General features: G+C 70.1%; 118 protein-coding genes, 2 tRNA genes and 1 pseudogene (1 of these 121 cut by a window edge). 43 read left to right on the top strand and 78 right to left on the bottom strand.

All coding sequences use genetic code 11. The features are described 5' to 3' along the window. Positions 1–687, top strand: the 3' portion of a protein-coding gene (locus VIL67_RS15530) for a tetratricopeptide repeat protein (protein WP_332049818.1). 192 nt of this gene lie to the left of the window's left edge; only the last 687 of its 879 coding nucleotides appear in the window; its start codon lies off the left edge, out of view; its stop codon occupies positions 685–687. A gap of 121 nt (positions 688–808) precedes the next feature. Next, complete coding sequence (locus tag VIL67_RS15525) at positions 809–1,279, top strand: carboxymuconolactone decarboxylase family protein (protein ID WP_332049817.1); 471 nt, start codon at positions 809–811, stop codon at positions 1,277–1,279. Here the strand turns inward: VIL67_RS15525 and hrpB are convergent. After that, the gene (gene hrpB, locus VIL67_RS15520) at positions 1,276–3,711 is read right to left on the bottom strand and encodes an ATP-dependent helicase HrpB (RefSeq protein WP_332049816.1); all 2,436 of its coding nucleotides are present in this window, start codon (positions 3,709–3,711) and stop codon (positions 1,276–1,278) included. The genes VIL67_RS15525 and hrpB overlap by 4 nt on opposite strands. Positions 3,712–3,845: 134 nt before the next feature. Here hrpB and VIL67_RS15515 point away from each other — a divergent pair, with 134 nt between their 5' ends. The 5 genes from VIL67_RS15515 (at position 3,846) to VIL67_RS15495 (ending at position 8,966) form a co-directional block, all read left to right on the top strand. Next, entirely contained in the window at positions 3,846–5,426 is a 1,581-nt protein-coding gene (locus tag VIL67_RS15515) for an amino acid permease (protein ID WP_332049815.1), read from the top strand. 90 nt (positions 5,427–5,516) lie between these two features. After that, positions 5,517–6,197 (top strand): MBL fold metallo-hydrolase, encoded by a 681-nt coding sequence (locus tag VIL67_RS15510; protein ID WP_332049814.1) that lies wholly within the window; start codon positions 5,517–5,519, stop codon positions 6,195–6,197. Positions 6,198–6,237: 40 nt separating this feature from the next. Then, a complete protein-coding gene (locus VIL67_RS15505; RefSeq protein ID WP_332049813.1) occupies positions 6,238–6,981 on the top strand; it encodes a response regulator in 744 nt (247 codons plus the stop codon). Positions 6,982–7,078: 97 nt separating this feature from the next. After that, positions 7,079–8,428 carry an ATP-binding protein gene (locus VIL67_RS15500; RefSeq protein ID WP_332049812.1) on the top strand — a complete coding sequence of 450 codons (1,350 nt, stop codon included), beginning with the start codon at positions 7,079–7,081 and terminating at the stop codon, positions 8,426–8,428. A gap of 325 nt (positions 8,429–8,753) precedes the next feature. Further along, positions 8,754–8,966 (top strand): con-10 family general stress protein, encoded by a 213-nt coding sequence (locus VIL67_RS15495; RefSeq protein WP_332049811.1) that lies wholly within the window; start codon positions 8,754–8,756, stop codon positions 8,964–8,966. Here the strand turns inward: VIL67_RS15495 and egtB are convergent. Then, positions 8,963–11,176: an ergothioneine biosynthesis protein EgtB gene (gene egtB, locus VIL67_RS15490; protein ID WP_332049810.1), complete on the bottom strand. Its 2,214-nt coding sequence runs from the start codon at positions 11,174–11,176 to the stop codon at positions 8,963–8,965. The two genes, VIL67_RS15495 and egtB, sit on opposite strands and share 4 nt — an antisense overlap. Before the next feature lie 230 nt (positions 11,177–11,406). Between egtB and VIL67_RS15485 the strand changes: the two genes are divergently transcribed. Further along, on the top strand, positions 11,407–11,943 hold the full coding sequence (locus VIL67_RS15485) for a sigma-70 family RNA polymerase sigma factor (RefSeq protein ID WP_332049809.1): 537 nt from the start codon (positions 11,407–11,409) through the stop codon (positions 11,941–11,943). A gap of 332 nt (positions 11,944–12,275) precedes the next feature. On the opposite strand, the gene VIL67_RS15480 is transcribed toward VIL67_RS15485, so the two are convergent. Then, complete coding sequence (locus VIL67_RS15480; protein WP_332049808.1) at positions 12,276–12,398, bottom strand: hypothetical protein; 123 nt, start codon at positions 12,396–12,398, stop codon at positions 12,276–12,278. A 103-nt stretch (positions 12,399–12,501) separates the two neighbouring features. Between VIL67_RS15480 and VIL67_RS15475 the strand changes: the two genes are divergently transcribed. Continuing rightward, positions 12,502–13,593 (top strand): hypothetical protein, encoded by a 1,092-nt coding sequence (locus VIL67_RS15475; protein WP_332049807.1) that lies wholly within the window; start codon positions 12,502–12,504, stop codon positions 13,591–13,593. A 60-nt stretch (positions 13,594–13,653) separates the two neighbouring features. Here VIL67_RS15475 and VIL67_RS15470 read toward each other — a convergent pair whose 3' ends face one another. Next, complete coding sequence (locus VIL67_RS15470) at positions 13,654–15,375, bottom strand: CocE/NonD family hydrolase (RefSeq protein ID WP_332049806.1); 1,722 nt, start codon at positions 15,373–15,375, stop codon at positions 13,654–13,656. A gap of 128 nt (positions 15,376–15,503) precedes the next feature. On the opposite strand from VIL67_RS15470, the gene kynU reads away from it, so the two are divergent. Continuing rightward, on the top strand, positions 15,504–16,730 hold the full coding sequence (kynU, locus tag VIL67_RS15465) for a kynureninase (RefSeq protein WP_332049805.1): 1,227 nt from the start codon (positions 15,504–15,506) through the stop codon (positions 16,728–16,730). An 11-nt stretch (positions 16,731–16,741) separates the two neighbouring features. Here the strand turns inward: kynU and VIL67_RS15460 are convergent, their stop codons facing one another. Next, complete coding sequence (locus VIL67_RS15460; RefSeq protein ID WP_332049804.1) at positions 16,742–17,548, bottom strand: class I SAM-dependent methyltransferase; 807 nt, start codon at positions 17,546–17,548, stop codon at positions 16,742–16,744. Positions 17,549–17,760: 212 nt separating this feature from the next. On the opposite strand from VIL67_RS15460, the gene VIL67_RS15455 reads away from it, so the two are divergent. From VIL67_RS15455 to VIL67_RS15430, 6 genes are all read left to right on the top strand, one after another. Continuing rightward, positions 17,761–17,850, top strand: a tRNA-Ser gene (locus VIL67_RS15455). Between the two features lie 150 nt (positions 17,851–18,000). Next, the gene (locus VIL67_RS15450) at positions 18,001–18,480 is read left to right on the top strand and encodes an ArsI/CadI family heavy metal resistance metalloenzyme (protein ID WP_332049803.1); all 480 of its coding nucleotides are present in this window, start codon (positions 18,001–18,003) and stop codon (positions 18,478–18,480) included. Positions 18,481–18,536: 56 nt separating this feature from the next. Beyond that, complete coding sequence (locus VIL67_RS15445; protein WP_332049802.1) at positions 18,537–18,890, top strand: ArsR/SmtB family transcription factor; 354 nt, start codon at positions 18,537–18,539, stop codon at positions 18,888–18,890. 11 nt (positions 18,891–18,901) lie between these two features. Then, on the top strand, positions 18,902–19,102 hold the full coding sequence (locus tag VIL67_RS15440) for an arsenate reductase/protein-tyrosine-phosphatase family protein (RefSeq protein WP_332049801.1): 201 nt from the start codon (positions 18,902–18,904) through the stop codon (positions 19,100–19,102). 29 nt (positions 19,103–19,131) lie between these two features. Continuing rightward, positions 19,132–19,824, top strand: a complete 693-nt coding sequence (locus VIL67_RS15435) for an MIP/aquaporin family protein (RefSeq protein ID WP_332050201.1) — start codon at positions 19,132–19,134, stop codon at positions 19,822–19,824. Positions 19,825–20,100: 276 nt separating this feature from the next. After that, entirely contained in the window at positions 20,101–20,289 is a 189-nt protein-coding gene (locus tag VIL67_RS15430) for a hypothetical protein (RefSeq protein WP_332049800.1), read from the top strand. 34 nt (positions 20,290–20,323) lie between these two features. Here the strand turns inward: VIL67_RS15430 and VIL67_RS15425 are convergent, their stop codons facing one another. Both VIL67_RS15425 and VIL67_RS15420 read right to left on the bottom strand, forming a co-directional pair. Next, a complete protein-coding gene (locus VIL67_RS15425) occupies positions 20,324–20,596 on the bottom strand; it encodes an SEL1-like repeat protein (protein WP_332049799.1) in 273 nt (90 codons plus the stop codon). A gap of 170 nt (positions 20,597–20,766) precedes the next feature. After that, positions 20,767–21,495 (bottom strand): glutathione S-transferase family protein, encoded by a 729-nt coding sequence (locus VIL67_RS15420; protein WP_332049798.1) that lies wholly within the window; start codon positions 21,493–21,495, stop codon positions 20,767–20,769. 244 nt (positions 21,496–21,739) lie between these two features. Between VIL67_RS15420 and VIL67_RS15415 the strand changes: the two genes are divergently transcribed. After that, complete coding sequence (locus VIL67_RS15415; RefSeq protein WP_332049797.1) at positions 21,740–22,201, top strand: RcnB family protein; 462 nt, start codon at positions 21,740–21,742, stop codon at positions 22,199–22,201. Between the two features lie 6 nt (positions 22,202–22,207). On the opposite strand, the gene gatB is transcribed toward VIL67_RS15415, so the two are convergent. Beyond that, complete coding sequence (gene gatB, locus VIL67_RS15410; RefSeq protein WP_332049796.1) at positions 22,208–23,707, bottom strand: Asp-tRNA(Asn)/Glu-tRNA(Gln) amidotransferase subunit GatB; 1,500 nt, start codon at positions 23,705–23,707, stop codon at positions 22,208–22,210. Between the two features lie 131 nt (positions 23,708–23,838). Between gatB and VIL67_RS15405 the strand changes: the two genes are divergently transcribed. Then, positions 23,839–24,159, top strand: a complete 321-nt coding sequence (locus tag VIL67_RS15405) for a hypothetical protein (protein WP_332049795.1) — start codon at positions 23,839–23,841, stop codon at positions 24,157–24,159. A gap of 164 nt (positions 24,160–24,323) precedes the next feature. Here VIL67_RS15405 and gatA read toward each other — a convergent pair whose 3' ends face one another. Both gatA and gatC read right to left on the bottom strand, forming a co-directional pair. Further along, complete coding sequence (gene gatA, locus VIL67_RS15400) at positions 24,324–25,796, bottom strand: Asp-tRNA(Asn)/Glu-tRNA(Gln) amidotransferase subunit GatA (protein ID WP_332049794.1); 1,473 nt, start codon at positions 25,794–25,796, stop codon at positions 24,324–24,326. 2 nt (positions 25,797–25,798) lie between these two features. After that, on the bottom strand, positions 25,799–26,086 hold the full coding sequence (gene gatC / locus VIL67_RS15395; protein WP_332049793.1) for an Asp-tRNA(Asn)/Glu-tRNA(Gln) amidotransferase subunit GatC: 288 nt from the start codon (positions 26,084–26,086) through the stop codon (positions 25,799–25,801). Between the two features lie 126 nt (positions 26,087–26,212). On the opposite strand from gatC, the gene ruvX reads away from it, so the two are divergent. Continuing rightward, a complete protein-coding gene (gene ruvX / locus VIL67_RS15390; protein WP_332049792.1) occupies positions 26,213–26,686 on the top strand; it encodes a Holliday junction resolvase RuvX in 474 nt (157 codons plus the stop codon). Position 26,687: 1 nt separating this feature from the next. Here the strand turns inward: ruvX and VIL67_RS15385 are convergent, their stop codons facing one another. Continuing rightward, positions 26,688–27,053, bottom strand: coding sequence for a GIY-YIG nuclease family protein (locus VIL67_RS15385; protein ID WP_332049791.1), 366 nt, complete (start codon positions 27,051–27,053; stop codon positions 26,688–26,690). A gap of 436 nt (positions 27,054–27,489) precedes the next feature. Further along, the gene (locus VIL67_RS15380) at positions 27,490–27,996 is read right to left on the bottom strand and encodes a DUF1993 domain-containing protein (RefSeq protein ID WP_332049790.1); all 507 of its coding nucleotides are present in this window, start codon (positions 27,994–27,996) and stop codon (positions 27,490–27,492) included. 103 nt (positions 27,997–28,099) lie between these two features. On the opposite strand from VIL67_RS15380, the gene VIL67_RS15375 reads away from it, so the two are divergent. The 9 genes from VIL67_RS15375 to rpmG all read left to right on the top strand — a co-directional run bounded on the left by VIL67_RS15375 (position 28,100) and on the right by rpmG (position 39,338). Beyond that, the gene (locus VIL67_RS15375; protein WP_332049789.1) at positions 28,100–29,077 is read left to right on the top strand and encodes an aspartate carbamoyltransferase catalytic subunit; all 978 of its coding nucleotides are present in this window, start codon (positions 28,100–28,102) and stop codon (positions 29,075–29,077) included. Continuing rightward, positions 29,077–30,369: a dihydroorotase gene (gene pyrC / locus VIL67_RS15370; RefSeq protein ID WP_332049788.1), complete on the top strand. Its 1,293-nt coding sequence runs from the start codon at positions 29,077–29,079 to the stop codon at positions 30,367–30,369. The genes VIL67_RS15375 and pyrC overlap by 1 nt, the downstream gene beginning before the upstream one ends. A 114-nt stretch (positions 30,370–30,483) precedes the next feature. Next, positions 30,484–31,128: a glycerol-3-phosphate 1-O-acyltransferase PlsY gene (gene plsY / locus VIL67_RS15365; protein ID WP_332049787.1), complete on the top strand. Its 645-nt coding sequence runs from the start codon at positions 30,484–30,486 to the stop codon at positions 31,126–31,128. Further along, positions 31,125–32,216: a DNA-processing protein DprA gene (dprA, locus tag VIL67_RS15360; RefSeq protein ID WP_332049786.1), complete on the top strand. Its 1,092-nt coding sequence runs from the start codon at positions 31,125–31,127 to the stop codon at positions 32,214–32,216. Before plsY ends, dprA begins: the two co-directional genes overlap by 4 nt. A gap of 172 nt (positions 32,217–32,388) precedes the next feature. Further along, positions 32,389–35,016, top strand: a complete 2,628-nt coding sequence (topA, locus tag VIL67_RS15355; RefSeq protein ID WP_332049785.1) for a type I DNA topoisomerase — start codon at positions 32,389–32,391, stop codon at positions 35,014–35,016. A gap of 119 nt (positions 35,017–35,135) precedes the next feature. Then, positions 35,136–35,936: an alpha/beta fold hydrolase gene (locus VIL67_RS15350; protein ID WP_332049784.1), complete on the top strand. Its 801-nt coding sequence runs from the start codon at positions 35,136–35,138 to the stop codon at positions 35,934–35,936. Between the two features lie 45 nt (positions 35,937–35,981). Beyond that, the gene (rnr, locus tag VIL67_RS15345) at positions 35,982–38,300 is read left to right on the top strand and encodes a ribonuclease R (RefSeq protein ID WP_332049783.1); all 2,319 of its coding nucleotides are present in this window, start codon (positions 35,982–35,984) and stop codon (positions 38,298–38,300) included. Positions 38,301–38,354: 54 nt separating this feature from the next. Next, positions 38,355–39,071: an NUDIX hydrolase gene (locus VIL67_RS15340; protein WP_332049782.1), complete on the top strand. Its 717-nt coding sequence runs from the start codon at positions 38,355–38,357 to the stop codon at positions 39,069–39,071. Positions 39,072–39,170: 99 nt separating this feature from the next. Further along, positions 39,171–39,338 (top strand): 50S ribosomal protein L33, encoded by a 168-nt coding sequence (rpmG, locus tag VIL67_RS15335; RefSeq protein ID WP_257818325.1) that lies wholly within the window; start codon positions 39,171–39,173, stop codon positions 39,336–39,338. A gap of 245 nt (positions 39,339–39,583) precedes the next feature. On the opposite strand, the gene VIL67_RS15330 is transcribed toward rpmG, so the two are convergent. Further along, positions 39,584–40,948, bottom strand: coding sequence for a PleD family two-component system response regulator (locus VIL67_RS15330; protein ID WP_332049781.1), 1,365 nt, complete (start codon positions 40,946–40,948; stop codon positions 39,584–39,586). Positions 40,949–40,952: 4 nt separating this feature from the next. Next, positions 40,953–41,318 (bottom strand): response regulator, encoded by a 366-nt coding sequence (locus VIL67_RS15325; protein ID WP_332049780.1) that lies wholly within the window; start codon positions 41,316–41,318, stop codon positions 40,953–40,955. Positions 41,319–41,428: 110 nt separating this feature from the next. On the opposite strand from VIL67_RS15325, the gene VIL67_RS15320 reads away from it, so the two are divergent. Next, complete coding sequence (locus tag VIL67_RS15320; protein ID WP_332049779.1) at positions 41,429–42,085, top strand: hypothetical protein; 657 nt, start codon at positions 41,429–41,431, stop codon at positions 42,083–42,085. Here VIL67_RS15320 and VIL67_RS15315 read toward each other — a convergent pair. Further along, entirely contained in the window at positions 42,082–43,239 is a 1,158-nt protein-coding gene (locus tag VIL67_RS15315) for an aminotransferase class I/II-fold pyridoxal phosphate-dependent enzyme (protein ID WP_332049778.1), read from the bottom strand. The genes VIL67_RS15320 and VIL67_RS15315 overlap by 4 nt on opposite strands. 101 nt (positions 43,240–43,340) lie before the next feature. On the opposite strand from VIL67_RS15315, the gene VIL67_RS15310 reads away from it, so the two are divergent. The 3 genes from VIL67_RS15310 (at position 43,341) to clpA (ending at position 47,432) form a co-directional block, all read left to right on the top strand. Continuing rightward, positions 43,341–44,627 carry a DNA polymerase IV gene (locus VIL67_RS15310; protein WP_332049777.1) on the top strand — a complete coding sequence of 429 codons (1,287 nt, stop codon included), beginning with the start codon at positions 43,341–43,343 and terminating at the stop codon, positions 44,625–44,627. A gap of 147 nt (positions 44,628–44,774) precedes the next feature. Further along, a complete protein-coding gene (clpS, locus tag VIL67_RS15305; protein ID WP_332049776.1) occupies positions 44,775–45,104 on the top strand; it encodes an ATP-dependent Clp protease adapter ClpS in 330 nt (109 codons plus the stop codon). A gap of 6 nt (positions 45,105–45,110) precedes the next feature. Continuing rightward, positions 45,111–47,432, top strand: coding sequence for an ATP-dependent Clp protease ATP-binding subunit ClpA (clpA, locus tag VIL67_RS15300; protein WP_332049775.1), 2,322 nt, complete (start codon positions 45,111–45,113; stop codon positions 47,430–47,432). A 56-nt stretch (positions 47,433–47,488) separates the two neighbouring features. Here the strand turns inward: clpA and VIL67_RS15295 are convergent, their stop codons facing one another. After that, on the bottom strand, positions 47,489–47,926 hold the full coding sequence (locus VIL67_RS15295) for an HIT family protein (protein ID WP_332049774.1): 438 nt from the start codon (positions 47,924–47,926) through the stop codon (positions 47,489–47,491). A 76-nt stretch (positions 47,927–48,002) separates the two neighbouring features. Between VIL67_RS15295 and VIL67_RS15290 the strand changes: the two genes are divergently transcribed. Next, entirely contained in the window at positions 48,003–48,563 is a 561-nt protein-coding gene (locus VIL67_RS15290; RefSeq protein WP_332049773.1) for a DUF4287 domain-containing protein, read from the top strand. Here VIL67_RS15290 and VIL67_RS15285 read toward each other — a convergent pair. The 4 genes from VIL67_RS15285 to VIL67_RS15270 all read right to left on the bottom strand — a co-directional run bounded on the left by VIL67_RS15285 (position 48,560) and on the right by VIL67_RS15270 (position 51,465). Next, positions 48,560–49,723: a GNAT family N-acetyltransferase gene (locus VIL67_RS15285; RefSeq protein WP_332049772.1), complete on the bottom strand. Its 1,164-nt coding sequence runs from the start codon at positions 49,721–49,723 to the stop codon at positions 48,560–48,562. The genes VIL67_RS15290 and VIL67_RS15285 overlap by 4 nt on opposite strands. Then, positions 49,720–50,466 (bottom strand): glycerophosphodiester phosphodiesterase family protein, encoded by a 747-nt coding sequence (locus tag VIL67_RS15280; RefSeq protein ID WP_332049771.1) that lies wholly within the window; start codon positions 50,464–50,466, stop codon positions 49,720–49,722. Before VIL67_RS15280 ends, VIL67_RS15285 begins: the two co-directional genes overlap by 4 nt. Next, on the bottom strand, positions 50,463–50,924 hold the full coding sequence (locus VIL67_RS15275) for a RidA family protein (RefSeq protein ID WP_332049770.1): 462 nt from the start codon (positions 50,922–50,924) through the stop codon (positions 50,463–50,465). Before VIL67_RS15275 ends, VIL67_RS15280 begins: the two co-directional genes overlap by 4 nt. 106 nt (positions 50,925–51,030) lie before the next feature. Next, positions 51,031–51,465, bottom strand: a complete 435-nt coding sequence (locus tag VIL67_RS15270) for a phasin family protein (RefSeq protein ID WP_332049769.1) — start codon at positions 51,463–51,465, stop codon at positions 51,031–51,033. 287 nt (positions 51,466–51,752) lie between these two features. Here VIL67_RS15270 and VIL67_RS15265 point away from each other — a divergent pair, with 287 nt between their 5' ends. Beyond that, positions 51,753–53,036: a D-alanyl-D-alanine carboxypeptidase gene (locus tag VIL67_RS15265; RefSeq protein WP_332049768.1), complete on the top strand. Its 1,284-nt coding sequence runs from the start codon at positions 51,753–51,755 to the stop codon at positions 53,034–53,036. 68 nt (positions 53,037–53,104) lie between these two features. Here the strand turns inward: VIL67_RS15265 and VIL67_RS15260 are convergent, their stop codons facing one another. Together VIL67_RS15260 and VIL67_RS15255 are read right to left on the bottom strand one after the other, a co-directional pair. Further along, the gene (locus tag VIL67_RS15260; protein WP_332049767.1) at positions 53,105–53,524 is read right to left on the bottom strand and encodes a J domain-containing protein; all 420 of its coding nucleotides are present in this window, start codon (positions 53,522–53,524) and stop codon (positions 53,105–53,107) included. A 4-nt stretch (positions 53,525–53,528) separates the two neighbouring features. Beyond that, positions 53,529–54,356 carry a division plane positioning ATPase MipZ gene (locus tag VIL67_RS15255; RefSeq protein ID WP_332049766.1) on the bottom strand — a complete coding sequence of 276 codons (828 nt, stop codon included), beginning with the start codon at positions 54,354–54,356 and terminating at the stop codon, positions 53,529–53,531. A gap of 136 nt (positions 54,357–54,492) precedes the next feature. On the opposite strand from VIL67_RS15255, the gene panC reads away from it, so the two are divergent. The 3 genes from panC (at position 54,493) to VIL67_RS15240 (ending at position 61,007) form a co-directional block, all read left to right on the top strand. Continuing rightward, positions 54,493–55,350 carry a pantoate--beta-alanine ligase gene (gene panC / locus VIL67_RS15250; protein WP_332049765.1) on the top strand — a complete coding sequence of 286 codons (858 nt, stop codon included), beginning with the start codon at positions 54,493–54,495 and terminating at the stop codon, positions 55,348–55,350. Between the two features lie 217 nt (positions 55,351–55,567). After that, positions 55,568–57,754, top strand: a complete 2,187-nt coding sequence (locus VIL67_RS15245) for a family 16 glycosylhydrolase (RefSeq protein ID WP_332049764.1) — start codon at positions 55,568–55,570, stop codon at positions 57,752–57,754. Positions 57,755–58,187: 433 nt separating this feature from the next. Next, positions 58,188–61,007 (top strand): family 16 glycosylhydrolase, encoded by a 2,820-nt coding sequence (locus tag VIL67_RS15240; RefSeq protein WP_332049763.1) that lies wholly within the window; start codon positions 58,188–58,190, stop codon positions 61,005–61,007. 101 nt (positions 61,008–61,108) lie between these two features. On the opposite strand, the gene VIL67_RS15235 is transcribed toward VIL67_RS15240, so the two are convergent. Beyond that, positions 61,109–61,519, bottom strand: a complete 411-nt coding sequence (locus VIL67_RS15235) for a DUF1489 family protein (protein ID WP_332049762.1) — start codon at positions 61,517–61,519, stop codon at positions 61,109–61,111. A 50-nt stretch (positions 61,520–61,569) separates the two neighbouring features. After that, a complete protein-coding gene (locus VIL67_RS15230; RefSeq protein ID WP_332049761.1) occupies positions 61,570–62,253 on the bottom strand; it encodes an enoyl-CoA hydratase-related protein in 684 nt (227 codons plus the stop codon). Between the two features lie 255 nt (positions 62,254–62,508). Here VIL67_RS15230 and VIL67_RS15225 point away from each other — a divergent pair, with 255 nt between their 5' ends. Next, positions 62,509–64,296, top strand: coding sequence for a patatin-like phospholipase family protein (locus tag VIL67_RS15225; protein ID WP_332049760.1), 1,788 nt, complete (start codon positions 62,509–62,511; stop codon positions 64,294–64,296). Positions 64,297–64,548: 252 nt separating this feature from the next. Here the strand turns inward: VIL67_RS15225 and VIL67_RS15220 are convergent, their stop codons facing one another. Together VIL67_RS15220 and VIL67_RS15215 are read right to left on the bottom strand one after the other, a co-directional pair. Further along, positions 64,549–65,220 carry an anti-sigma factor family protein gene (locus VIL67_RS15220; RefSeq protein WP_332049759.1) on the bottom strand — a complete coding sequence of 224 codons (672 nt, stop codon included), beginning with the start codon at positions 65,218–65,220 and terminating at the stop codon, positions 64,549–64,551. Further along, a complete protein-coding gene (locus VIL67_RS15215) occupies positions 65,217–65,711 on the bottom strand; it encodes an RNA polymerase sigma factor (protein WP_332049758.1) in 495 nt (164 codons plus the stop codon). Before VIL67_RS15215 ends, VIL67_RS15220 begins: the two co-directional genes overlap by 4 nt. 760 nt (positions 65,712–66,471) lie before the next feature. Between VIL67_RS15215 and VIL67_RS15210 the strand changes: the two genes are divergently transcribed. After that, complete coding sequence (locus tag VIL67_RS15210) at positions 66,472–67,788, top strand: S8 family serine peptidase (RefSeq protein ID WP_332049757.1); 1,317 nt, start codon at positions 66,472–66,474, stop codon at positions 67,786–67,788. A 325-nt stretch (positions 67,789–68,113) separates the two neighbouring features. On the opposite strand, the gene VIL67_RS15205 is transcribed toward VIL67_RS15210, so the two are convergent. The 7 genes from VIL67_RS15205 to VIL67_RS15175 form a co-directional block, all read right to left on the bottom strand. Beyond that, on the bottom strand, positions 68,114–68,947 hold the full coding sequence (locus VIL67_RS15205; protein ID WP_332049756.1) for a flagellin: 834 nt from the start codon (positions 68,945–68,947) through the stop codon (positions 68,114–68,116). Between the two features lie 657 nt (positions 68,948–69,604). Beyond that, entirely contained in the window at positions 69,605–70,036 is a 432-nt protein-coding gene (locus VIL67_RS15200; RefSeq protein ID WP_332049755.1) for a DUF3574 domain-containing protein, read from the bottom strand. Continuing rightward, the gene (locus VIL67_RS15195) at positions 70,033–71,199 is read right to left on the bottom strand and encodes an isovaleryl-CoA dehydrogenase (RefSeq protein ID WP_332049754.1); all 1,167 of its coding nucleotides are present in this window, start codon (positions 71,197–71,199) and stop codon (positions 70,033–70,035) included. The genes VIL67_RS15200 and VIL67_RS15195 overlap by 4 nt, the downstream gene beginning before the upstream one ends. Positions 71,200–71,259: 60 nt before the next feature. Then, entirely contained in the window at positions 71,260–72,600 is a 1,341-nt protein-coding gene (locus tag VIL67_RS15190; protein ID WP_332049753.1) for a lysozyme, read from the bottom strand. 91 nt (positions 72,601–72,691) lie between these two features. Next, positions 72,692–74,107, bottom strand: a complete 1,416-nt coding sequence (mgtE, locus tag VIL67_RS15185) for a magnesium transporter (RefSeq protein ID WP_332049752.1) — start codon at positions 74,105–74,107, stop codon at positions 72,692–72,694. Between the two features lie 160 nt (positions 74,108–74,267). Beyond that, positions 74,268–74,352, bottom strand: a tRNA-Leu gene (locus tag VIL67_RS15180). A 62-nt stretch (positions 74,353–74,414) separates the two neighbouring features. Next, complete coding sequence (locus VIL67_RS15175; protein ID WP_332050200.1) at positions 74,415–74,693, bottom strand: FliM/FliN family flagellar motor switch protein; 279 nt, start codon at positions 74,691–74,693, stop codon at positions 74,415–74,417. Positions 74,694–74,751: 58 nt separating this feature from the next. Between VIL67_RS15175 and lipB the strand changes: the two genes are divergently transcribed. Then, entirely contained in the window at positions 74,752–75,480 is a 729-nt protein-coding gene (gene lipB / locus VIL67_RS15170; RefSeq protein WP_332049751.1) for a lipoyl(octanoyl) transferase LipB, read from the top strand. 9 nt (positions 75,481–75,489) lie between these two features. Here the strand turns inward: lipB and VIL67_RS15165 are convergent, their stop codons facing one another. Then, complete coding sequence (locus tag VIL67_RS15165; RefSeq protein WP_332049750.1) at positions 75,490–77,457, bottom strand: acetyl/propionyl/methylcrotonyl-CoA carboxylase subunit alpha; 1,968 nt, start codon at positions 77,455–77,457, stop codon at positions 75,490–75,492. Positions 77,458–77,513: 56 nt separating this feature from the next. Between VIL67_RS15165 and msrB the strand changes: the two genes are divergently transcribed. Continuing rightward, on the top strand, positions 77,514–78,005 hold the full coding sequence (gene msrB / locus VIL67_RS15160; protein WP_332049749.1) for a peptide-methionine (R)-S-oxide reductase MsrB: 492 nt from the start codon (positions 77,514–77,516) through the stop codon (positions 78,003–78,005). A gap of 66 nt (positions 78,006–78,071) precedes the next feature. Then, on the top strand, positions 78,072–78,845 hold the full coding sequence (locus VIL67_RS15155; protein WP_332049748.1) for a hypothetical protein: 774 nt from the start codon (positions 78,072–78,074) through the stop codon (positions 78,843–78,845). On the opposite strand, the gene VIL67_RS15150 is transcribed toward VIL67_RS15155, so the two are convergent. Next, positions 78,842–79,693: an aminoglycoside phosphotransferase family protein gene (locus VIL67_RS15150; protein WP_332049747.1), complete on the bottom strand. Its 852-nt coding sequence runs from the start codon at positions 79,691–79,693 to the stop codon at positions 78,842–78,844. The two genes, VIL67_RS15155 and VIL67_RS15150, sit on opposite strands and share 4 nt — an antisense overlap. Positions 79,694–79,776: 83 nt before the next feature. Here VIL67_RS15150 and VIL67_RS15145 point away from each other — a divergent pair, with 83 nt between their 5' ends. Further along, positions 79,777–80,574, top strand: a complete 798-nt coding sequence (locus tag VIL67_RS15145; RefSeq protein ID WP_332049746.1) for a phytanoyl-CoA dioxygenase family protein — start codon at positions 79,777–79,779, stop codon at positions 80,572–80,574. A 123-nt stretch (positions 80,575–80,697) separates the two neighbouring features. Here VIL67_RS15145 and VIL67_RS15140 read toward each other — a convergent pair whose 3' ends face one another. The 43 genes and pseudogenes from VIL67_RS15140 to VIL67_RS14930 all read right to left on the bottom strand — a co-directional run. Continuing rightward, complete coding sequence (locus VIL67_RS15140) at positions 80,698–82,212, bottom strand: BON domain-containing protein (protein ID WP_332049745.1); 1,515 nt, start codon at positions 82,210–82,212, stop codon at positions 80,698–80,700. Positions 82,213–82,326: 114 nt separating this feature from the next. After that, positions 82,327–83,853, bottom strand: a complete 1,527-nt coding sequence (locus VIL67_RS15135) for an acyl-CoA carboxylase subunit beta (RefSeq protein ID WP_332049744.1) — start codon at positions 83,851–83,853, stop codon at positions 82,327–82,329. Between the two features lie 100 nt (positions 83,854–83,953). Next, positions 83,954–84,685, bottom strand: coding sequence for an ATP12 family chaperone protein (locus VIL67_RS15130; protein WP_332049743.1), 732 nt, complete (start codon positions 84,683–84,685; stop codon positions 83,954–83,956). A gap of 40 nt (positions 84,686–84,725) precedes the next feature. Further along, the gene (locus tag VIL67_RS15125; protein WP_332049742.1) at positions 84,726–86,222 is read right to left on the bottom strand and encodes a putative 2OG-Fe(II) oxygenase; all 1,497 of its coding nucleotides are present in this window, start codon (positions 86,220–86,222) and stop codon (positions 84,726–84,728) included. A gap of 60 nt (positions 86,223–86,282) precedes the next feature. Next, complete coding sequence (locus VIL67_RS15120) at positions 86,283–87,263, bottom strand: RluA family pseudouridine synthase (protein WP_332049741.1); 981 nt, start codon at positions 87,261–87,263, stop codon at positions 86,283–86,285. Beyond that, a complete protein-coding gene (crcB, locus tag VIL67_RS15115) occupies positions 87,260–87,643 on the bottom strand; it encodes a fluoride efflux transporter CrcB (protein WP_332049740.1) in 384 nt (127 codons plus the stop codon). Before crcB ends, VIL67_RS15120 begins: the two co-directional genes overlap by 4 nt. Positions 87,644–87,675: 32 nt before the next feature. Beyond that, a complete protein-coding gene (locus tag VIL67_RS15110) occupies positions 87,676–88,164 on the bottom strand; it encodes a CC0125/CC1285 family lipoprotein (protein ID WP_332049739.1) in 489 nt (162 codons plus the stop codon). Between the two features lie 86 nt (positions 88,165–88,250). Then, entirely contained in the window at positions 88,251–88,985 is a 735-nt protein-coding gene (locus VIL67_RS15105) for an RluA family pseudouridine synthase (RefSeq protein ID WP_332049738.1), read from the bottom strand. Between the two features lie 9 nt (positions 88,986–88,994). After that, entirely contained in the window at positions 88,995–89,456 is a 462-nt protein-coding gene (locus VIL67_RS15100; protein ID WP_332049737.1) for a hypothetical protein, read from the bottom strand. Positions 89,457–89,525: 69 nt separating this feature from the next. Beyond that, a pseudogene (locus tag VIL67_RS15095) lies at positions 89,526–90,831 on the bottom strand (replication-associated recombination protein A). A 53-nt stretch (positions 90,832–90,884) separates the two neighbouring features. Beyond that, positions 90,885–92,294, bottom strand: coding sequence for a Do family serine endopeptidase (locus VIL67_RS15090; RefSeq protein ID WP_332049736.1), 1,410 nt, complete (start codon positions 92,292–92,294; stop codon positions 90,885–90,887). Positions 92,295–92,363: 69 nt separating this feature from the next. After that, positions 92,364–93,674 (bottom strand): TCR/Tet family MFS transporter, encoded by a 1,311-nt coding sequence (locus VIL67_RS15085; protein ID WP_332049735.1) that lies wholly within the window; start codon positions 93,672–93,674, stop codon positions 92,364–92,366. Between the two features lie 55 nt (positions 93,675–93,729). Further along, positions 93,730–94,191, bottom strand: coding sequence for an SRPBCC family protein (locus VIL67_RS15080; RefSeq protein WP_332049734.1), 462 nt, complete (start codon positions 94,189–94,191; stop codon positions 93,730–93,732). Then, positions 94,188–94,526 carry an ArsR/SmtB family transcription factor gene (locus VIL67_RS15075; RefSeq protein WP_332049733.1) on the bottom strand — a complete coding sequence of 113 codons (339 nt, stop codon included), beginning with the start codon at positions 94,524–94,526 and terminating at the stop codon, positions 94,188–94,190. Before VIL67_RS15075 ends, VIL67_RS15080 begins: the two co-directional genes overlap by 4 nt. Further along, complete coding sequence (locus VIL67_RS15070) at positions 94,523–94,975, bottom strand: VOC family protein (RefSeq protein WP_332049732.1); 453 nt, start codon at positions 94,973–94,975, stop codon at positions 94,523–94,525. The genes VIL67_RS15075 and VIL67_RS15070 overlap by 4 nt, the downstream gene beginning before the upstream one ends. 149 nt (positions 94,976–95,124) lie before the next feature. Beyond that, positions 95,125–95,541, bottom strand: a complete 417-nt coding sequence (rplQ, locus tag VIL67_RS15065; RefSeq protein WP_332049731.1) for a 50S ribosomal protein L17 — start codon at positions 95,539–95,541, stop codon at positions 95,125–95,127. A gap of 165 nt (positions 95,542–95,706) precedes the next feature. After that, the gene (locus VIL67_RS15060) at positions 95,707–96,723 is read right to left on the bottom strand and encodes a DNA-directed RNA polymerase subunit alpha (RefSeq protein WP_332049730.1); all 1,017 of its coding nucleotides are present in this window, start codon (positions 96,721–96,723) and stop codon (positions 95,707–95,709) included. Between the two features lie 76 nt (positions 96,724–96,799). Then, positions 96,800–97,189 (bottom strand): 30S ribosomal protein S11, encoded by a 390-nt coding sequence (rpsK, locus tag VIL67_RS15055; RefSeq protein WP_111516366.1) that lies wholly within the window; start codon positions 97,187–97,189, stop codon positions 96,800–96,802. Positions 97,190–97,204: 15 nt separating this feature from the next. Further along, on the bottom strand, positions 97,205–97,573 hold the full coding sequence (gene rpsM / locus VIL67_RS15050; protein ID WP_332049729.1) for a 30S ribosomal protein S13: 369 nt from the start codon (positions 97,571–97,573) through the stop codon (positions 97,205–97,207). 404 nt (positions 97,574–97,977) lie between these two features. Then, complete coding sequence (locus VIL67_RS15045) at positions 97,978–98,550, bottom strand: adenylate kinase (RefSeq protein WP_332049728.1); 573 nt, start codon at positions 98,548–98,550, stop codon at positions 97,978–97,980. 60 nt (positions 98,551–98,610) lie between these two features. Further along, on the bottom strand, positions 98,611–99,960 hold the full coding sequence (secY, locus tag VIL67_RS15040; RefSeq protein ID WP_332049727.1) for a preprotein translocase subunit SecY: 1,350 nt from the start codon (positions 99,958–99,960) through the stop codon (positions 98,611–98,613). Positions 99,961–100,134: 174 nt separating this feature from the next. Then, positions 100,135–100,620 carry a 50S ribosomal protein L15 gene (gene rplO, locus VIL67_RS15035; protein ID WP_332049726.1) on the bottom strand — a complete coding sequence of 162 codons (486 nt, stop codon included), beginning with the start codon at positions 100,618–100,620 and terminating at the stop codon, positions 100,135–100,137. A 174-nt stretch (positions 100,621–100,794) separates the two neighbouring features. Further along, positions 100,795–100,971 (bottom strand): 50S ribosomal protein L30, encoded by a 177-nt coding sequence (gene rpmD, locus VIL67_RS15030; protein WP_332049725.1) that lies wholly within the window; start codon positions 100,969–100,971, stop codon positions 100,795–100,797. 8 nt (positions 100,972–100,979) lie between these two features. Next, on the bottom strand, positions 100,980–101,570 hold the full coding sequence (gene rpsE, locus VIL67_RS15025) for a 30S ribosomal protein S5 (protein ID WP_332049724.1): 591 nt from the start codon (positions 101,568–101,570) through the stop codon (positions 100,980–100,982). Between the two features lie 9 nt (positions 101,571–101,579). Further along, positions 101,580–101,939 carry a 50S ribosomal protein L18 gene (gene rplR / locus VIL67_RS15020; protein WP_332049723.1) on the bottom strand — a complete coding sequence of 120 codons (360 nt, stop codon included), beginning with the start codon at positions 101,937–101,939 and terminating at the stop codon, positions 101,580–101,582. A 3-nt stretch (positions 101,940–101,942) separates the two neighbouring features. Next, positions 101,943–102,476, bottom strand: coding sequence for a 50S ribosomal protein L6 (gene rplF, locus VIL67_RS15015; protein ID WP_332049722.1), 534 nt, complete (start codon positions 102,474–102,476; stop codon positions 101,943–101,945). A 1-nt stretch (position 102,477) separates the two neighbouring features. Then, positions 102,478–102,873, bottom strand: coding sequence for a 30S ribosomal protein S8 (gene rpsH / locus VIL67_RS15010; RefSeq protein ID WP_332049721.1), 396 nt, complete (start codon positions 102,871–102,873; stop codon positions 102,478–102,480). A gap of 12 nt (positions 102,874–102,885) precedes the next feature. Continuing rightward, entirely contained in the window at positions 102,886–103,191 is a 306-nt protein-coding gene (rpsN, locus tag VIL67_RS15005; protein WP_332049720.1) for a 30S ribosomal protein S14, read from the bottom strand. 18 nt (positions 103,192–103,209) lie between these two features. Beyond that, positions 103,210–103,770 (bottom strand): 50S ribosomal protein L5, encoded by a 561-nt coding sequence (gene rplE / locus VIL67_RS15000; protein WP_332049719.1) that lies wholly within the window; start codon positions 103,768–103,770, stop codon positions 103,210–103,212. Further along, positions 103,763–104,080: a 50S ribosomal protein L24 gene (rplX, locus tag VIL67_RS14995; protein ID WP_332049718.1), complete on the bottom strand. Its 318-nt coding sequence runs from the start codon at positions 104,078–104,080 to the stop codon at positions 103,763–103,765. The genes rplE and rplX overlap by 8 nt, the downstream gene beginning before the upstream one ends. After that, complete coding sequence (rplN, locus tag VIL67_RS14990) at positions 104,080–104,448, bottom strand: 50S ribosomal protein L14 (protein ID WP_257818398.1); 369 nt, start codon at positions 104,446–104,448, stop codon at positions 104,080–104,082. Before rplN ends, rplX begins: the two co-directional genes overlap by 1 nt. 15 nt (positions 104,449–104,463) lie before the next feature. Next, entirely contained in the window at positions 104,464–104,715 is a 252-nt protein-coding gene (gene rpsQ, locus VIL67_RS14985; RefSeq protein WP_332049717.1) for a 30S ribosomal protein S17, read from the bottom strand. Between the two features lie 13 nt (positions 104,716–104,728). Beyond that, a complete protein-coding gene (gene rpmC, locus VIL67_RS14980; protein ID WP_332049716.1) occupies positions 104,729–104,923 on the bottom strand; it encodes a 50S ribosomal protein L29 in 195 nt (64 codons plus the stop codon). Then, positions 104,923–105,354, bottom strand: coding sequence for a 50S ribosomal protein L16 (gene rplP, locus VIL67_RS14975; protein ID WP_332049715.1), 432 nt, complete (start codon positions 105,352–105,354; stop codon positions 104,923–104,925). The genes rpmC and rplP overlap by 1 nt, the downstream gene beginning before the upstream one ends. Positions 105,355–105,365: 11 nt before the next feature. After that, on the bottom strand, positions 105,366–106,127 hold the full coding sequence (gene rpsC, locus VIL67_RS14970) for a 30S ribosomal protein S3 (RefSeq protein WP_332049714.1): 762 nt from the start codon (positions 106,125–106,127) through the stop codon (positions 105,366–105,368). Further along, positions 106,127–106,507, bottom strand: a complete 381-nt coding sequence (gene rplV / locus VIL67_RS14965) for a 50S ribosomal protein L22 (protein WP_332049713.1) — start codon at positions 106,505–106,507, stop codon at positions 106,127–106,129. The genes rpsC and rplV overlap by 1 nt, the downstream gene beginning before the upstream one ends. Before the next feature lie 2 nt (positions 106,508–106,509). Further along, positions 106,510–106,788 (bottom strand): 30S ribosomal protein S19, encoded by a 279-nt coding sequence (rpsS, locus tag VIL67_RS14960; RefSeq protein ID WP_242562611.1) that lies wholly within the window; start codon positions 106,786–106,788, stop codon positions 106,510–106,512. Between the two features lie 3 nt (positions 106,789–106,791). Further along, complete coding sequence (gene rplB / locus VIL67_RS14955; protein WP_332049712.1) at positions 106,792–107,628, bottom strand: 50S ribosomal protein L2; 837 nt, start codon at positions 107,626–107,628, stop codon at positions 106,792–106,794. Between the two features lie 4 nt (positions 107,629–107,632). Continuing rightward, positions 107,633–107,935: a 50S ribosomal protein L23 gene (locus VIL67_RS14950; RefSeq protein ID WP_332049711.1), complete on the bottom strand. Its 303-nt coding sequence runs from the start codon at positions 107,933–107,935 to the stop codon at positions 107,633–107,635. Next, complete coding sequence (gene rplD / locus VIL67_RS14945) at positions 107,935–108,573, bottom strand: 50S ribosomal protein L4 (protein ID WP_332049710.1); 639 nt, start codon at positions 108,571–108,573, stop codon at positions 107,935–107,937. Before rplD ends, VIL67_RS14950 begins: the two co-directional genes overlap by 1 nt. Beyond that, positions 108,573–109,352: a 50S ribosomal protein L3 gene (gene rplC, locus VIL67_RS14940; RefSeq protein ID WP_332049709.1), complete on the bottom strand. Its 780-nt coding sequence runs from the start codon at positions 109,350–109,352 to the stop codon at positions 108,573–108,575. Before rplC ends, rplD begins: the two co-directional genes overlap by 1 nt. A 12-nt stretch (positions 109,353–109,364) precedes the next feature. Next, a complete protein-coding gene (gene rpsJ / locus VIL67_RS14935; RefSeq protein WP_332049708.1) occupies positions 109,365–109,670 on the bottom strand; it encodes a 30S ribosomal protein S10 in 306 nt (101 codons plus the stop codon). 77 nt (positions 109,671–109,747) lie between these two features. Continuing rightward, the coding region (locus VIL67_RS14930; protein ID WP_473964810.1) for an EF-Tu C-terminal domain-related protein at positions 109,748–109,885 on the bottom strand (138 nt) is incomplete at its 5' end.

The following is a 109,885-nucleotide window of genomic DNA, read 5'->3' as shown; positions in this document are numbered from 1 at the left end:
GCACAGGCCACGGTGCTGCTGATCGGCTCCACGGCCACCGGCCTCGACGGGAAGTCGGCCATGGTCCTGAAGCGCGAGACCATCGACTGCGCCGCGGGTCGCACCACCGCCGAGACCGCCGCCTACTACGACGCGGCCGGCAAGCTGCTACGTCAGGAGACCATCAACACCGGACGCATGGGCAGGCCGATGGAGCCTTCCGAGGTCGAGGCCGGCGCCGCTTGCGGCAAGGCCTCGCAAGGCCGCGTCTTCGCCGGCTGGCAGGTCGCCCAGCGCGAGGTGCAGAGCCCGCCCGACGCCGTGAAGGCCTCCACCGCCACGGGAGACTTCCACACCCAGGCCTGGCTCTGCGCCGCCACCCTGCGGGGCCGGTTGAACCCGGCCCAGCCGGAGGCCTGCGACCGCGCCGTGGCGCTGAACGGCGACGACCTGGCGGTCCGCCTCGACCACGGTTTCATGAGCCTGGTCAGCAACCGCCTGGATGAGGCCAGAACCGACTTTGACGCGGCGATCGCCAAGGATCCTCGCAACGCCGCCGCCTTCTTCGGCCGCAGCCTGATCCCGGCGATCCGCGGCAATCCCGCCGCCGGGCGGCCCGATCGGGACAAGGCGCTGTCGATCGACCCGAAGGTCTCCCAATGGGTGGAAGCCACGTACAAGGTCCAGGTGGCCGACGGCTACCGCTGACGCGCGCGGCGGCTCGGGATCGTCTCCATCGCCGGGACGCATCGACGAACAGCCGGCGGGCGATGTCACACCGGGCAGGCGCGGCCCGTCCTGGAGGTGTCTAGAACGCCGGAGCCGCCCCATGCACACCCGCCTCAATCCCCACGCCGTCGCCCCCAAGGCCATGGAGCCGATGCTCGCGCTGGAGGCCTACATCCACGGCTCGGGCCTGGCGCATTCGCTGATCGAGCTGGTGAAGACGCGCGCCTCGCAGATCAACGGCTGCGCCTACTGCCTGCACATGCACACCCACGACGCCCGTGAAGCTGGCGAGAGCGAGGCGCGGCTCTACCTGCTGAGCGCCTGGCGGGAGTCGCGGCTCTACACCGACAAGGAGCGCGCGGCGCTGGCCTGGACCGAAGCGTTGACGCGGATCGCCGAAACCGCGGCCCCGGACGCCGACTACGAGCCGCTGAAGGCGCACTTCAGCGAGGAAGAGATCGTCGCGCTGACCCTGCTCATCACCACGATCAACGCCTGGAACCGGATCGCCATCGGCTTCCGCAGCCAGCACCCGCGCGACAGGGCGCCTCGGACGGCCGAGGCCGCCTAGGTCCCGCGCGGCTTCGCCCGCGTCGTCGGATCAGCGGCGGCGGGGTCCTCCGGCCAGACGTGCCTGGGATAACGGCCGCGCATGTCGCTGCGGACGTCCTTCCAGGAGCCCCTCCAGAAGCCCGGCAGGTCCTTGGTCGTCTGGATGGGCCGGTGCGCGGGCGAGAGCAGGCTGAGCGTCAGGGCGACGCCGCCGACAGTCGGATGCTCGGCCAGGCCGTAGACCTCCTGCACCCGGACCTCGACCTTGGGGCCGCCCTCGGCGCCGTAGTCGATGGCGAAGCTGTTGCCGGTCGGCGCTGTCCAGCGGGCGGGCGCCTCAGCCTCGAGGCGACGCTGCAGGTCCCACGGGATCAGGGTGCGGAGCGCGCCGTCGAGCACGTCCGGCTTCAGGTCCGAGAGCCGGCGGACGCCGGCGAGCAGCGGGACAAGCCATTCGTCGAGCCGGGCCGCCAGCGCCTCGTCCGAAAGGTCAGGCCAGGCGTCGTCGCGGGCGCGGAGGAAGGCCGCGCGCTCGCGCAGCGAGGCGGCCGCCGCGCCCCAGGGCAGGATCTTCGGGCCCTCGGCGCGGACCCGGTCGGCCAGGGCGCCGGCGATCAGGACCGGATCGGGGTTGTCGTCCACCTGCTCGCGAACCACGAGGCGGCCGAGCCGGGTCAGGCGCTTGGCGCGCAGGCGGCCGCCGCCGCTCTCCTCCAGCCGGTCTTCGGTCACCAGCTGGCCCTCAAAGGCCGCCAGCAGCTCGGGCTCGTCCAGCGGGGCGGCGAGCAGGATGCGGTCCCGGCGCTCGCCGCCGCCCAGCTCGGCCACCGCCAGCCAGGTCTCGCGGGCCAGCGCGTCGGTCGGCTCCAGGAAGGCGCCGCGGCCGCTGGCCAACTGGAATTCGCCCTGAGGCCCGCGCTGTCTGGCGATCCGCTCGGGATAGGCGAAGCCGAGCAGCAGGCCGTCGGACAGGGGCTCTCCCCCGCCCGGCTTGCCGGCCAGGCCGGCCCAGCGGTCGGCCAGCGCCCGGGCGTCGCGGGCCCGAGGCGAGCGGTCGCGCTCGAAGGACTCCAGCCGGTGGCGGAGATCGGCGTCCCGGCCGCCCAGACCGCGCTCGGTGATCAGGGCCGCGATCCGGGCGGCGCGGCCCGCCTGGCCGGTTTCGGCCGCCCTGAGCACCATGTGCGCCAGGCGCGGCGGCAGCGGCACGTGGGACAGCGCCTCGCCGTGCGGGGTGAGCACGCCGTCCGGCGTCAGCGCCTCCAGCCGCGTCAGCAGGCTGCGGGCTTCGTTGAACGCCGCCGCCGGCGGCGGGTCGAGGAAGGCCAGCCCGGCCGCGTCCTTCGCGCCCCAGCGGGCCAGGTCGAGGGCGAGGCCTGAGAGGTCGGCGTCAAGGATCTCCGGATCCGCGTAGGCCGGCAGCGCCCGGGTCTCGGCCTCGTCCCAGAGCCGATAGCAGACGCCCGGCTCCGTTCGGCCGGCGCGGCCGCGGCGCTGGTCCGCGGCCGCGCGGCTGACGCGCACGGTGGCCAGGCGGGTCAGGCCGCTGGAGGGGTCGAACCGCGGCACGCGGGCGAGGCCGCCGTCGATCACCACCCGCACGCCTTCGATCGTCAGGCTGGTCTCGGCGATGGAGGTGGCGAGCACCACTTTTCGCTTTCCGGCGGGCGACGGACTGATCGCCCTGTCCTGGTCCCGAGGATCGAGGGCGCCGAACAACGGGGCGATCTCCACCTCCGGGCGGCGTATGCGTTCAGCCAGCCGCTCGGCCGTGCGCAGGATCTCGCCCTGCCCCGGCAGGAAGACCAGCAGCGAACCCGTCTCCTCGGCCAGCGCCTTCTCCACCGCACGCACGACACGGTCCTCGAGGCGCAGGCGCTCGTCGCGGCCGAGGTAGCGGGTCTCGACGGGAAAGGCGCGGCCCTGGCTCTCCACCACCGGGGCGTCGCCCAGCAGCCGGGCGACCGCGGCGCCGTCGAGGGTCGCCGACATCACCAGCAGGCGCAGGTCGTCGCGCAGGACGCCCTGGGTGTCACGGGCCAGCGCCAGGCCCAGGTCGGCGTCGAGGCTGCGTTCGTGGAACTCGTCGAAGATGACCGCGCTGACGCCCGGCAGCTCCGGGTCGGCCAGCAGCATGCGGGTGAAGACGCCTTCGGTGACCACCTCGATGCGGGTGGCCGCCGAGACCTTCGACTGCATCCGCATCCGGAAGCCGACGGTCTGGCCCACCGGTTCGCCCAGGGTGCGGGCCATGCGCTCGGCGGCGGCCCGGGCGGCGAGCCGGCGCGGCTCCAGCACGATGATCTTGCCGCCCGCCGCCCAGGTTTCCCCCAGCAGCTCGAGCGGAACCACCGTGGTCTTGCCCGCGCCGGGCGGGGCGACGAGCACCGCTGCCGTGCGCGTACGCAGTGTCGACTTCAGTTCAGGCAGGATCTGGTGGACGGGGAGCATATTCTGCCCGCCATAGCCGGGGTTCGGGGACAGGTCACGCGCGAGGCGTTGCCTAGAGGGACGGCGCTCTCTAACGTCCGCGCCAACAGTCAACCGGCCCGTGTCCTAGCTCCGGGCCCAGGGGGAACGACCACATGAGCGTAGACACCGCACCAAGCGGGAACAGGCTCTTCATCCGGAAATCGATCGAACAGGTTCAGCGCGAATCTCACACCAGCGGCCTGAAGCGGACGCTCGGCGCCTGGAACCTGGTGCTGCTGGGCATCGGCTGCATCATCGGCGCGGGGATCTATGTGATGACCGGTAACGCGGCGGCGAACTTCGCCGGCCCGGCCGTGATCCTGTCCTTCGTCGTCGCGTTCTTCGCCTGCGTGTTCGCCGGCCTCTGCTATGCGGAGCTCGCCTCCACCATGCCGGTGGCGGGCTCGGCCTACACCTACTCCTACACCACGCTCGGCGAGGTCATCGCCTGGGTGATGGGCTGGCTGCTGGTCCTGGAATACGGGGTCGCGGCCGCCACGGTCGCCGCCGGCTGGTCGGGCAACGTGGTCTCCCTGCTCAAGGACTTCGGCCTGGTCATCCCGCCGGAGTTCACGACCTCGTTCGTCCGCGCGGTGCAGCTGCCGCAGGGCGGCTTCACCTTCGAGAGCGGCGGCAGCTTCAACCTGCTCGGCGCGGCCGGCATCCTGGCCATCACCGTCCTGCTGGTCATCGGCATCTCGGAGTCGGCGACGGTCAACAACGTCATCGTCTTCATCAAGGTGGGCGTGCTGCTGCTGTTCATCGGCATGGGCGTCGCGTTCATCAACCTCGACAACTGGACCCCGTTCATCCCGCCGAACGAGGGCGGCTTCACCTACGGCCTGCCGGGGATCTTCCGCGCCGCCTCGGTGATCTTCTTCGCCTACGTGGGCTTCGAGGCGGTCTCCACCGCTGCGGCGGAAGCCAAGAACCCGCAGCGCGACATCCCGATCGGCGTGCTGGGCTCGCTGGTGGTCTGCACCATCATCTACATGCTGGTCGCCGCGGTGCTCACCGGCGTGGTTCCCTACAAGCAACTCGGCGTGGCCGCGCCGATCGCCCTCGCGGTCGACGCCATGCACATGCAGTGGTTCTCGCTGCTGATCAAAGTGGGCGCGGTGGCCGGCCTCACCTCGGTGATGCTGATCCTGACCTACGGCCAGACCCGCATCTTCTTCGCCATGGCCAAGGACGGGCTGCTGCCGCGGTTCTTCTCGGTGCTGCACCCGAAGTTCCGGACGCCCTGGATCGGCACGATCGCGCTTGGCCTGATCATCGCCTTCGCCGCCTCCATGCTGCCGATCCAGATCCTCGGCGACCTGGTCAGCCTGGGCACCGCGACCGCCTTCGCCATCGTCTGCATCAGCGTGCTGTGGCTGCGGAAGAACCGCCCCGACCTGGAGCGGCCGTTCCGCGCGCCGCTCGGGGTCCTGACCCCGGTCCTGGGCATCGTCTTCGCCCTGGTGATGATCGCGCCCCTGGTGCTCGACATCTTCGCCAAGGCCGCCTCCGGCGACCCGATCCCGGCCATCCTGCTGGGCAGCTACTTCGCCATCGGGGCGGCGCTCTACATCTTCTACGGCTACCGGAACTCCCGCCTCGGCCGCGGCCTGCCGCAGATCGATGCGGACCAGGACGCCGGCACCGGCCCCGAGCAGGCCCTCCTGCGCGGGATCGAGGACGGCAAGGCCTAGGCCAAGCCCCTCACGGCGCGCACACCGGAAGGGCGGGGCCTCGGCTCCGCCCTTTCATTTTGGCGGCTGAATCCCGATCATAGGGGCGACATGAACGCCACGACGCCTCCCGAGCCGCCGATCCGCGCCGTCCTCGCGCCGGTCACGCCGCTGCAGCAGAACTGCACCATCGTCTGGTGCTCCAGGACGAAGAAGGCCGCCGTCATCGATCCGGGCGGCGAGGTCCCGCGCCTGCTGGAGGCGCTGGCCCACTATGGCCTCACCCTCGAGAAGATCTGGATCACCCACGGCCATCTCGACCACGCCGGCGGGACGGCTGCGCTGAAGGAGGCCACGGGCGCCCCGATCGAGGGTCCGCACCGCGACGACGCCTTCTGGATCGACGACATGGAGGCCTCCGGCGCGCGCTGGGGCATGCCCGAGGCGCGCAGCTTCACGCCGGACCGCTGGCTGGAGGACGGCGACCGGGTGACCTTGGGCGAGACCGAGTTCGAGGTCTATCACTGCCCGGGGCACACGCCCGGCCACGTGATCTTCTTCCACCGGGAGGCCCGGTTCGCCCAGGTGGGCGACGTGCTGTTCCAGGGCTCCATCGGGCGCACCGACTTTCCGCGCGGCAACCACGCCGACCTGATCCGGGCGATCACCACCAGGCTCTGGCCGCTGGGCGACGATGTCCGCTTCGTCCCCGGCCACGGCCCCATGTCGACCTTCGGCCAGGAGCGGCGGACCAACCCCTTCGTCGCCGACGCGGTGCTGGCGGAATCGTGATTTCAGCCGGGAAATCCGACAGTCACGGCCGGCTTCGACAATGCCGGCCATGGAGATGCAGCAAGACATGAGTCAGGCCGGCGCCCGGATCCTGATGGTCGACGACGATCCCGGCATCCGCGACGTGGTGTCGGACTTCCTCGGCCGCCACGGCTACAAGGTGGACACCGCCGGCGACGCGCGGGAGATGGAGCAGGCGCTGGAGCGCGGCCCGGTCGACCTGATCGTGCTCGACGTCATGCTGCCGGGCGAGGACGGCCTGGCGATCTGCCGCCGGCTGACCACCGCCGACGGCGCGCCGCCGATCATCATGCTGTCCGCCATGGGCGAGGACACCGACCGGATCGTCGGCCTTGAGCTTGGGGCCGACGACTACCTGGCCAAGCCCTGCAATCCTCGCGAGCTTCTGGCTCGCGTGCGGGCCGTGCTGCGCCGCGCCGAGCAGCGCACCGCCGGCGCCGAGATCGGCGCCGGCTGCGAGTTCGCCGGCTGGCGGCTCGACCTGGTGCGGCGCGAGCTGCGCTCGCCGCAGGGCGTGGTGGTCAACCTGTCCTCGGGCGAGTTCAGCCTGCTGCGCGCGTTCGTGGAGCGCCCGCAGCGGGTGCTGACCCGCGACCAGCTGCTGGAGTACGCCCGTGGGCCGGACAGCGACGCCTTCGACCGGGCGATCGACGTGCAGATCAGCCGGCTTCGCCGCAAGCTCGACGACGGCGGCGGCCAGGACCTGATCCGCACCATCCGCAACGAAGGCTACATGTTCACCTCGAAGGTGAAGCGGGGATGACCCTCCTTCGCTCGCAGGCGAGCTTCGGAGGGGGGGCTCGGGCGCGCGGGTGCGCAGCCGGACCTGTCCTGCGTAGCTCCGCCAGGAGCGCAGCCGGATGAGCCGGTTCAGCCGGGTGCGGCCGACGGCCTCGCTGTTCGGCCAGCTGCTGACGCTCACCGGCCTGACCCTGGTGGCCGCCCAAGTGATCAGCCTGCTGCTGATCTTCAACCTGCCGCCGCCGACGCCCGACTTCTACCGCCTGTCCGAGATCGTCGCGACCTACCGCGGCCATGCGCCGACCATCACCGAGCGGCGGCCGCTGGAGCGGGTGCTCCTCAACGAGCCCCCCGGCCCGGCCATGGAAGGCCGCACCGCGCCCGAGATCCGGTTGAAGCTCTCGGAGGAGCTGAACGTGCCGGTGACGCGGATCATCATCGCCGGCGACCGCGGGCCGTTTTCCGACCGCCGGGTGGGCCGCATCCTGCGCGACCGGCTTGCCCGCCAGGGCGGCTCGCGCGACGAGGCCTTCCTGGTCGATCCCTTCCAGGTGGCCATCGCCCAGGACGACGGCCGCTGGGCGGTGGTGCGCCCGGTGCGCGGCTTCGGCCTCAGTCCCTGGCAGCAGCGGATCGCCCTGTGGTTCGTGCTGTCGGCCCTGGCGATGGCGCCGGTGGCCTATGTCTTCGCCCGCAGGCTGTCGGCGCCGATCCGCCTGTTCGCCGACGCCGCCGAGCGGCTGGGGCGGGACCCGCAGGCGCCGCCGCTGGCGGTGCGAGGCTCGGCCGAGATCGCCGTCGCCGCCCGCGCCTTCAACGACATGCAGGAGCGGCTGCGGCGCTACGTCGACGACCGCACGGCCATGGTGGGGGCCATCGCCCATGACCTGCGAACCCCCCTGACCCGCCTGCGCTTCCGCATCGAGACCCTGCCGGACGACGAGCAGAAGGCGAAGATCAGCGCCGACATCGACCAGATGGAAGCCATGGTGTCCGCGGCCCTGACCTTCGTGCGCGACACCACTCGCCCCGGAGAACGCACGCCGCTGGAGCTCTCCTCCCTGCTCGAGAGCCTGTGCGACGAGATGGCCGAGACCGGAGCCACGACCGAGGTCGAGTTCGGCGAGAAGGTGGTGCTGGAAGGCGACCCCATGGCCCTGCGGCGGCTGTTCTCCAACCTGCTGGAGAACGCCGTGAAGTTCGGCGGCCGCGCCCGCGCCCGGGTCTTCCGGGAGGGCGCCAACGCCGTGGTGGAGATCGACGACGACGGCCCGGGCATACCTGCCGCCGAGCAGGAGCGGGTCTTCGAGCCCTTCTACCGGCGCGAGCCGTCGCGCAGCCGGCAGACCGGAGGCATCGGCCTTGGCCTGGCGGTGGTGCGCTCCATCGCCCGCGGGCACGGCGGCGACGTGGCGCTGGCCAACAGGGCCGGCGGCGGGCTGACGGCGCGGGTCTCCCTGCCGGTCTGAGCGGCCGCGTCGCCCCCTGCATTTGTTAAGCCGGCGGACACGCGCGCGTTGCGCGCCCTGCGCCAGCACGCGCGATGGTTTCCTAGAAAAGCATTGTTTGGGAACGCAACCTCTGCTGCGCCTCGATGGTTAGCCTGACCGCAAACCAAGGCGAGACGTCAATGTCCGAGCTGGAAAAGCGACACGAAGACAACCCTCAGCCGGATCTCGGGCGTGCGGACGGCACGTCGCCCGAGGAAGCCGGGACGCGGGAGCAACCGCCCGCCCCCGGGGGCGCCTCGCTCGACCTACCCCTGTCGTCGCCCGATTGAGGAGAGCAGTACTGATGGCCAGCGTTGACACTGGAAAACCGCGAGCCCGCCGAGGGTTCGCCGCCATGAACCCCGAACGCCGTCGCGAGATCGCCCGCAAGGGCGGGGCCTCCGTGCCCGGCGAGAAGCGCAGCTTCGCCAAGGATCGCGACCTGGCGGCCTCCGCCGGCCGCAAGGGCGGTGAAGCCAGCCGCGGCGGCGGCCGCACCCGGGGCCGCGAAAGCTAAGCCCTGAGCAAGACCAAGGCGAAGGCGGGAGACGGGCTCACCCAGTCCCGCTCGAGCCGCCAGCCCGCCGCCTCCGCCAGGCGGGCGAACCCCTCGACGGTGAACTTGTAGGAGTTCTCGGTGTGGAGGGTCTCACCGGCGGAGAAAGCGAAGGCCCGGCCCGCCACCTGGACGGTCTGGGCCTTTGTGCTTTCCAGGTGCATCTCGATGCGGCTCTCGGTGGCGTTCCAGACCGCGCGGTGGCGGAAGGCGTCGAGGTCGAAATCGCCCCCCAGCTCCCGGTTGATCCGGGCCAGCAGGTTGCGGTTGAACGCCGCCGTGACGCCCAGCGCGTCGTCGTAGGCGGCCACCAGGGTCTCCTCGTTCTTGACCAGGTCGATGCCCACGACGAAGGTCGCGCCGTCGCCCAGCAGGCCCCGCGCCCGGGTCAGGAAGGCCTGCGCCTCCGCGGGCGTGAAGTTGCCGATCGTGGAGCCGGGGAAGAAGCCCACCACCGGCCGTCCCGCCGTCTCGCGCGGGAGCGCCAGCGCGCGGGTGAAGTCCTCGACCAGCGGCGCCACGGTCAGCTTCGGATAGTCCGCCGCGACCGCCCGGGCGGCGGCGGCGAGCGCGTCGGGGCTGATGTCGATGGGCGCGTAGACGGCGATCTGGGCGGCCGCGTCCAGCATCAGGCGGGTCTTGACGCTCGCGCCGCTGCCGAACTCCACGAGCGCGGCGCCGGCGGGAATGGCCGCGGCGATCTCGGGCGCCACCCAACGCAGCAGGGCCGTCTCGGAGCGGGTCGGGTAGTACTCGGCGAGCTCGCAGATCGCCTCGAACAGGCGCGAGCCCTCGGCGTCGTAGAAGTACTTGGGCGGCACGGACTTCTGCGGCCGCGACAGGCCTTCGACCACGTCCTCCTCGAAGGTGGCGGCGCCGGAGAGGCCGTCCTTGGCCAGCCGCACGCCCGAGAACATCCACCGCTGGTGGGGATAGAAGAAGTTGCGGTAGCTCGGCCGCACATGGCCGGCGGGCGTGACGCAGGCCCCGCCGCGCAGGACGAACTGGCTGGCCATGAACTTGCCGTTGTACTCGCCGACGGCGCCGGGCGCCGGGCGGAACCCGGGATAGGGCGCATAGGCGCTGCGCGTCCACTCCCACAGATCGCCGAACATCTGCTTCAGGCCGGGGCCCGGCTGGGCGGGCGCGGGCGCCAGGCGGCCGTCGCCCAGGAAGGCGCCGTCGGCCGTCGCCCGGCCGGCGGCGTGCTCCCACTCGGCCTCGGTGGGCAGGCGGGCGCCGGCCCAGGTCGCGTAGGCCTCGGCCTCGTAGAGGCTGACGTGGCTGACCGGGAGCGCCGGATCCAGCGGCCGCAGGCCGTGGAGGGTCATCACGTGCCAGGCCTCGCCCGCGGGCTCCCAGTAGAGCGGCGCCTCCCAGCCCTCGGCCTGGGCCCGCGCCCAGCCCTCGGACAGCCAGAGCTCCGAGCGCCGGTAGCCGCCGTCGCCCATGAACGCCAGCCACTCGCCGTTGGTGACCAGCCGGTCCGCGAGGCGGAAGGGCTCCAGCCAGACCTTGTGGCGCGGTCCTTCGTTGTCGAAGGCGAACCCCTCGCCGTCATGCCCGATCTCCACCAGCCCGCCCGGCAGGTCCACGAAGCCGAGCGGCGCCGCGGGCCCGTCCGCTGTGCGCCTGGGCGGCGCGTAGGCGGGCTTCAGCGGCGAGCAGGCGAACAGGTGGAGGATGTCCATCAGGATCAGCTCCTGATGCTGCTCCTCGTGGGCGAGGCCGAGGGCGAGCAGCGCCTCCACCTCCCGTGCCCCTGCCCGCTCTCCGGCCAGCAGGTGCTCCATGCCCGCGTCCACGTGGGCGCGATAGGCGATGACGTCGGCGAGCGACGGGCGGGTCAGGAGGCCCCGCTGCGGCCTCGGCTGCCGCGGCCCCAGCGCCTCGTAGTAGGAGTTGAACAAGAAGCCGAAGCGCGGATCGAACGGCCGGTAGCCTGGCAGGTGGGGCCCGAGCAGGAAGGTCTCGAAGAACCAGCTGGTATGCGCCAGGTGCCACTTGGTGGGGCTGGCGTCAGGCATGGATTGGGCGAGCTGGTCCTCGGCCGTCAGGCTCCGGGTCAAGGCCTCGGTGGCGTGCCGCACGACCCGATAGCGGGCGGCCGCCTCCGGCGCGGCGTCGCCGGCGTGGGACCGCAGCGCGAACTCATCCGGTGATCGCGCCATGGGCCCTCCGCCTGCTTCAGCTCAGCAGATAGGGAGGCGTTCGCCGCATCTCAATTGTGAAGCTGCCCCCAGGCTCGACCAAACGTCTCCAGGGCTGGGAAGATCCGGAAAAGGCGGGCGCTTTCTCCCCAGCCTGTGCCGGAACAGATGAGAAGGGGTTGCGTTCATCCCGCGCCAAAGACGGCAGATTGCTAAGAAGAGCCCCGGGTTGGGCCGATAAAGAGGGCGCCATGAACGCGACGACCAGTTGGCGCGACCAAGTCGTCGGATTGATCCCTGCGCTGCGAGCCTTCGCCTGGTCCCTGAGCCACAACGGCTCGGACGCCGACGATCTCGTGCAGGACACCCTGATCAAGGCCTGGACCAACCGGGAGAAGTTCGAACCCGGCACCAACCTGCGCGCCTGGCTCTTCACCATCCTGCGGAACACCTACTACACCAATGTGCTGCGCCGCCGCCGCGAGGTGCGCGACGAGACCGGCGAGTACGCCTCCACCCTCAAGGCCGCGCCGACGCAGGACTGGTCGGTGGCCATGCGCTCCCTGCAGGTGGCCCTGCAGCAGCTGCCGGACGAGCACCGCGAGGCCCTGATCCTGGTGGGCGCCGCCGGCCTCTCCTATGAAGAAGCCGCCGAGATCTGCGGCTGCGCGCTCGGCACCATAAAGAGCCGGGTCAACCGCGCCCGCGCCCGCCTGCTGAAGATCATGGACGCCGAGGACGCCACGGACGTCATGGCCCTCGACGACGTGATCGCCGCCCGCGCCTGAGGCCCCGCCCGGCTGTCGCCGAGCTCCGCGCCCCTGCTCCGCACCACCTTTTCCGCTCTTCCCGGCGAAAGCCGGGACCCAAGCTGCGTCTCCCGCCCCACCGTCACCCCCGAGCTCGCCCCGGGACCCCATGAGCACCGGCCGGCGCCGAGCCGCGCGGATGGGATTGCGCGTTCCAACCGGCGGGCGCGGAGATCATGGGTGGCCGGGACAAGCCCGGCCATGACGATCCAGAGAGAGATTGGGGAGAGAGGGTGAGACGCGGCGGCCTCAGGCGCGGTTGCGCCGAAGCCGGACCTCGGGGCCCTCGTCCAGCTGGTCGACCACCGACTTTATGCGGTCCGGCCCGCGCGCACCTCGTAGCCGAGGAACAGGCGGGCGAGCGCCGCGTCGAGGGCGGCGACGTCGTCGCGGTTCCGGGCGTGGCGGCGGTTCATGGCCGGGATGTCGTGCAAAGCCCCCGCCCCTGCAAGCGTCGCCGCAGGCTCTGCGACAATCCGGAACAGCCGTTCGGCCTCGCCGGTTGAGGGGCGACACCTCACGTGGAAGGAAACCGCAATGGCCAACAGGGACGACAATCGAGGCTTCGGCGGCGGCCAGGGCCGTGATCGCGATCGCTGGCGTCAGGAGGACGAGCAGCGCCAGATGGGCGGTCGTCAGGGACGGGATGACGAGCGCCGCTCGTTCGGCGGCGGAATGGGCGGCGGCGGAATGGGCGGCGGCGAGGGCCGCTTCAATTCCGACCAGGCCCGATATGGTGAAGGCTGGCGGGGCGCACAGGGCGGCGGCGGCTGGCGCGGCGGCCGTGGCGAGGGCGAGGACCAGGCCTGGCGGCGCGACCGCTACGGCTCCCGGTTCGACCAGGACCGCACCAGCTACGGCTCGGGCTATGACCGGCAGGGCGGCGACTATGGCCGCGGCTCGCAGGGCGGCTATGGCGGCCAGGAATACGGCCTCGAAGGCGGCGGCGATCGCAACCGGGGCCAGGAAGGCTCGCGTGGCGGCGGCCGCAACGAGCGGGAACAATGGCGGCCGGAAGGCTCGAGCCCCTACGGCCACACCGAGCTGAACCCGCGGGCCAGCGGCGTCGAGGAGTTCGGCGCGCCGCACGACTACGCCTACCATCCGCAGCAGGGCCACGAGTTCGACGGCGACTACACCCGCTGGCGCGACGAGCAGCTGCGCGGCCATGACCGCGACTACCAGGAATGGCGCCGTCACCAGCACGAGCAGTACGACAACGAGTACCGGAAATTCCGCACCGAGCGTCGCGACACCTTCGGGAAGAACTTCCACGAGTGGCGCTCGCAGCGGAACACCTCGACGGGCATGGCCCAGAACCACATCGGCCCCGAGACCAACGACTATCACCGCCACGGCGGCGCAGGCTTCGGGATGGGCGACAACCAGCCCTCCGGCAAGCTGGAGAGCCCCTCGGCGATGACCACCAGCCCGGCGCTGACCCAGACCGGCGGCCAGTCTACCGGCCACACCGGCGGCGGGGCTCAGGACAGCGACAAGGTGGTCAACGCCGGAGGTGAGTTCGGCAAGGCCCCGCCCCAGGTCCAGGCCGCGGCTGACGGCTGGGACACTCGTAAGGACGCTGAGGATCGCAAGGACGATGGCGAAGGCGAGGATCGCCAGCACTAGGCGACAGGCCTCGTGACGAAGCGGCCCCGGAGCGCGAGCTCCGGGGCCTTTTCTGTCACGCTACTTCACATCCGCCGGATAGATGACCGGCAGGACGATGGCCGAGGGCCGGGTGGCGTCCATGTAGATCGTGTTCGTGGCGACGCGCGGCTTCAGCTTCCCCTCCCCCGCCGGCTCGCCGGTGTTCGGGTTCACTTCGAAGCGGGGATAGTTCGACGAGGTCACGTGCACGGCGATGCGGTGGCCCTTCTCGAACGTCAGCGCCGTCGGCCACAGATCGATCGACAGCTTCTCGGGCGCGTTGGGCGTCATCATCCGCACGTCCTGCGGCATGCGGCCGTTGCGGAAGCGGGCGCGGATCGGGGCGTCGAGGATCAGGGCCTCGTAGCCGTCGGGATAGACGTCCACCAGCTTGACCACGAAGTCGGTGTCGGGCCCATCGGTGGCGGCCCAGAGCTCCATCTTCACCGGCCCGGCGATGGCAACGTCCTTGTCCAGCACGGGCGTCTGGAAGCGCAGGTAGTCCTGCCGCTGGCCGACGGCCCGCTGGTCCATCGGCCCACGTTCGAACGTCAGGTTCGCGCCGCCGAAGGTGGGCACGGGCTTCGCGGGATCGAAGCGATAGCTGAGCTTCTCCTCGGGCTTGGTGGGCGCCTTCCCGGTGAGCCCCTTGTCGTCAGTGAGGTAGTAGCGCGCCTCATGGTAGGCCGGCGGCCAGTTGGCGGAGGTCAGCATGCGGTTCTTGGCGGACAGGGCGCCCTTCCGCGCAGAGGCCATCATGAAGTAGCTGACCGGAGGCTCGTCCATGATCCCGTTGTCGACGCCCTTCAGCCAGTAGTCGAACCAACGGATTTCCTGGTCGCCGCCCAGCGCGAGTCGGTCGTTGCCGGGGTATTCCAGGTCGCCCGACAGGGCGCCGTGCCCGAAGGGGCCCATCATCAGCTTCTGATTGCCCCGCGCCCCGGGCGCGCCCTGGTTCTGCAGCCAGGTGAAGTTGTCGACGGTGCCGCCATTGAAGATATCGTACCAGCCGCCGACGTTGAAGATCGGGATGTCGATGTACTTGCGGTTCGTGGTCATGGCGACGCGGTTCCAGCTCACGTCGTCGAAGGCGCGCTGGCGGGTGCGGGTGAGCACGTCCTCCGCGACGCCCTGGCCGCGCAGCCAGCCGATGGTGTCCTTCTCCTTCAGCACCCCGCCGGGATAGCTGTAGGAAAGCCGGTCGGCGGGCGCGACGACCACATAGGCCGTGACCAGGTGCGGCGGGTTGGCCATGGCGGCCGAGTTGGCGGTGATGCCCAGGGCCGAGCCTCCGGTCATGCCCACCTTGCCGTTGCTCCACGGCTGGGCGGCCGCCCACTCGACGCTGTCGTAGCCGTCCTCGATGTCGTTCTCGAAGGCGGCGTAGAAGCCTTGCGAGCGGCCCTTGCCGCGCACGTCCTGCAGCACGAAGACATAGCCGGCGTCGGTGTAGCGCTTGGCCTGCTTGGCGAGCTGCTCGGAGGGGTTCGGGTTCTGCTCGCTGCGCCGGCCGTCCTTCAGGTAGGGCGTGCGCGACAGCACCACGGGCCACGGCCCCTTCCCGGCTGGCTTGAAGACGTTGGCGGCGAGCCGCACGCCGTCGCGCATGACGGCGTATTCCTCCACGGCGCCCGGCGGCAGGCCGGGCCAGGCCGCTTCGGCGGCGGCCGGCGCCGACTGGGCGAGAGTGGGTGCGGCGTGGCCGGCGGCCAGCGACAGCGCGACGGCCGACGCCAGGGCAAGGCGCCTGAGCTGGATCATCCTTCGTTTCCCCCGCGGGTCGTTGCGCCCGCTGAAATGGCTTTGGTCGAAATGAGCGCGGAGCGGGTCCGCGGGCCGCATCTAAGCATGCGCTTTGCGGCCCGTCCTTCCCGCCGTAAGGAGCGCCCATGACCCGCGACGACGCCCGGGCGCTGGACGCCCAGGACCCCCTCGCCCGCTTCCGTGACGCCTTCCAGTTGCCGGAGGGGGTGATCTACCTCGACGGCAACTCGCTGGGGCCGCCGCCCACGGCGGCGCTCGACCGGCTGCGCGACGTCGCCGCGCGGGAATGGGGCCGCGACCTGATCACCAGTTGGAACGTCAACGGCTGGATGGCCGCGCCGCTTAGGGTGGGCGGCAAGATCGCCGGGCTGGTGGGCGCCAAGCCGCACGAGGTGGCGGTGGCCGATTCCACATCGGTGAACCTCTTCAAGCTGGCCGCGGGCGCGCTTGAGCTGCGGCCTGGCCGCCGGGTGATCCTTTCCGAGACCGGCAACTTCCCCACGGACCTCTATGTGCTGGAGGGCCTCGCGCGCACGGCCGGCGCGGAGCTGCGGGCGGTGGCTCCCGACGCGGTGTTGGACAGCCTCACTGACGAGGTGGCGGTGCTGGTGCTGACGCACGTGCACTACCGGACCGCGCGCCGGTGGGACATGGCGGCGGTGACGGCGGCGGCGCACGCCGTGGGCGCCCTGGTGCTCTGGGACCTCAGCCACAGCGCAGGCGCCGTGGCGCTGGACCTGAACGGCTGCGGGGCGGACCTGGCGGTGGGCTGCGGCTACAAGTACCTGAACGGCGGGCCCGGCGCCCCGGCCTTCCTGTTCGTCGCCGAGCGGCACCTGAACGGCATCCGCTCGCCGTTGTCCGGCTGGATGGGCCATGCCGAGCCCTTCGCCTTCGAGGACGGCTATCGCCCGTCTGGCGACATCCGGGGCCAGCTCTGCGGCACGCCTTCCGTGCTGGGGCTGGCCGCGCTGGAGGCGGGCGTGGACCTGCAGGCGCAGGCCGATCCCGCGGCCATCGAAGCCAAGGGCCAGTCGCTCTGCGACCTGTTCATCGCCGAGGTGGAGCGCCGCTGCGGCCGGTTCGGGGTCGAGCTCGCCACCCCGCGGGCGCGGACCCAGCGCGGGCTGCACGTTTCGTTCGCCCATCCCGACGGCTATCCGATCGTCCAGGCGCTGATCGCCCGCGGGGTGATCGGCGACTTCCGGGCCCCCGACCTGATGCGCTTCGGCTTCGCGCCGCTGTACCTCAGCCACGAGGCCGTCTGGCGGGCGGCCGAGATCCTGGAGGAGGTGCTGGCGACCGGCGCCTGGGAGAGGCCTGAGTTCCGGGCGCGGGCGGCGGTGACCTAGACTGTCCCGCCCTACGCCTTCGGGCGCATCACCAGCCAGGGCGTCAGCCGGTGACGCCATTCCCACTGCGCCAGCAGTTGGTCGAGTTCGCTCAGCCGCAGCAGCCAGTCGGGCAGCGCCGCCTCCCCGTGCAGGCCATCCACCTGCACGATGTCGTGCGACGGCTGAAAACGCTCCTTAAGCTCGGCCAGGGCGCCCGGACGCCATACGTCGTGGGTCTCGACGACGACCGACATGCCGGCCAGGGCGGGACCAAGCGCCGGCTGCAAGATGTCGAGTTCGGCGCCCTCCGCGTCCACCAGCACCAGGGTGCGACGCCCGGCGTAGGCCTCGAAATCCTCGGGCTTGAAAGCCTCGCCGATGATCACCCGGTCCGAAACGCCATTGCGGGCGGCGAGCTCGGCGCACTTGGCCCGGGCGCGAGGGTCGATGTCGAAGGCATGCACCGTGAGCGCGGGCCAGCGGCGCGCGATGCCGACGGCGTAGTAGCCCTCGGCGCACCCCACATCGAGCACGCAGTCCACGCCCTCGTCGATGATCGCCTGGATGTGCGGCTGGAGGGCGGCTTCGTAGGTCCCCAGCATGCGGCTGATCAGGCTGCCCTCGGCCGTCTCGTCCAGGTATGTCATGCCGGCGAACAGGCCGCCCATGATCGTCGGGCCGTGGTGGGACTGGTAGGTCAGGCCGAGCACCTGCGAACGCCACTTGGCCAGCACACGCAGGAGCGTCTCGACGTCGTGGAGGCCGGGAACCTCCGGCCACTGCCGCACGACCTCACGCGCCTTGTCGGCGACACCCCGCGTCAACGGCCCGCTCATCGAACTCCCCTGGACTAGGTCAGGCGCCCGACTAGCGTGAAACGGCGCGCCGAACCAAGCCCGCAGGGCGCCGAGCGCGCGTTGTGGCCCGTTGCCCCGCACCCCGCCTTTCGGCTATGGAGTGCGTCCCCGGCGGGACTGCCGGCCGGGCCTTCTCCGGAAGGCTGCGGCGGCCGCGCTGGAGCGGGAGAAAACCCGAACCAAATCAAGCTGGTGACGTGGCCGAGTGGCTGAAGGCAACGGTTTGCTAAATCGTCATACTCGAAAGGGTATCGAGGGTTCGAATCCCTCCGTCACCGCCAAATCCTTCTGAAATCTGTGATGTTCCGCGCCTCCCGGCGGCCGGGGGAGCGTTCCGCGCCCTTGCCTGCTCAACGCGTCGGCGCCGCTGCGCAGCTTGCCGATTCGATGTTTCTCGAAATATAGAAGTCGGAGCAACCACGGAGCTGCCCATGAAGCGCCTGCACCTGCACGTGAGCGTGCCCGACCTGAACCAGTCGATCAGCTTCTACGAAAGCCTTTTCGGCGCGCCGCCTTCGGTGGTGAAGGACGACTACGCTAAGTGGATGCTCGACGATCCGCTGGTGAACTTCGCCATCAGTCAGCGGGCCCGCGCGCCGGGGCTCGACCACGTGGGGATCCAGGTGGACTCGGCGGACGAACTCGGCGTTCTGGCCTCACGCCTGAAGGCGGCGGGAAATTCCACCTTCGATCAGGAAGCGACCACCTGTTGCTACGCGAAGTCGGACAAGTCGTGGGTCAGCGATCCAGCTGGGCTGCGCTGGGAAACCTTCTACACCTTCGGTGAGGCCACCCGGTACGGCGAGGACGAAAAGCTGCCGGAGCCGCAGGCCGTCGCCAGCGCCTGCTGCGGGAGCCCCCAGCCGGAACCCGCCCAGGCGCAGGCGCAGGCGCAGGCCGCCTGCTGCTGAGCCGTTGAGGCGGAGTTTGTCACGCCGTCGTCGTCAATTTCGACTAACCACGAACTATGGAAACGAACTCCGCCGTTACGGCCCTGTCGGCGCTCGCCCATGAAGGCCGCCTCGACATTTTCAGGCTGCTCGTCCGGGCCGGGAGCGACGGCATGGCTGCTGGCGACATAGCGCGAGCCACGGGCGTGCTGCCGAACACGCTGTCGAGCAATCTCAACATTCTGAACGCCGCAGGGCTGGTCGTGTCGCGCCGCAATGGGCGGTCGATCATCTACAGCGCCGCCTATGACCAGATGCGCGGGCTGCTGGCCTTCCTTATGGAAGACTGCTGCGCCGGGAACCCGCTGATCTGTGCGCCCCTGGCTGGCGTCGCCAGCCGCTCGTGCGTCGGCGAAGGCAGCGCCTGTTAGGAACCGGTCAAGTGCACAACGTACTCTTCCTCTGCACGGGCAACTCGGCGCGCTCGATCATGGCGGAAGCCCTCATGAACAAGCTGGCCGAGGGCCGCGTGAGGGCCTACTCGGCCGGATCGATGCCGACCGGTCGGGTGAACCCCCACACAGCCCCCATCCTGGAAAGCTTGGGATTCCCGCTGTCGGACTTCCGGTCGAAGGCCCGGTGACCGGGCGGAAGCGTCCGGACGACGCGTCCCTGGAGCCACCGCGTGAAGCGTTCGGACCCGCGAGGCGCCTGGCGGCTGAGACTCTCGGGACAGCACTTCTCCTGGCCGTGGTAGTCGGCTCGGGGATCATGGGCGACCGCCTCGCCGCGGGAAACGTCGCCGTGGCGCTGTTGGGCAATACGCTCGCCACGGGCGCCGCCCTCGTCGTGCTGATCACCATCTTCGGGCCGATATCGGGCGCGCACTTCAATCCGGCGGTGACGCTCGTGTTCGCCCTGCGGCACGAACTCGGCCCGGGACTGGCCGCAGCGTACGCGGCGGCTCAGGTCGCCGGCGGCCTCCTCGGCGTCGCGGCTGCGCACGCCATGTTCGCTGAACCAATACTGCAGGTGTCGACACACTTCCGCGGCGGCGCCGCCCAGGCCTGGTCCGAAGTGGTCGCCACCTTCGGTCTCGTGGCCACGATCCTCGGCACGCTCCGCTTTCGTCCCGACTTCACCCCGTTCGCCGTGGGCCTCTACATCACCTCAGCCTACTGGTTCACGGCCTCCACCTCCTTCGCGAATCCAGCAGTGACGGTGGCGCGCAGCTTCTCCGACACGTTCGCCGGTATCTCGCCTTCCTCGGCGCCGGTCTTCATCGGAGCGCAGCTTGTGGGGGCGCTGCTCGCCCTTGGACTCTTTGGGTGGCTGCTGAGGCCAGAGCCATCAGGCCGCTTGTGAGGCGGCCCGCCGGTTCCGAACGCCTTCCGCCGTCAGCACTTTTTTCGGCGTCTGGCGGGATGAAGCGCCGCACCGCGGTCGTTGGATGGGCAGACGGTCGCCTCCCGTCCCTCTTTGGCGGCCGTTCCGTCGGCCCCCGGCGCGTCCCCCCAGGCCGCGCCGGGGGATCCTGGAACGCGCGACGGAAGGTCGCTGCAATTCCCGCGTGCAAATAACATGGCTTGAGGCGTTAGCTGATGGCGCGTGACAATATCTAGTCGCCAGACGGGGACGGCGATGCGGACATTCTCTTTCTTCATCGAGGACAAGCGCTACGCGGCGCCCACCCTGCAATTCGTCATCGCGGCGGACGAGCAGCGGGCGCGGGAGCTCGCGCTGCGGGAACTGGGCGCCTCGGGCGAACATCTCGCCATCGAGGTGCAGGAGAACGGCCGCACGCTCTTCCGCGAGCAGCGGCCCGCCTAAGCCCGGACCGCGAGGCCCGCCGCGGGCGCCGGGCTCAGCCCTGGGCCAGCCACTCGCGCGCCTGGCGCTGCGCCTCGGCGATGGCGTCCGAGCCCATCTCGGCGGACAGCTCCTTGCGGTAGACCTTGGCCTCCACCGAGCCGCGCATGGCGGCCAGGTTGAACAGCATATGCGCCGACACATAGTCCAGCGGGGCGCCGCCCTGGCCAGTGGAGTACAGCAGGCCGAGGCGGAACAGCTCGTCGCCGGACGCGTCCGGCGTCGGCAGCGGCAGGCCTTCGGAAACGACTTCCATGCTCGCAGGCATGATCCTCTAGTCCCTTCATGACCGGCCGCTCCCGTTCGAGGAGCCCTGATCCGGCCTATGGGGACATAGAAAACGCGCGTTAGGCTGAACACATGGTTAAGCCTGCCGTTGTCTGCGCTTCATGTTGAGAAGAGCGGCCAAGTGTTCGGCCGCTCTTCTGGGGATAAATCTCAGCGGGCCCGCTGACCGAACAGGATACGGCGCGCCTCCTCGGCGTCCTTGCCCGAGGCGTTGAGCCCCGGCCCGCGGCGAATCTCCTCGGCCCGCTTCAGGGCCCGCTGCACCGCCTCGCGCTGCTCGATCCGCTGGTACCAGGCCTTGAGGTTCGGGAATTCGTCCAGCACGACGCCGAACGCCTTCCAGCCGGTGATCCAGGGCCAGGACATCATGTCGGCGATGGAATAGTCCCCAGCGAGGTAGTCGCGGTCGGCCAGCCGCTTGTCGAGCACGCCGTAGAGCCGGTGCACCTCGTTGGAATAGCGGATGGCGCCGTAGGCGATGTGCCGCTGGTCGGAGGTGACGCTCGGCGCGTAGTTCCGGAAGTGGTTGGCTTGGCCGCTCATGGGGCCGAGGCCGGCCATCTGCCACATGACCCATTCGTCGACGGCGACCCGGGCGCGCTCGTCGGCCGGGTAGAACTGGCCGGTCTTGCGCCCGAGGTACTGCAGGATGGCGCCGGATTCGAAGATCGAGATCGGCTGGCCGCCCGGCCCCTCAGGATCGACGATGGCCGGCATCCGGTTGTTCGGGCTGATCGCCAGGAACTCCGGCTTGAACTGGTCGCCACGGCCGATGTTCACCGGGCGGATCTCATAGGGCAGCCCCATCTCCTCCAGCGCGATGGTGACCTTGTGGCCGTTGGGGGTGGGCCAGTAGTGCACCTCGATCGGCTGGGGCATGGGCGCGTCCTTTTGTCTCTGGTGGAGCCTGGGCGATAGATGGCGCCGCAAACGCGGCTGGCAAGCCGCCATTCGGAGCCTGCGGCCCGACCACGCGTTCATTCGCCCGCAGGCGACCGCGTCGGGAGCTTGGCGCTTTCCGCTTCCCGGCCGGTTTTCAAGCGCTTGCAGCCGCGTTCAGCCTCAGTTCAGGCGTCGCGGGCCATCTTGCCGTGGTAGACGACGACCGGAGACCGACGCCCTCATGAACCGCCTACTGGCCATCCTGTTCGCCGCCGCGACCGTCGCGGGCCCGCTCTTCGCGGCCCCTGACGCCTGGGCGCGCGACGACGACGGCCGGCGCTGGGAACAGCGGGCGGAGCGGCGGGGTCCGGAGCGGCTTGGCCGCGAGATGGGCGGCGGCCGCGCCTGGCGCGCCGAGGACGGTCCGGGCCGCGGACGCGTCCAGCCGCCGGACCGCGAGCGCCGGTTCGAACGGGACGATGGCCGCAACTACTATGGCCCGCCGCCCGGCGCCTATGCTCCGCCCCGCGCCTACGGCCTGCGCCGGGGCGGCTACCTGCCGCCCCAGGCCCAGGGCTCCGCCATCGAGGACTATAGCCGCTATCGTCTGCGCCCGCCGCCGCGCGGCTTCCGCTGGGTGCGGGTCGGCGGCGCCTACGCCCTGGTCGGGCCCGACGGGCAGATCTTCGACATGATCCGCTAGCGGGGCCTAGAGCCCCAGCTTGCTCTTCAGCAGCTGATTGACCGCGCCCGGGTTCGCCTTGCCCTGGGTGGCCTTCATCACCTGGCCGACGAACCAGCCGATCGCCTGGGGCTTGTCCTTCACCGCCGCGGCCTGGCCGGGGTTGGCGGCGATCAGGTCGTCGATGATCGTCTCCAGCGCGCCGGCGTCGGAGACCTGCTTCAGGCCCTGCTTCTCGACGATCTCGGAGGCCCGGCCCTCCCCCGCCCACATGCGCTCGAAGACGTCCTTGGCGATCTTCGACGAGATCACCCCCTCCTCGATCAGCTGGACCAGCTCGGCGATGGCGTCCGGCGCGATCGGGCTCTCGGAGATCTCCAGCCCGCCGGCGGTGAGCCGGGCGGCCAGATCGTTGGTCACCCAGTTGGCCACCAGCTTGGCGTCGCGCCCCTTGGCCGCCGCCTCGTAGAAGTCGGCCTTGGCCTGGTCGGCGATCAGCACGCCGGCGTCGTAGGCGGTGAGGCCGTACTGCGACTGGAAGCGGGCCTTCTTGGCGTCGGGCAGCTCGGGCAGCTCGGCCTCGATGCGCTTCACCCACGCCGGGTCCAGCTCCAGCGGCAGCAGGTCGGGATCGGGGAAGTAGCGATAGTCGTGCGCCTCTTCCTTGGAGCGCATGGAGCGCGTCTCGCCCTTCACCGTGTCGAACAGGCGGGTCTCCTGGTCGACCTTGCCGCCGTCCTCGAGGATCTCGATCTGCCGGCGCGCCTCGTACTCGATCGCCTGCTGGATGAAGCGGAACGAGTTGACGTTCTTGATCTCGCAGCGCGTGCCCAGGTGGCTGAAGTCGCCGGTCTCACGGTACTTCTCATAGGCGCCCGGCCGGCAGACCGAGACGTTCACGTCGGCCCGCAGGTTGCCCTTCTCCATGTCGCCGTCGCAGGTGCCCAGGTAGACCAGGATAGTGCGCAGCTTCTTCACATAGGCCGCCGCTTCCTCGGACGAGCGCATGTCCGGCCGCGAGACGATCTCCATCAGCGCCGTGCCGGCCCGGTTCAGGTCCACGTAGGTGGCGTTCGGGTCCTGGTCGTGCAGGCTCTTGCCCGCGTCCTGCTCCAGGTGCAGCCGCTCGATGCGCACGGTGAAGGTCGAGCCGTCGTCGCGCTCGACGATCACCTCGCCCTCGCCCACGATCGGATCCTTGAACTGGCTGATCTGGTAGCCCTGCGGCAGGTCCGGATAGAAGTAGTTCTTCCGGTCGAACCGGCTCTTCAGGTTGATCTGCGCCTTCAGCCCCAGGCCGGTCCGCACCGCCTGTTCCACGCAGAAGCGGTTGATCACCGGCAGCATGCCCGGCATGGCCGCGTCCACCAGGCTGACCTGCTCGTTCGGCCCCGCGCCGAAGCCCACCGCCGCGCCGGAGAACAGCTTGGCATTGGAGGCGACCTGGGCGTGCACCTCCAGGCCCAGCACGATTTCCCACGGGCCGGTCCGGCCCTGAATGACCTTGGTGTTCGCAGTCTCGCTCATGGCCGTTTCCCTACTGCCGGTCGCGCGCCAGGTGAAGCGTGATCACATCCCCTCTTGCGCAATCGTCACGAAATGGCCTCAAGCTTCGCGGCGCTTTACGGCGTCCAGACAACCGGGGGAAGGAAACCCACATGAAGACCATCGCTCTCGCCGCCCTCGCCGCGGCGCTCGTCGCGGGCCCGGCGCTCGCCCAGGAGCAGAACCACGCCAATCACGGCGCCGCCAAGCCGGCGGCCGCCGCCTCGGGCAAGATCTCGGTCGAGACCACCCCGATCGGCGAGCTGATCAAGAACGAGAAGGCCAAGGCCGCCCTCGAGAAGGCCCTGCCGGAAATCACCGCCTACTACGACCAGATCGGCGGCATGACGCTGGCCCAGGTGGCCCCGATGAGCCAGGGTGCCCTGGACGACGCCAAGCTGAAGGCCCTGCAGGCCGAGTTCGACAAGCTCTGATGAGCCCAGTCCCTCCCTTGATGGGGAGGGACGACTCGCCGCCAGGCGAGCGGGGTGGGGAGGTCAGGGCTAGGTTCTGACGATCGGCGCGTGAGCGCGACTCCCCCACCCTGCCCGCTTCGCGGGCGGTCCCTCCCCATCAAGGGAGGGACGTTTTCCTCACCTCACCACCACTTCGCTGGCTTCGCCTTGAAGTCCGCCGCCTTCTCGATGGCGCCGCCCAGCGAGAACAGCGTGCCCTCGTCCAGCGCGCGGCCGATCAGCTGCAGGCCCAGCGGCAGGCCGCCCGCGTCCACGCCGGCCGGGATGCTCATCCCCGGCAGGCCGGCCAGGTTCACCGTCACCGTGAAGATGTCGTTCAGGTACATGGCCACCGGGTCGTCCGACTTCTCGCCCAGCGCAAAGGCGGCCGAGGGCGCGGTCGGCGTCAGCAGGGCGTCCACCTTCTCGAACGCCTGGTCGAAGTCGTCGGCGATACGCCGGCGGACCTTCAGGGCCTTCAGGTAGTAGGCGTCGTAGTAGCCGGCCGAGAGCACATAGGTGCCGATCAGGATGCGGCGCTTCACCTCGGCCCCGAAGCCTTCCGCCCGGGTGCCCTCGTAGGTCTCGGTCAGGTTGCCGCCCTCGACGCGCAGGCCGTAGCGCATGCCGTCGTAGCGGGCGAGGTTCGACGAGGCCTCCGCCGGCGCGATGATGTAGTAGGCCGGCAGGGCGTACTTGGTGTGCGGCAGGGAGACCTCGACGATCTCGCAGCCGGCGTCCTTCAGCCAGGCGATCCCCTGCTCCCAGAGCTTCTCGATCTCCGGCGGCATGCCGTCGACGCGGTACTCCTTGGGGATGCCGATCCGCAGCCCCTTCACCGGCTTGCCCACGAACTGGGCGAAGTCGGGGGTCTCCACCGGCAGGCTGGTGGAGTCCTTCGGATCGTGGCCGCACATGGACGTCAGCAGGATGGCGGCGTCCTCGACGGTCCGGGCCATGGGGCCGGCCTGGTCGAGCGAGGAGGCGAAGGCGACGATGCCCCAGCGCGAGCAGCGGCCGTAGGTCGGCTTGATGCCGACGGTGCCGGTGAAGGCCGCCGGCTGGCGGATCGAGCCGCCGGTGTCGGTCGCCGTGGCGCCCAGGCACAGCTCGGCGGCGACGGCCGCGGCCGAGCCGCCGGACGAGCCGCCCGGCGTCAGTTGGGCGTTGCCGCCCTGCGCCCGCCACGGGTTCACCACCGGGCCATAGGCCGACGTCTCGTTGGACGAGCCCATGGCGAACTCGTCCATGTTCAGCTTGCCCAGCATCACGGCGCCGTCGCGCCACAGGTTGGTCGTGACGGTGCTCTCGTAGGTCGGGCGGAAGCTCGCCAGGATCTTGGACGCCGCGGCGCTCTGCACGCCTTCCGTGCAGAACAGGTCCTTGATGCCCAGCGGCGCGCCTTCCAGGCGGCCCGCCTCGCCGCGGGCGCGGCGCTCGTCGGACGCCCTGGCCATGTCCAGCGCCTTGTCCGGCGTCTGGACCGAGAAGGCGTTCAGCGCCTTGGCGGCCTCCACGGCCTCCACGTGCGCCTGGGTCAGCTCGACGGCCGAGAACGACTTGGCGGCCATCCCATCGAGGGCGGCCTTGAGGGTCAGCGAGGTGAGGTCGGACATGGCTATTCGACCACCTTCGGCACGACGAAGAAGTTGTTCACGGACCTCGGCGCGTTCGACAGCACCTTCGCCGGGTCGCCGCCGTCGGTGACGACGTCGTCGCGCATGGGCAGGGGCGTGTGGATGGCGGTGGTCATCGGCTCGACGCCGTCGGTGTCGACCTCGTTGAGCTGCTCGATCCAGTCCAGGATGCCGGACAGCTCGCGGGCGAGCGGCTCCAGGCGTTCCTCGGGCTCGGCGATCCTCGCGAGCCTGGCGACCTTGCGCACGGTCGCCGCGTCGATGGCCATGACCATCCCCTCCTAAAACTCAGGCGCGTGGGTTAGCGGTGAGCGCCCCGCTTCGCAAGCGAACAGGGACGCTCCCCGCCATGGGAGCGGTTGGGAGATCAGGGCGCGGGCGCTAAAGGTGCCCCCATGCCCGTCGTAGACCTGCTCGAACTGCCCGCCGTCACCGCGCCCTACTCGCCGCTCGCGGGCCTGGACCTGGGCGAGAAGACGATCGGGGTGGCGGTGTCGGACGCGACGCGCACCGTCGCCTCGCCCCTGGAGCTGATCCGCAAGACCAAGTTCACCGACGACGCCAATGCGCTGTTCAAGGCCATGGAGAGCCGCGGGGCGCAGGGGATCGTCATCGGTCTGCCCGTCAACATGGACGGAACCGAGGGCGCGCGCTGCCAGTCCAACCGCGCTTTCGCCCGCAACCTGCTGCGCCTCAAGGACATCCCCATCGCCTTCTGGGACGAGCGGATGAGCACCATGGCCATCAACCGGATGCTGATCTCCGAAGCCGACCTGACCCGCGCCAAGCGCGCCGAAGTCGTCGACCGCGCCGCCGCCGCCTGGATCCTCCAAGGCGCCCTCGAGCGCCTCCGCAACGCCGCCGCCTGACCTACGCCCTGCCCCCACCTGTCATCCCGGTTTCCGCGCAGCGGAAGACCGGGACCTCCAGCGCCGGATGGACAGGCGGAAGCCGCATCATCTGCAGGTACAGGTCCTCCCAGTGGGGATTGTCTTCCTCGATCAGCCGGATCTTCCACTCCCGGCGCCACCGCTTCAGCTGCTTCTCGAAACGGATGGCCTCGCCGATCTCCCCGAACCCGCGGAAGAACACCAGCCGGTCGACCTTGTACCTCTTGGTGAAGCCGGCGGCTTCCCTGGCCTTGTGCTCAGCCACACGCCGCTCGACGCTGTTCGTCACGCCCACATAGAGCGCCCCGTACTTGCGGCTGGCGAGCATGTAGACCCAATAGGTCATCTCCGGCCTCGAGCGCGTGGACGGTAGCGCCGCCACTCCACCCCCGCCGCGCTCCACGGTCAAGCTCCCGCCTCCCCTCCCCCTGTCATCCCGGTTTCCGCGCAGCGGAAGACCGGGACCTCCAGCGCCGCATCGTCGATCAGCTAGCGCGGGCGCGGGCGCCATCCCCAAGGCCCCAGCATCAGGCGCAGGAGGTCCCGGTCTTTTCGCGTCCCGCGAAAAACCGGGATGACAGTGAGTTGGGTGGCCGGCATTTGACCCCCGAAGCGCCTCCTCCCGCTGTCGGTTTCCGCGCAGCGGAAGACCGGGACCTCCAGCGCCGGAACTTCGCGCAGAAGGCACAGGCGGCTGGAGAGCGCAGACACCTCGGATCAGGCGCAGGAGGTGCCGGTCTTTTCGCGTGCCGCGAAAAACCGGGATGACAGAGGGTTGGGGTTCAGAGCCCGCCTGCGAAGAAGTCGCGCTTGCCCAGCGGGGCGCCTTTGGCGCGGCAGATGGCGTAGGCCATGGAGAGGTGGAAGTAGACGTTGGGCGTGGCGAACCCCGGGATCCATTGCCCGATCGGCAAGGTCGGCTCCATCACCCCGATGTTGAAGGTGAGCGGCGCCTCGTCCCGGCCGTCGAACTGCTCGGGCTTCAACGCGCCGAGCTCGGTCTTCGCGGTGGCGATCTCCCGCTGCAGGCCGGCCAGGTCGAGGTCCTCGGCGATGTTGGCGGGCGCCTCGGTCCCGGCGGCGCGGGCCAGCCACTGGCGGGCGAAGTTGATCACCACCACCGCCTGCTGGCGCAGCGGGAACATGTCGGGCGCCAGGCGCCAGTCCAGCACCTCGGCCTCGGAGGCGCCGCTCGCCTTTCCGTGTTCCACGCCCTTGGCGAGGATGTTGGCCAGGGTGTCCAGCCCACGGCTGTAGACGCCCACGGTGGTGTAGAGATCGACCTTCATCTGCGTTTCCCCCTTATCGTTTGCGAGCCGCTGGTATGACCCCGCGGCGGAGCTTCGGAAAGGGCTTTCCGGCGGGGCCGGCCTCGTCTAGGAGGGCGCTTTAATGAGCGGCGCCCCTCCCGGTCTGAACGAGGTCCTCGGCCGGACCTTCCCTTTCCCGAAGCGCCACTTCCTTTCCGTGACCGACCTGAACGAGGTGGAGGTGGCGAGCCTGCTCGACCTCGCCGACGGCTTCGTCCAGCTGAACCGCCAGACCTCGAAGAAGCTCGACCTGCTGAAGGGTCGGACGCTGATGAACCTGTTCTTCGAGAACTCCACCCGCACCCAGAGTTCCTTCGAGCTGGCCGGCAAGCGCCTCGGGGCCGACGTGGTCAACATGAGCCCCCGCTCCTCGTCCATCAGCAAGGGCGAGACCCTGATCGACACGGCGGTGACGCTGAACGCCATGCAGCCGGACCTGCTGGTGGTGCGCCATTCGTCGTCGGGCGCGGCCTCCCTGCTTTCGCAGAAGGTCACCTGCTCGGTGGTCAACGCCGGCGACGGGCAGCACGAGCACCCCACCCAGGCCCTGCTCGACGCCCTGTCCATGCGCCGCGCCTTCGGCCGCATCGCCGGGCTGAAGGTGGCGATCTGCGGCGACATCCTGCACAGCCGGGTGGCGCGGTCGAACATCGCCCTGCTCCAGATGCTGGGGGCCTACGTCCGCCTTGTGGGACCGCCGACCCTGATCCCCACCGAGGCCGACCGCTGGAACGTCGAGATCCACCACGACATGCGCAAAGGCATCGACGGTTGCGACGTGGTGATGATGCTGCGCCTGCAACTGGAGCGGATGGACGGAGTGATGGCCCCGTCGCAGCGCGAGTACTTCCGCTTCTGGGGGCTCGACCGCGAGAAGCTGGCCCGCGCCGCGCCCGGCGTGCGGGTCATGCACCCGGGCCCGATGAACCGCGGGGTGGAGATCGACTCCGAAGTGGCTGACGACCTGGCGATCAGCCTGATCCAGGACCAAGTGGAGATGGGCGTGGCCGCGCGGATGGCGGTGCTGACGGCGCTGGCCGCCCGGCTGGACAACCAGTGATGACCGCCCGCCCCCTCGCCTTCACCAACGTCCGCCTGGTCGACCCGGCCTCCGGCTACGACGGCCCGGGCGCCGTGATCGTCACCGAGGGCGTGGTCGCCGATGTGGTCCAGGGCGGCGACGCGGGCGCCCTGTCCGGCGACGTCGAGGTGATCGACGGGGGCGGCAAGCTGCTGATCCCCGGCCTGGTGGACCTGCGGGTGAAGACCGGCGAGCCCGGGGACGAACCCAAGGAGACGCTGAAGTCCGCCTCCCTGGCCGCGGCGGCGGGCGGCGTCACCTCGATCGTGGTGCAGCCCGACACCCATCCGGTGGTGGACGATCCGTCGGTGGCGGACTTCATCCTGCGCCGGGCGCGCGACATCGAGCTGGTGCACGTCTATCCCGCCGGCGCCGCCACCAAGGGCTGCGAAGGCAAGCGAATGGCCGAGATCGGCCTGATGCGCGAGGCCGGCTGCGTCTACGTCACCGACGTCGACCGGCCGATCGTGGACTCCAAGGTATTCCAGCGGGTGCTGGCCTACGCCAAGCAGTTCGGCGTGCTGGTGGCCCACAGGCCGCTGGACGCGTGGCTGGCCGCCGGGGCCGCCGCCACCTCCGGCGAGTTCGCCTCGCGGATGGGCCTGCCGGCCCAGCCGGCCATCGCCGAGCGGATCGGGCTGGAGCGCGACCTGGCGATGGTCGAGCTCACCGGCGCGCGCCTGCTGGTGGACCAGGTGACCACCGAGGGCGCGCTGGAGACCCTCAAGCGCGGCCGCGACCGGCGCCTGCCGGTGGTCGCGACCACCTCCATCAACCACCTGTCGTTCAACGAGATCGACATCGGCGACTACCGGACCTTCTGCAAGCTGGACCCGCCGCTGCGCCGGGAGGACGACCGCAACGCCCTCATCGAGGCGGTGGCGTCCGGCCTCGTGCAGATCGTCGTCTCGGCGCATGCGCCCGCGCCGGCGGAGGACAAGCGGCGGCCCTACGACGAGGCCGCGCCCGGCGCGGTGGGGCTGCAGACCCTGCTGCCCGCCCTGATGACCCTGCATCACGAAGGCCGCGTGCCCCTGATCGACCTGATCCGCACGGTGACCAGCGCCCCGGCCGATCTGCTGGGGCTGCCGGCGGGCCGGATCGCCAAGGGCGCGCCGGCCGACCTCGTGCTGTTCGACGTGAACGCCCCGGTGCTCGTGGACGCCGACAAGCTGATCTCCAAGTCGAAGAACTCGCCTTTCGATGGCCGGCGGCTGCAGGGCAAGGTGCTGCGGACCGTCGTGGACGGCCGGACGGTGTACGGCGGCTAAGCCGCGCCGCGTTCGCGCTTCGTTCTTGCCAAGCGCCGCCATGGCGGCTATCGCTGCCCACCTGACGCGACTCCAAAGCCGCGGTACGACTGCGCCGGAAACGGGAGGCGCGCGATGTCTGACGACCTGATGCTGCTGGGCGCGGTGGCGCTGGGCGGATACCTCTTGGGGTCGATCCCCTTCGGCGTGATCGCCACCAAGCTTGGCGGCGCCGGCGACGTGCGCTCCATCGGCTCCGGCAATATCGGAGCGACCAACGTCCTGCGCACCGGGCGCAAGGACCTCGCCCTGATCACCCTGGTCGGCGACGGCGGCAAGGGCGCGCTGGCCGTCCTCGCCGCCTGGCTGCTGACCCAGGACACGACCCTGGACCGCCAGGCCGTCATGGTGGCGGTGGCCGCGGGCGCTGCTTTCGTCGGCCACCTGTTCCCCGTGTGGCTGCGCTTCAAGGGCGGCAAGGGCGTGGCGACCTTCTTCGGAACCCTGCTCGCCGCCGCCTGGCCGGTCGGTCTGGCGGCCGGCGCGACCTGGCTGCTGGTCGCCTTCCTGTTCCGGATGTCGTCGCTGGCCGCGTTGGTGGCGGCCGCCCTGGCCCCGGTCTACGTCTTCGTCTTCGGCCGCCCGACGCCGATCGCCTGGCTCGCGCTCTTCATGGGCGTGCTGATCTACATCCGGCACACGCCGAACATCCGTCGGATCTTCAAGGGCGAGGAGCCGCGCATCGGCGGCGGCAAGTCCAAGGAAGAGGCCAAGGGGTGATCCGCACGCTCTCGGATGCGCAGCGCCGCGACTGGCTTCGCCTGGCCCGCACCGAGAACGTCGGCCCTGTCGCCTTCGACCAGCTGATCCGCCGCTATGGCGAGCCCAGCCTGGCGCTCGCCGCCCTGCCGGACCTCGCCCGCCGCGGTGGGCGCGCCGCGCCGATCAGGATCCCCAGCGAGGCGCAGGCCGAGGCCGAGCTTGCCGCGGGCGCGGCGCTGGGGGCCCGGCTGATCTGCGCCTGCGAACCGGATTTCCCGCAGGCCCTGGCCGCCCTCGACCCGCCGCCGCCGCTGATCTGGACGCGCGGCAAGGCCGAGCTCCTGAGCCGCCCGGCCGTGGCCATCGTGGGCGCGCGGGTCGCCTCCGCGGCGGGCCAGCGGTTCGCCCGCGGGCTGGCGGCCGAGCTGGGCCAAACCGGGCTGGTGGTGGTCTCCGGCATGGCGCGGGGGATCGACGGCGCCGCCCACGAGGGGGCCCTGCCCACCGGAACGGCGGCGGTGCTGGGCGGCGGCGTCGACGACGTCTATCCGCCCGAGCACGGCGAACTCTATGGCCGCCTTTGCCGCGACGGCTGCGTCGTCTCCGAGAGCGAGCCCGGCCGCACCGCCATCGCCCGCGACTTCCCCCGCCGCAACCGGATCATCTCGGGACTGGCCCAGGCCGTCGTGGTGGTCGAGGCCGAGCTCCGCTCCGGCTCCCTGATCACGGCCCGGCTCGCGGCCGAGCAGGGGCGCGAGGTGCTGGCCGTGCCCGGCTCGCCCTTGGACCCCCGCGCCAAGGGCTGCAACGACCTGATCCGGCAGGGCGCGGCGCTGTGCGAGGGCGTGGACGACGTCCTGCGGGCGCTCGAGGGCCTGCGCGGCTTCCGCGAACCCGACCGCGCGTACGCGGCCGAGCCTCCGGCCGAGCTGGACGATGCGGTGCGGGCCCGGGTCGCGGCCCTGCTCTCCCCCACCCCGGTCAGCCGCAACGAGCTGGTCCGGGCCGCCGCCGCGCCGGCGCCCGCCGTGTTCGCCGCCCTGGTGGAGCTGGCGCTCGCCGGCCGGGCCGAGCTGCTGCCCGGCGGGATGGTGGCGGCGGCATGAGGTCTTCCGCTTCCGCCCCGCCAGGGGGAGGAACTTGTTTCCCCCGTAGGGGGAAGCGGGGCGGCCCCGCTTCCTGCGCCGTTCAGGCCCGTTGACAGGCCCGTGGCGCCACCCCCACCTTCCGCGCTCTTTGATCCGGGCGGCGGCCCGTGAAAGGTCCTTCCTTACTAATATGAACGTCGTCGTCGTCGAGAGCCCGGCCAAGGCCAAGACCATCAACAAGTACCTGGGCTCGGGCTACAAGGTCCTGGCGTCCTACGGCCACGTCCGCGACCTGCCCGCCAAGGACGGCTCGGTGCGTCCGGACGAGGACTTCGCCATGTCCTGGGACGTGGACGCCAAGGCCGCAAAGCGCCTGGCCGAGATCGCCGAGGCGGCCAAGGGCGCCGACCGCCTGATCCTGGCCACCGACCCGGACCGCGAGGGCGAGGCCATCTCCTGGCACGTGCTGGAGGTGCTGCAGAAGAAGCGCGCGCTGAAGGACGCCCAGGTGGAGCGGGTGGTGTTCAACGCCATCACCAAGTCCGCCGTCACCGAGGCGATGAAGAACCCGCGCCAGCTCGACATGGAGCTGGTGGACGCCTACCTCGCCCGCCGCGCGCTGGACTATCTGGTGGGCTTCACCCTCTCGCCCGTGCTGTGGCGCAAGCTGCCGGGCTCGCGCTCCGCGGGTCGGGTGCAGTCGGTGGCGCTGCGCCTGGTGGTCGATCGCGAGATCGAGATCGAGCGCTTCCGCACCCAGGAGTACTGGACCGTGGAGGCCGAGGTGTCGGCCGGCGCCGACCCGTTCACCGCGCGGCTGGTGAAGCACGAGGGCAAGCGGCTCTCGAAGTTCGACCTTGGGAACGAGGCCAGCGCCTTCGCGGCGCGCGACGCGGTCAAGGCGGCGAGCTTCAAGGTCCAGGCCGTGGAGAAGAAGCCCGCGCGGCGCTCGCCGCCGCCCCCCTTCACCACCTCCACCCTGCAGCAGGAGGCCTCCCGCAAGCTCGGCTTCTCGGCCCAGCGCACCATGCAGGCGGCGCAGAAGCTCTATGAAGGGGTGGACATCGGCGGCGAGACCGTCGGCCTGATCACCTACATGCGGACCGACGGCGTTCAGGCGGCCCCGGAGGCCATCGACGAGGCCCGCCAGGTGATCGGCGGCCTCTACGGCCGGGAGTACGTCCCGGAGGCCCCGCGCATCTACAAGACCAAGGCCAAGAACGCCCAAGAGGCCCACGAGGCGATCCGCCCCACCAGCCTGGCCCGCAACCCCGGCCGCCTGCGGCTGGAAGGCGACCTCGGCCGCCTCTACGAGCTGATCTGGAAGCGGATGATCGCCTCGCAGATGGAAAGCGCCCGCATCGAGCGCACCACCATCGACCTGGAAAGCCAGGACGGGAAGACGGGCCTGCGGGCCACCGGCCAGGTGGTGCTGTTCGACGGCTACCTCGCCGTCTACGAGGAGGGCCGCGACGACGCGGACGACGAGGAAGGCGGCCGGCTGCCGCAGGTGAACGAAGGCGCCGCGGCCAAGGTCGCCGCCGCCAAGGCCGACCAGCACTTCACCGAGCCGCCGCCGCGCTACTCGGAAGCCAGCCTGGTGAAGAAGATGGAGGAGCTCGGCATCGGCCGGCCGTCCACCTACGCCTCGATCCTGTCGGTGCTGCGCGACCGCAACTATGTGCGGATGGAGAAGAACCGCTTCGTGCCCGAGGACAAGGGCCGGCTGGTGACCACCTTCCTGGAGGCCTTCTTCCGCAAGTACGTGGAGTACGACTTCACCGCCGCCCTGGAGGAGAAGCTCGACCTCGTCTCGGCCGGCGAGCTCGACTGGAAGCTGCTGCTGCGGGAGTTCTGGCAGGACTTCCACGCCAAGACCGAGGAGATCGGCCAGCTGCGCACCCGCGAGGTGCTGGACAACCTGGACAGCGCGCTCGCGCCCTTCCTCTATCCGCCCAAGGCGGACGGCTCGGATCCGCGCACCTGCCCCACCTGCGGCACGGGCGGGCTCAGCCTGAAGACCAGTCGCTACGGGCCCTTCGTGGGCTGCTCCAACTATCCGGAGTGCCGCTACACCCGCCCCATCGCCCAGGCGGAGAACGGCGACGCCGACGCAGCCAGCGGCGACCGCGAGCTGGGCGTCGATCCCGAGACCGGCGAGACGGTGTTCCTGAAGAGCGGCCGGTTCGGTCCCTATGTGCAGCTCGGCGAAGGCGACAAGCCCAAGCGCGCCAGCCTGCCCAAGGGCTGGAGCGCGCCCGACATGGACCTGGAAAAGGCGCTGCGCCTGCTGCGCCTGCCGCGCGAGGTGGGCGCCCACCCCGAGGACGGCCAGACCATCCTGGCCGGCATCGGCCGCTACGGGCCGTTCGTGCAGCACGCCGGGACCTACGCCAACCTGTCCTCCGTGGACGAGGTGTTCGAGGTCGGCCTGAACCGCGCGGTGGCGGTGCTCGCCGAGAAGCGCGCCGGCCGCCCGGGCCGCGCCGAGGCCGCCGCCCTGGCCGAGCTGGGCGCCCACCCGGCCGACGGCCAGCCCGTGCGCGTGCTCTCCGGCCGCTACGGCCCCTACATCAAGCACGGCTCCACCAACGCCAACGTGCCACGCGGCAAGGAGCCCACCCAGGTGACGCTGGAGGAGGCGGTGGCCCTGCTCGCCGAGCGCGAGGCCAAGGGCGGCGGCAAGAAGAAGCCCGCCCGCGCCGCCAAGGCCAAGGCCGAGCCCAAGGCGGCCGCCGCCAAGAAGCCGACGGCCAAGAAGGCTGCGGCCAAGAAGGCGCCGGCGAAGAAGGCGGCCAAGGCCAAGGAGCCGGCCTAGACTCCCGCCCCTCCGCTCATGGGACCCAAGGCGCGTTGCGAGCTGGCGCGCGGCGGCTAACCTGCGGACTCAGGCTCGGTCCCGGCGTTCGCCGGGATGAGCGGCTATAAGGGGGCAGGATGCCAGTCGCGCAGGTCAACGGCCTCAACCTCTACTACGAGCGCGCGGGCTCAGGCCCGCCGCTGCTGTTCATCTCGGGCACCGGCGGCGACCTCAGGAACAAGCCCAACCAGTTCGACGGCCCCCTGCCCCGGCGGTTCGACATGGCGAGCCACGACCAGCGCGGCCTCGGCCAGTCCGACAAGCCCGACGTCGCCTATTCCATGGCCGACTACGCCGACGACGCGGCCGGCCTCATGGACCACCTCGGCTGGGACAGCGCCCACGTGATCGGCGTCTCGTTCGGCGGCATGGTGGCCCAGGAGCTGGTCCTGCGGCATCCGCAGCGGGTGCGCCGCCTCGTCCTGGCCTGCACCTCGCCGGGCGGCGAAGGGGGATCGTCCTTCCCGTTCCACGAGATCGAGCACCTGCGCGGCGAGGCCCGCGCCCGGCACATGATCCCGATCTCCGACACCCGCCGAGACGCCGCCTGGGCCGCCGCCAACCCCGACCAGTACGAGAAGCTCGTGGCGCTCGCCGCCGCCGAACCCTTCGCCGACGAGCCCGGCCGCGCCGCCGGCGCCTGGCGCCAGCTGGAGGCGCGGGCGCAGCACGACACCTGGGCGCGCCTGCCCAAGATCGCCTGCCCGGTGCTGATCGCCGCCGGCCGCTATGACGGGATCGCCCCGCTGGAGACCCAGCAGCGGATGGCCGAGCGAATCCCCGGCGCCCGGCTGCAGGTCTTCGAGGGCGGCCACCTGTTCATGATCCAGGACCGCACGGCGACCTCGGCCATGGCGGACTTCCTTCTCGAAAGCTGAGTTGCGAACCGCCTGCGCAGGTCGGCGTTCGTGCTAAGCAACGCCATGGCTCGACAACCCCGCATCCCCAAGGCCGCCCGCTTCCCGCAAGGGCTGCCCGACCGCGACACCCTGCTGGCCTACCTGCGCGAGACCGGCGAGGCCGACCGCGCCGCCATCGCCCGCGCCTTCGGCCTGAAGGGCGCCGACCGCCGGGCGCTGCGCGAGATGCTGAAGGAGCTGGAGGACAGCGGGACCCTGGCCCGCCGCGGCCGCAAGGGCTTCGCCGAGACCGGCGCCCTGCCCGAGGTGGGCGTGGTGGACGTGGCCGAGCGCGACCCGGACGGCGACCTGCTGGTCCGCCTGGCGAAGGCGCAGGACGCGCCCCTGACGCCGCTGGCCCCCGACCGCAAGGGCGAGGCCGGCCCGGCGCCTGGCCTCGGCGACCGCCTGCTGGTGCGCTTCGTGCGCCTGGAGAGCGGCGAGTTCGAGGCCCGCCTGATCAAGCGCCTGGGCCAGAGCGCCCACCGGGTGCTGGGCGTGATCCGCAAGGCCCGCCGCGAGATTCGCGTGGAGCCGGTCGACCGCCGTTCCAAGGAGACCCTGGTGCTCAGCGAGGCCGAGGCCGGCGAGCTGCGCGACGGCGACCTGGTGGTGGCCCAGGTGGGCCGCAGCGAGAGCCGCTACGGGCCCAAGCGCGGCAAGCTGCTGGAGGTGGTGGGCCGCGAGGACGAGCCGCGCGCCGCCTCGCTGATCGCCATCCACAGCCACGGCATCCCCACGGGCTTCTCGGACGCCGCCATCGCGGAGGCCGAGAGCGCCGAGCCGCCGACGCTCGCCGGCCGCGAGGACCTGCGCGAGGTCCCCTTCATCACCATCGACCCGGCCGACGCCCGCGACCACGACGACGCCGTCTACGCCGAGCCGGACACCGACGAGAAGAACCCCGGCGGCTGGGTCGTCTGGGTGGCCATCGCCGATGTGGCCGCCTACGTCCGCCCCGACAGCGCCCTCGACCGCGAGGCGCGCGACAAGGGCAACAGCGTCTACTTCCCCGACCGGGTGGAGCCCATGCTGCCCGAGCGGCTGTCCAACGGCCTGTGCTCGCTGCGCGAGGGCGAGAACCGCGCCTGCATGGCCGTGCGGATGGTGTTCGACGCCAGCGGCCGCAAGCGGTCGCACCGGTTCGTCCGCGGCCTCATGCGCTCGGCCGCCAAGCTCTCCTACGAACAGGCCCAGGCCGCCGCCGACGGAAACCCCGACGACAAGACCGGACCCATCGTCGAGACCATCATCAAGCCCCTGTGGACCGCCTACGGGGTGATGAAGAAGGGCCGCGACGCCCGCTCGCCCCTGGCCATCGAGAGCATGGAGCGCAAGATCGCCATCAACCGCGAGGGCGAGATCACCTCGATCACCCCGCGCGAGAGCCTCGAGGCCCACCGGCTGATCGAGGAGATGATGATCCAGGCCAACGTCTCGGCCGCCGAGACCCTGGAGGCCAAGCGCACCCCCCAGATCTACCGGGTGCACGACGAGCCCAGCCAGGAGAAGCTGCAGGCCCTGGTGGACTTCCTCCAGACCCTGGAGATCAGCTGGACCAAGGGCGAGTCGCCCCGCACCGAGCGGTTCAACCGCCTGCTCGACCAGACCCGCGGGACCGAGCACGCCGAGATCGTCAACGAGGTGGTCCTGCGCAGCCAGATGCAGGCGATCTACTCCAGCGACAACATCGGCCACTACGGCCTCAACCTCGCCCGCTACGCCCACTTCACCTCGCCGATCCGCCGCTACGCCGACCTGATCGTCCACCGGGCGCTGATCCGCGCCCTCGGCCTCGGCGACGATGGCCTCTCCGACCGCGACATCAGCCAGATCAAGGCCACCGCCGAGATGATCACGGCGGCCGAGCGCCGGGCCATGGCGGCCGAGCGCGACGCCACCGACCGCTACATCGCCGCCTTCCTCTCGGACCGCATCGGGGCCGAGTTCGAGGGCAAGATCACCGGCGTCACCCGCTTTGGCCTGTTCGTCCGGCTGCGCGACACCGGCGCTGACGGCCTCGTCCCCGTCTCCAAGCTGGGGTCCGAGTACTTCGTCCACGACGACCGCGCCCACGCCCTGGTGGGCGAGCGCACCGGCGCGCGCTGGCCGCTGGGCATGCAGGTCACCGTCCGCCTGGAAGAGGCCACCCCGGTCACCGGCGGCCTGCTGTTCGAGATGCTGAGCGAGCCCGCTCCGCCGGACCGCAACGCGCCTCGTCCCCGGCTGGGGGTCCGCGCCCGCGGCGACCGCCGCCCGGGCGGGCCCAAGCCCCGCAGCGGACGCCCACCCGGCGTCAAGAACACCCGCCAGCGCAAGATGGGCGGCGGCAAGCGGCGCTAGTTTACGCGAGGTCGCCCTTCCCTGCGGCGGGGTGGGCCTCATACAGTTGTTCGCATGAGCGACGACCCGCCCGATCCGCCCGGCTTCAAGCCCGAGGGCCCGGCCCGCATCCCCGGCCAGCGGGCGGTGCGTCCAAAGAACGCCGCCACGGTCATGATCATCCGGCGCGACGGTCCCAAGCCGCGGGTGCTGATGGGCCGCCGCCATGGCGGGCACAGCTTCATGCCCGACCGCTGGGTGTTCCCCGGCGGACGCATCGACCGCGCCGACTACCGCGCGCCCTACGCCAGCGACCTGCGGCCTGACGTGCAGGCGGTGTTCGACGCCTACCTGCCGGCCGGGCGCGGCCGGGCCCTGGCGCTCGCCGCCGTGCGCGAGACCTGGGAGGAGGCCGGCCTGCTGCTCGCCAAGCCGGCTCCGGTCCGCCCGTCCGCCGGCCCCTGGCGGCCCTTCGTGGAACAGGGCGCGCTGGCCGACCTCGAGGCGCTGGACGTCATCGCCCGGGCGATCACCCCGCCCATGGTCGGCAAGCGGTTCGACACCTGGTTCCTGCTGGCCGACGCCGAGCGCCTGGTCAGCCTGGACCGGCAGCCCGACTGCGGCGAGCTCGACGAGATCGCCTGGGTGGATTTCGACGAGGCCCAGGCGCTGCCCCTGCCCTCGGTCACGCGGATGATGCTGAAGGAAGCCGTCGCCCGGATGGAGGACCCGTCACGTCCCAAGCCCTTCATGCGGTTCCGCGCGGGCGGCATGAAGCCAACCTACCTGTAGAGCCATTGACTTCCGGCTGCGGATTCGTATTTTCCGCCGCTCTTTAGAACACCCGCCGGCGGTGCGTATCCGCTTTGGCCCCGCCCGAGGACGAGACCCATGGCGAAACCCGCCTCCATTAAGATCCGCCTGAACTCCACGGCGGACACTGGCTTCTTCTACGTGACCAAGAAGAACGCCCGCACCAAGACCGACAAGATGGTGCTGAAGAAGTACGACCCGATCGTGCGCAAGCACGTCGAGTTCCGCGAAGGCAAGATCAAGTAGGCTGCGCTTCCAGCGCGCTTACCTCAGACGCCCGGCCGCAAGGCCGGGCGTTTTGCGTTTTAGCCCCTTCCCCACTCGCACTTCCGCCCCTCCTCCGCTCGTCATTCCGGGCTTGTCCCCAGGACCGATGATCACGACGTTCGCCAAGATGGGCTGAACGAAGCCGCCAGCTTTCCCACAGCCTCAAGATCAAGGGTGGCCGGGAGAAGCCCGGCCATGACGGGTTGGAAGTTGAAGAACCGGCCCTAGGCCGCGTGGGCGATGACGCGGTTGCGGCCCGTGGCCTTGGCCTCATAGAGCGCCTCGTCGGCGCGCTTCAGCAGGGCCTGGGGCTTCTCTTCGCCCGGCAGGGTGGCCGCCACGCCGATGGAGATGGTGACCGTCAGCAGCTCCTGGCCGCCCATCACCCGGAACGGCGACCCCGCCACATGCAGGCGGATCCGCTCGGCGATGCGGCGGGCGTCGGTCAGCTGGGTGTCCGGCATGACGATGACGAACTCCTCGCCGCCGAATCGCACCGGCAGGTCCACGGCGCGGACGTTGGAGGCCAGCCGGACGGCGAACTCCTTCAGCACCTCGTCGCCCACGTCGTGGCCGAACCCGTCGTTGATCTTCTTGAAGTGGTCGATGTCCAGGACCAGCAGCGAGACCGGGGCGCCGCCGTGGGCCGCGCGCTTAGTCAGCGCTTCCAGCTGGCCGGTCATGTAGCGCCGGTTGTGCAGCCCGGTGAGCTGGTCGGTGACCGCCAGCTCCAGGGAGTGGTCGAGGTTGTCGCGCAGGTGCTCGGTGTAGCGCTTGCGGCGGATCTGGGTCTTGGCGCGGGCGGCCAGCTCCTGGGGGTCGATCGGCTTGGCCAGGATGTCGTTGACGCCGATCTCCAGCGCCTTCACCAGCCGGGCGCGCTCGTCGAAGTCGACCACTGCGATGATCGGCAGGTTGCGGGTGGCGTCTTCCGACCGCAGCTGGGCGCAGAAGCGCAGGCCGTCGAAGGTCTTGGATCCCGTGTTGACGATCACCAGGTCGACGGGGCCCCGGGCCGTCAGCAGGGCGGCCTCCGGGTCGTTCTCCACCACCGGCCGATGCTCGATGGAGAGCTCGACCGAGATGCGGCGCGCGTGACGCTCCTGGTCGTCGACGATCAGGATCCGGCCGCCGGTCCCGCCCATGCGGGTGACGGCGCCGCCGATCAGGCCCATGCGCCGGCCCGAGGCCTCGCGCTCGCGCAACTCGTCGATCACCGCCTTCAGCCGGGTCAGGCTGCGCACGCGGGCGAACAGCATGACATCGTCGATCGGCTTGGTCAGGAACTCGTCGGCGCCCGATTCCAGACCGGCCACCCGGTCGGCGCGGCCATCGAGCGCGGTGACCAGCACCACGGGGATGTGGCGGGTCTCGGGATCGTCCTTCAGCCGGCGACAGACCTGGAACCCGTCCATGCCCGGCATCATGATGTCGAGCAGGATGATGTCGGGCTTCTCGGCGGCGGCCACGGCGAGCGCCGTCGGCCCGTCCGAGGCGGTCAGGACGCGATAGTACTCGGCCGAAAGCTTCGCCTCGAGCAGGCGGACGTTCGCCTCGATGTCGTCGACGACGAGGATCTTGGCGGACATGGGCCTAGTCCAGGAGGCGCTTGATGGTGTCCAGGAAGTGCGACACCGAGATCGGCTTCGAGATATAGGCCTCGCAGCCCCCCTCGCGGATCCGCTCCTCGTCGCCCTTCATGGCGAAGGCGGTGACGGCGACCACGGGGATCCCGGCCAGCTCCTCGTCCTCCTTCAGCCACTTGGTGACCTCGAGGCCCGAGATCTCCGGCAGCTGGATGTCCATGAGAATCAGATCGGGACGGTGCTCCCGGGCGAGCGAAAGCGCCGCCAGCCCCTCGCGGGTCTGGAGGGTCTCGTAACCCTGGGCTTCGAGCAGATCATGAAAGAGCTTCATGTTCAGCTCGTTATCCTCGACGATGAGGACAGTCTTGGCCATTCGGGACCCGGCGCTGCTCCAAGAGGAAAACCCCGAAGGCCGTCCTCATTCTGGGCCCATTCATCGGCCGGATATCCTTAAACTTCGTTAGCCGCGTCAGGACGTGAGCCTTGGCAGACCCCGCCGCCCTTTCCGCCCCGCGCCTGTCGGACCTGGGCCTCAGCCAGGACCGGCCGCTGGTGATCGTCGACGTGGACGAGGTGCTGGGCCTGTTCATGCAAGGCTTCGGGGCCTTCCTGGCCGCGCGGGGCTACGAGTTCCGGGTCGACCGCTTCGCCCTGTTCCAGAACATCTACCGGCCCGGCGCGGCCGAGCACCTGCCCATCGACGAGGGCAAGCAGCTCTTCGACGACTTCTTCCGCACCAGCTGCGGCGAGATCGAGCCCACGCCGGGCGCGGTGGAGGCCCTGACCCGGCTGGGGCGGCGCGCGGAGATCCTGATCCTCTCCAACGCGCCGGCGAACGCCGAGGCGCTGCGCGCCGACTGGCTGAGGCGGCACGGCCTGCCGCACCCGCTGATCCTCAACACCGGACCGAAGGGGCCGGTGACCGCGGCCATCGCCTCGCAGACCCCGAACCCGGCGGCCTTCGTGGACGACCTGCTGCCGAACCTCGACTCGGTGGCCGAGCACGCGCCCTGGGTGGCGACCTTCCAGCACGTGGCCGACGAGCGCCTGCGGCCGCTGGCGCCGAGCTCTGACAAGCATCCCCGCATCGACGACTGGGCCGAGCTGGCCGACGCCATCGAGCGGGCCATCTCGGCCTAGCTGGCCGCCGCCAGGCCCGCCTGGGCAGCGCGCGCTGCGAACCACGGCCGCAGCCGGCGCAGCGCCTCCTCGATCTCGGGGGTGGAGACCGCGAAGCTCATGCGGATGAAGCGGCGGCCGTCCACCGGGTCGAAATCGACGCCGGAGGCCGTGGCGACGCCGGTGTCGCGCAGCAGCTGCTTGCAGAACTCCAGGCTGTCGTCGGTCAGGTGCGAGACGTCGGCGTAGACGTAGAAGGCGCCGTCCGGCGGCGCGATCTCCGCCAGGTGCAGCGACGGCAGGGCGTCCAGCAAGAGCGCCCGGTTGCGCCGGTAGACCTCCACATGGCCCTCCAGCTCGTCGCGGCAGTCCATGGCCGCCAGGCCGGCGTGCTGGCTCAGCGACGGCGCGGTGAGGAACAGGTTGCCCACGTAGGCGCGGGCGCGGGCGAGGTCGGCCGCGGGCGCGACCATCCAGCCCAGCCGCCAGGCCACCATGCTGAAGTACTTGGAGAAGCTGTTGACGATGACGGCGTCGGGATCGAACTCCAGCATCGAGCGCGCAGGGCCGACGTAGCTGAGCCCGTGGTAGATCTCGTCCGAGATGATCCGGATGCCGCGCTCTCGGCAGACCTCGGCGATCGCCGCCAGCTCGGCGGGCTCGATGACCGTTCCGGTGGGGTTGGCGGGGCTGGCCAGGATCACGCCGGCCGGCGCGGGGTCGAGGGCGGCCAGCGCGGCCGCCGTCATCTGGAACCGGCTCTCCGGGCCGCAGGGGATCTCCACCGGGACCATGTGCAGGGCCCGCAGCGTGTTGCGGTAGGCGACATAGCCGGGGCGCGCGGTGGCCACCCGGTCGCCGGGCGCGAAGCTGGACGACAGCGCCAGCACCAGGGCGGGCGAGGCGCCGCAGGTCAGGATCACCCGCTCCGGCGCGATCGTGACGCCATAGGCGTCCTGGTAGTGGCGGGCGATCCGGTCCCGCAGCGCGGGGCTCTCCCAGTAGCCCATGGGCTCGGTGTCCAGCACCCGGTGGGCCACCTCGATGGCGGCCTTCGGCGCGCCCGTGGACGGCTGGCCGAACTCCATGTGGATGATCGAGCGCCCCTCCGCCTTCAGGCGGTGGGCGAGCGTGCTGATCCCGATGGCGTGGAAGGGGTCGATCTCGGCGGCCATGCCGCCTGCTACAGCGCCTTGCGGCGGCCGGCCAGACCCGCGGGCGCGCGACGTCGCCGCATCCCCTCTCGGGCGCGGAACAAATCAGGTATCGTCGCGTCATGGGCGCCGCCTTGAAGGCCTTCTGCCGCGACTGCTTCTGGACCACCGCCGCCGCCCAGCGCCGCTGTGCGGCCTGCGGCTCGCCGCGCGTGGTGGCTCACGAGGAGCTGGAGCGCCTCTCCATCGCCCACATGGACTGCGACGCCTTCTACGCCTCGGTGGAGAAGCGCGACCGGCCCGAGCTGCGCGACCAGCCGGTGATCGTCGGGGGCGGCCGGCGCGGCGTGGTGACCACCTGCTGCTACATCGCCCGGATCTCGGGCGTGCGCTCGGCCATGCCGATGTTCAAGGCCTTGAAGCTCTGTCCGCAGGCGGTGGTGATCAAGCCGGACTTCTCCAAGTACCGGGCCGAGAGCCAGCGGATCCTCGGCCTCGCCGCCCAGCTCACGCCCCTGATCCAGAACCTGTCGCTGGACGAGGCCTGGATGGACCTGTCGGGGACGGAGCGGCTGCACGGCGCGGCCCCTGCCCTCACCCTCGCGCGGCTGCAGGCCCGCATCGAGGCCGAGACCGGGCTGACGGTGTCCATCGGCCTGGCGGCCAACAAGTTCCTGGCCAAGATCGCGTCCGACTTGGACAAGCCGCGCGGCTTCTCGGTGATCGGCGCAGCCGAGGCGCAGAGCTTCCTCGACGGCCGGCCCGTGGGCATCCTGCCTGGCGTCGGCCCGGCCATGGTCGCCTCCCTGGAGAAGGCGGGCTTCCGCACCGTGGGCCACCTGGCCCGCGCCGAACCGAAGGACCTGGCCGGCCGCTGGGGGGCTCATGGCCTTCGGCTGCACGAACTGGCGCACGGGCGCGACAGCCGGGCGGTGAACCCGCACGAGGCGCGCAAGGGGATCAGCGCGGAGACGACGTTCAACGAGGACCTGACGAAGCTCGCGGACCTCGAGGACATCCTGGCGGAGCTCAGCGAGAAGGTCGCGCGGCACGCCCGCAAGGACGGGGTGGCCGGCCGCGTGGTCACGCTGAAGCTGCGCACCACCGACTTCAAGATCCACACCCGGCGCAAGACCATCCCCGTGCCGACTCAGACGGCCAAGACCCTGTTCGCCGTCGGCCGCGAGATGCTGGCCCGCGAGGTGGACGGGCGGCCCTTCCGGCTGGTGGGCGTCGGCATGGCCGAGCTGGTGGAGGCGGACGCCGTGGAAGGCGACTTCTTCGCCGGCGAAGAGCGCCGCGCCCTGGCCTCCGAAAAGACGCTCGACGCCCTGCGCGCCCGGTTCGGCGCCGACGCCGTCACCTCCGGTCGGATTTTGCGTGCAAAGGCGGCGCTCAAGGAGGATTGATGCCCGCCGGAGCTCCGGCGCCGCCCCGTGCGGGGCGGCTTGGACCAGCCCGTCAACCGCGTGACATTTCGGCCCTAGTAAATGGCGATCTTTTCCATATCTAATCGTGCAAGGGCGGAGCGAAGGCTCCGTCAGGAGATCCGTTCGATGAGCGAACGCAAGCAAGGTGACTCGGGCGCCGGCGTTCGGTCGGCGGTGATAACGCAGACCAAGCCCAAGACGCAGAAACCCTCGATGTACCGGGTGCTTCTGCTGAACGACGACTACACCCCGATGGAGTTCGTCGTTTATGTTCTTGAGCAATACTTCAATAAGTCGCGCGAAGACGCGACTCGGATCATGCTGCACGTCCACCAGCACGGTGTCGGCGTCTGCGGGGTCTTCACGTACGAAGTGGCGGAAACAAAAGTGGCCCAGGTCGTTGATACGGCACGCCGGCACCAGCACCCGCTGCAGTGCACCATGGAAAAGGATTAGAGGCTCTTGCCTTCATTTTCGCGCCAGCTCGAAGAGTCCCTTCATCGCGCGGTCGCATACGCCAACCAGCGCAAGCATGAATACGCCACGCTCGAGCACCTGCTGCTCTCTCTGGTGGACGACGAGGACGCCGCCGCCGTGATGCGGGCGTGCGACGTCGACCTGGGGTCGCTTCGCACCACCCTCACCAATTACGTGGACAACGAGCTGCGCTCGCTGGTCGTGGACGACGGCGAGGACGCCAAGCCCACCGCCGGCTTCCAGCGCGTGATCCAGCGCGCGGTCATCCACGTGCAGTCCTCCGGCCGCGAGGAGGTCTCGGGCGCCAACGTGCTCGTCGCCATCTTCTCCGAGCGCGAGAGCCACGCCGCCTACTTCCTGCAGGAGCAGGACATGACGCGGTACGACGCGGTGAACTACATCGCCCACGGCATCGCCAAGAAGGCCGGCGCCTCCGAGGCCAAGCCCGTGAAGGGCTCCGAGGAAGAGGACAAGCCCACCGTCAAGACCGGCGGCGAGGCCCTCGAGGCCTACTGCGTCAACCTCAACGAGAAGGCCAAGCAGGGTAAGGTCGACCCGCTGATCGGGCGGATGTCCGAGGTGGAACGCGCCATCCAGGTGCTGTGCCGCCGGACCAAGAACAACCCGCTGCTGGTGGGCGACCCGGGCGTCGGCAAGACCGCCATCGCCGAGGGCCTGGCCCGCAAGATCATCAACAAGCAGGTCCCCGACGTGCTCGCGGGCTCGACCATCTTCTCGCTCGACATGGGCGCGCTGCTGGCCGGCACCCGCTACCGCGGCGACTTCGAGGAGCGGGTCAAGCAGGTCGTCAAGGAGCTGGAGAACCACCCCGACGCGATCCTGTTCATCGACGAGATCCACACCGTGATCGGCGCCGGCGCCACCAGCGGCGGGGCCATGGACGCCTCGAACCTGCTGAAGCCGGCCCTGGCCTCGGGCACCCTGCGCTGCATGGGCTCCACCACCTACAAGGAGTTCCGCCAGCACTTCGAGAAGGACCGGGCGCTCGTCCGGCGCTTCCAGAAGATCGACGTGAACGAGCCCACGATCGACGACACGATCAAGATCCTGAAGGGCCTGAAGACCTACTACGAGGACTTCCACAAGCTCCGGTACACCAACGACGCCATCAAGGCGGCGGTGGAGCTGTCGGCCAAGTACATCACCGACCGCAAGCTGCCCGATAAGGCGATCGACATCATCGACGAGGCCGGCGCCTCCCAGATGCTGCTCTCCGAAGGCAAGCGGAAGAAGACCTTGGGCGTGAAGGAGATCGAGGCCGTGGTGGCCAAGATCGCCCGCATCCCGCCGAAGTCGGTCTCCAAATCCGACACCGAGGCCCTGAGGCAGCTGGAGGCCGACCTCAAGCGGGCGGTCTACGGCCAGGACGACGCCATCGAGCAGCTGTCCGCCGCCATGAAGATGGCCCGGGCCGGCCTGCGCGACGCCAACAAGCCCATCGGCTGCTACCTGTTCACCGGCCCCACCGGCACCGGCAAGACCGAGACCGCGCGCCAGCTTGCGTCCACGCTCGGTATCGAATTGCTGCGGTTCGACATGTCCGAGTACATGGAGCGCCACACGGTGAGCCGCCTGATCGGGGCGCCGCCGGGTTATGTGGGCTTCGACCAGGGCGGCCTGCTGACCGACGCCGTCGACCAGCATCCGCACGCGGTGGTCCTGCTCGACGAGATCGAGAAGGCGCACCCGGATGTCTACAACATCCTCCTGCAGGTCATGGACCACGGTCAGCTGACCGACTCCAACGGCAAGAAGATCGACTTCCGGAACGTCGTCCTGATCATGACGACCAACGCCGGGGCGGCCGACGCCCAGCGCAACTCCATCGGTTTCGGCCGCGGCAAGGCCGAGGGCGAGGTGGAAGAGGCGCTGAAGCGGCAGTTCACGCCGGAGTTCCGCAACCGCCTCGACGCCACGGTGCACTTCCGCGCCCTCACCCCGGAGATCATCCGCCAGGTGGTGCAGAAGTTCATCATGCAGCTGGAGGCCCAGCTCGCCGACCGTCACGTCACCATCGAGACGGACGACGAGGCGGCCGACTGGCTGGCCAAGAACGGCTTCGACGAACTCTACGGCGCCCGTCCGCTGGGCCGGGTCATCCAGGAGAACATCAAGAAGCCGCTGGCGGACGAGATCCTGTTCGGCCGGCTCACCAAGGGCGGGCACGTCCGGGTGGTGCTCAAGGATGGCAAGCTCGGCTTCGAGATCGAGGGCGATGCGCGCGAGCGCGGGGCCCCGGTGATCGAGAACCCGGCCGAGGACGCGACGCCGGAGTTCACCGAGTAGCCGGACCCGCAGGCTGAATACGGAAAGGCCCGGGCGTCCCCCGGGCCTTCTTCGCGTCAGCTGATCTTGGCCGCGATCTGCTCGGCCAGCCGCTTCAGCTCGTCCATGTCCGCCATGCCGCCCGAGGCGTGACGGCCCATGGCCTGCCCCTCCCAGCGCGGGATGATGTGGACGTGCAGGTGGAAGACGGTCTGACCGGCCGGCGCGCCGTTGAATTGGGTGATCACCAGGCCCTCCGGTTGCAAGGCCGCCCGCACCGCCTTGGCCACCCGCTGGACGCCCAGGATCAGGCCGGTGAGGTTCTGCGGCTCCTCCTCCAGCAGGTTGCGGGCCTGCGAGCGCTTCGGGATCACCAGCGTGTGGCCCCTAGCCTGCGGAAAGACGTCCATGAAGGCGAGCACATGGTCGTCCTCGAAGACCCGGGCACAGGGCATCTCGCCCCGCAGGATCTTCGCGAAGATGTTGCCGTCGTCGTAGGTCCCGTCCAGGCTCATGGCGCGCTCCGAGGTCTGCGCGCCCTCGGTACCAAATCGCGGCGGGAGGCGGAACGTGGGTGATCAGCCAAGCGGCATGACGGAACGTCAACGCAGGTGGTTCGCCTCTGTGCAGGAAAGCCTGGAGCGCGACACCGGCAAGTCTCTGGACGCCTGGGTGGCCATCGCCCGCACCTGCCCGCACGACAAGCCGCGGGCCAGGACGCAGTGGCTGCGGGAGCAGCATGGGCTGGGCGTCAACCGTGCCGCCCACGTGCTCTCCGTCGCCTTCCCCTCGGACGATCGTTGGGACAACCCGGAGCCGCTGCGCGCAAAGCTGTGGAGCGACCCCGCCTCGGCTGCGATTCTCGAGTCACTCCAAACGGCAGCACTGAAGTTGCCGGACGTCACGGTGGGACAGCGCAAGGGCTTCACCGCCTTCTCTCGCAAGGTGCAGATGGCCGCCGCGCGGCCGATGAAGGGTGGCCATGCGCTCGTCGGCTTCGCCGTGGAGCCGGACGCTGACCGGACCCTGTCGCCGCGGGGCAGGAGCGAGAGCTGGGGGGAGCGGCTGAAGGCCCAACTTCTGCTCACCTCACCGGCGGACGTGAACGCGCGGATCGAGGATCTGCTTCGCCAAGCCTGGGAGAGCAGCTAGCTCTCGGCCTTGAAGGGCGAGTATTCCTCGGCCAGCCACTCCATCTCCTGCTCAACGCCCTGGCGCTCCTCCTCCAGAAAGCGTTCCACAGGGGCGCGCAGGCGCGGATCGGCGATCCAATGGGCGGAGTAGACAGGCTTGGGCAGATAGCCGCGGGCGACTTTGTGCTGCCCCTGCGCGCCGGCTTCCACGCGTGCAAGGCCACGGCCGATCGCCCACTCGATGGCCTGATAGTAGCAGAGCTCGAAGTGCAGGAACGGCACGTCCTCGAGGCAGCCCCAGTTGCGGCCGTAGAGGCAGTCGTCGCCGATCAGGTTGAGGGCGCCCGCGATCCAGCGCCCGCCGCGGCGCGCCATCACCAGCAGGATGCGGTCCGCCATGCGCTCTCCGATCAGCGAGAAGAAGCTGCGGGTCAGGTAGGGGCGGCCCCACTTGCGCGAACCGGTGTCCATGTAGAAGGCGAAGAACGCGTCCCAATGGTCCTCGGTGAGCTCGGCGCCGGTCAGGCAATGGATTTCGAGTCCCGCCTGCGCTTCGCGGCGTTCGCGACGGATGGTCTTGCGACGGCCGGAGGAGAGCGCCGCCAGGAAGTCATCGAACGTGGCGTAGCCGCGGTTCTCCCAGTGGTATTGCTGCCCTTCCCTGAGTGCGAGTCCCTGGTCGCCCATCCACCGCCATTCGGGCTCGGTGGGGAAGTTCACATGCAGCGAAGAGATCTCGTAGCGCTCGCAGAGCGCCAGCGCGCCGCCAAGCAGCAGCGCCCTGCCCTCGTCCACGTCCACGTCCGGTCGCACGAGCAGGCGTGGCCCGGTGGCCGGGGTGAAAGGGGCTGCCGAGAGCAGCTTGGGATAGTAGCGGCCGCCCGCGCGTTCATAGGCGTCGGCCCAGGCGTGATCGAAGATGTATTCGCCCTGGCTGTGGGACTTCAGATAAAGCGGCATCACCGCCGCCACGGCGCCGGCCTCATCCTCCACCACCAGATGGTGCGGCCCCCAACCGGTCTTCTCCACTGCGCAGTGGGCCTCTTCCACCGCCGCCAAGAAGTCGAAACCGATGAAGGGATTGCCGGCGTAGGCGGGGTTGCGGGCGCAGGCGTCCCACGCCTCGCGTCCGATGTCGGCGATGCGGCGGGAAACTTTCACCGCCGGCTTGAGGCTCACGCGCGGAAGCCCTCGAAGATGAGGTTGTCGCAGCTGTCCTTGATCGCCTCCCACTGAGCGGGATCGCGCACCGTCCACGCCACCACGGGCAGCCCCTTCTCGCGATAATCGGCGGCCCGGGCGCTGGGCAGCATGTCGAGGCCCAGGGCCAGGAAGTGAGGTCGGGCGATCGCGACGTGTTGCAGGTCGGCCCAGGCCCGGCGCTGCTCCTCGCTGAGGTGCGGCGCCTTGCGATACGAATAGCTGTCCAACCCCCGGAGCACGCCGGGGAAACGTTCAGCGAACCAGGCGTGGCTGTAGGGGTTGAAGCCGATCACGCACAGGGGGCCCGCATGGTCGACGATGATCTCGTGCACGCGCTGCTCGAGCGGCCCGACACGGCCGGGAGGCGTCTTCAGCTCGATGTGGACCATCGTCCGACGGCCAATCAGGGCCAGGGTCTCAGCCAGGGTGGGGATCGCCTCCTCGGTTCCGGCCAGGCGCAGCTCGGCCAGTTCGGCGGCCGTCCGGTCGGAGAGCCGGCCTTCCGCCCCGGTCATCCGCTTCAGGTCCTCGTCGTGGAAGACCATGGCTTCGCCGTCGCGCGAGATCTGGACGTCGAGTTCGATGCCGTAGCCCGCCGCGCAGGCGGCCTGGAAGGCGCCTAGCGAATTCTCCGGCGGACCGTCGGGGCTCCAGAGCCCGCGGTGCGCGATTGGCGGGTGGAAGAGCAGGTCCCAGGCCTCGCCAAACCGGTCCCTCACGACAGTTGCACCACCGCGTCAACTTCGACTGCGAAGTTCATCGGCAGCCGATACACGCCGACGGCCGAGCGGGCGTGGCGGCCCGCGTCGCCGAAGGCCTCGACCATCAGGTCTGAGCAGCCGTTCACCACCTGAGGGATCTCGAAGAAGTTCGGGCCGGCCTGCACGAAGCCCCCCAGCTTCACCACCCGCGCTACGCGGTTGAGGTCGCCGTCGCACGCGGCTTTCATCTGAGCGATGAGGTTGATCCCGCAGATTCGCGCCGCACGCCGGGCGGTCTCGGCGTCCACGTCCTCGCCGACCACGCCCTTGATCCCGCCTTCGGCGTCCACGGACACCTGGCCGGAGATGTGCAGGAGGTCGCCGGCCCGCACGAACGGGACGTAGTTGGCGACGGGCGGATTGGGCTTCGGCAGGGTGATGCCGAGCGCCGCGAGGCGATCTTCGACCTGGGACATGGCCGATGGTCTAGCGCTCCCTCCCTCACGAGAAAAGGCCCGGACCAGGGGTCCGGGCCTTCCGTGTTCCGAAGCGCGAAGAACGCGGTCGGGATCGATCGTTGCCTTAGCGGGCGGCCTGCAGGCGCTCGACCAGGGCGGTCACCCGCTCGTTGAGCGGCTTCATGCTGTCCTTGACCGAGGCCGAAACGGTCTCGGACATCTGGCCAACCTGGGCCATGTAGGTCTCGAGCGCGGTCTTCGCGAAGGCGGTCTGCAGTTCGAACACTTCCTGCACGCTCTTGGCGGAGGCGAGCGAACGGGCGGCGGTCACCTGCGTGTCGAAAGCGGCCTTGGAGAACGACATGGCCTGGGCGCCCAGCGCCTCGGCGCCCTTGGTCGCCGCGGTGACCGAAGCGACGACCGCCTCGAGGTTCTGCTTCGAGTGGGTGTTGGCTTCGTTCAGCGCCGCCAGGGTCTTCTCCACGCCATCCTTGAAGGCGACGTTGGAGGCGGCGGTGAACTGCTCGACGGTGGACTTCACGGTTTCAGCGGCGGCCATCGTAGACGCTCCTGGACAAGGGTTGGGCGGTCGCGGCTAGATCGCCGCACTGCAATGGATTCGGGGCGCAAGTCCCCTAACTCGCCACCGTTGTCTCATGCTGCAGTGCAGCAGTCAAGTGCTATTTGTGCACTGCACAACACGCTTGAATCCAGCGAGCGGCGGCCGGCGCGACAATTCCGCCCGTTCAAGCCTTGTTTACTGTCGAGCAAGGGTCCTTAAGGCATGCTAACCGGGATTCCTGGCGGCGGGGCGCCGCCGTAACCCTCTGATTCGACGGACGAAGCATGTTCCAGCACGCCCGCCGCCTGTTCGTTGCATTTGGCGCCGCCGCCGCCGTCGCATTCGCGTCGACCGCGCCCCCCGCGTACGCTCAGCCGGTCTTCCAGCAACTCTCCACCGCCTCGCAAACCAAGTACGCGGCGATCGTCGTGGACGCCAAGACCGGCGAGGTGCTCTACGCCAAGCGCGCCGACGCGCCGCGTTATCCGGCGTCGATCACCAAGGTGATGACCCTCTATCTCACCTTCGAAGCTCTGGCCGCCGGCAAGATCCGGCTGGACGACCCGGTGGTGATCTCCCCCCGCGCCGCAGCCCAGTCGCCCACCAAGCTGGGCGTGCCGGCCGGCGGCACGATCACGGTGTCGGAAGCCATGCAAGCCCTGGCCATCAAGTCCGCCAACGACGTGGCCGTGGCTATGGCCGAGAAGCTGGGCGGCACCGAGAGCCGCTTCGCCGCCCTGATGACGCTCCGGGCCAAGGAGCTGGGCATGACCAACACCCACTTCGCCAACGCCTCGGGCCTGCCGGACAGCCGCCAACTGTCGACCGCGCGGGACATCGCGATCCTGTCGCGAGCCGTCATGCGGGACTACCCGCAGTACTACAAGCTGTTCAGCCAGCGGGAGATGACCTTCCGCGGCCAGACGCTGCGCAACCACAACGGCCTGCTGCATCGGATGCCGGGGGTGGACGGTCTGAAGACCGGCTTCACCAACGCCTCTGGCTTCAACCTGGCGGTCTCTGCGGTGCGCGACAACCGCCGGCTGATCGCCGTCGTCATGGGCGGCCCGACCACGCGGGCTCGGGACGACAACGCCCAGTCCCTGCTGCTGACCGGCTTTGATGTGGTCCGCCGGCGCGAGCTTGGCGAACGGATCACCATCGCCCAGAACCTGTTCGAACCCGAGCCCACCGGCCGGGTGCAGGGCAGCACCGAACAGGGCGACCAGGATCTGAAGATCGTCCTGGCCTCGGCCGCGCCCGCGCCACGCGCATCGCGGATCGAGATCGTCGAACCCAAGTCGAAGAAGAGCGCCCCCGCCAAGGCTGCCGAGAAGTGGGCGGTGCAGGTCGGCGCCTTCAAGGCCCGGTCGGACGCTAAGGAACAGATCGACCTGATCGAGAAGCGCTTCGGCAAGCAGGTGGCCGGCGCTAAGCCTGTCACGGACAAGGCCGCAGGCCGCTACCGCTCGCGTTTCGTCGGCCTCTCGGAACGCGAGGCCAAGACGGCCTGCAAGGCCATCAAGGCGAAGGGCATGGCCTGCCAGGTGATCGAGCCCAGCGCCTGACGCCGACCAAAGCTGGAACACAGAAAGGCCCGGGCGATCCCGGGCCTTTTTTCGTTGGGCCCTGCCGTCTACTTCTCGAGAAGGCGGTCGCGGGCGGCGTTGAGCTGAGCCGCCAGGCCGGCGGTGCCGCCCTTGTCAGGATGCACGCTTCGCATCAGCCGCGTGTAGGCCGCCTTGACCTCGGCGGGCGAGGCGTCGGGGCCGACCCCCAGGATGGAGCGCGCCTCCTCCAGGCTCATGCGCCCGCTGGCGGGGCGCGGAGCCAGGCCGGTGCGACGGGTCGAGACGGCGAGCCAGAGGCCCAGCACCACCAGCACGATGCCCGAGCCCCAGCGGCCGCTGACGCACAGCCAGGCCGCGGCCGCAAAGGCGGCGATCGCCAGGGCGCCGGCCATGAACCGCCACTCGCGCCGCTTGACCATCGGCTTGCCGCGGCTGACCGCCAGGATCAGGGCCAGGGCGGCGGCCCCGAGGGCGAGGTAGAGCATGCGGCTATTCCGCCGCGATCTTCTCCGCGTCGTCCAGCCCCTGGAAGCCGAGCGCGGTCATCAGCGCCCGCAGCTCCTGGCGCGCCGCTACGTGCTGCAGCGACATCGCCACCGGCCGGATGGTCGGCGACAGGTCGGCGATGGTCAGGCCGAACGGGAAGAGTTCACGGTAGATCACCCGATCGCGCAGGCCGGGTCCCACCCGGAACCCCACCTTCCGCGACAGGGCTGTGATGCGCTCGTCGAGACGCTTGCGGTTGCGCGCCTCCGTGGGCGCCAGGCGGTTGCGCAGCACCACCCAGTCGATCTGCTTGCGCTCGACGGTGGCGCGCTGCTTGCGGCAGGCCCAGACGGTCTCGGAATAGAGGCTGTGGCGGGTGAGCTCCAGGGTCACCGGATCCACCACGCCCAGCATGTCGAAGTCGACGAAGCTGTCGTTCATCGGCGTCACGATCAGGTCCGCCTTGGCGTGGGCGGCGCGGCTGATCGCGGTGTCCGCCCCGGGCGTGTCGATCAGCACGAAGTCCGCTGCGGCCGAGACCTCGGCGAAGGCGTCCTGGAACCGCGCCAGCTGGGCGGCGTCGTCGGACTTGGCGAGCGCATCCCCCGCCGAGCTGATCGCATGCTCCACCGGCATGGGCGCCTCGGCGCCATTGGCCGCCAGCCACTTGGCGCGGTTGGCGAAGAAATGGCCCATGGTCTGCTGCCGCAGATCGAGGTCCAGGACAGCGACCTTGGCGCCGCCATGCAGCAGAGCGACCGCGATGTGGATGGCCAGGGTGGACTTGCCCGCCCCACCCTTTTCGTTCCCGACGACGATGACGCTCGCCATGCGTGATCTCCTGGAGGACCGCCGGACGCAGCCCATTTGGGCCCTAGGTGACCGACAGGAGAGAGTCGGGTCAACGCGCGCTTTGCCGCCGCGCTGTGGATGGACCCGACTCTGGGGCTCGGCCATAAGCGACACCATGGCCGAACTCCCGCTGCCCACCGCCCGCACCGTCGCCGACCTTCGCGCGCAGGTGCGCGCCTGGCGGGCCGAGGGCCTGAGAATCGGCTTCGTCCCCACCATGGGCGCCCTCCACGAGGGGCATCTGTCGCTGGTGCGCATGGCGCTCGCCAAGGCCGACCGCGTCGTGGCGAGCGTCTTCGTCAACCCGACCCAGTTCGGGCCCAACGAGGACTTCGACGCCTACCCCCGGGGAGAGGCGCGGGACGCCGAACTGCTGGCGGGCGCCGGCTGCCACCTGCTCTACGCGCCCACCGTGGCGGAGATGTATCCGGAAGGCTACGCGACGAAGGTGACAGTCGCGCGGATCACCGAGCCGCTCGACGGCGCGGCGCGGCCCGGACATTTCGACGGAGTGTCGACCGTGGTCGCCAAGCTGCTCCTCCAGTGCGGCCCCGACATCGCCGTCTTCGGCGAGAAGGACTACCAACAGCTGCAGGTCATCCGCCGCCTGGTGCGCGATTTGAACATTCCGGTGGAGATCCTCGGCGGCCCGACGGCGCGGGCCACCGACGGCCTCGCTCTGTCCTCGCGCAACACATACCTCAATCCTGACGAGCGCGCCGTCGCGGCCAAGCTGAACCTGACGCTGCAGGCCGCCGTGGCTCATCTGCGGTCGGGGCAGCCGGTGCTGGCGGTAGAGGCCGCAGCCGTGGCCGCGCTCGAGCAGGCCGGCTTTCAGAAGGTGGACTATGTCGAGGTCCGCGATCCGGACGACCTCTCTCGACTCGGCCCCGGCCCCCTGGACCGCGAGGCGCGGATCCTCGCCGCCGCCGTGATCGGCCGGACGCGGCTGATCGACAACATGGCTGTCTAGCGTAACTGTGGCGTTGTGCCGCATAGCTACGCTTCGCGCGCTTAGCGGGCCTTATGGCCAAGCTACAAACTCAACGAGTTCCGTGTTCTAGGCGCCGATAAGCTTAGCCATTTCAGCCACATGACCGAAGCTCTGCGACAGTCCGTCTGAACGGGCCAGCAACCCTCCTCCGCTAGCTTGGCCGAGTCCGGCGGGCGTCCGGGGGGGGAATTCAGTCATGTCCTATCTGAAGTACGACGGCACGGCGACGACGCTGCCTGGCGAGCCGAGCCTGAACCTCAATGGCGCTTCCGGGGCGGACACCCTGACCGGCACCGCCGCAGCCGAGAACCTTTACGGCGCCTCTAAGGGTGACGTGCTGGTCGGCGGCGCCGGCGACGACGTCTACTGGTTCCAGACCCACCTGCCTTACCTGACGATCACCGAAGCCGCCGGCGGCGGGCTGGACACGATCAAGGCCTGGCAGAGCGTGGATCTCGCCAACTTCGCTCACGTGGAGAACCTGTCGGTCGGCCTCGACGGGATCTGGGGCGCGGGCAACGACCTGGACAACGTCATCGTCGGTGGCGACGGCGCCCAGCAGCTTTACGGCGGCAAGGGTCAGGACGTGCTGGTCGGCGGCGCTGGCAAGGACGTGTTCATCGTCATCAAGGGTGAGGGCAACGACGTCATCCAGGACTTCAGCGCGGCGGCCGACGCCGTCCGGCTGAAGGCGGGCTTCACCACCTTTGCGCAGGTGCAGGCGAAGCTCAGCCAGATGGGCGCCGACGTGAAGCTCGACCTGGGTGGCGGCGACGGGCTGATCTTCCGCAACCTCGCCGTCGGCCAGCTCACCGCGGCGAACTTCCAGCTGCAGCTGGACCTGACCGGATTCACCCAGACCTTCGCCGACGAATTCACCACCCTGTCGTTGAAGGATCCGGAGAGCGCTCCAGGCGGCGTGTGGCGCACCGACTTCGGATACCAGGGCACGCAGGGCGCCGGCAGCTACACGCTCGTGAGCAACGACGAGAAGCAGATCTACACCTCGCCCTATTTCCGGGACCACGCGGGCGACTTCGGCGAGTCGCCGTTCAAGGTGAACGGCGACGGCACGGTCTCGATCTGGGCGCGGCCGTCGACGAACACCGAGCTGTTTGGCTACGGCTACACCTCGGGCATGCTCAGCACGAAGGGCACCTTCAGCCAGACGTACGGCTACTTCGAGATGCGGGCGGACCTGCCGGACGCGGTGGGCGCCTGGCCCGCGTTCTGGATGCTGCCAGCGGACGGCGCCTGGCCGCCCGAGCTCGACATCATGGAATCCCTCAGCAACGACGGCGTGGCCTGGACAACGGCCCACTGGGGCACGCCTGCCGCCCACGGCTCGAAGGGTATCCAGAATCTCGCCCCGGGCGAAGGCTTCCACACCTATGGCGCGCTTTGGACCTCCAGCGAGATCGCGTGGTACATCGACGGCGTCGAAGTTTTCCGCCAGGCCACGCCGGCCGACATGAACAAGCCAATGTTCATGATCGCCAACCTGGCGCTCGGCGGCTGGGCCGGGACGGTGGACCCCGCTCACTTCCCGGCGGAAATGCGCATCGACTATATCCGCGCCTACCAACTGCCGACCGCGACGCCGACGCCCGCGCCGGCTCCGGTCCCAGAGCCGGCGCCTGTGACGACCACGCCGCCCCCGGCGCCCGCACCCGCGCCAGCGCCGCCCCCCGCGCCCGCCCCCTCCCCCTCCCCCTCCACCGGGGGTGGCGGCAGCTACTCGGGCGGGGGAGCGGACACCGCGCCCCGCGTCCTGGTGGCCCGCTCCGGGGGCGACAGCCTCCAGGGCGCTTCCGGCGACGACATGCTGAACGGCAGCGACGGGGAGGACCTGCTCGAAGGCGGAGCTGGCGCAGACCGGCTGTATGGCGGCGACGGGTGGGACCGTCTGCAGGGCAACCTGGGCGACGACCTTGTCTCCGGAGGGCACGGCAACGACTGGGTGCTCGGCGGCAAGGACCAAGACACCCTACTCGGCGACGCGGGCGACGACCTCGTCTATGGAAACCTCGGTGATGACAGCTGCTTCGGCGGCCTTGGGGCGGACCTGGTGCGCGGCGGTCAGGGCGCCGACGTCGTGATGGGCAACGAGGGCGACGACTGGCTGTCCGGGGACCGTGGCGACGACACAGTGACGGGCGGGACCGGCGCGGACATCTTCCACAGCTTCTCGGGAGCCGGGCTCGACCTGATCGTCGACTTCCGAGTCGGGGACGGCGACCGCGTGCAACTGGACGCCGGCACCACCTACACCGTGGCGCAGGAAGGCGCCGACGTGGTCGTTTCCATAGGGGCAGGCGACCGCGTGGTGCTCCAGGGGGTGCAGCTCGGCGACCTGCCGGCTGGCTGGCTGTTCATCGCGTAACATTGGTTCGCGACGCCTGGTCGCAGACGTCGCGGCTGCCCGCCGCAGGCGCCGCACCCGCCAGGTGCGGCGCCTGCGCACAACTTAGCTGTGACAAGGCGCCACAGCACAGCTTCATTACGCGCTATCCGGGTAACCTTCAGCACATCAGCTGAGCCGCAGTGACTGCCGCCCAAGGTCAAGTTTGTTTCATTAAATTCAGCGTCGACACAGCCACTTACGGAACAGCCTTAGCTATAAGGCGCCCTACGGTGAAGCTTGTACTTATTGATCACCGCTGGTTGTCAACCCCACCCTACGGCAGCGGTGTGCGACAACTTTGACAAGGGTGCGCGCCGCAGGTCGTCGCTAGCTTTTACTCGTCGTTCGGCTGTCGGGGCCAAGACGACGACGGCGGGGTCGGGCCCGCCTTCGAGAGACGGGAAAGACCACAATGACGTACTTCAAGTACGACGGCGTCCGCGCCGCCGAGACCGCTGCGCCTGTGTCTGACTTCTGGGGCACGGATGCCGTCGAGGTCCTGACGGGGACTTCCGCGGCCAATTCGCTGTGGGTCGGCGTCGGCGACACGGCTGTGGGCGGCGCCGGGGACGACACCTACTGGCTGCAAGCGCTGAAGGGCCAGTTTACGGTGACCGAGCTGGCCGGCGGCGGGGTCGACAAGATCGCCGGCTGGCAGAGCATCTACCTCGACGACTACGCCAACTTCGAGAACGTCTTCGTCGGCGGCGACAGCACCTACGGCGCCGGCAACGGGCAGGACAACGTCATCGAGGGCGGCGCCGGCGTGCAGCAGCTCTACGGCGGCAAGGGCCTCGACGTGCTGGCCGGCGGCGCCGGCAAGGACGTGTTCATCGTCTACAAGGGCGAAGGCAACGACGTCATCCAGGACTTCAGCGCGGCCGACGACGTGGTCCGCCTGAAGGCGGGCTTCACCTCCTTCGCCCAGGTGCAGACGAAGCTGACCCAGGTGGGCGCGGACGTGAAGCTGGACCTCGGCGGCGGCGACGCCCTGCTGTTCCGCAACGCCTCGGTCGGCCAGTTCACGGCCAAGAACTTCCAGCTGCAGTTCGACAGCGGCTCGCTCGGCGCCCAGACGTTCGGCGACGAGTTCACCGGCAAGCTGTCGCTATGGGACGCCCAGAGCAATCCGACCGGCGTGTGGCGCCCGGACTTTGGTTATCAGGGCGAACAGGGCGTCGGCAGCTACACCCTGGTCTCGAACAACGAGAAGCAGATCTACACCTCGCCGTATTTCCGCGGTCACAACGGCGACTTCGGCGAGAGCCCGTTCGTGTCGAACGACGACGGCACCCTCTCGATCTGGGCCAAGCCTTCCACGAACGCGGAGATCTTCGGCTACGGCTACACCTCCGGCTTCATCTCCACGAAAGAGAGCCACGCCCAGACCTACGGCTACTTCGAGATGCGGGCGGACATTCCCTCCGCCGCGGGCGCATGGCCGGCCTTCTGGCTGATCCCGGCGGACGGCTCCTGGCCGCCGGAACTGGACGTCATGGAGGCGCTGACCTCCGACCCCCGCGGGACCTGGACCACCGAGCACTCGGGCGTCGGCGGCCACACCTCGCACGGGATCCTCTCGTTCACCCCGGACACCACTGACGGCTTCCACACCTACGGCGCGCTTTGGACGGCTGAGAACATCGTCTGGTACATCGACGGCGTCGAAGTGTTCCGCCAGGCGACGCCGGCCGACATGCACAAACCGATGTTCATGATCGCCAACCTGGCGCTGGGCGGCTGGGGCGGCGCGATCACCAACGCGCACCTGCCTGCGGAACTGAAGATCGACTACATCCGCGCCTACGCGCTCGGCGAAGGAACGGGCACCGGCACGGGCACGGGCACGGGCGCGCCCCCGCCGCCGGTCGGCGGCGACACCGGCGACTCGAACACGGCTCCGCCTCCGCCCCCGCCCTCCTCGGCCGGCGCGACGCTGAGCTATGCCCAGCATGGCGACACGCTTACGGGCGGCGCAGGGACCGACACGATCAATGCGAGCCAAGGCGCCGACAAGCTGACGGGCGGCGCTGGCGCGGACGTCTTCCGCTTCCAGGCCACGCCCTGGAGCGCCGGCAAGGTCACCGACTTCCAGGTCGGCGTCGACAAGCTGGACATCTCGGCGCTCTACGCGGGCGGCTACAATGGGGCGAATCCCGTTGCCGATGGCTACGTTCGCTTCGAGAGCGACGGCGCCGGCGGCACGAAGGTGATGCTCGACACCGATGCGGCGGGCACGGCGAACCCGTGGTCGTTCCATGTGGTCACGCTCCAGGGCGTTTCCTCCGTCGGCCTGACCGCTTCTCAGGTGTTCAGCGGCTCGGGCGCGGCGACGACCCCGCCTCCGGCGAGTGGCGATGCCGGCGGTTCCGCCCCCCCGCCTCCCGCGCCTGCGGCCGGGGCGACCGTGACCTTCGCCCAGCACGGCGACACGCTCGCCGGCGGTGCGGGCACGGACACGATCAACGCCAGCCAAGGGGCCGACAAGCTCACCGGCGGCGCTGGGGCTGACGTGTTCCGCTTCCAGGCCATGCCCTGGAGCGCAGGCAAGATCACCGACTTCCAGGTCGGCGTGGACAGGCTCGATGTGTCCGCCCTCTACGCCGGCGGCTACAACGGCGCGAACCCGATCGCCGATGGTTACGTTCGTTTCGAGAGCGACGGCGCGGGCGGCACGAAGGTGATGCTCGACACCGACGCGGCTGGCACGGCGAACCCGTGGTCCTTCCACGTCGTGACGCTGCAGGGCGTCTCCCCGGCCGGTCTGACCGCCGCGCAGGTGTTCAACGGATCGGGCGCGGTGACCCCTCCGCCGCCTGCACCGACGTCTCCGGGCGTCGTCCTGACCTCCACCACCTACGGCGAGACGCTGACGGGCGGCGCGGGTGCGGACACCCTGACCGCATGGCAGGGGCCCGACCGGCTGGTCGGCGGCGCCGGCGCGGACCACTTCGTGTTCGACAAGCTGCCGTGGAACGCCGGCCGCGTGGCCGACTTCACGCCGGGCGCGGACAAGATCGACCTGCGCCCGCTGTTCGACCAAGTCGGCTATCAGGGGACCAACCCCATCGCCGACGGATATCTGAAACTTGAATCCGACGGGGCCGGCGGCACGCGCGTGCTGGTGGACACCGACGGTGCTGGTGCGGCCAACCCGTGGCCGTACCAGATCACGACCCTCGCGGGAGTGTCGCCGGCGAGCCTCACGGCTTCCGACTGGCTGTTCCAGTAAGGGTCGAGGCGGGCTTCCTCCCGAACAAGGGAGTCCGTCGCCCTGCAGGGTTGAGGCGCTGCTCCGGGCCCGGAGCAGCGCCTTCTTTCATTGGGGGATTGTCACCAGGCGCCGAGTTCGCGCAGCTGCCTCGCCAGCTCAGGGGGCGCCTCGCCGAACGCTTCCATCGCCAAATCCTCAGGGGCGTCCTTCGGCTCCAGGTAGCGCCAGCCCTGGAAGGCTCGCCTGGGGGTCGGGGCGACGCGCACGATCTCTTCGTCCAACGTCACCTCGCAGCGGGCGTTGACGCCCTCCCCCACCGTCTCGACGGCGACGATGCGTTGGCGGCAGAGAATGACCCCTTTGAAGACACGGTAGAGCGAACCGCCTTCGATCATCTCCGGCGCACGCTTGGGCGTCTGCCGGGTGCGCAGGGTCCAGGGCTGACCCTGGGCGTACTGTGTCCGTCGCCATTCGAGGAGATCCTCGATGGTCTCTGCGCCGACGCAGAGCTTGATCATATGAAGCGCCATGCCCCTCGATTAGGGCGCGGCGCGTCGGGATTCCAGTGCGGCGCCCCGCCTCACTCGGCCCAGCGCGGCTTGCGCCGCTCCAGGAACGCCCGCACGCCCTCCTGACCTTCCTCCCCCACCCGGGCTGCAGCGATCCGGTGAGCGGTGAGGTCGAGCAGCCCTCGGTCGATCTCGCGCCCGTAGACCTCCGCCACCAGGCGCTTGGACCCGGCGACGGCCGCGGGGCCGCAGGCCAGAATCTCACGGGCGATGCGGTCGCGCGCGGCGTCCAGGGCCGCGGCGTCGGCCGCGACCTCGCTGACCAGGCCGATCCTTTCCGCGAAGGCGGCGTCGAACACTCGGGCGGTGGCGAACAGGCCGCGGGCGTTCCGCGGGCCAATGGCCTGGACGACATAGGGGCTGATGGTCGCCGGTACGAGGCCCAGCCTGGTCTCGGAGAAACTGAACCGCGCATCCGCCGTGGCGATCGCCAGATCACAGGCCGCCGCGACCCCGGCGCCGCCGCCAAAGGCCCCGCCTTCGACAAGGGCGACCGTCAGCATGGGCATATCCCACAGCTGCTTCAGCATCACGGCCAGGTCCATGGCGTCGGCTCGATTATCGGCCTCAGAGCGGTCCGCGGCGGCGCGCATCCATTCAAGGTCAGCGCCGGCGCTGAACGTGCCCCCAGCGCCACGCACGAACACGACCCGGACCCCCTCGGCCCCGGCCAGAGTGCGGAAGGCTTCCTCCATGGCGGAGATCAGGTCGGAGTCGAAGGCGTTCTTCCGCTGCGGTCGGGTTCAAGGTGACGGTCACCGCCCCTTCGACAGTGGCGTCGATAGCGACCAGATTGGTGGTGGCGCTGGTGTCGGGAACCTCCACCAGGGGATCGACGATGGGATTGCTCATGGGTCCTCCTGGCAGCAGAACGCTCGAGCCGGGGCGGAAGGTCGCGGGCTCCCACGAGCCATAGCGGCGAGGCTACAGCAACGCTAGCTTCCGGCCCTGTGGCCAGACTCCCGGACATCCCCAACGATTCGGCGCTCGCCCGGCTGTTCAACCAGGAGCGCGCGCAGGGGGACGCCACCTGGTTTTCCCTCCCCGGCGGACAGACCTTGTACGCGGCCGGCGATCCGGCGGACCATCTCTACTTCGTACGCGCCGGGCGGCTCGGCGCCTTTCGCCGGGAAGAGGGTCAGGAGCCGCAGTTCCTCGGCGTGATCCGACCAGGCGAGCCGGCGGGCGAGATGTCTCTGATCGCAGGGGCGCCGCACTCCGCCGACGTAGTCGCCCTGCGGGACTCGGAGATCTTCGCCCTCCCCCGCGACGCCTTCTTCGAGGCCTGTGAGGCCGACGGCTCGGTCATGACCGAGCTCGCGCGCCTGATGATCCTGCGCACACGCCAGGCGGTGCGGCGCGGCGCCAGTGGGGAGCCTTCGGTATTCGGCTTCACGCCGGTGGGGCAGCCCGGCCTGTTGCGCGCCATGGTCGAACGCCTGGCGCTGGAGATCACTCGCCTCGGCTATTGCGTGACCTGCGTCGGTTCCGAGGCCCAGTCCGCCCCGACGGAGTGGTTCTCCGAAGTCGAGCGGACGCACGACTTCGTCCTCTACGTGGCCGAGACCACCGACCTTGGGTGGCGGCACGTGGTCTCGCGACAGGTGGATCGGCTGTTCCGGGTGGGGCGAGGTGATCGCGCGCCGCCCAAGGCGACGGCGAACGCTTACCTCGCCGCGCCCCTACAGGCGCAGCAACTTGTCGACCTGATCCTCCTCCAGCCACAGACCGCCGCTGCGCCATCTGGCTCGGAGCTCTGGATGGACGCGGTGCAGCCGGCGCAGGTCTTCCATCTGCGCCGCGAGCACGACGGGGACCTGAAGCGGCTCGCGCGGGTGCTCACCGGCCAGTCTGTCGGCCTGGTGCTCTCCGGCGGCGGCGCCCGCGCCTATGCCCACGTGGGCGCGGTAAGGGCGATGCACGAGCACGGCGTGCCTATCGATTTCGTGGGCGGCGTCTCCATGGGAGCGATCATTGCCGCTGGCGTGGCCATGGCATGGGACGACGCCGAGTTGCACCACCGGATCCAGGCGGCGTTCGTCAACTCGAGCCCGCTGGACGACATCGCCCTGCCGATCCTGGCCATGACCCGCGGTGAGAAGGTGGGTCACCGGCTTGCTGAGCACTTTGGCGACACCGAGATCGCCGATCTTTGGCTGCCCTTCTTCTGCTTGTCGTCCAACCTCACTACGGGCGCGTATCACCTCCACCGCCAAGGGCTGCTGCGCAAGGCGCTGCGCGCGACCATCTCGCTCCCCGGCGTGATGCCGCCCGCCACCGAGGGCGATCAGGTGCTGGTGGATGGCGCGGTGCTGAAGAACTTCCCGGCGGACGTCATGCGGGCGGCCCAGCCCGGCCCGATCGTCGGCGTCGACGTCAGCGGCGGCCGCAGCATCACCGCCGGCCAGGTGGCGCGGCCGGAGTCGGCGCTCCGCTGGCTCCTTTCAGGCCAATGGCGGAAAGGGCCGCCCATCGTGTCGCTGCTGATGCGGGCGGCGACCGTCTCGTCCGGGCGCGACCTGATCGCAGCGCGCGAGGCCACCGACCTGCTGGTGATGCCGGAAGTCGGCGGCGTCGAGATCCGCGACTTCGCCGCCTATGAGCCGGCCGTCGAGGCCGGGTACCGGGCGATGTGCCAGGCGCTGGAGAAGCTGGACCGGCCTGTGCAGGAGCTGCGGCGTCGCCCGAGCCTGGACGAGCAGCGAGGCGGCCGGATGCTCATCGCCTCGGCAGGCTGACGGCAAGACGAGAAAGACTACGGCGGCGTTTGCGCTGGACCAGGAGGGGCCCCATATTCCTCATCCCTGTTCAACAGTTGAAAGGAGGTGATCCAGTGTCTCATAGTTTCATCCGTAGTTCGGTGACCGTGACCTGGACCTCCGCTGAGGTCCGCGCCTAACCACCGGTTCGGTGATGGTTCGGGACCGTTCTGCGGACCGACTATGGAAAGGCCGCTCCAGCGATGGGGCGGCCTTTCGTCTGTCTGGAGGTCAGCGACGCCAGCGAGCGTCGCGGGCAGCGCGCTCGGCGGCGGCGTCCAGCGGGTCGCCGGCGATCAGCTCGTCGACGGCGGTGAGCACGGCGGGCGGCAGCTCGGAGCCGGCGGTGCGGTACTGCGGGGCGGGCGCCGGGCTCCAGGCGAGGGTGGCGTGGGCGATCCAGCGGCCGTTCTCGCGGCAGGCCAGGCCGGCCAGCCGGTCGGGGGTGCTCTGGAAGGTGCGGCAGTAGTCGCCGTCGGCGTCCTTGAAGCTCAGGCCGACCCGGATCGGGCCGGTGTCGGAGGCGAGCTGGGTCTCCAGGGCCTGCGCAAGTCCGGCCCGGGCGACCAGGACCCCGTCGTGGGCCGCCAGGGCGCCGCGCTGGTGGGGAACGACGAAGCCGACAGTGACGCCCACGGCCAGGGAGGCGGCGATGGCGGCCCAGTGGCGCCAGCCGAAGCGCCGGTTCTGGTTCGCGGCGCAGGCGGACAGGACCAGCCGATCCGGCGTCGGCTCCTCGGCGATTGCTCCGTAGGCGGACAGAATGCGTTCGCGGAGCCGGCGCTGCTGGTCGACCTCGGCGGCCAGCGCGGCGTCGCTCGCCAGGTCGCGTTCGAAGGCCGCGGCGTCGCTCGCGCCCAGCTCGCCGTCGACGTAGGCGATCACCCGTTCTTCGCGGCTCATCGGGCGGCCTCCCCGAGGCGGCTGATCAAGGCCTGCCGGCCGCGCACCAGGCGGCTGGTCAGGGTGCCTTCGGGCACTTCCAGGACCTCGGCCGCCTCGCGGTAGGACAGGCCCTCGACCAGCACCAGGGCGACGGCGATCCGCTGGTCCTCGGGCAGGGTCGACATGGCGGCCTCCACCTCGCGGGCGGCGAGCCGGGCCTCCATGGCGCCAGCGCCATCCGAGCCCACCTGCAGCCCGTCCTCCTCGGCCGCCAGCACCACGCCGCGGCGGCCGCGGGCGCGGCTCTCGTCGATCCAGGCGTTCTTCATGATCCGGAACATCCAACTGTCCAGGCGAGTCCCTGGCCGGTACAGGTCCGTCCGCGAAAGCGCCCGCTCCACCGTCAGCTGAACCAGGTCGTCGGCATCGACGGTGTCCCGGGTCAACACCCGCGCCAGACGGCGCAGGCGCGGCAGGAGCGCGACGATCTGGCTCCGGATCTCGGGCAAGGTATCGCCTTCTACAGGGATGAAACGAACCGCAAGGTGCGTTTCATCCGTTAAGGTCCAAAGAACACCAAAGCGCGCGCGCAAGCGCAGCCATAGGAGCAGGCCCAGCATGCCGCAAGCCGGTCGCCTCTGTCGCCTCAGTCGCGCCGCCCTGGTGCTGGGCGCGTCGGCGGCGCTTGGCCTGGCGGGCGTCGCGTTTGCCCAGAATGGCGGCGGCGGAGGCGGGCCTCCAGGCGGCGGGCCTCCAGGCGGCGGGCCTCCGGGCGGTGGACCCCCAAGCGGCGGGCCCCCAGGCGGCGGCCCGCCGGGCCAGGCTGGCGGCGGCCCGCCCGGCCAAGCCGGTGGTGCTCCCCCCGGCGGCGGCCCGCCCGGGCTCGGAGGCGGCGCGCCGCCCGGCCAAGCCGGTGGTGGTCCTCCCGGCGGCGCCCCGCCCGGCGTCGGCGGGGGCGGACCGCCAGGCCTGGATGGCGGCGGCCCGCCTGGGCTCGCGGGCGGCGGCCCCCCAGGTCTGGCCGGCGGCGCTCCCCCAGGCGTGGCGGGCGGCGGACCTCCCGGGCAGACCGGGTCGGGGCCACCCGGGCAGTCGGGCGGCGGACCTCCCGGGTTGGCCGGCGGCGGACCTCCGGGACAGACCGGATCTGGGCCTCCTGGCCAGGCTGGCGGCGGCGCGCCGGGCCAGGGCTCTGCCCCGGGGCTTTCCGCGGGCGGGCCAGGCGCCCAGGGCCGGTCGGGCCCGGGGGCCTTCGCCGGCCCCGGCGGCATGGCGTCTCCGCCCGCCGAGGGCCGCGCCACGGAGGGCCGTGGCGAGCGCCTCTCCGGCACGCCGGCGCACGGCGGAGGTGCGGGCGAGGCCGGTGAGAGCGCGACGAGGGGCGAGGCCGTGGCCGCGGCCATGTCCCAGCCGCTGGTCGACATGCCCGAGGTCCCCACCCGTCGGGAGCAGGCCCAGCGGCTCCTGCGCGACCATCCGGGGCAGATCGAGCCCGATCCGTTCGGCCAGCCGATCGTCCGCGGCGAGATCCTGGCGATCGGGCCCACCGCCGAGGCGTTGAACAAGGCGCGGCGGGCGGGCTTCGCGATCGGCGGAACAACCAGCTATGGGGCGCTGGGGCTGCAGGTGGTGACGCTGACTGCGCCGCGCGGCCTGACCACCGCCCAGGCCGCCGAGCGGCTGCACGCGCTCGATCCGCAGGGCCAGTACGAGTTCAACCACGTCTACCAGCTGGGCGGCGCGACTGGCCTGGCCGCCAACGCACCCGCGCCCGTGATCGCGCGCGCCGCGCCCGCCGTCGGGGCGCGCGTCGGGTTGGTGGACGGCTCGGTGGCGCGCGAGCAGCCGACGCTCTCCGGCGCCCGCCTCGTCCAGCGCGCCTTCGCGCCCGGCGGCGCCAAGGCCACGCCCCACGCCACGGCGGTGGCCTCGCTGATCGCCGGCGCCTGGGGCCCGTTCGCCGGCGCGGCGCCTGGCGCCACCCTGTACGTGGCGGATGTATACGGCCCCTCCCCCATGGGCGGGTCGGTCGCCGCCCTGGTGCGGGGTCTGGCCTGGATGGCGGAGAACCGGGTCCCGGTGATCAACGTCAGCCTGGTGGGGCCGCCGAACCGGCTGCTGCAGGCGGCGGTGCAGGCCCTGACCGCCCGGGGACACCTGGTGGTGGCGGCGGTGGGCAACGACGGGCCCTCCGCCCCGCCGCTCTACCCCGCGGCCTATCCGGGCGTGGTGGCGGTCACCGGGGTGGATGGCCGGCGGCGGGTGCTGCCGGAAGCCGGGCGCGGCGAGCACGTGGATTTCGCCGCCCCCGGAGCCGACATGGCGGCCGGCGGCATGGGCGCCGGGTTCGTGCGGGTGCGGGGGACCTCGTTCGCCGCCCCGATCGCGGCCGGGCGCCTGGCGCGCCTGCTGCCACGTCCCGACCCCGCGGCGGCGGCCCGGGCGGTGTCGGCGCTGGCCAGCCAGGCCGCGGACCTCGGTCCGACGGGCCGCGACCCCGTCTTCGGCCAAGGCCTGATCGCCTTCGATGTCCGCACCGACCCGGCTAGCGTGGGGGCCCAGCGCACCGCGCTCCGCGGCCCCTGAGGCCGACGCGAGAATTTTTCCGCTCCACCCCGGATGGAAGGCTGCCCGTGCGTCGTTGGTGAAGGCGGAGGGATGACACGCCCCCAAAGACCCGCCGGCGCGACGGAGACTTGCCGTTCCGCCGGCGACTGGAGCCGACGCGACGGACATGGAGAGGCCTGCCTGCAGGCCGTCTGGCGCGAGCCCGGTGGCGGGCCGCCGGTGGGGACCGGCGGCCCCGCCTGCGCCCCGAACCAGCCTCGACCCGAAGATAGACGGGCCGGACCGCCGGCGGCGATCCAGCCCGAGGGAAGGCCGCGCCGGCGGAGCCGACGCGGCCCGCGGCTCAGCGGAAGAGGCCGAGCAGGATCGCCGAGGATCCGTTGGCGATCGACAGCGCCTGGATGCCCAGCTGCTGCTTGGTTTGGAGCGCCTGGAGCCTGGCGCTTTCCTTGGCCAGGTCGGCGTCCACCAGGTTGCCCACCCCGGCGTCGAGGGTGTCCTGCAGCTTCATGACGAAGCTGAGGTGCGACGCCAGCGACTTGGACCCCGTCCCCAGCTTCGAAAGCGCGCTGGAGACGTTGATGATCGCGGTGTTCAGGGTGCCGATCATGGCCGAGGCCGCCGACTGGGTGCCGATGGAGGAGGCCGCGGTGAGCGCGCCCATCACGGTTCCTCCGAGCGACAGGTCCTGCGCGAGCACGGTGATGAGCGAGCTCGCGTCGGCGTTGGCCAGGGCGGCCACGGTCGTGCCGCCGTTCTTGATCATGTTGGCGCCGTTGAACACGGCGTTGTCCACAGCCTTGGTGATCTGGTCCCGAAGCGACGTGAAGTCGTCGTTCAGGGCCTGCAGGCTGTTGGCGTCGAGGGTCGTGTCGGAGGCCGCGAGGGCCTTCTCCTTCATGAGCACCAGGAGGTCCGAGATGCTCTCGCCGGCCGAGATCGCCACATCCACGGTCGACTGACCGCGCTGCAGGGATTCCTTGACGGCGTTGAGGGAGTTGGACGTGGCGCGCTGGTTCTGGGCGATGGCCCAGATGGCCCCGTTGTCCTTGGCCGACGCGATCCGCTTGCCGGTGTTGATCCGGGCCTGCGTGGTCTGCAGGTCGGAGTTGGTCGCGTTCAGGTTCTGGAGGGCGACCATCGCCCCCACATTGGTGTTCACGCTGTTGTACGGCATGGACGATGTCCTTCTTTCGAAGTGTCGGACGTCGTTTTGACGCCCGGAGCGTTCTGCTCGCGTCCACACGCGCAAGGTTCGGGCCGCACGGCCAGGTTGCGCGTTTTCCTTTGCCGGATAAGGGTTTGCTGCCGAGCAGCCGTTGCCGGGCGGCGGGAATTGCCGACTTGCGGCCGGCAATTATTGCCTCGCTAAGCATATTTTGCCGGGCCGGAACTCAAGCCCTCCTCCTCGATGGAGGAGAGTTGGGTGGTGGTGGGCGCAACGCCTGGAGGCAGATGGCGCTGGAGGGCGCTGGCGCCCACCGGCGCTTCACCTTCAGCCCACTGCCCCCGCCACCATCCCCGCCCTTCCTCCATCGAGGAGGAAGGGAGAGCTGACGCAGCGCCTGCACCCTGCTGACGCCGCGTAGGAAGCTGCCCCGGCGCGAAAGCCCTCCTCCTCGATGGAGGAGGGTTGGGGGTGGTGTGCGCAACGCCTGGACGCAGACGCGCTGGAGGGCGCTGGCGCCCACCCGCGCTTCACCTTCAGCCCACGCCCCCACCACCATCCCGCCCTTCCTCCATCGAGGAGGAAGGGGGAGCTGACGCAGCGCCTACCCCGCTGGCGCCGCATAGGAGGCTGGGGCGGGGGAGGAAGGGAGAATGAGGCGGCGAGCTAGAAGGAGACGCAGGCGGCCTGGGTGATCAGGAGGACGGTCTCCTGCTGGAAGCGCTTCTTGTAGGCTTCGCGCACGGCCTCGATGCGCCGCGGGGTGTCGCTGTCCTTGGGCAGGACGATCAGCACGACCTTGGCCGCTTCGCGGATCAGCTGGTTCTCCGAGCCGCGCCACTGGCCGCCGCCGTCGAGGATGGTCAGGCCGTCAGGAAAGCGGGGCGTGATCTCTTCGTCCACGAAGCGGGTGAAGGTGGCCTCGGAGATGGTCGGCTCGCGGCCCAGGTTGCGGCCGAAGAACAGCTGGGCGGTGCGCAGGTGCTCCTGGCCGGCGGGGCACGGGTCGGCTTGCGCAACCTCCTGGGGAGGCGCGGGCGCGCTGGCGCAGCCCGCCAGCAGCAGCGCCGCCAGACCGATGCCCCCTGCCCGCCTCATCCGCCGATCAGCTCCCGTCCGATCAGGAAGCGCCGGATCTCGTTGGTCCCGGCGCCGATGTCGTAGAGCTTGGCGTCCCGGAGGAGCCGCTCCACGGGGAACTCCTTGGTGTACCCCGCCCCACCTAACGCCTGAATCGCCTCGAGCGCCACCTTCACGGCGTTCTCGCTGGCCATCAGGATGGCGCCTGCGGCGTCGAACCGCGTCGTCATCCCCGCGTCGCACGCCCGCGCCACGGCATAGACGTAGGCCCGGGCCGAGTTCAGGGCCACGTACATGTCGGCCACCTTGCCCTGCATGAGCTGGAAGGAGCCGATCGGCTTGCCGAACTGCTTGCGGTCGCGGACGTACGGCAGGACCACGTCCAGGCACGCCTGCATGATCCCGAGCGGACCGGCGGAGAGCACCGCGCGCTCATAGTCGAGGCCGCTCATCAGGACGCCGACCCCGCCGTTCTCGGGGCCCATGACGTTCTCCTCGGGGATCTCGCAATCCTCGAAGACCAGCTCGGCGGTGTCCGAGCCGCGCATCCCCATCTTGTCGAGCTTGGGACTGACGGAGAAGCCCTTGAAGCCCTTCTCCACCAGGAAGGCGGTGATCCCCTTGGATCCCTCCTCGGGCGAGGTCTTGGCGTAGACCACCAGGGTATCCGCGTGCGGGGCGTTGGTGATCCAGAACTTCGTGCCGTTGAGGACGTAGCGGTCGCCGCGCTTCTCGGCGCGCAGGCGCATGGAGACCACGTCAGAGCCGGCCCCAGCCTCGCTCATGGCCAGCGAGCCCACATGCTCGCCGCTGATCAGCTTCGGAAGGTAGCGGCGCTTCTGGTCGTCGGTCCCCCAGCGGCGGATCTGGTTCACGCAGAGGTTCGAGTGGGCGCCGTAGCTCAGGCCGACCGAGGCGGAGGCGCGGGACACCTCCTCCATGGCGACGACGTGTTCGAGGTAGCCCAGGCCCAGCCCGCCCCAGGTCTCCTCGACGGTGATGCCGTGGAGGCCGAGCTCGCCCATCTCGGGCCAGAGCTGGCGGGGGAAGCTGTTGGTCTGGTCGATCTCGGCGGCGAGCGGGGCGATGCGGTCGGCGGCGAAGCGCGCCGTGGTCTCGCGGATGGCGTCGGCGGTCTCGCCGAGGCCGAACTCGAGGGAGGGTCCGTGATTGGGGATCATGCGGCGAGCGTTAGCATGCGTCGCCGACGCCCGCGAGCCGCCGGTCGCAAGCCGCGGGCCTCAGATCCGCGGGTTGGTCCCGTCGCCCCGCTCCGCCGCCTGGCCCAGCCGCTGGAGCAGCAGGAAGAGGGCGATGGAGAAGAAGCCGACGCCGGCCACGCAGGCCAGGGCGCCGACCACCTTGGGGGTGAGCCAGGCGGGTTCGTCGCCGGCCTGGGCGTTGACCGCCCAGAACAGGCCGCCGGCGAAGAAGGCGAGCCCCAGGACCGCCAGGCTGACCAGGGAGAAGTAGCCGTCGTTCGGCCGCTGCGCCGCATGAACGGGGGCCGGCGCGAATTCGAAGGGCGCGAGGTCGTCGATCACCACCCGCTCGCGCGGGGTGGCGTCCGCCGCGGCGGCGGCGTCTGCGTCGCGGGCGTCGTTGGCGGGCTCGGGCGGCGCGAAGAGGTCGCCGCTGGGCGGGCCTTCGGCCTCGGGCTCCACGTCGCCCGGCGCCGGCTCAGCGGGCGCCGGGGCGGGCTCCACCTCGGTTTCGGGGGCCACCAGCTCGAGGGGCTCGGCGAGGGCGTCGGCCGCCGTAGGCGGGTCCGGCATGGCCAACGGGTCGGCCGGCTCGACCACGGCCTCGACGCCGGTCGGCGGGGCGACCTCCGCTGGCGGCGCGGCCTCGTCACCGGCCTCGGGGGCCGGAGCGGAGGGCGCGGGCTCGTCCTTGAACACCGTCGCCAGGCGTGCGGTCACGGCCTCGGCGGCGGCGGTCACGGGGCTTGGCCCCTCGTCCGGCGGCGACGGCGACGGGGCGCCCTCGTCCTCGCGCAGCACCCTGACCGTCTCGCCCTCCAGCGAGGTGACCACCGGCGTCGGCGGCTCGGCCGGCACCAGCGCCTCGGCCGCCTCGTCCAGCTCGGGCCTCAGGATGGCCGAGGGGACGGGCGGCCAGCTGTCGTCCGGCGGGGTGAGGAACAGTGCCTTTTCGGCGGCGCGGCGGCGGACCAGGGCGTCGATGACGATGGTCTCGCCCTCGAACGCGGCCTTGCGCCAGAGCTCCATGGAGCAGGCCGCCTGGATCAGGGCGCCCTCGTTGACCTGCTTGAGGACGCGGCTGCGGCGGAAGTTGACCAGGCCGATGTTGAAGGCGAAGGCGCAGAGCGCGTCGAACTGGTTCTGGGTCAGCGGGGTGAAGGTGAGCTCGTTGACCGCCTTCGAGACGGCGATCAGGTCGTAGAGCAGCAGGGCCTCGGCGTCCGCCTCCGTGACCTCGGCGCCCTGGCGAGCGGTCAGGGTGTGGCCGTAGCCGATGGTCCAGCGGCCATCGGGCAGCTGGGCGGCCTTGCGGCGATAGCCCTCGAACCGCTTGATCAGCGCGATCGCGGCCCGTGAGACCTGGTGGCGCGGCGTCATGCCCTTGATCTGACCCGTTCTGACACAGGCGCTTGCGCGCCCAACCCGGGTTAAGCAAGCCCCGGGCCGACAGTCGTAACCCGGCTAAGGTTTACAAGAGGATGAGGGCGGCCAGGCCCAGGAAGGCGAAGAAGCCCGTGAAATCGGTCAGGAAGGTCACGAAGACGGAGGAAGACACCGCCGGGTCGCGGCCGAACTTCTCCAGCGCGAGCGGGATCAGGGCCCCGCCGAGGGCGGCGACGAACAGGTTGATCAGCAGGGCGAGGCCGAAGGCGAGCGAGAGCATGGGGTCGCGGAACAGCAGGTAGACCACCGTCCCGGTGACGAGGGCCAGCACCGCGCCGTTCATCACCCCCACCGTCATCTCGCGCAGGACGGTCCGGACCGCGTTGACGGCGGAAAGCTCGCGGCTGGCGAGGGCGCGCACCGCGACGGCGAGCGTCTGGGTGCCGGCGTTGCCGCCCAGGGACGCCACGATGGGCATGAGGACGGCCAGGGTGACCAGCTTGTCGATCTCGGCCTGGAAGCCTTGGATGACGCTGGCGGCGAGCGCGGCGGTCAGGGTGTTGAGCAGCAGCCAGGGCAGGCGCGAGCGGACGATGCCGAGCACGCCCGCGTCGCGGCCCGCGTCGGAAACGCCGGCCAGGGCGAGGATGTCTTCCTCGCGCTCCTCCTGGATGACGCCGACGATGTCGTCGACGGTGACCTGGCCCACCAGCCGGCCGCCCGGCTCGACCACGGGGGCCGAGATCAGGTGGTACTTGTCGAAGATGTAGGCGACCTCTTCCTGGTCCATCTCAACCGGGATCTCGGTCACCGGCTCCATGATCTGCGCCAGGGGGATCTCACGGCGCGCCCGAAGCAGATGGCTGACCGGCACGGCGCCCACGGGCTTGTAGGCGGGGTCGACCACATAGACGTCGAAGAACAGCTCCGGCAGGTCCTCTTCTTCCCGGCGGAAGTGGTCGATGGCCTGGCCGACGGTCCAGAACTGCGGCGCGGCCACCACCTCGCGCTGCATCAGGCGGCCGGCGGTCTCGTCCTCGTAGGCGAGCGTGGTCTCGATGGCCGCCCGCTCCACCTCGGGCATGGCCGCCAGGACCTGAGCCTTCTTGTCCTCCTCAAGGTCGTCGACCACGTCGGCGGCGTCGTCGGAGTCCATCTCGCCGAGCGCCTTGGCCAGGATGGCCGGCGAGACGTGCTCCAGCACGTCCTCGCGGATCTCGGTGTCCAACTCGTTGATGACGTCGCCCAGCACCTCGGGGTCCAGGTGCGGCAGGAGCTCCTCGCGGTCGTCCGCAGAGAGGAAGCCCATCAGGTCGGCGATGTCCTCGGCGCGCAGCGCGCCGAGCAGCTCGCGCAGGCGTTCCGAATCGCCCCGGTCCAGGGCGTCGGCGACCCGGCGAACGAATTCGGGATCGAGGGCGTAGTCCTCGCCGAGCGCGAGGTCTTCCAGGTCCTCGTCGGCCTCCGTCATCAGCTCGGGGTCGTCCGTGTCGCGTACCATGCGGACCTCCCTGCTCTAGCCGATGATGGACTCTCGTTCGCCGATCGATTGACCCTGATTCACTGGCCCCGTCGAGGAACCCTGCTTGGCCGAGGCTTCGCAGGGGATGCCGCGCCAGGCGCCTCCACTAATCCCGCGAAGCCCAGGGGGCGAAGCAGGATGGTGCGGTCGAGAAGACTCGAACTTCCACGGGTTGCCCCACAGCGACCTCAACGCTGCGCGTCTACCAATTCCGCCACGACCGCTCGTGGTGAGGCGCGGCAGGTAGCAAACGCCGAAGCCTTTGTGAAGGGTAGGTTTCAGCGACCTATTGGCCACCGCCCGCCATGAAGTCGTAGACGTTGGCTTCGCGGGTCACGGCGATGGAGATGCGGTCCTCGTTGATCTGGATTTCGCCCCGGGCGACCGGGTGGTTGTTGGCCAGGATCCAGACTTCCTCGTTGACCGTGGCGTCGAGGGGAATCACCGCGCCGCGGCCCATCCGCAGCAGCTGCTGCATTGGAAGCTGAGCGCGTCCCAGCACCACCTGGATGTCGACATTGATGGCCTTGACCTGGCTCACGAGCGACGCCCCCGACGCGAAGATAAGCGACTCAAACCCTGCGGCTTTCGCATCGCCGCCCGGACGCCCACATTCGTTCAACATGCTTGACCACCGGTTAAACCCCCTCCCCACGGCGCCGCTTTTCGGGCGCGACGACCAGGCCGCGACGGGCTGGGCCGTGTCGCGCGGGCTCACGCCGTACCCTGAGGCGGTGGCGGCCATGGAGGCGCGGGCCGACGCCATCGCGGCCGGGAGCGCGGGCGAGCTGGTCTGGCTGCTGGAGCATCCGCCGCTCTACACGGCGGGGATCTCGGCCAAGCCTGGCGACCTCCTGGATGCGAATCGCTTCCCGGTGTTCCGCTCGGGCCGCGGCGGGCAGTTCACCTATCATGGGCCCGGCCAGCGGGTGGCCTACGTCATGCTCGACCTGACGCGGCGCAGGCGCGACGTGCGCGCCTTCGTGGCGGCGCTGGAGGCCTGGGTGATCGGGGCGCTGGACGCCTTCAACGTGGCCGGCGAGATGCGCGAGGGCCGGGTCGGGGTGTGGGTGGAGCGCAAGGCGCCGGGCGCACCGCCGCGCGAGGACAAGATCGCCGCCATCGGGGTGAAGCTCCGGAAGTGGGTGAGCTTCCACGGGATCGCGCTGAACGTGGAGCCGGAGCTCAGCCACTTCTCCGGCATCGTGCCCTGCGGGGTGACCGAGCACGGGGTGACCAGCCTGGTGGACCTTGGCCTGCCAGTGATGATGGACGAGGCGGACGAGGCGCTGAAGGCCAGCTTCCGGCGGGTGTTCGGGGAGGTCGCGGCGGCCGAGCCGCCCCTCCCCTGACGCGCCGCCTCAGGCGAACTCCACCAGCACCTCGTCGGCGGCGACGCTGTCGCCGGCCTTGGCGTTGACGGCCTTGACCACCCCGTCGTGCTCGGCGCGGATGATGTTCTGCATCTTCATGGCCTCGAGGACGGCGACGACCTCGCCGGTCTTCACCTCCTGGCCGGGGTTCACGTCGACGCTGACCACCAGGCCGGGCATGGGCGAGAGCACCATCTTGGAGGTGTCGGCGGCCTTCTTGGGGGGCAGCTTCTGGTGCAGCTCGGCCGAGCGCGGCGTCAGCACAAGGACCCGGGCCTGGGCGGCGCGGTGGCGGACGACGTAGCCCTCGGCGGCGGGCTTCACCTGGGCGGTGAAGGGGACGCCGTCCAGGACGCCCTTGAAGGTCGGCCGGCCCGGGCGCCACTGGACGTCGGTGAGGCGCAGGGTGCGGCCCTCATCCACGAACTCGACGGCGCCTTCGCTCGCCCGCACCGTGCGTTGCTCGCCGCCCTCGATCACGATCCAGTCGGACCGCAGCAGCTCCGGCGCGGCGCGGCCGACGTAGGTGCGGTGCATGGCGCAGGCCACCGCCGCCATGACGTCGCGCTGGAAGCTCGTGGGCGGCGTGCCGTGGAAGCCCTCGGGGAACTCGTCCTTGATGTAGTTGGTGGAGATCTTGCCCGAGCGGAACCGCTCCTGGTCCATCACCGCGGCGAGGAACGGCACGTTGTGGCCGAGACCCTCGATGTGGAAGTCCTCCAGGGCCCGGCCCATGGCGTCAATGGCCGCCTCGCGGGTGGGCGCCCAGGTGGACAGCTTGGAGATCATCGGGTCGTAGAACATGGAGATCTCGTCGCCCTCGCGGACGCCGGCGTCGTTGCGGATCACGGCGTCGGCGGCCTGGCCCTCGGCCGGCGGGTCGTAGCGGACCAGACGGCCGATGGAGGGCAGGAAGCCGCGGTAGGGATCCTCGGCGTAGATCCGGCTCTCGATGGCCCAGCCGTTGATCTTCAGGTCCTGCTGGCCGAACGCCAGGGGCTCGCCCGCGGCCGAGCGGATCATCTGCTCTACGAGGTCGAGGCCGGTGATCAGCTCGGTCACCGGGTGCTCCACCTGCAGCCGGGTGTTCATCTCCAGGAAGAAGAAGCTGCGGTCCTGGCCGGCGACGAACTCGACGGTGCCGGCGGAGTCGTAGCCCACCGCCCTGGCGAGCGCGACGGCCTGGTCGCCCATGGCCTTGCGGGTCGCCTCGTCGAGCAGCGGACTGGGCGCCTCCTCGATGACCTTCTGGTTGCGGCGCTGGATGGAGCACTCGCGCTCGAACAGGTGGACCACGTTGCCGTGCTTGTCGCCCAGCACCTGGATCTCCACGTGGCGCGGGCTCTCGATGAACTTCTCGATGAAGATCCGGTCGTCGCCGAAGCTGGCCTTGGCCTCGGCGCGGACGGCGGGGAAGCCCTCCTCCACGTCCTTGCGGGTCCAGGCGACGCGGATGCCCTTGCCGCCGCCGCCGGCGGAGGCCTTGATCATCACCGGATAGCCGATCTCCTCGGCGATCTTGATGGCGTGGGCGGTGTCGTCGATCTCGCCCACGTGGCCGGGCACGGTGGAGACGCCCGCCTTCTGCGCGAACTTCTTGGATTCGATCTTGTCGCCCATGGCCTCGATGGCCTTGGGATTGGGGCCGATGAAGACGATGCCCTCGGCGGCCAGGCGCCGCGCGAAGCCCGCGTTCTCGGACAGGAAGCCGAAGCCCGGGTGGACGGCCTGGGCGCCCGTGCGGCGCACGGCGTCGACGATCTTGTCGGCGACCAGATAGCTCTCCGAGGCGGGCGCGCCGCCGATGAACACGGCCTCATCGGCCATCTCCACGGCCATGGAGTCGGCGTCGGCCTCGGAATAGACGACCACCGTGGCGATGCCCATGCGGCGGCAGGTCTTGATGATGCGCACGGCGATCTCGCCGCGGTTGGCGATCAGGATCTTGGAGAACATTCCAGTCTTCACGGGAGCCCTTTAAGCGGCGACGGGCGGACCTTAGATTGGCGGCCATGAGCACGCCAGCGGTCTCCCCCTCCGGTTTCGATCTCTCGCCGCCTAACGCAGAGGAACGCAAGCGCCTGGAAGCGGGGCTGTCGCGGGAAGAGGCCGACGTCCTGCTGCACCACGGCACCGAGGCGCCGTTCTGCGGCGGCCTGCTCGACCAGAAGGACGACGGCGTCTACTGCTGCCGCCTCTGCGCCCTGCCCCTCTTCCGGCATCGCACCAAGTTCGAGAGCGGCACCGGCTGGCCTTCGTTCTGGGCGCCGTTCGACGAGGCCCATGTGAAGGCGGTGCGCGACACCTCCTACGGCATGATCCGCATCGAGACCCGCTGCGCCCGCTGCGACAGCCACCAGGGCCACGTCTTCCCGGACGGCCCGCCGCCGACCCGGCTGCGCTACTGCATCAACTCGGTGTCGCTGGAGTTCGTGGCCGACGGCGAGCCCCTGCGCGACCCCCTGCGTCGCGGCGACAACGCCCACCTGCAGGCCGCCGAGTAGCGCCTGTCCGAGTCCGTCCCACGCTCGCTGACCTCCTCCAGCACCTGGGCGCTGGCGGCCTGCCTGTTGGCCGTCGCCTGGCTGGCGTACAAACAACTGGTGGTTCCGGGACCTGAGGAAGCCCCCTTCCGGCGCATCGATGGCGCGGCCTCCGAGGCAGAGCGCGCCGCCGCAGCGGCCCTGCTGACGGAGGCGTATGGCGTGCTCCGGTCGGAAGACTTCCAGCGAAACCTGCGGGGGCTGGAACGCCGCTACCCGGAGATCTACGCCAGCCGTTCGGCGGGGGAGGTTCCTCTCTCGCGGGCCGCCGCTTGGGTTTCGAACGAGACCTGGGGTTCGCGCTATGCATCGCTGGAGGTGGAACTCGTGGGAGGCGAGGCGCCGTCGGATCCCCTGCGTGAGCACGCTAGCGCGGGCGGGTACACCGACGCTGGCGTCTATGCCCGCATGTCGCTCGGCCGCGCCCACGTGGCGCAATATGGCTCGTCAGATCCGGTGGAGCAGTCCTGCGCCATCAATGTGGCGGCCCACGAGCTGGCGCATACCATCTCAACGACGCCCTTCTTCTTCACCAACGCCTTCACAGACACCCGACCGTCCGAGGCCCAGATCGCGCGCCGCAGTCCGATGGCCACCACGGCGGTGGGCAGCTACCTCGTGGGCGCTGTGGCGCAGTGCACGTGGCTGCAGCGCCAGGGCCGAGTGGGGCCGCGAGACCTGCACGACTGCCTTCAGGTGTTCGGGGTACGCGGGATGAATTGGCGGCGATGCACCAGCTTCCAGGAAGGCCAGCCCGTCAGGCCCCATGCCGATTTGCCACGGCCGATGACGCCGCTCTAAGCTGGCCGCGGCAGCCGATCACTTCCCCCCAGCGCATCGAGACGCGCAAAGGCCAGGCGGATGAAGTCGATCGAGCGGTCGGGGTAGAGATTGTCCTCCAGGCACCAGGCCAGCGACAGAACGGCGTGGGCGCAGACCCACTGCAGCATCCGGCGGGGCTCCAGGGCGGCCAGCCGGCAGACCAGCTCCAGCTGCCGCTCCAGGCGCCCGGGCGAGAGCGGCGTGGCCATGTCAGGGTTGCGGAAGATGTTGGCGTAGTCGTACGCGCGCTCGCCGGTCACGCCTTTCGGGTCGATGGCCAGCCACCCCGCTGCGCCGAAGTCGAGCACGTTGCCGTGGTGCATGTCGCCATGCAGCAGGCGCACGTCCTGCGGCTCGGCCAGCAGCGCCTGCGCCAGCTGGTGGCCGCGCACGAACACGTCGCCCTGCGCCTGCTGGCGCTCGACGGAGCGGAACCAGTCCTCCAGGCGGATCAATCCCTCCGGCGCAGGCCGGCCCCGCGGCCGGTGGAGGTCGGCCAGGGCGGCGCACAGCACCTCCGTGGCCGCGTCGTCGCGCCCCTCCGCCACCCAGGCGGCCAGATCGCGTTCACCCTCTGCGCGGACCATCAGCAAGGCGTTGGCCTCGTGGGCCAGGACCGGGGCCGCGCCCTCACCCGCCCACCAAGCCATCACCGCCGCGCCCTTCACCTCCTCGTGGTAGGTGGCGAGCTTCAGCATGCAGGGCTGGCCGCTCCGTCGCACGGGCTGCAGCAGGCTGCGCGTCCAGATGGTCTGGAACGGCCAGCCGTCGGGCTGCAGGCCCCAGCGTTCCAGCCAGGGCGCGATGTCTGTGGATGGCTCGCCCATGCGACGAATCGCCCCCAAAGCGTCACTGGACCACCAGCGGTATCTTCCGGTTCTCCCCCAAGGAACACCCAAAGAGCCCGCCCATGAAGCTCACGCCCGCCGAAGCCCGTGCGCACGCCGACGAGGTGCGCGCCACCAGCCTGACTATCCTCCGTGGCCTGATCCCGGTCGAGACCATCGACCGCTGGAACGCCGCCTTCCAGCCGCTGCTGCAGGAGGCCATCCGCCGCGAAGGCGACGACCCCAACCGCGGGGCGAACCGCTACTACGTCACCCTGCCCTTCCAGGACCTCTGGGCCGACCCGCAGATCATCGACAACGACGCCATCATGGCGATCGTGGAAGAGCTGGTGGGCGCCGACGGCGTCATGTGCCAGCTGGCCAGCGACACGCCCTGCCTGGGCTCGGAGTACCAGGACCTGCACCGGGACACCCAGCTGCTGTTCCCGGAGAGCGGCGTGGAGACGCCGCCTTACCAATTGGCGGTCAATTTCCCGCTGATCGACGTCACCGACGAGACCGGCCCGATGGAGTACGCGCCGGGGACCCACATGATGTCCAAGGCCGACGGCATGCGCGCCGTGGAGACGGGCGAGATCCCGCTGGTGAAGGGCTACATGAACCGGGGCGACGTGATGATCCGCGACGTGCGCCACATCCACCGCGGCACGCCGAACCCGTCCAACACGCCCCGCCCCATGGTGGTGATCGGCTATTCGCGCCGCTGGCTGTTCCGGCCGGAGGTGAACATCCGCGTGCCCGCTGAGGTGCTGGTCGCCCTTCCCGAGCGCGCCCGGCGCTGGCTGCGGTTCAACCCGGTGTTCGAGACCAAGGCCGAGGCCTCGCAGCGGGAAGAGAGCTACCGGGCCTTCGCCTACTGAGCCCGGGGCCCCGCGCCGCCTCCCTCGAACGGAGAAGGGCCGCACCGCGACCGGTGCGACCCCTCATCCGACCCGCTTCGCGGGCCACCTTCTCCCGCAAGGGGAGAAGGGTCCGCGCGTCGCCTACGTCCGGCGGGTGGTGGTCCGGGTGGAGGCGGAGTCTTCGCCCGTGGTCCCGCCGCCCGTGGTGGAGGTGGTCGCCCCGCCGGTGGCCGGACCTTCGCGGCCCATTAGGGTCTCGGTGGCGCTGTCGCCGAAGCCCGTGCCGGAGCCGGTGATCGGGTTGGACACCACGCGCAGATTGTTCTGCACATGGTCGACGCCGGAGATGTCCTCCACCAGCCGCTCGGCCCGGTGCTTGGCTTGGCGGTTCTCCACCGTGCCGGAGAGGGTGACCTCGCCGTTCTCCACCTTCACGTCGATGTTGGAGGCGTCCAGCCAGCTGTCGTCGGCGAGGCGCTCGTGCACTTCGTCGCTGATCCGCTCGTCTGAGCGCTTGTAGCCCTTGGGCCCGCGGCCGCGGTGGCCGCGGTCGTCGGCGCGGTACTCGCGGCCGAAGTCCTCGCGGTAACCGCGCTGTTCGTCGGGACGCGAGCCTTCCATCAGGTGGTCGCCGCGGAAGAAGTTGGAGATCTTCTGGCCGGCCCGGCTGAGGAAATCCTGCGCCCGGTCGCCCACGTCGCGGCCGCCCTGGCCGCCGCGGCCCATGTCGCCGCGCCCGCCGTCGCCGTAGCCGCGCTCGAAGTCGTAGCCGCCGGTGCCGCCCGACGCCACGTCGCCGTAAGCGGGACGCATGTTCCCCTGCCGGTAGTCGCGATAGTCCTGCCCGCCGCCGTAGGCGCCGGAGCCGGGTTGACCCCCGCCGTAGCCGCCGCCGTAGGACTGGCCGCCGCCCGACTGACCCCCGTACTGGCCGCCGCCGTACTGGTCGCCGGAGCCCCAGCCCTCACGCCGGGCGTCATAGCCGCCGGGCACCGGGCCGTACTCGCGGCCGCCCATGCCGTATTCCTCGCGGTAGATCGGCTGGCGATCGTCGTCGCCGTAGAAGCGGCCGCCCTGCGAATAGTCCTGGCCGCCGCTGCGGCCCTGGCCGCGGCCCTGCTCCTGACCGCGGAAGGCCGGGCTGGTCCCGCCATAGTCGCGGTCCTGCCAGGCCCGGCCGTGGACGGCGCCCTGGTCCTGGTTGCGGAAGGCGGGGCTGGTCCCCTGGTAGCCGCGCTCCTGCCAGCCGCCGCCGCGACCGCCACGCTCCTGGCCGCCGCCAGAGACGATCCGGCCCTGGTAGCCCTGCGGCCGGCCGCCGCCGCCGCCGCCGCGCCCATAGCTCTCGCCGCCGCCATAAGCGCCGCCGGAGCTCATGCCCGTGCCCCGGGTGTAGTTCTCGCCGGTCTCGCGCTCGCCGAAGACGCGGTCGCGATCAGGCCCCTCGAGGCGGGCGGCGAACTCGTCGTCGCCTGACCCGAAGCTGCGGCCCTCACCGCCGCGCATCTCGAAGTCATAGCCGCCGGCGTAGTCCTCCCGGCTGCGGCGATAGTCCTCACCGCTTCCGTAGCTCCCGCCCCGTCCGTACTGCTCGCTCCGGCGCCAGTCACGCTCGCGCATCTGGCGGTCGCGCTCGTCCATCCATCTGTCGGCCATGGGGGAGTCCTCCGTGTTTCAGGCTGTCGGGCGCAGTCTGCGCTGACGGCCAAACACGGTGGCGCTGGAGCGCGTTCCGCAGAGGTCCGGAGATCGCGGTTTCGTGAAGCGCCGCTACAGCGGAATGTTGTCGTGCTTCTTCCAGGGATTGGTGAGCTGCTTGCCGCGGAGGTTCTTCAGGGCGTTGACGATGCGGCGGCGGGTGCCGTGGGGCATGATCACGTCGTCGATGTAGCCGCGGCTGGCGGCCACGAAGGGGTTGGCGAAGCGGGCCTTGTACTCGGCCTCGCGTTCGGCCAGCTGCTCGGGGGTCTGGTTGCGGAAGATGATCTCCACCGCCCCCTTCGAGCCCATCACCGCGATCTCGGCCGTCGGCCAGGCATAGTTCACGTCGCCGCGGATGTGCTTTGAGCTCATCACGTCGTAGGCGCCGCCATAGGCCTTGCGGGTGATCAGGGTGATCTTCGGTACGGTGGCCTCGGCGTAGGCGAACAGCAGCTTGGCCCCGTGGCGGATCAGGCCGCCCTGCTCCTGGCGGGTGCCCGGCATGAAGCCCGGCACGTCCACGAAGGTGACCAGCGGGATCTCGAAGGCGTCGCAGAAGCGGACGAAGCGGGCGGCCTTGCGGCTGGCGTCGATGTCGAGGACGCCGGCCAGCACCTGCGGCTGGTTGGCGACGATGCCGACCGGCTGGCCGTCCATGCGGGCGAAGCCGCAGATGATGTTCTTGGCGAAGTCCGGGCTGATCTCGAAGAAGTCGGCCTCGTCCACGACCTTCAGGATCAGCTCCTTCATGTCGTAGGGCTTGTTGGGGTTGGCAGGCACCAGGGTGTCGAGGCTGGGCTCGTCCCGGTACGGGTCGTCGAAGCTCTGCCGGACAGGCGGCTTCTCGCGGTTGCAGCTGGGCAGGAAGTCGACGAGCCGCCGGACCTGGGTCAGCGCCTCGAGGTCGTTGTCGAAGGCGCCGTCGGTGACGCCGGACTTCATGGCGTGGATGCGGTAGCCGCCGAGGTCCTCGTGGGTGACGTCCTCGTGGGTGACGGTCTTCACCACGTCGGGGCCGGTCACGTACATGTAGCTCGTGTCCTTCACCATGAAGATGAAGTCGGTGATCGCCGGCGAGTAGACGTCGCCGCCGGCGCACGGGCCCATGATGACGCTGATCTGCGGGATGACGCCCGAGGCCAGGGTGTTCTCGAGGAAGATGTCGGCGTAGCCGGCGAGGCTTTCCACGCCTTCCTGGATGCGCGCGCCGCCGGCGTCGAACAGGCCGATGATCGGGGCGCCCATCTTCAGCGCCTGGCGCTGGACCTTGAGGATCTTCTGGGCGTGCGCGCCGGACAGCGAGCCGCCGAAGACGGTGAAGTCCTTGGAGAAGACGAAGACCGTGCGGCCGTTGATCCGGCCCCAGCCGGTGACCACGCCGTCGCCGGGGATCTTCTGCTCGGCCATGCCGAAGTCGACAGCCCGGTGCTCGACGAACATGTCGAACTCCTCGAACGAGCCCTCGTCCAGCAGCAGGTCGATACGCTCGCGGGCGGTGAGCTTGCCCTTGGCGTGCTGGCTGGCGATGCGCTTCTCGCCGCCGCCGAGGCGGGCGTTGGCGCGCTTCCGTTCGAGCTCTTCCAGGATCTCTTTCAACGCGGTCCTCCCTAGCCGGCTCAGGCGTAGAGGCGTCCGCGACAGGAGGCAAGGTCACGCGGCGTCAGACACTTAGGCCCGCCGCCGGCGGGCCCTAAGGTCAGGCGGCGTCGAGGTTGCGGAACCAGCGCTCGAGCATCTGCGCCTCGCCGCGCAGGCGCTCGGCGCGCTCGGCGGCCTCGGCGTCGACGCCCCACTTCTCCTCCTGCCAGCTCTCGTCGACACGGGAGAGTTCAAAAGCCTCCGGGCCGGTGAGCCACCCGCGCTGGACGGCGATCGCCAGAACAGCGGAGCCGAACAGGGCGGTGCCGAAGGCCAGGCCGGCCAGGCGGAAGTCGTCGAGGCCGAGCGCCAGGGCCTTCACCTCGGCGAGGGTGGCCTCCGGCTGGCGGCGGTGCACGATGCCCGCGGCGCGGACGAAGCTGACGCCCAGCTCGCGCTCGGCGCGCTGCAGGACGGGCTCCCAGCGCTGGCGCTGGCGGGCCACCAGGCTGGCCGGCTCCTCGGCGTAGTAGCAGAGCACGTCGGTGCCGGCGAAGCTGGCCACCTGGTCGGCGGTGGCCGCGCGGGCCTGGGGGATCGACTCGATGGCCGTGTTGGCCAGGCGGTTGGCGTGCATCACCGCCAGCTCGATGTGCTCGCCCTGGGCGTCCCAGTCGGCGGCCACCTGCCCGGCGGCGGCGCGGGTGGGCAGCACCAGCGGCGCGCCCTTCGGCGTGCGCAGGTTGCGCTGGTCCAGCCTGACGCCGAAGCCGCCCTCGACCTCGACCACCTCCACGGTCTTGTAGAAGCGCCGCGGCTTCTCGACCGGCTCATGGAAACCTTTTTGCATCGGGCCTGAATGGGGATGCGGGCGAGCCGGCGCAAGCCCCTCAGGCGGGGACCACGTCGAAGGCTATGGTCATGCGCCGCTCGTCGGTCGTGAACGGCTCGGTGCCATGCCACATGTAGGAGGGGAAGAGCACCAGCCGGCCGGGCTCGGGCCTCACCCAGCGCTCGGGCGGCAGGGCGGGGTCGGTGCGGAAGGGCGGCTGGCCGAAGCGGATCCAGCCCTGCCGGTCGCCGCCGTCCACCGCCCGGGCCGGGGTCTCCACGTAGAAGGCGGACGACAGCCAGCCTTCCGGGTGGAAGTGGTCCTTGTGGAACCCGCCCGGCCGCAAGCGGACCGACCAGGCCCCCTGGATCCGGTAGTCGCCGGTGTTGCGGCGGCGCAGCGGGTCCCGCCCCGTGCCTAGCTTCGCCATGTGCTCGCGGATCGGCGCGTCCAGCGCCTTGAAGAAGGCGGCGATGGCCGGGTCGTCGGAGCCGGTGAGCAGGTGGAGGGTCTGGGAGCCATGGCGCAGGGACTGGTTGGTCGGGTGCTCGGCGAAGTGGTGCAGGCGGTCCACCGAACGGGCCAGGTCGGCCAGGTAGGCCTCGCGCGAAGGCCAGCCGTCCGGCGCGGCGAGCTCGTAGACCCCGACCATGGCGTCATAGTCGTAGAGTTCGGCGTGCAGCGGGTCGCCGACCGCGCGCGCGGCGGTCGCCGCCCAACCCCACAGGGACTGGTTCTCCGGCTGGATCGAGAGGCCGAAGCGCGCCTTGGCGAGCGCCACGTCGGGGCGTCCGAGCGCCAGGTAGACGATGGCCAGCTGGTTCATCACGCCCGGGTTGTTCGGGCGCGCGGTGTCGGCCGCCAGGACCAGCCGCTCGGCTTCGTGCAGGCGGCCGGCGTCCAGCGCCGCCTGGCTGGCGGCCATCAGGATGGCGGCGTCGTCCGGCAGGCGCTGGGCGGCCCGGGCCAGCAGGTCGGCGGCCTCGGCCGGGCGGCCCGCGGCGTCGAGCAGCTTGGCCTTGGCCAGCAGCAGGGGCGCCGCATTGCCGCCGCCGTGGAAGGCGCGGTCGATGGCGGCCATGGCCAGGTCCATGTCGGCGTGCCGCATCCACAGGACGTTGGCGTATTCCACGGCGGTGGCCTCGGCCCCGGGAGCGCGGCGGAGCGCCTGGCGGTAGGCCTCCTCGGCGGCGTCGAGCTCGCCCGTGGCCAGGCGGGCGCGGGCCAGGACGCCCCAGCTGAGCGGGGAATCGACGCCGAGGGCGAAGGCCTTCTCGATGGCGGCGGCCGACTCGGCGCCGCGGCCGAGGTCGCCCAGGGTGGCGCCCAGGTTGTGCCAGGCGACGCCGCTGGTGGGAAAGCGCGCCACGGCCTGCCGGTCGAAGGCCAGGGCCTCCTCGCGCCGCTTTGCACCTTTCAGAGCCGCGGCGTGCAGGGCCAGCGCCCGCAGCTCGGCGTCAGGCCGCCCCGCCAGCGGCGCGGTGAGCGCCAGCGCCGCCTCCACGTCGCCGGTGTCGATCAGCGCCCGCGCCCGATCCAGTTCCTGCTTGCTCATCCCGCCTGCCCGCCGCGTCCAGAGGATCAGCGGCGCGGGAGTCTGGCAAGCGGCGTTCGATCAACGCCGTTTTTTGCCGAACGGTTCGGGGTCCGCCTCGTGCTCGTCGAAGCCGAAGCGCTCGAACCCCTGCCGCATTTCCGGGCTGAGCGGCGCCTCCAGAGCGAGCAGGCCGCGCGACGGGTGCGGGAGGACGAGCCGCCGGGCGTGGAGCTGCAGCTTCAGCCCTTCTGACAGGGCCGCGGAGGCCTCGGTGCGGTACTTGGGGTCGCCGAGGATCGGGTGGCCCATGGCCAGCATGTGGGCCCGCAGCTGGTGGGTGCGGCCGGTGTGGGGCCACAGCGCCATCCAGGCCACCTTGTCGGCGGCGCGGCTGAGGGTGACGAACTCGGTCTCGGCGCTTTCGGCGTCGGGGTCCTTGGGCTCGGCCGGGACCATCATCTCGCGGTCGCCGACGCCCTTCTTGGCGAGCGCCAGCTCGAGGACGCCCTCCCCTGGCTTCGGCAGGCCGGCCACCAGGGCCCAGTAGGTCTTCTGGGTCTTCCGGCGGGCGAAGGCGCCGGCCAGTTTGGCGGCGGCGCCGGGGGTCTTGCCGAGCACCAGGACGCCCGAGGTGTCGCGGTCCAGCCGGTGGACCAGGCGCGGCCGTTCCAGCCCCTCGCCCCAGGCCGACAGCAGCCGGTCGATGTGCTTGCTGGTCTTGGTGCCGCCCTGGACGGCGAGGCCGGAGGGCTTGTTCAGCGCCAGCACCTCCTCGTCCTCGTACAGCACCAGCGAACGGGCGAAGGCGGCCTCGCGCGGATCGAGGCGGCCCTTCTCGTGCGGGGCCGGCGCGTCGGGCAGCGGCGGCACGCGGACCTGCGAGCCGGCGGAGAGCCGGGTGTCCGGCTTGGCGCGGGCGCCGTCGACGCGGATCTGGCCCGAGCGGGTCAGCTTCTGGATCTGGACGTGGTTGAGGTGCGGCCAGCGGCGCTTGAACCAGCGATCCAGGCGGACGCCGTCCTCGCCGTCGTCGACGTAGAGGGTGCGGACCTCCCTCATGCGAACACCCGGCGCGCGACGGCGAGGCCGGCGAACAGGGCGAGCGTGGCCGCGACCACCGAGCCCAGGGCGTAGGCGGCGGCGGGGCCGAGCGCCCGACGCTCGAGCATCTCGGCGAGCTCCAGGGAGAAGGCCGAGAAGGTGGTGAAGCCGCCCAGCACGCCGACGCCCAGCAGCAGGCGCCAGCGCTCGGCGTCGCCGCCGCCGCGCTGGGCGAGCGCGCCGGCCAGCAGGCCCATGAGCAGGCCGCCCAGGACGTTGACGACGAAGGTGCCGGCCGGCCAGCCGGCGCCGAGGCTCCGCTGCGCCTGGAGGCCCACCAGGTAGCGGGCGACGGCCCCCAGGCCGCCGCCGAGGCCGACGTAGAGCAGGTTCTGCATCGCGCCCTTATGCGACGGCGCGGCGGCGGCGGCTAGGCCGGGGCGCCGCGCAGGCTCTGGCGGAGCGCCCGGGGATCGTAGATGTCGCCGCCGACCGGCCGGGGGCCGCGGCCCATCATCACCTCGATGGTGGCGGCGACCGCGGGGCCGCCGCCGAGGTTAAAGCCGGTGCCCAGGCCCACGCCGACGCTGGAGCGGCGGCCGAAGTCCATGCCGCCGACGCCAAAGCTGACCCGCGGGCCACGGTCGGGCTGGCCCTGCATGAAGCGGTCGGAGACGCGGAACCAGTCATAGCCCTCGGCCACGGCCAGGTCGGCGGCGCGCAGCAGGGCGTAGTCGGTGACCTGGGCGGGCGGCGCGCCGGGGCCGCCGCGGAAGGTGATGCGATAGCGGCCGGGCTCGATGCGATATTCGGAGTAGCCCACCGCCTGCGGCCCAGTAGCGGCCTGGAAGGTGGTCGGCGTGGAGGCGCAGGCCGCCAGGGCGAGGGCGGCGAGCGGGGCGAGGACGAGGCGTTTCATCACAGGCTCTGGGTCCGGGCGGAAAACCGTTCTGGTTCCGCAGCTTGCCGCAGGAAACGGGCGAGGCTGCGGCGCCGTTCCGGATATCAGCTGAGGCCGAGCTCGGCGACCACCTTGGCCATGTCCGCCGGCACGGGGGCCTCGAGGCGCATCTCGCCGCCGCCGGGATGCGGGAAGACGAGGGCCAGCGCGTGCAGCATCAGCCGCGGCACGGGCTCGCCGGCCACCACCAGGGCCCCGCCGTAGCGGACGTCGCCGGCGATCGGCCGGCCGAGCGAGGCCAGGTGCACGCGGATCTGGTGCATGCGGCCAGTCTCGGGGTCGACCTCCAGCAGGGCCGCGCCCTTCCCCTCGGCCAGGGTGCGGTAGCGGGTGCGGGCCGCCTCGGCGTCCGGGTGGTCGGGGGCGCAGACCCGCATATAGGCCTCGCGACCCTGCTCCTCGCGCCGCAGCGGCGCCTCGATGACCCCGGCCGCGGGAGACGGCGCACCGGGCGTGACGATGGCGCGGTAGGTCTTGGCGAACTTGCGCGCCATCATCGCCTTGCCCAGGAAGCTCGCCGCGGGCTGGGTCTTGGCCGTGAGGATCACCCCCGAGGTGTCGCGGTCGAGGCGGTGGATCAGCCGCGGGCGCGCCTTGCCGGGCCGGGCGAAGGCCCAGAGCATCTCGTCCAGGGTGTTCACCTGCCCGCGGCCGCCCTGGCTGGACAGGCCGGCCGGCTTGTTCAGCGCCAGGACGTGCGGGTCCTCGTAGATCACCAGCGACCGGACGAGGTCGACTTCCTGGCGGCTGAGCTGGACGGGACGCTTGGGGGCCTTCACCCGCCTCCTTTAGCGGAGCACGCCCCGCTTCGTCATGGTCCAGGAGTACCAGATCAGGAACAGGAGGATGACCGCGATGACGGCGTTCATGGTGGTCCCCATCTGGCCCATGACCGCCCCGCCGTCCGTGAGCCCGTAGACGTAGACCAGGCTGACCGCGAAGCCGGCGAGCGAGGCCAGGTAGGCGTGCAGCGCCCAGCGTGAGCGGGCGAGCATCAATATGGCGCCGAGCACCGAGCCCCAGACTCCGATCGCCCAGACCGCCGTCATCCAGGCCGGGTAGGCGTTCATGAAGGCGATCTGCGGCTCAGTCATCTTCATCTGCCGCATGTAGGCCTCGCCCTGCACGTGGCTCATCACGTAGTCGTAGCCGGCGAACCCGTTCCAGAGCAGCGCCAGCGCGCCCACCACCCACAGGTGCCAGGGCGTCGTGCTGCGGGCGGGGCCCGCGTCGTTCATTGTGGTGGTCATCTTGGCTTCCCCCCTTAAGGATGCTGGGGGAGCCTACGCGTGCGGGGCTCGCAGAACAATGATCGGCGATCAGTCGCCGCCCCGCTCGCGGCGCAGGGCCGCCCAGCGCTCCAGCCGCTCCTTGATCCGCGCCTCGGAGCCCTCGCCCCGCGGCTGGTAGAACCGGCGCCGCTCCATCCCGTCCGGGAAGTAGTTCTGGCCCGAGAAGCCGCCCTCGGCGTCGTGGTCGTAGGCGTAGCCCTTTCCGTAGCCCAGGTCTTTCATCAGCCGGGTCGGCGCGTTCAGGATGTGGCTGGGCGGCATGAGCGAGCCCGTCTCCTTGGCCGCCTTCATCGCCGCCTTGTAGGCCACGTAGACCGCGTTGGACTTGGGCGCGGCCGCCAGGTGGACCACCAGCTGGGCGAGCGCGATCTCGCCCTCCGGCGAGCCCAGGAAGTCGTAGGTGTCCTTGGCGGCGTTGGCGAGCACCAGGGACATGGGATCGGCCTCGCCGATGTCCTCCGCCGCCGCCCGGATTAGCCGGCGGGCGATGAACAGCGGGTCCTCGCCGCCCTGGAGCATGCGGGCGAGCCAGTAGAGCGCCGCGTCCGGGTCCGAGCCGCGGATCGACTTATGCAGGGCCGAGACGAGGTTGTAGTGCTCCTCGCGGTCCTTGTCGTAGGCCGGGCTGCGCTTCTGCAGGATCTGGCCGAGCTCGCGCGTGGTGAGCGGCTTGGCCGTGCCGATGTTGAACAGGGTCTCGGCGAGCGTCAGCAGGTAGCGGCCGTCCCCGTCGGCCAGCGCCACCAGCGCGCGCCGGGCGTCCGGGTCGAGCGGCAGCTCGCGCGCCTCGAAGGTCTCGGCCTTGGACAGCAGGCTCTCCAGGGCCTCCTCGTCCAGCCGCTTCAGGACGAACACCTGGCAGCGGGAGAGCAGCGCCCCGTTCAGCTCGAAGGACGGGTTCTCGGTGGTGGCGCCCACCAGGGTGACGATCCCCTCCTCCACGAACGGCAGGAAGCCGTCCTGCTGGGCGCGGTTGAAGCGATGGATCTCATCCACGAACAGCAGGGTCGCCTGGCCGGCGGCGCGGCGCACGCGCGCCTGCTCGAACGCCTTCTTGAGGTCGGCGACGCCGGAGAACACGGCCGACAGCTTGGAACTCGTAGCCCGCCGCCTTGGCCAGCAGGCGCGCGATGGTGGTCTTGCCAGTCCCGGGCGGCCCCCAGAGGATCATCGAGGCGAGCCGCTTCGCCTCGGCCATGCGGCCGATCGGGCCCTCAGGCCCCAGCAGGTGGTCCTGCCCCACCACCTCGCCCAGAGACTGCGGCCGAAGCCGGTCCGCCAGCGGCGACGGGGCGGAGGGCGTCAGGCCCGCGGCTTCGAAGAGGTCGGCCATGGCGTGGGGCTTAGCACCTGCCGGCTCTCATCAAAACCTGCGGGCCACGCGCCTCACGCCCGGTAGGTGGCGGTGACCAGCTGGCCGTTGCGCTGGATGGTGATCTGCCAGGCCGGGACCCGGGCGGCGAGCGCCGCGGCGAGGTCGCGGGTCGAGCTCACCTCCCGACCGTTCACGGCGCGGACGATGTCGCCAGGCCGGAAGCCCGCATTCATGGCGAAGCCGCGGCCGATGTTGGTGATCAGCACGCCCGGGCCGGTGAAGACGTCGATGCCCAGCTCGTCGGCCACGGCCGGCGAGAGGTTGACCACCGTGGCGCCGTTCAGCGGGTTCTGGCCGCTGATCAGACGCTCGTCGCGGGCCGGCGTGGCGGGCGGCGGCTCGGCGCGCAGGTTCAGCTGCAGGTCGCGCTCGCCGCGGCGCACCGTCAGGCGCAGGGGGTCGCCGGGCCGGCTGTTGCCGACGGCGTAGTTCAGGGTGGCGGCCTCGAGCACCGGCTGGCCGTTCACCGCGGTGACCACGTCCCCCTGCCGCACGCCCGCGCGGTCGGCTGGGCCGCCGGGCCAGACGTCGGCCACCAGGGCGCCGGTAGGCCGGGGCAGGCCGACCGTGCGGGCGATCTCGGCGTCGACGCTCTGCAGGCGCGCGCCGAACCACGGACGCACCACGGCCCGGCCGCCCCCCACCGCCGTCTCCACCGCCCGGCGCACGACGGCGGCGGGCACGGCGAAGCCGACGCCCGAGGACGTGCCGGATCGCGAGAGGATGAAGCTGTTGATGCCGATGAGGTCGCCGTCCATGTCGACGAGGGCGCCGCCCGAGTTGCCCGGATTAATGGCGGCGTCCGTCTGGATGTAGGCGGTGGCGGCGTCGCCCGTGGGGTCGGCCGTGCGGTTCAGCGCCGAGATGATGCCGTTGGTGACGGTCTGGCCGACGCCGAAGGGGTCGCCGATGGCCAGCACCAGGTCGCCCACCTGGGCGTCCGAAGTGTCGTCGATGGCCAGGGTGGGCAGCCGCTCGCCTTGCGGGACATCGATCTTCAGGACGGCGATGTCCGTCCGCGGGTCGGCCAGCAGGATGCGGGCGGCGAATTCGCGCCGGTCGGCCAGGGAGACGGTGATCTCCTGCCCGCCCTGGACCACGTGGTTGTTGGTGACGATCACCCCGTCGGCCCGGACGATGACGCCCGAGCCCAAGGAGCCCTGGACGCGCGCCCGCGGGGCGCCCAGGCCGAACAGCTCCCAGAAGGGGTCCGTCTGGGCGCGCACCAGGCGCTTGGACGAGATGTTGACCACGGCCGGGGCGGCCCGCTGGACCACGGGTGCGAAGGACTGCTTCATGCCCACCGCGCTGGTCGGCGGAGTGCGGTTCGGCTGCGCCAGGGTGGGCTGCGCCCCGGCCAGGCCGGCCTGGGCGGCCAGCACGAGCGCGAGGGCGGGAATGAGGACGCGGTGCGCGCGCATGATCCCTCCGGGAAAACCGCGAAAACGCTTCGCTATTTCCCGAGTTTCAGGCGCAAAAATGGCGACGCTTCAAGCGCGCGCGGCGTGTGCGTCAGGCGCCTTCGCCACGCCAAAAGCAAGCGCGAAGGCCAGTCCGAGGAGGGCGGCGGCGAGGTAGATCGCCACGCCCGGCGCGTGGAGCACCGCGTCGTGGCGCACCGACCAGGCGAACACCAGGCCGAAGATGGGCGGTCCGAGCACGGCCGAGATGCCCTGCAGGCTCTGGTTGGCGCCCTGCAGCTGTCCCTGCTCGTGCGACTGCACCTTGCGGGTCATCAAGCCCTGCAGGCCGGGCATCAGGAAGCCCACGAAGGCGAAGATCGGCGCGCCCATGAGGTAGAGCCAGCCGGTGGGCGCCCAGCCGTACCAGATGAAGCCGGCCATCCCACCCACGGCCCCCAGCAGCACCGCACGCCGCTCGCCGATCCGCGCCACGACGGGGCCGACGAGGAACATCTGCACCACGATGCCAAGGGCGCCGGTGAGCAGGAAGCTCGCCCCCAGGATCGCCGGCGACCAGTGGTAGCGGTAGGTGGTGTAGAGGACGAAGATGGTCGGCAGCACCATGTGCGACAGCTGGAAGAGGAAGCCGACGCCGGCGAGGCCCAGCAGCCCCGGGCGAGAGCGCAGCAGCTGCAGCGAGCCCAGGGGGTTCGCCCGCTTCCAGTCGTAGCTCTTGGCGCGCCGTTCGGGCGGCAGGGACTCGGGCAGGATGAACAGGCCGTAGAGGCAGTTGGCGAAGGTGAGCGCCGCAGCCGCCAGGAACGGCAGGCGCAGGTCGTATTCGCCCAAGGCGCCGCCCAGGACGGGTCCGATCAGGAAGCCGAACGAGAAGGCCGATCCCATCCAACCGAACACCTTTGCGCGGCGCTCGGGCGGGGTGACGTCGGCGAGATAGGCGTTGGCGGTGGAGAAGCTGGCCGCCGTGGCTCCGTTGAGCACACGGCCCACGAACAGCCACCACAGGTTCGGCGCGAAGGCCATGAACAGGAAGTCCACGCCCAGTCCAGCCAAAGACAGCAGCAGCACCGGGCGGCGGCCATAGCGGTCGGACAGCATGCCGAGCATGGGCCCGAAGAACAGCTGCATGACGCCCCAGGTGGTGGCGAACAGCACGTTCCATTCCGACGCCGCGGCGGTGTCGCCGCCGGTCATCTCGCGGATCAGGTTCGGCAGGATCGGGATCATGATGCCGAACGAGACGGCGTTGATCAGCGCGCTGCCGAAGATGAAGCCGAACCCCGCCTGGCGCTGCGCACGGCCTCGTACCTGTGCGGCCGCTGGCTGAGGCGCAACCTCCGGGGCCACCTCGGACCCTTGCGGACTCTGGATCTCGTTCATCGTCTTTCCCCCGGAGCGCCGGACCATAGACAAAGGGCGAACCCGCGCAACAGCGTTACGTCACCTGGCCGAGGGAGCCCAGCAGCACCCGCCACCAGTCGCCCAGCCGCATGAGGAGCACGCCATCCGAGAAACCGTGGCGCGCGGCGCCCTCCGGCACCTTGTCGAAGCCACGATGCTCGACGCTGACGCGGGTCTCCGATCCGACCGCCTCGAACCGGACCTCGACCTCGGTGGTGAGCTCCGGCGGGAAGTTCGCCTGGCGCCAGGAGAACACCAGCCGCTCCGGCGGCTCCCAGGCCAGCACGCGGCCGATCTCGAACACCTTGCCGTTGGCCAGCGTCTCCACCAGCCGGCCGCCGGCCCCGCCCTCGAAAGCCAGGCGGCCGGGCGCGCGGGGCGTGGTCTGGAAGAGGCCGTTTGGCCGCCACCAGGCGCCGATCTCCTGGGTGAAGGCCTCGAAGGCGCGCTCGGGCGAGGCCTTCACGCGCAGGGCGACGTAGACCTTGGACGTCACGGGCCGCCTTCCACATGGAGCTTGAAGGCGGCGAGCTGTTCGCTCCACAGCCGTTCGCTCTCTTCCAGCCAGCGCAGCAGATGGACCATGGGCTCGGGCCTCAAGGCGTAGATGCGGACGCGGGCGTCGAACTCGGGGTGGCTTTCCTCCACGAGGCCGCTGGCGCGCAGGGTCTTCAGGTGCCGGCTCATGGCCGGCGGGCTCAGGGCCAACTCCCGGGCGAGCTCGCCGGCCGGGCGCGGACGCTCGGCCAGCAGCTCCACCACGCGGCGGCGGTGCGGGTCGGCGAGCGCCGAGAGAGTCCGATCGACCGCAGCCGTGCCGGCCTGGCTCAAACCCAGCCCTCGATCTTCAGCCCGCTGGCCGCCTCGGCCTCTTCCCGGGTGGTCGGCTTCACCGTCTGGCCGACGGTCCAGATGTGCCCTTCCGGGTCACGGGCCCGATAGGTGCGGTCGCCGTAGAACTGGTCCGCGGGCGCCATGAGGATCTCGAAACCGGCCGCCCGCGCGCGCTCGCAGTGGGCGTCGATCCCGCTCTCCACCTGCAGGTGCACCGTCTGGGTGTTCTTGCCCCCGATCGATAGGGGGCTCTTGTGGTCGTCCGACCACTCCGTGCCCACCATGATGACGCTGTCCCCGTAGCGCATCTCGGAGTGGACGAGGTTCCCCTCCCCGTCTTCGATCAGCATGAACAGCTCGAAGCCAAAGGCCTGCTCCAGGAACTTCAGCGCGGCTTTGGGATCGCGGTAGCAGATGGCGGAGGTCAGGCTGGGACGATTGGCCATGGCGACTTCTCCTTGCGTTTGCCGGCAATATTTAACGCGCGGCGCAACTACCAGCAAGATCGGCTTCGCCGCTCGGTATGGCCATTTGCCAAAGAAAAAGCCCCGGGCCTGCGGCCCGGGGCTCTCAAATCTCTCTTCGACCTGAAGGATCAGGCGTCGGCGAAGTTCGCCTCGGCGGCCGGACCGGAGTCCTTGCCCTTCTCGGCCGGATCACGATCCACGAACTCGATCACCGCCAGCGGCGCGTTGTCACCGTAGCGGTAACCCGCCTTCAGGACGCGGATGTAGCCGCCGTTGCGCTCGGCGTAACGCGGGCCGAGGACGGCGAACAGCTTGCCGACCTGTTCCACGTCGCGCACGTGGCTGATGGCTTGGCGGCGGGCGTGCAGGTCGCCGCGCTTGGCCAGCGTCACCAGCTTCTCGACGAAGGGCCGCAGTTCCTTGGCCTTCGGCAGGGTGGTCACGATCTGCTCGTGCTTGATCAGGCTGGCCGACATGTTCGCGAACATGGCGGTGCGGTGGGCGGTCGTACGACCCAGTTTGCGGTGGGCTTTGCCGTGACGCATCTCGATATCTCCTGGGCGACTTGCCCGCTTAACCTGACCAATCCCGGCCTGCTCCCGCCCGGGTCATCACGAAGCGTCGGGGCCCTCCACCGCTGTTGCGGCTTCGCAGGACCCGAGCCTTCCTTCCAAGATTGAAGGGGCGGCCCGGAGTCGACGCAGTAGCGCTTACATCTGGTCTTCGAACTTCTTCGCCAGCTCTTCGATGTTTTCCGGCGGCCAGTTCGGGACGTCCATGCCGAGGTGCAGGCCCATGCCGGCCAGCACTTCCTTGATCTCGTTGAGCGACTTGCGGCCGAAGTTCGGGGTCCGCAGCATCTCGGCTTCCGTCTTCTGGATCAGGTCGCCGATGTAGACGATGTTGTCGTTCTTCAGGCAGTTGGCCGAACGGACGGAGAGCTCGAGCTCGTCGACCTTCTTGAGCAGCGCCGGGTTGAACGGCAGCTCCGGCTTGGCCTCGCCCTCGACCTTCTTCTTCGGCTCTTCGAAGGTGATGAAGATCTGCAGCTGGTCCTGGAGGATGCGCGCGGCGTAGGCCACGGCGTCAACGGGGCTGACCGCGCCGTTGGTCTCCACTTCCATCACGAGCTTGTCGTAGTCGAGGCTCTGGCCCTGGCGGGTCGGCTCGACGCGGTAGGCCACGCGCTTGACCGGCGAGTAGAGGGCGTCGACGGCGATCAGGCCGATCGGCGCGTCCTCGGGGCGGTTCATCTCGGCCGGGACATAGCCCTTGCCGGTCTGGACCGTGAACTCCATGCGCACAGTGGCGCCGTCGTCCAGGGTGCAGAGCACGTGGTCGCCGTTGAGGATCTCGATGTCGGCCGGAGCCTCGATCTGGCTGGCGGTCACGGCGCCCGGACCGGTGGCGCGCAGCGTCATCCGCTTCGGGCCCTCGGCGTGCATGCGCACGGCCAGTTGCTTGATGTTCAGGACGATGTCGACGACGTCCTCACGCACGCCTTCCAGCGAGGAGAACTCGTGCACGACGCCGTCGATCTGCACCGCGGTCACCGCCGCGCCTTGCAGCGACGACAGCAGCACCCGACGCAGGCTGTTGCCCAGCGTCACCCCGAAGCCGCGCTCGAGCGGTTCGGCCACCAGACGCGCCTTGCGGCTGGCGTCGGCGCCGGTCTCGATCTGCGGCTTCTCGGGACGGATGAGCTCGTTCCAGTTTCTTTCGATCACAGATGTGTGTCCCTCGGAACGCAGGATCGCCGGCCGCGGTCGCGGTCCGGCGCCTTGAATTGCAGTACGATGTTACTCAGACCCGACGGCGCTTCGGCGGGCGGCAGCCGTTGTGCGGGATCGGGGTCACATCGCGGATGGTGGTGATCGTCATGCCGACGGCCTGAAGGGCGCGGAGCGCCGACTCGCGGCCGGAGCCGGGGCCGGAGACGTTCACTTCCAGGGTCTTCACGCCGTGTTCGGCGGCCTTCCGGCCGGCGTCCTCGGCCGCCATCTGGGCGGCGTACGGGGTCGACTTCCGGGAGCCCTTAAAGCCCATCATGCCGGCGCTCGACCAGGAGATGGTGTTCCCCTGCGCGTCGGTGATGGTCACCATGGTGTTGTTGAACGAGGCGTTCACGTGCGCCACGCCGGAGGTGATGTTCTTGCGCTCGCGGCGTTTGACGCGCGCCGGTTCCTTGGCCATCGGAGCTAGACTCTCTTACTTCTTCTTGCCGGCGATCGGCTTGGCCGGGCCCTTGCGGGTCCGGGCGTTGGTGTGGGTGCGCTGGCCGCGGACCGGCAGGCCCTTGCGGTGACGCAGGCCGCGATAGCAGGCCAGGTCCATCAGACGCTTGATGTTGACCGCGGTCTCGCGCCGCAGGTCGCCTTCGACCATGTAGTCGCGGTCGATGGTTTCGCGGATCTGCAGAACCTCCTGGTCGGTCAGCTGGTTGACGCGCCGGGCGTCTTCGATGCCGACCTTCTGGACGATCTCGCGGGCCTTCGCCTCGCCGATGCCATGGATGTACTGCAGCGCGATCACGACGCGCTTGTTGGTGGGAATGTTGACGCCAGCGATACGGGCCACGTGGGGAAATCTCCTGATCACGCAAGAGAAGCGCGAACGGCGCCCCGGCCCAATTCGCCCAAAGGCACAGGCCGGCGCGTCCTTCGCGCTCTTTCGCGGAAGCGCCTCGTTATAGGGATCGGCGCGCCTCCGTCAATGCGGAATGCGCCCATTTGTGAACGAAAACCGGTCGGCGCAAGGGGGCCTTGCGCTGGGGTTCTACGCCCGAACACCGCAAGCGTGGCGCCGGATGGTTAACAAGATGCATCACCTGCCGGCGCGGCGCAAATGCGGCGTCGAGGCGCGGCCGGCGGGCGCCAGCGAGCGGCGCGACTCGCCGCGGGGGCGGGTCGGGTCCGGGAAAGACTCAGCCGCGCGACGTGACCGCGCGAGCGGCGCGGGACGCACGGGCCGAGGGCGGGGCGTCAGGCCTGGCAGGCCGCCAGGGCCGCGTCGATGGCGGCGGCGACCTCGTCGATGGACCCCATGCCGTCCACCTGCACCAGCTTGCCGGCGTTCTCGTAGTACGGCAGCAGCGGGGCGGTCTGGTTGTTGTAGGCCTGCAGCCGGACCTTGAAGCTCTCGGGGTTGTCGTCCGGGCGGCCGCTCTCGGCGAATCGGCCGGCGATGCGCTCGGTCAGGACCTGGTCGTCGACCTTCAGACGGATGACCAGGTCGATCTTCCGTCCGCGGCCCTTCAGCATGATGTCCAGGGCCTCGGCCTGGGCGAGCGTCCTCGGGAAGCCGTCGAAGATCGCGCCCCCCGTGGCTTCGGCCTCCGGCAGCCGGCTCTCGATCAGCTCGATGACGATCTCGTCGGAGACCAGCTCGCCGCGCTCCATGATGCCGGCCACGCGCTGGCCGAGCTCGGAGCCCGAGGCGATGGCGGCGCGCAGCATGTCGCCCGTGGACAGCTGCACCATGTTGTGGGTCTCCACCAGGCGCTTGGCCTGGGTGCCCTTCCCCGCCGCCGGCGGCCCGAACAGGATCAGATTCATTAGCGCCCCTCCGCGCCGGCCCTCTTGGCGGGGCCGGCGTGTCTCCACCAGACGCGGCCGCTAGCGGCCGCGTCCCCCCCGCAGCTTGGATTTCTTGATCAGGCCTTCGTACTGGTGGGCCAGCAGGTGCGACTGGATCTGGGTCACCGTATCCATCGTCACGCTCACCACGATGAGGATCGAGGTGCCGCCCAGGTAGAAGGAGACGTTGTAGAAGCCGATCAGCGCCTCGGGCAGGAGGCAGACGATCGCGATATAGGCCGCGCCGATGACCGTCAGGCGGGTCAGCACGAAGTCCAGGTACTCGGCCGTGCGCTTGCCGGGGCGGATCCCCGGCAGGAAACCGCCGTACTTGCGCAGGTTCTCCGCCGTGTCGTCCGGATTGAAGACGACCGAGGTGTAGAAGAACGCGAAGAAGATGATCAGGGCCCCGTAGAGCACCATGAAGAGCGGGCGGCCGTGCTGCAGCTGCCCGGTCGCCGCCGGCAGCCACTGCAGCCAGGCCGGCAGGTCGCCCTGGGCCGCGAACCCCATGACCGTGGTGGGCAGCAGCAGCAGCGACGAGGCGAAGATCGGCGGGATCACGCCCGCGGTGTTGATCTTCAGCGGCAGGAACGAGGTGTCGCCGCCGAACATACGGTTGCCCTGCTGGCGCTTCGGGTACTGCACGAGCAGCCGGCGCTGCGAGCGCTCCATGAACACGATGGCGACCGTCACGGCGACGATCAGCACCGCGATCAGCAGCAGCGCGCCGCCGCTCATCGCGCCTGTGCGGGTCAGCGAAAACGCCTGGTAGATGTACTGCGGCAGCACCGCGACGATGCCGGCGAAGATGATCAGGCTGATCCCGTTGCCGATGCCGCGGCTGGTGATCTGTTCGCCCAGCCACATCAGGAACATGGTTCCGCCCGTCAGGGTGACGACGGTGGCGATGACGAAGAACGGTCCCGGGTTGTCCACCAGGCCCGGCGAGTTCGCCAGGCCCATGGCGATGCCGAAGGACTGGAACACCGCGAGCACGACAGTCAGGTAGCGGGTGTACTGGTTGAGCGTCTTGCGCCCCGCCTCGCCGCCTTCCTTCCGCAGCTTCTCCCACGGCGGATAGACCGTGCCGAGCAGCTGGACGATGATCGAGGCCGAGATGTACGGCATCACGTTCAGGGCGAAGATGGCCATCCGCTCGACGGCGCCGCCCGAGAACATGTTGAACATGCCCAGGATGCCCTGGGCCTGGCCCTGGAAGGCCTGCTGCAGGGCCACGGGGTCGATCCCGGGGATCGGGATGTAGCACCCGAGGCGATAGACGATCATCGCCCCGAGAGTGAACCAGATGCGCTTGTGGAGCTCCGTCGCCTTCGAGAAGGCGCCGAAGTTCATATTGGCGGCGAGCTGTTCAGCGGCCGAAGCCATTCACCGTATCCCCTGACTCGTGGTCCTGCTCAGATAGGACACCCCGGCCCCCCCAGCAAACTGCGGCTTGCCGCAGTCTGCGAGAATGCTGCCCTTCGTCCCTCCCCGCCGCCGAACCGGAGACCACTTCGGCGGGAGGGACGACGCGAGGCCGGGATGGTCGCAGGTCGAGCCTTAAGCGTCCGCCTGGGCGGCTTCCGGCTTGGTGGTGGTCACCGAGCCGCCGGCCTTTTCCACAGCCGCCCGCGCCGAGGCGGTGGCCGAGTAAACCGTGATGTTGATCTTGGAGGTGAGCTCGCCCTTGCCGAGCAGCTTCACGCCGTCCTTGGCGCGGCGCACGACGCCGGCCTTCACCAGGGCCTCGGCGTCGATGGCCTGGCCCGCGTCCAGCTTGCCGGCGGCGATCGCCTGCTCGAGGCGCCACAGGTTCACCTCGGCGAACTGCTTGGCGAACGGATTGTTGAAGCCGCGCTTGGGCATGCGCATGTGCAGCGGCATCTGGCCGCCTTCGAAGCCGGCGATGGCGACGCCCGAACGGGCCTTCTGGCCCTTCACGCCGCGGCCGGCGGTCTTGCCCTTGCCCGAGCCCGGGCCGCGGCCGACGCGCATGCGGTTCTTGGTGGAGCCCTCGCGCGGCGCGAGTTCGTTCAGCTTGGTCATGTGCCTCTCCTTGGAGATCTGGCGCCGGGGCGATCGCCCCGACTCGGCGGATGTGCGGCCCTTCCCTGACGGGCAGGCGAAAACGGATCGAGGGGGTTGAACCCTGCCGAAGCGGCGGATGCAACCCCCTCGATGGATTTCAGGGGACTTCCTGGGCGGAAGCCCGGAGCCGTCCTACTCGACGATCTCCACCATGTGGGCGACCTTGGCGATCATCCCACGGACGGCGGGGGTGTCCTCGAGCGTCGACACGCGGCCGACGCGGTTCAGCTTCAGGCCGGCGAGCGTGGCCCGCTGGTCCTTGGTCCGGCGGATCGGGCTGCCGGTCTGACGAACGGTGATCGTAGCCATCTTCTACCTTACCCTTCCGCGTCCGCGGCGGGCTGGGCCGCCGAGGCGCCGTCGGCGCGGCGGCCGATCACGTCGGAGACCTTCTTGCCGCGCTTGGCCGCGACCTGGCGGGGCGAAGACTGAGCCTTCAGCGCCTCGAAGGTCGCGCGCACCATGTTGTAGGGGTTGGAGGAGCCGACGGACTTGCCGACGACGTCCTGCACGCCCAGGGTTTCCAGCACCGCGCGCATCGGACCGCCGGCGATCACGCCGGTCCCCGGAGGCGCCGCACGGACCATGACCTTGCCCGCGCCCCAGCGGCCGTAGCCGTCGTGGTGCAGGGTGCGGCTCTCGCGGAGCGGCACGCGGACCATGGACTTCTTGGCTTCTTCGGTCGCCTTGCGGATGGCTTCCGGCACTTCACGCGCCTTGCCGTGACCGAAGCCCACGCGGCCCTTCTGGTCGCCCACCACCATCAGGGCGGCGAACGAGAACCGGCGGCCGCCCTTCACGGTGGCGGCGACGCGGTTGATGTGGACCAGCTTCTCGACGATTTCGCTGTCGCGCTCTTCTTCGTTCCGATTGCGACGGTCGCCGCGCTGTTCGTCTCTGCGAGCCATGATCGTTCCTTAGAAATCCAGGCCGGCTTCGCGCGCGGCGTCAGCCAGGGCCTTGACCCGGCCGTGATAGAGGTAGCCGCCACGGTCGAAGACCACGGCCTTGACGCCCTTTTCGATCGCGCGCTGGGCGACCAGGGCGCCCACGCGGGCGGCGGCTTCCCGGTCCGAGCCCTTCTGCTTGTTCTCGCCGCCTTCCAGCGACGAGGCCGCAGCCAGGGTCACGCCCGCATCATCGTCGATGACCTGGGCGTAGATGTTCTTGGACGAACGGAAGACCGACAGGCGCGGACGGCCGGCCGCGACCTTGCGGAGGCGGGTCCGGACGCGCTGCGCGCGGCGCTTATTGGTGTCGCGGGGAGAGAGCGCCATGGCTTACTTCTTCTTGCCTTCCTTGCGGCGGACCTGCTCGCCGGCGTAGCGGACGCCCTTGCCCTTGTAGGGCTCGGGCGGACGGATGCGGCGGATGCGCGCCGCGGTCTCGCCGACCAGCTGCTTGTCGATGCCCGAGATGCGGATCTCGGTCTGCTTCGGCGTGGCGAAGGTGATGCCCGCCGGCGGCGGAATGTCCACGTCGTGGCTGAAGCCGAGCTGCATGGAGAGCGCCTGGCCCTTCATCGCCGCCCGGTAGCCGACGCCCACCAGGTCGAGCTGCTGCTCGTAGCCCTGGGTGACGCCCGTGACCATGTTGTTCACCAGGGTGCGCGACAGGCCCCACATCGACTGGGCGCGGGTGGTGTCCACGCGCTTGGCGAGCTGGAGCTCGGCGCCCTCTTGGCGCACCTCGATCTCGTCGGGCACGGTCCAGGAGAGCTGGCCCTTGGGCCCCTTCACCGTGACCGACTGGCCCTCGAGGGTCACCGTCACCCCATTGGGGACGGCGACCGCCTTTTTTCCAATCCGCGACATCTTAGTAGACCCGGCAGAGCACTTCGCCGCCCACGTTGGCGTCACGCGCCGCGGTGTCGGACATGACGCCCTTGGGCGTCGACAGGATCGAGATCCCGAGGCCGTTCTTCACGGGCTTCAGGTCCTTGATCGACGAATAGACGCGGCGGCCCGGCTTCGACACGCGGCTGATCTCCACGATGACCGGCTGGCCATCGAAGTACTTCAGCTCGATCTCGAATTCGGGGAAGGCGCCGGGCTTTTCCACCAGGTGGTAGCCGCGGATGTAGCCTTCGTCGGCCAGCACGTCGAGGACACGGGCGCGCATCTTGGACGCGGGCGTCGAGACCTTGCTGCGGCCGCGCTGGGCGGCGTTCTTGATGCGGGCGATCAGGTCGCCAATGGGGTCGTTGACCATGAGACCCTCTCCTTACCAGCTCGACTTGACGAGGCCGGGGATCAGCCCGTGCGAACCGAGGTCGCGCAGGGAGATCCGGCTCATCTTCAGCTTGCGGTAGTAGGCGCGCGGGCGGCCCGTGACTTCGCACCGGTTACGGATGCGGGTCTTGGACGAGTTGCGCGGCAGTTCCGCCAGCTTCAGCCGGGCTTCGAAACGTTCTTCGAGCGGCAGGCTCTCGTCGTTGGCGATCGCCTTCAGCGCTTCGCGCTTGTCGGCGTGTTGCTTCACGAGTTGCTTGACGCGTTCGTTGCGGTTGACGGCGCTTTTCTTGGCCATGGTGCTCTTTCCTTCCCGCTACGCTTGCACGAACGGGAACTGGAATTCCTTGAGAAGCGCGCGCGCTTCGTCGTCGGTCTTCGCAGTCGTGGCGACGATGATGTCCATGCCCCACATCTGCTCGATCTGGTCGTAGTTGATCTCCGGGAACACGATGTGCTCCTTGAGACCCATGGCGTAGTTGCCACGGCCGTCGAACGAGGTGGGCTTCAGGCCCCGGAAGTCCTTCACGCGCGGCAGCGCGATGGTGATCAGCCGGTCCAGGAATTCGTACATGCGGTCCTGGCGCAGGGTGACCTTGGCGCCGATCGTCATGCCTTCGCGCAGCTTGAAGCCGGCGATCGACGTACGGGCCTTGGTCGCCACCGGCTTCTGACCGGCGATGCGCGCCAGGTCCGCCATGGCGGACTGGATCTTCTTGGAGTCACCGACGGCTTCGCCGACACCCATGTTCAGGACGATCTTGTCCAGCTTGGGGATCTGCATCTCGTTGGTGTAGCCGAACTGGTCCTTCAGCGCCTTGCGGATGCGCTGGCGGTATTCGGTCTTGAGCCGCGGCTCGTAAGCTTGGTCAGCCATTGGTGATCACCTCGCCGGTCGTCTTGGCGATCCGCACCTTCTTGTCGCCTTCCACGCGGAAGCCGACGCGGGTCGGCTTGCCGGCGGAGTCGACCACGGCCACGTTCGACAGGTGGATCGGCGCTTCCTTGTTCTTGATGCCGCCCTGGGGATCGAACTGCGTCGGACGGGTGTGGCGCTGAACCATGTTCAGGCCTTCCACAAGCACGCGTTGCTCCTTGGGGAACACCTTCTGGACGGTGCCCTGACGGCCCTTGTCCTTGCCGGTGAGGACCACGACGCGGTCCCCCTTGCGAATCTTGGCAGCCATCACAGCACCTCGGGGGCGAGCGAGATCACCTTCATGTGGTTCTTCGCCCGCAGTTCGCGAGGCACCGGCCCGAAGATACGGGTGCCGATCGGCTCGCCTTGCTTGTTCACGATCACGGCGGCGTTCTTGTCGAACCGGATGACCGAGCCATCCTTCCGCTTGATCGCCTGGCTGGTGCGCACGACGATCGCCTGCAGCACGTCACCCTTCTTCACCCGGCCGCGCGGGATCGCTTCCTTCACGGAAACGACAATGCGGTCGCCCACCGAGGCGTAGCGGCGCTTCGCACCGCCCAGCACCTTGATGCACATGACCCGGCGGGCGCCGGAATTGTCGGCGACGTCCAGGTTAGTTTGCATCTGGATCATTGGATGTGATCCCTCTTACGCTTGCTGGTCCGCGCCGCCCTTGGGCAGCACTTCCCACGTCTTCAGCTTCGACCGCGGCGCGCATTCGATGATGCGGGCGAGATCGCCGGCCTTGTAGGCGTTGGCCTCGTCATGGGCGTGGTACTTCTTCGACCGACGGACGGTCTTCTTCAGCACCGGGTGCAGGAAGGTCCGCTCGACCTTCACCACGACCGTCTTGTCGCCCTTGTCGGAGACGACAACGCCTTCGAGAATTCGCTTCGGCATTATCTGGCTCTCCTCAGGCCTGGGCCTGCTTCGTGCGCAGGACGGTCTGGATGCGCGCGATATCCTTGCGCACCTCGCCCACGCGATGGGTCTTCTCCACCTGGCCGGTCGCCTTCTGGAAGCGCAGGTTGAACTGCTCCTTCTTCAGGTTGACGAGCTGTTCGGCCAGCTGGTCGGGGGTCATGCCCCGGATGTCGTCGATCTTCATCAGGCGTGCTCCGCGACGGCGGCGTCGATGCGGGTGACGATGCGGGTCTTCACCGGAAGCTTCGCCGCGCCGAGGCGCAGGGCTTCGCGGGCCACATCGTCCGGCACGCCGTCGATTTCGAACATGATCCGGCCGGGCTCGACGCGGGCGGCCCAGTACTCGACCGAACCCTTGCCCGAGCCCATCCGCACTTCGGCCGGCTTGCCGGTGACCGGCACGTCCGGGAAGATGCGGATCCACACACGACCCTGGCGCTTCATCTGACGCGTGATCGCCCGACGAGCGGCTTCGATCTGACGCGCAGTGATGCGTTCCGGCTCAACCGACTTCAGCCCGTAGGAGCCGAAGTTCAGGCTGAAGCCGCCCTTGGCCATACCGGAGATACGGCCCTTGAACTGCTTGCGATACTTGGTCTTCTTCGGAGAGAGCATGACTCAGATCCCTAGGCGTTCGCCTGCTCGCGCCGGTCGCGGCGCGGGCCACGGTCCGGGCGATCGCCACGTTCACGGCCGCCACCCTCGCCGGCCGGGCCGCTTTCGCCGGCCAGGCGCTTGTCGAGGGCCATCGGGTCGTGCTCGAGCACCTCACCTTTGAAGACCCACACCTTCACACCGATGATGCCGTAGGTGGTCTTGGCTTCGGTGAAGCCATAGTCCACGTCGGCGCGCAGGGTGTGCAGCGGCACGCGGCCTTCGCGATACCATTCCATCCGCGCGATCTCCGCACCGCCGAGGCGGCCCGAGACGTTGATCCGGACGCCCTTGGCGCCCAGGCGCATGGCCGACTGCATCGAGCGCTTCATGGCGCGGCGGAAGGCCACGCGACGCTCGAGCTGCTGGGCGATGTTCTCGGCGATCAGCTGGGCGTCGGTTTCGGGCTTGCGGATCTCGACGATGTTCAGGTGGACTTCCGCCCCGCCCGCCATCGCCGCGACGTCCTTGCGCAGCTTCTCGATGTCCGCGCCCTTCTTGCCGATGATCACGCCGGGGCGCGCGGCATAGATGGTGATGCGGCACTTCTTGTGCGGACGCTCGATCACGATCCGCGACACGCCGGCCTGGTACAGGCGCTTCTTGAGGGCGCGACGGATCTTGATGTCGGCGTGCAGCAGCTTGCCGTACTCCTGGCCGTCGGCGAACCAACGGGAGTCCCAGGTGCGGTTGATGCCGAGACGAAGCCCGACCGGATTGACTTTCTGACCCATCAGGCGGCCTCACCCAGCTCGCGGACCACGATGGTGATCTCGGAGAACGGCTTTTCGATGCGCGAAGCCCGGCCGCGCGCACGGGCGGCGAAACGCTTCATCACCAGGTTCTTGCCCACGAAGGCCTCGGCGACGACCAGGTTGTCGATGTCGAGGTTGTGGTTGTTCTCGGCGTTCGAGATCGCCGAGTAGAGCGCCTTGCGCACATCGCGGGCGATGCGCTTGTGGCTGAACTCCAGCTCGTTCAGCGCCCGCTGGACCTTGAGGCCGCGGATCGACTGGGCGACCAGGTTGAGCTTGCGCGGGCTGGTGCGCAGGGTGCGCACCTTGGCCATCGCTTCGATGCCCGTCAGCCGGCGTGCTTTCGCTTGCTTGGACATGGTTACTTCCTCTTGGCCTTCTTGTCGGCCGCGTGGCCCGGGAAGTAGCGGGTGGGCGCGAACTCACCGAGCTTCATCCCGACCATGTCTTCCGAGATCAGCACGGGGACGTGCTTCTGGCCGTTGTGCACGCCGAACGTGAGACCCACGAACTGCGGCATGATGGTGGAGCGGCGCGACCAGGTCTTGATCACGTCCTTCCGGCCGGACCCTTGCGCGGTCTCGGCCTTCTTCAGGAGGTACCCGTCGACGAACGGGCCTTTCCAGACGGAGCGGGTCATCGGTTAGCGAGCCTTCCGAGCGTGACGCGAGCGGATGATGAACTTGTCCGTCGCCTTGTTGGTGCGGGTCTTGGAGCCCTTGGTCGGCTTGCCCCACGGGGTGACCGGGTGACGGCCGCCCGAGGTCTTGCCTTCACCGCCGCCGTGCGGGTGATCGACCGGGTTCATGGCGACGCCACGGACGTGGGGCCGGCGGCCCTTGTGCCGGACGCGGCCGGCCTTGCCCATGACTTCGTTCATATGGTCGGGATTGCTGACCGCGCCGACCGTGGCCATGCAGGAGTCCGGCACCATCCGCAGCTCGCCCGAGTTCAGGCGGATCTGGGCGTAGCCGGCGTCACGGCCGACCAGCTGGGCGTAGGCCCCGGCCGAGCGGGCGATCTGCCCGCCCTTCAGCGGCTTCAGCTCGACGTTGTGGATGATCGTGCCGATCGGCATGCCGCGCAGCGGCATGGCGTTGCCCGGCTTCACGTCGGCGCGCTCGGCGGCCACCACCTGGTCGCCGGCCTTCAGGCGCTGCGGAGCCAGGATGTAGGCCAGCTCGCCGTCGGCGTAGCGGATCAGGGCGATGAAGGCCGACCGGTTGGGGTCGTACTCCAGGCGCTCGACCGTGCCGACGACGTCGAACTTCCGGCGCTTGAAGTCCACCTTGCGGTAGAGGCGCTTGGCGCCGCCGCCGCGGAAGCGCACGGCCACGCGGCCGCCGCCGCCCCGGCCGCCGGACTTGGTCAGGCCCTCGACGAGGGACTTCTCCGGGCGGCCCTTGTGGAGCTCGGACTTGTCCACCAGGACCAGCTGGCGCCGGCCCGGGGACGTCGGGTTGTACTGCTTCAAGGCCATCGGATCAGAGCCCCGTGGTGATGTCGATGGACTGGCCCTCGGCCAGGGTCACGACAGCTTTCTTGACGTCGGAACGACGGCCCTTGATGCCGCGGAAGCGCTTGGTCTTGCCCTTCACGTTCAGGGTGTTGACCTTGGTCACGTTGACCTTGAACAGCGCCTCGACCGCCGAAGCGATCTCGTCCTTGGAAGCGTCGGCGGCGACGCGGAAGACGACCTTGTTCTGCTCGGAGAGCAGGGTGGCCTTTTCCGTGATCACCGGCGACAGGATGGTGTCGTAGTGACGGGCGGTGGGTTGCTCGGCCATCACGCGGCCTCCTTAGCCTGGAAGCGCGCGTTGATCGCTTCGACCGCGTCCTTGGTGAGGACCAGCGTGCGACGACGCAGCACGTCGTAGACGTTCAGGCCGGCGCTCGGCAGCACATCCACGTTCGGGATGTTGCGGGCGGCCAGCTTGAAGTTGTTGTCGACCTCGGCGCCGGCGATCACCAGCGCGTGGGTCACGCCGATCTTGCCCAGCTGTTCGCGCAGGGCGGCCGTCTTGGCTTCCTGCACGGCCACCGAGTCCAGCACGATGAGCGAGCCGGCCTTGGCCTTGGAGGACAGCGCGTGCTTCAGGGCGAGCGCGCGGACCTTCTTGGGCAGGTCGAAGGCATGGCTGCGGACGACCGGGCCGTGGGCCTTGGCGCCGCCGACGAACTGGGCCGCCCGGCGCGAGCCGTGACGGGCGCCGCCGGTGCCCTTCTGCTTGTACATCTTCTTGCCCGTACGAGAGACCTCGTTGCGGACCTGGATCTTGTGGGTCCCGGCGCGGCGCTTGGCCAGCTGCCAGGTGACGACGCGCTGCAGGATGTCGCCGCGGATCTCTTCGATGCCGAAGATCTCGTCGGCCAGCTCGATCGAGCCGCCCTTCCCGCCGTCGAGTTTGATGACGTCGAGCTTCATTACGCTTGTTCCCCAGCTTCCGGAGCCTCGGCCGCCGGAGCTTCAGTCACCGCGGCTTCGGCCGGCGCCTCGTCGGCGGCGGCTTCCATCGGGGTGGGCTCGCCCGACTTGCGGAACGCGCCCGGCTTCGGGGCGTCGGCCGGCAGGGCGACCTTCACCGCGTCGCGGATCTTCACGAACGTGCCTTCGGTGCCGGGCACGGAGCCCTTCACCAGGATCAGGCCGCGCTCGGCGTCCACGCGCCAGACGGTGACGTTCAGGGTGGTGACGGTTTCCTGGCCGAGGTGGCCAGCCATCTTCTTGCCCTTGAAGGTCCGGCCCGGATCCTGCCGCTGGCCGGTCGAACCGTGCGAGCGGTGGGAGACGGACACGCCGTGGGTGGCGCGCAGGCCGCCGAAGTTCCAGCGCTTCATGGCGCCGGCGAACCCCTTACCGACCGTCGTCGCGGTGACGTCGATCTTCTGGCCCGGGACGAAGTGGTCGGCGGTGATTTCCGCGCCCACGTCGATCAGGTTGTCTTCCGACACCCGGAACTCGGCGACGGTCCGCTTCGGCTCGACCTGAGCCTTGGCGAAGTGACCGCGCAGGGCCTTCGAGGTGTTCTTGGCCTTCTTCGCGCCAGCGCCGAGCTGGAGCGCGACATAGCCGTCCTTGTCCTTGGTGCGCTGGGCGACGACCTGGCAGCCTTCGAGGCTGAGCACGGTCACCGGGACATGGGCGCCGGCTTCGTCGAAGAAGCGCGCCATACCCAGCTTTTTGGCGATCACGCCGGTACGCATCGACCGATCCCCTTAGAGCTTGATCTCGACGTCCACGCCGGCGGACAGGTCGAGCTTCATCAGCGCGTCCACGGTCTGCGGGGTGGGATCCACGATGTCCAGGACGCGCTTGTGCGTGCGCATCTCGAACTGCTCGCGGGACTTCTTGTCGATGTGCGGCGAGCGCAGCACCGTGTAACGCTCGATGCGCGTCGGCAGCGGGATCGGCCCACGAACCTGCGCGCCCGTCCGCTTCGCCGTCGAGACGATCTCACGGGTCGAGGCATCGAGGATGCGGTGGTCGAACGCCTTGAGGCGAATGCGAATGTTCTGGTTCATGGGTTGCCCCGCTCACGAAGGTGAAGGCGCGGCAGCACTGACGGCGCCGCGCCTTTGTTGGTGTTGTTGTGTTGTGGTCAGTCCATCACCTGGGCGACGACGCCCGCACCCACGGTGCGGCCGCCCTCGCGGATGGCAAAGCGCAGCTTCTCTTCCATGGCCACCGGCACGATGAGCTCAACATCCATCGTCACGTTGTCGCCCGGCATCACCAT

This window comes from Phenylobacterium sp. (assembly GCF_036563385.1).
Taxonomy (GTDB): domain Bacteria; phylum Pseudomonadota; class Alphaproteobacteria; order Caulobacterales; family Caulobacteraceae; genus Phenylobacterium.
The sequence above is the reverse complement of the archived record's forward strand: the minus strand, read 5'-3'. Positions and strand labels throughout refer to the sequence as shown.

Coding starts and splice junctions, on each gene's coding strand:
- kynU (WP_332049805.1), top strand. CDS start 15,504: ATGACCCGCGACGACGCCCGGGCGCTGGACGCCCAGGACCCCCTCGCC.
- VIL67_RS15150 (WP_332049747.1), bottom strand. CDS start 79,693: ATGGGCGAGCCATCCACAGACATCGCGCCCTGGCTGGAACGCTGGGGC.
- VIL67_RS15450 (WP_332049803.1), top strand. CDS start 18,001: ATGAAGCGCCTGCACCTGCACGTGAGCGTGCCCGACCTGAACCAGTCG.
- topA (WP_332049785.1), top strand. CDS start 32,389: ATGAACGTCGTCGTCGTCGAGAGCCCGGCCAAGGCCAAGACCATCAAC.
- rplD (WP_332049710.1), bottom strand. CDS start 108,573: ATGAAGCTCGACGTCATCAAACTCGACGGCGGGAAGGGCGGCTCGATC.
- rpsK (WP_111516366.1), bottom strand. CDS start 97,189: ATGGCCAAGGAACCGGCGCGCGTCAAACGCCGCGAGCGCAAGAACATC.
- msrB (WP_332049749.1), top strand. CDS start 77,514: ATGAGCACGCCAGCGGTCTCCCCCTCCGGTTTCGATCTCTCGCCGCCT.
- VIL67_RS15290 (WP_332049773.1), top strand. CDS start 48,003: ATGACGGAACGTCAACGCAGGTGGTTCGCCTCTGTGCAGGAAAGCCTG.
- rplV (WP_332049713.1), bottom strand. CDS start 106,507: ATGTCCAAGCAAGCGAAAGCACGCCGGCTGACGGGCATCGAAGCGATG.
- VIL67_RS15100 (WP_332049737.1), bottom strand. CDS start 89,456: ATGACCACCACAATGAACGACGCGGGCCCCGCCCGCAGCACGACGCCC.
- VIL67_RS15385 (WP_332049791.1), bottom strand. CDS start 27,053: ATGACCTATTGGGTCTACATGCTCGCCAGCCGCAAGTACGGGGCGCTC.
- rpsH (WP_332049721.1), bottom strand. CDS start 102,873: ATGGTCAACGACCCCATTGGCGACCTGATCGCCCGCATCAAGAACGCC.
- VIL67_RS15045 (WP_332049728.1), bottom strand. CDS start 98,550: ATGAATCTGATCCTGTTCGGGCCGCCGGCGGCGGGGAAGGGCACCCAG.
- VIL67_RS15195 (WP_332049754.1), bottom strand. CDS start 71,199: ATGATCCCCAATCACGGACCCTCCCTCGAGTTCGGCCTCGGCGAGACC.
- VIL67_RS15200 (WP_332049755.1), bottom strand. CDS start 70,036: ATGAGGCGGGCAGGGGGCATCGGTCTGGCGGCGCTGCTGCTGGCGGGC.
- VIL67_RS15130 (WP_332049743.1), bottom strand. CDS start 84,685: ATGCAAAAAGGTTTCCATGAGCCGGTCGAGAAGCCGCGGCGCTTCTAC.
- rpmD (WP_332049725.1), bottom strand. CDS start 100,971: ATGGCTACGATCACCGTTCGTCAGACCGGCAGCCCGATCCGCCGGACC.
- VIL67_RS15210 (WP_332049757.1), top strand. CDS start 66,472: ATGGCGTCTCCGCCCGCCGAGGGCCGCGCCACGGAGGGCCGTGGCGAG.
- VIL67_RS15495 (WP_332049811.1), top strand. CDS start 8,754: ATGGCCAGCGTTGACACTGGAAAACCGCGAGCCCGCCGAGGGTTCGCC.
- rnr (WP_332049783.1), top strand. CDS start 35,982: ATGGCTCGACAACCCCGCATCCCCAAGGCCGCCCGCTTCCCGCAAGGG.
- VIL67_RS15140 (WP_332049745.1), bottom strand. CDS start 82,212: ATGGCCGACAGATGGATGGACGAGCGCGACCGCCAGATGCGCGAGCGT.
- VIL67_RS15260 (WP_332049767.1), bottom strand. CDS start 53,524: ATGCTCTACCTCGCCCTCGGGGCCGCCGCCCTGGCCCTGATCCTGGCG.
- VIL67_RS15375 (WP_332049789.1), top strand. CDS start 28,100: ATGAGCGGCGCCCCTCCCGGTCTGAACGAGGTCCTCGGCCGGACCTTC.
- VIL67_RS15475 (WP_332049807.1), top strand. CDS start 12,502: ATGGCCAACAGGGACGACAATCGAGGCTTCGGCGGCGGCCAGGGCCGT.
- VIL67_RS15485 (WP_332049809.1), top strand. CDS start 11,407: ATGAACGCGACGACCAGTTGGCGCGACCAAGTCGTCGGATTGATCCCT.
- panC (WP_332049765.1), top strand. CDS start 54,493: ATGGCCGAACTCCCGCTGCCCACCGCCCGCACCGTCGCCGACCTTCGC.
- VIL67_RS15265 (WP_332049768.1), top strand. CDS start 51,753: ATGTTCCAGCACGCCCGCCGCCTGTTCGTTGCATTTGGCGCCGCCGCC.
- VIL67_RS15220 (WP_332049759.1), bottom strand. CDS start 65,220: ATGAGCCGCGAAGAACGGGTGATCGCCTACGTCGACGGCGAGCTGGGC.
- VIL67_RS15445 (WP_332049802.1), top strand. CDS start 18,537: ATGGAAACGAACTCCGCCGTTACGGCCCTGTCGGCGCTCGCCCATGAA.
- rplE (WP_332049719.1), bottom strand. CDS start 103,770: ATGGCTGACCAAGCTTACGAGCCGCGGCTCAAGACCGAATACCGCCAG.
- VIL67_RS15340 (WP_332049782.1), top strand. CDS start 38,355: ATGAGCGACGACCCGCCCGATCCGCCCGGCTTCAAGCCCGAGGGCCCG.
- secY (WP_332049727.1), bottom strand. CDS start 99,960: ATGGCTTCGGCCGCTGAACAGCTCGCCGCCAATATGAACTTCGGCGCC.
- VIL67_RS15430 (WP_332049800.1), top strand. CDS start 20,101: ATGCGGACATTCTCTTTCTTCATCGAGGACAAGCGCTACGCGGCGCCC.
- rplQ (WP_332049731.1), bottom strand. CDS start 95,541: ATGCGTCACGGCAAAGCCCACCGCAAACTGGGTCGTACGACCGCCCAC.
- gatB (WP_332049796.1), bottom strand. CDS start 23,707: ATGAGCGAGACTGCGAACACCAAGGTCATTCAGGGCCGGACCGGCCCG.
- VIL67_RS15070 (WP_332049732.1), bottom strand. CDS start 94,975: ATGGCCAATCGTCCCAGCCTGACCTCCGCCATCTGCTACCGCGATCCC.
- VIL67_RS15240 (WP_332049763.1), top strand. CDS start 58,188: ATGACGTACTTCAAGTACGACGGCGTCCGCGCCGCCGAGACCGCTGCG.
- rplX (WP_332049718.1), bottom strand. CDS start 104,080: ATGGCTGCCAAGATTCGCAAGGGGGACCGCGTCGTGGTCCTCACCGGC.
- VIL67_RS15470 (WP_332049806.1), bottom strand. CDS start 15,375: ATGATCCAGCTCAGGCGCCTTGCCCTGGCGTCGGCCGTCGCGCTGTCG.
- VIL67_RS15315 (WP_332049778.1), bottom strand. CDS start 43,239: ATGGCCGCCGAGATCGACCCCTTCCACGCCATCGGGATCAGCACGCTC.
- VIL67_RS14950 (WP_332049711.1), bottom strand. CDS start 107,935: ATGGCCGAGCAACCCACCGCCCGTCACTACGACACCATCCTGTCGCCG.
- rpsE (WP_332049724.1), bottom strand. CDS start 101,570: ATGGCTCGCAGAGACGAACAGCGCGGCGACCGTCGCAATCGGAACGAA.
- VIL67_RS15310 (WP_332049777.1), top strand. CDS start 43,341: ATGGGCGCCGCCTTGAAGGCCTTCTGCCGCGACTGCTTCTGGACCACC.
- rplO (WP_332049726.1), bottom strand. CDS start 100,620: ATGACCAAGCTGAACGAACTCGCGCCGCGCGAGGGCTCCACCAAGAAC.
- rplR (WP_332049723.1), bottom strand. CDS start 101,939: ATGGCGCTCTCTCCCCGCGACACCAATAAGCGCCGCGCGCAGCGCGTC.
- lipB (WP_332049751.1), top strand. CDS start 74,752: ATGCTTGACCACCGGTTAAACCCCCTCCCCACGGCGCCGCTTTTCGGG.
- VIL67_RS15500 (WP_332049812.1), top strand. CDS start 7,079: ATGAGCCGGTTCAGCCGGGTGCGGCCGACGGCCTCGCTGTTCGGCCAG.
- VIL67_RS15090 (WP_332049736.1), bottom strand. CDS start 92,294: ATGCGCGCGCACCGCGTCCTCATTCCCGCCCTCGCGCTCGTGCTGGCC.
- VIL67_RS15085 (WP_332049735.1), bottom strand. CDS start 93,674: ATGAACGAGATCCAGAGTCCGCAAGGGTCCGAGGTGGCCCCGGAGGTT.
- VIL67_RS15255 (WP_332049766.1), bottom strand. CDS start 54,356: ATGGCGAGCGTCATCGTCGTCGGGAACGAAAAGGGTGGGGCGGGCAAG.
- VIL67_RS15325 (WP_332049780.1), bottom strand. CDS start 41,318: ATGGCCAAGACTGTCCTCATCGTCGAGGATAACGAGCTGAACATGAAG.
- crcB (WP_332049740.1), bottom strand. CDS start 87,643: ATGCAGAACCTGCTCTACGTCGGCCTCGGCGGCGGCCTGGGGGCCGTC.
- rplF (WP_332049722.1), bottom strand. CDS start 102,476: ATGTCGCGGATTGGAAAAAAGGCGGTCGCCGTCCCCAATGGGGTGACG.
- gatC (WP_332049793.1), bottom strand. CDS start 26,086: ATGGCCATCGACGCGGCGACCGTGCGCAAGGTCGCCAGGCTCGCGAGG.
- VIL67_RS15525 (WP_332049817.1), top strand. CDS start 809: ATGCACACCCGCCTCAATCCCCACGCCGTCGCCCCCAAGGCCATGGAG.
- hrpB (WP_332049816.1), bottom strand. CDS start 3,711: ATGCTCCCCGTCCACCAGATCCTGCCTGAACTGAAGTCGACACTGCGT.
- rpsQ (WP_332049717.1), bottom strand. CDS start 104,715: ATGCCGAAGCGAATTCTCGAAGGCGTTGTCGTCTCCGACAAGGGCGAC.
- VIL67_RS15515 (WP_332049815.1), top strand. CDS start 3,846: ATGAGCGTAGACACCGCACCAAGCGGGAACAGGCTCTTCATCCGGAAA.
- VIL67_RS15125 (WP_332049742.1), bottom strand. CDS start 86,222: ATGAGCAAGCAGGAACTGGATCGGGCGCGGGCGCTGATCGACACCGGC.
- VIL67_RS15330 (WP_332049781.1), bottom strand. CDS start 40,948: ATGTCCGCCAAGATCCTCGTCGTCGACGACATCGAGGCGAACGTCCGC.
- VIL67_RS15230 (WP_332049761.1), bottom strand. CDS start 62,253: ATGGAGGAAGCCTTCCGCACTCTGGCCGGGGCCGAGGGGGTCCGGGTC.
- VIL67_RS15425 (WP_332049799.1), bottom strand. CDS start 20,596: ATGCCTGCGAGCATGGAAGTCGTTTCCGAAGGCCTGCCGCTGCCGACG.
- rpsC (WP_332049714.1), bottom strand. CDS start 106,127: ATGGGTCAGAAAGTCAATCCGGTCGGGCTTCGTCTCGGCATCAACCGC.
- VIL67_RS15245 (WP_332049764.1), top strand. CDS start 55,568: ATGTCCTATCTGAAGTACGACGGCACGGCGACGACGCTGCCTGGCGAG.
- clpS (WP_332049776.1), top strand. CDS start 44,775: ATGAGCGAACGCAAGCAAGGTGACTCGGGCGCCGGCGTTCGGTCGGCG.
- VIL67_RS15235 (WP_332049762.1), bottom strand. CDS start 61,519: ATGGCGCTTCATATGATCAAGCTCTGCGTCGGCGCAGAGACCATCGAG.
- VIL67_RS15460 (WP_332049804.1), bottom strand. CDS start 17,548: ATGAGCGGGCCGTTGACGCGGGGTGTCGCCGACAAGGCGCGTGAGGTC.
- VIL67_RS15270 (WP_332049769.1), bottom strand. CDS start 51,465: ATGGCCGCCGCTGAAACCGTGAAGTCCACCGTCGAGCAGTTCACCGCC.
- rplC (WP_332049709.1), bottom strand. CDS start 109,352: ATGCGTACCGGCGTGATCGCCAAAAAGCTGGGTATGGCGCGCTTCTTC.
- plsY (WP_332049787.1), top strand. CDS start 30,484: ATGTCTGACGACCTGATGCTGCTGGGCGCGGTGGCGCTGGGCGGATAC.
- rplP (WP_332049715.1), bottom strand. CDS start 105,354: ATGCTCTCTCCGAAGAAGACCAAGTATCGCAAGCAGTTCAAGGGCCGT.
- VIL67_RS15505 (WP_332049813.1), top strand. CDS start 6,238: ATGCCGGCCATGGAGATGCAGCAAGACATGAGTCAGGCCGGCGCCCGG.
- rplN (WP_257818398.1), bottom strand. CDS start 104,448: ATGATCCAGATGCAAACTAACCTGGACGTCGCCGACAATTCCGGCGCC.
- VIL67_RS15110 (WP_332049739.1), bottom strand. CDS start 88,164: ATGAAACGCCTCGTCCTCGCCCCGCTCGCCGCCCTCGCCCTGGCGGCC.
- VIL67_RS15415 (WP_332049797.1), top strand. CDS start 21,740: ATGAACCGCCTACTGGCCATCCTGTTCGCCGCCGCGACCGTCGCGGGC.
- VIL67_RS15380 (WP_332049790.1), bottom strand. CDS start 27,996: ATGAAGGTCGATCTCTACACCACCGTGGGCGTCTACAGCCGTGGGCTG.
- rplB (WP_332049712.1), bottom strand. CDS start 107,628: ATGGCCTTGAAGCAGTACAACCCGACGTCCCCGGGCCGGCGCCAGCTG.
- rpsS (WP_242562611.1), bottom strand. CDS start 106,788: ATGACCCGCTCCGTCTGGAAAGGCCCGTTCGTCGACGGGTACCTCCTG.
- gatA (WP_332049794.1), bottom strand. CDS start 25,796: ATGTCCGACCTCACCTCGCTGACCCTCAAGGCCGCCCTCGATGGGATG.
- rpsJ (WP_332049708.1), bottom strand. CDS start 109,670: ATGAACCAGAACATTCGCATTCGCCTCAAGGCGTTCGACCACCGCATC.
- VIL67_RS15350 (WP_332049784.1), top strand. CDS start 35,136: ATGCCAGTCGCGCAGGTCAACGGCCTCAACCTCTACTACGAGCGCGCG.
- VIL67_RS15420 (WP_332049798.1), bottom strand. CDS start 21,495: ATGCCCCAGCCGATCGAGGTGCACTACTGGCCCACCCCCAACGGCCAC.
- VIL67_RS15165 (WP_332049750.1), bottom strand. CDS start 77,457: ATGTTCTCCAAGATCCTGATCGCCAACCGCGGCGAGATCGCCGTGCGC.
- pyrC (WP_332049788.1), top strand. CDS start 29,077: ATGACCGCCCGCCCCCTCGCCTTCACCAACGTCCGCCTGGTCGACCCG.
- VIL67_RS15205 (WP_332049756.1), bottom strand. CDS start 68,947: ATGCCGTACAACAGCGTGAACACCAATGTGGGGGCGATGGTCGCCCTC.
- VIL67_RS15190 (WP_332049753.1), bottom strand. CDS start 72,600: ATGACGCCGCGCCACCAGGTCTCACGGGCCGCGATCGCGCTGATCAAG.
- ruvX (WP_332049792.1), top strand. CDS start 26,213: ATGCCCGTCGTAGACCTGCTCGAACTGCCCGCCGTCACCGCGCCCTAC.
- rpmC (WP_332049716.1), bottom strand. CDS start 104,923: ATGAAGATCGACGACATCCGGGGCATGACCCCCGACCAGCTGGCCGAA.
- rpsN (WP_332049720.1), bottom strand. CDS start 103,191: ATGGCCAAGAAAAGCGCCGTCAACCGCAACGAACGCGTCAAGCAACTC.
- VIL67_RS15275 (WP_332049770.1), bottom strand. CDS start 50,924: ATGTCCCAGGTCGAAGATCGCCTCGCGGCGCTCGGCATCACCCTGCCG.
- VIL67_RS15120 (WP_332049741.1), bottom strand. CDS start 87,263: ATGAGGGAGGTCCGCACCCTCTACGTCGACGACGGCGAGGACGGCGTC.
- VIL67_RS15405 (WP_332049795.1), top strand. CDS start 23,839: ATGAAGACCATCGCTCTCGCCGCCCTCGCCGCGGCGCTCGTCGCGGGC.
- egtB (WP_332049810.1), bottom strand. CDS start 11,176: ATGGCGCGATCACCGGATGAGTTCGCGCTGCGGTCCCACGCCGGCGAC.
- VIL67_RS15295 (WP_332049774.1), bottom strand. CDS start 47,926: ATGAGCCTGGACGGGACCTACGACGACGGCAACATCTTCGCGAAGATC.
- VIL67_RS15510 (WP_332049814.1), top strand. CDS start 5,517: ATGAACGCCACGACGCCTCCCGAGCCGCCGATCCGCGCCGTCCTCGCG.
- VIL67_RS15145 (WP_332049746.1), top strand. CDS start 79,777: ATGAAGCTCACGCCCGCCGAAGCCCGTGCGCACGCCGACGAGGTGCGC.
- rpmG (WP_257818325.1), top strand. CDS start 39,171: ATGGCGAAACCCGCCTCCATTAAGATCCGCCTGAACTCCACGGCGGAC.
- mgtE (WP_332049752.1), bottom strand. CDS start 74,107: ATGGTACGCGACACGGACGACCCCGAGCTGATGACGGAGGCCGACGAG.